This window comes from Streptomyces albicerus (assembly GCF_008905045.1).
GTDB lineage: Bacteria > Actinomycetota > Actinomycetes > Streptomycetales > Streptomycetaceae > Streptomyces > Streptomyces albicerus.
Map to the genome: position 1 here is coordinate 1 of NZ_VWMY01000032.1, position 113,583 is coordinate 113,583.

At 69.4% G+C, this 113,583-nt stretch carries 104 protein-coding genes and 10 pseudogenes (1 of these 114 only partly in view); 65 read left to right on the forward strand and 49 right to left on the reverse strand.

Features of this window, described 5'->3' with window-relative positions; genetic code table 11:
* The first annotated feature begins 205 nt into the window (after positions 1-205).
* Genes GAS53_RS55345 through GAS53_RS27735 form a run of 3 tightly spaced genes read left to right on the forward strand, consistent with a single transcriptional unit; the run spans position 206 to position 1,426 of the window.
* On the forward strand, positions 206-700 hold the full coding sequence (locus GAS53_RS55345; RefSeq protein ID WP_225859112.1) for a hypothetical protein: 495 nt from the start codon (positions 206-208) through the stop codon (positions 698-700).
* A complete protein-coding gene (locus tag GAS53_RS27730) occupies positions 687-1,136 on the forward strand; it encodes a hypothetical protein (protein WP_151480456.1) in 450 nt (149 codons plus the stop codon). The genes GAS53_RS55345 and GAS53_RS27730 overlap by 14 nt, the downstream gene beginning before the upstream one ends.
* Positions 1,133-1,426, forward strand: a complete 294-nt coding sequence (locus GAS53_RS27735; protein ID WP_225859113.1) for a hypothetical protein — start codon at positions 1,133-1,135, stop codon at positions 1,424-1,426. Before GAS53_RS27730 ends, GAS53_RS27735 begins: the two co-directional genes overlap by 4 nt.
* A 7-nt stretch (positions 1,427-1,433) precedes the next feature.
* On the opposite strand, the gene GAS53_RS27740 is transcribed toward GAS53_RS27735, so the two are convergent.
* Positions 1,434-2,003, reverse strand: coding sequence for a hypothetical protein (locus GAS53_RS27740; protein ID WP_151480457.1), 570 nt, complete (start codon positions 2,001-2,003; stop codon positions 1,434-1,436).
* A 264-nt stretch (positions 2,004-2,267) separates the two neighbouring features.
* Between GAS53_RS27740 and GAS53_RS27745 the strand changes: the two genes are divergently transcribed.
* A complete protein-coding gene (locus tag GAS53_RS27745; RefSeq protein ID WP_151480458.1) occupies positions 2,268-2,834 on the forward strand; it encodes a CYTH domain-containing protein in 567 nt (188 codons plus the stop codon).
* Positions 2,835-3,216: 382 nt separating this feature from the next.
* On the opposite strand, the gene GAS53_RS27750 is transcribed toward GAS53_RS27745, so the two are convergent.
* A complete protein-coding gene (locus GAS53_RS27750; RefSeq protein WP_225859114.1) occupies positions 3,217-3,684 on the reverse strand; it encodes a hypothetical protein in 468 nt (155 codons plus the stop codon).
* A gap of 337 nt (positions 3,685-4,021) precedes the next feature.
* On the opposite strand from GAS53_RS27750, the gene GAS53_RS27755 reads away from it, so the two are divergent.
* The 3 genes from GAS53_RS27755 to GAS53_RS57685 all read left to right on the forward strand — a co-directional run bounded on the left by GAS53_RS27755 (position 4,022) and on the right by GAS53_RS57685 (position 5,687).
* On the forward strand, positions 4,022-4,639 hold the full coding sequence (locus GAS53_RS27755; protein WP_151480459.1) for a dihydrofolate reductase family protein: 618 nt from the start codon (positions 4,022-4,024) through the stop codon (positions 4,637-4,639).
* Between the two features lie 4 nt (positions 4,640-4,643).
* Positions 4,644-5,486: an alpha/beta fold hydrolase gene (locus GAS53_RS27760; protein WP_151480460.1), complete on the forward strand. Its 843-nt coding sequence runs from the start codon at positions 4,644-4,646 to the stop codon at positions 5,484-5,486.
* Between the two features lie 75 nt (positions 5,487-5,561).
* On the forward strand, positions 5,562-5,687 hold the full coding sequence (locus GAS53_RS57685) for a hypothetical protein (protein ID WP_263974169.1): 126 nt from the start codon (positions 5,562-5,564) through the stop codon (positions 5,685-5,687).
* Between the two features lie 290 nt (positions 5,688-5,977).
* Here GAS53_RS57685 and GAS53_RS55350 read toward each other — a convergent pair whose 3' ends face one another.
* The 7 genes from GAS53_RS55350 to GAS53_RS27795 form a co-directional block, all read right to left on the reverse strand.
* A complete protein-coding gene (locus tag GAS53_RS55350; RefSeq protein ID WP_192583312.1) occupies positions 5,978-6,124 on the reverse strand; it encodes a hypothetical protein in 147 nt (48 codons plus the stop codon).
* A 199-nt stretch (positions 6,125-6,323) separates the two neighbouring features.
* Positions 6,324-8,294, reverse strand: a complete 1,971-nt coding sequence (locus GAS53_RS27770; protein ID WP_151480461.1) for a DUF2264 domain-containing protein — start codon at positions 8,292-8,294, stop codon at positions 6,324-6,326.
* Positions 8,295-8,350: 56 nt separating this feature from the next.
* Positions 8,351-9,382 (reverse strand): hydroxyacid dehydrogenase, encoded by a 1,032-nt coding sequence (locus tag GAS53_RS27775; RefSeq protein WP_404829299.1) that lies wholly within the window; start codon positions 9,380-9,382, stop codon positions 8,351-8,353.
* A gap of 37 nt (positions 9,383-9,419) precedes the next feature.
* Complete coding sequence (locus tag GAS53_RS27780) at positions 9,420-10,334, reverse strand: carbohydrate ABC transporter permease (protein WP_192583313.1); 915 nt, start codon at positions 10,332-10,334, stop codon at positions 9,420-9,422.
* Positions 10,331-11,287, reverse strand: a complete 957-nt coding sequence (locus GAS53_RS27785; RefSeq protein ID WP_151480555.1) for a carbohydrate ABC transporter permease — start codon at positions 11,285-11,287, stop codon at positions 10,331-10,333. The genes GAS53_RS27780 and GAS53_RS27785 overlap by 4 nt, the downstream gene beginning before the upstream one ends.
* A gap of 97 nt (positions 11,288-11,384) precedes the next feature.
* Positions 11,385-12,722, reverse strand: coding sequence for an ABC transporter substrate-binding protein (locus tag GAS53_RS27790; protein ID WP_151480462.1), 1,338 nt, complete (start codon positions 12,720-12,722; stop codon positions 11,385-11,387).
* 133 nt (positions 12,723-12,855) lie between these two features.
* Positions 12,856-13,944: a LacI family DNA-binding transcriptional regulator gene (locus tag GAS53_RS27795; protein WP_151480556.1), complete on the reverse strand. Its 1,089-nt coding sequence runs from the start codon at positions 13,942-13,944 to the stop codon at positions 12,856-12,858.
* A gap of 338 nt (positions 13,945-14,282) precedes the next feature.
* Between GAS53_RS27795 and GAS53_RS27800 the strand changes: the two genes are divergently transcribed.
* Both GAS53_RS27800 and GAS53_RS56550 read left to right on the forward strand, forming a co-directional pair.
* The gene (locus tag GAS53_RS27800; RefSeq protein WP_151480463.1) at positions 14,283-14,687 is read left to right on the forward strand and encodes a nuclear transport factor 2 family protein; all 405 of its coding nucleotides are present in this window, start codon (positions 14,283-14,285) and stop codon (positions 14,685-14,687) included.
* A gap of 186 nt (positions 14,688-14,873) precedes the next feature.
* Complete coding sequence (locus GAS53_RS56550; RefSeq protein WP_225859116.1) at positions 14,874-15,221, forward strand: transposase; 348 nt, start codon at positions 14,874-14,876, stop codon at positions 15,219-15,221.
* Here the strand turns inward: GAS53_RS56550 and GAS53_RS27810 are convergent.
* Positions 15,152-15,799: a dihydrofolate reductase family protein gene (locus tag GAS53_RS27810; RefSeq protein ID WP_151480464.1), complete on the reverse strand. Its 648-nt coding sequence runs from the start codon at positions 15,797-15,799 to the stop codon at positions 15,152-15,154. The genes GAS53_RS56550 and GAS53_RS27810 overlap by 70 nt on opposite strands.
* Before the next feature lie 153 nt (positions 15,800-15,952).
* Here GAS53_RS27810 and GAS53_RS56555 point away from each other — a divergent pair, with 153 nt between their 5' ends.
* The 3 genes and pseudogenes from GAS53_RS56555 to GAS53_RS56565 all read left to right on the forward strand — a co-directional run bounded on the left by GAS53_RS56555 (position 15,953) and on the right by GAS53_RS56565 (position 16,782).
* Positions 15,953-16,159: a helix-turn-helix domain-containing protein gene (locus tag GAS53_RS56555; RefSeq protein WP_225859117.1), complete on the forward strand. Its 207-nt coding sequence runs from the start codon at positions 15,953-15,955 to the stop codon at positions 16,157-16,159.
* A 28-nt stretch (positions 16,160-16,187) separates the two neighbouring features.
* Positions 16,188-16,457, forward strand: a pseudogene (locus GAS53_RS56560) (LysR substrate-binding domain-containing protein); the annotation flags it as partial.
* A 25-nt stretch (positions 16,458-16,482) separates the two neighbouring features.
* Positions 16,483-16,782, forward strand: a complete 300-nt coding sequence (locus GAS53_RS56565; RefSeq protein WP_225859135.1) for a type 2 periplasmic-binding domain-containing protein — start codon at positions 16,483-16,485, stop codon at positions 16,780-16,782.
* A gap of 168 nt (positions 16,783-16,950) precedes the next feature.
* Here GAS53_RS56565 and GAS53_RS27820 read toward each other — a convergent pair whose 3' ends face one another.
* Positions 16,951-17,214, reverse strand: coding sequence for a hypothetical protein (locus GAS53_RS27820; RefSeq protein WP_225859118.1), 264 nt, complete (start codon positions 17,212-17,214; stop codon positions 16,951-16,953).
* Positions 17,215-17,497: 283 nt separating this feature from the next.
* Here GAS53_RS27820 and GAS53_RS27830 point away from each other — a divergent pair, with 283 nt between their 5' ends.
* Both GAS53_RS27830 and GAS53_RS27835 read left to right on the forward strand, forming a co-directional pair.
* Positions 17,498-17,794, forward strand: coding sequence for a type II toxin -antitoxin system TacA 1-like antitoxin (locus GAS53_RS27830; RefSeq protein ID WP_225859119.1), 297 nt, complete (start codon positions 17,498-17,500; stop codon positions 17,792-17,794).
* Entirely contained in the window at positions 17,791-18,177 is a 387-nt protein-coding gene (locus GAS53_RS27835; RefSeq protein ID WP_151480466.1) for a fic family toxin-antitoxin system, toxin component, read from the forward strand. Before GAS53_RS27830 ends, GAS53_RS27835 begins: the two co-directional genes overlap by 4 nt.
* Positions 18,178-18,597: 420 nt before the next feature.
* Here GAS53_RS27835 and GAS53_RS27840 read toward each other — a convergent pair whose 3' ends face one another.
* Positions 18,598-20,244, reverse strand: coding sequence for a glycoside hydrolase family 27 protein (locus GAS53_RS27840; RefSeq protein WP_151480467.1), 1,647 nt, complete (start codon positions 20,242-20,244; stop codon positions 18,598-18,600).
* A gap of 470 nt (positions 20,245-20,714) precedes the next feature.
* Between GAS53_RS27840 and GAS53_RS27845 the strand changes: the two genes are divergently transcribed.
* The 4 genes from GAS53_RS27845 (at position 20,715) to GAS53_RS27860 (ending at position 26,421) form a co-directional block, all read left to right on the forward strand.
* Complete coding sequence (locus GAS53_RS27845; RefSeq protein WP_192583322.1) at positions 20,715-22,349, forward strand: glycoside hydrolase family 43 protein; 1,635 nt, start codon at positions 20,715-20,717, stop codon at positions 22,347-22,349.
* A 52-nt stretch (positions 22,350-22,401) separates the two neighbouring features.
* Positions 22,402-24,432: a non-reducing end alpha-L-arabinofuranosidase family hydrolase gene (locus GAS53_RS27850; protein ID WP_151480469.1), complete on the forward strand. Its 2,031-nt coding sequence runs from the start codon at positions 22,402-22,404 to the stop codon at positions 24,430-24,432.
* Positions 24,433-24,542: 110 nt separating this feature from the next.
* Positions 24,543-25,508: a glycoside hydrolase family 6 protein gene (locus GAS53_RS27855; protein ID WP_151480470.1), complete on the forward strand. Its 966-nt coding sequence runs from the start codon at positions 24,543-24,545 to the stop codon at positions 25,506-25,508.
* Between the two features lie 328 nt (positions 25,509-25,836).
* Positions 25,837-26,421, forward strand: coding sequence for an ABC transporter permease (locus GAS53_RS27860; protein ID WP_225859120.1), 585 nt, complete (start codon positions 25,837-25,839; stop codon positions 26,419-26,421).
* A 187-nt stretch (positions 26,422-26,608) separates the two neighbouring features.
* Here the strand turns inward: GAS53_RS27860 and GAS53_RS27865 are convergent, their stop codons facing one another.
* From GAS53_RS27865 to GAS53_RS27880, 4 genes are all read right to left on the reverse strand, one after another.
* Positions 26,609-27,862, reverse strand: a complete 1,254-nt coding sequence (locus GAS53_RS27865; protein WP_225859121.1) for an erythromycin esterase family protein — start codon at positions 27,860-27,862, stop codon at positions 26,609-26,611.
* A gap of 342 nt (positions 27,863-28,204) precedes the next feature.
* A complete protein-coding gene (locus tag GAS53_RS27870; protein WP_151480473.1) occupies positions 28,205-29,413 on the reverse strand; it encodes a serine hydrolase domain-containing protein in 1,209 nt (402 codons plus the stop codon).
* Positions 29,414-29,613: 200 nt separating this feature from the next.
* Complete coding sequence (locus GAS53_RS27875; protein WP_151480474.1) at positions 29,614-30,273, reverse strand: response regulator transcription factor; 660 nt, start codon at positions 30,271-30,273, stop codon at positions 29,614-29,616.
* Positions 30,261-31,619 carry a sensor histidine kinase gene (locus GAS53_RS27880; protein ID WP_151480475.1) on the reverse strand — a complete coding sequence of 453 codons (1,359 nt, stop codon included), beginning with the start codon at positions 31,617-31,619 and terminating at the stop codon, positions 30,261-30,263. The genes GAS53_RS27875 and GAS53_RS27880 overlap by 13 nt, the downstream gene beginning before the upstream one ends.
* A 204-nt stretch (positions 31,620-31,823) precedes the next feature.
* Between GAS53_RS27880 and GAS53_RS27885 the strand changes: the two genes are divergently transcribed.
* Positions 31,824-32,066: a hypothetical protein gene (locus GAS53_RS27885; protein ID WP_151480476.1), complete on the forward strand. Its 243-nt coding sequence runs from the start codon at positions 31,824-31,826 to the stop codon at positions 32,064-32,066.
* 308 nt (positions 32,067-32,374) lie between these two features.
* On the opposite strand, the gene GAS53_RS27890 is transcribed toward GAS53_RS27885, so the two are convergent.
* Both GAS53_RS27890 and GAS53_RS27895 read right to left on the reverse strand, forming a co-directional pair.
* Complete coding sequence (locus tag GAS53_RS27890) at positions 32,375-33,595, reverse strand: sensor histidine kinase (protein ID WP_151480477.1); 1,221 nt, start codon at positions 33,593-33,595, stop codon at positions 32,375-32,377.
* Entirely contained in the window at positions 33,586-34,248 is a 663-nt protein-coding gene (locus tag GAS53_RS27895) for a response regulator transcription factor (RefSeq protein WP_151480478.1), read from the reverse strand. Before GAS53_RS27895 ends, GAS53_RS27890 begins: the two co-directional genes overlap by 10 nt.
* A 149-nt stretch (positions 34,249-34,397) precedes the next feature.
* On the opposite strand from GAS53_RS27895, the gene GAS53_RS27900 reads away from it, so the two are divergent.
* The 9 genes and pseudogenes from GAS53_RS27900 (at position 34,398) to GAS53_RS27945 (ending at position 47,655) form a co-directional block, all read left to right on the forward strand.
* Complete coding sequence (locus GAS53_RS27900; RefSeq protein ID WP_151480479.1) at positions 34,398-35,672, forward strand: ABC transporter permease; 1,275 nt, start codon at positions 34,398-34,400, stop codon at positions 35,670-35,672.
* Positions 35,673-35,772: 100 nt separating this feature from the next.
* Positions 35,773-37,158, forward strand: a complete 1,386-nt coding sequence (locus tag GAS53_RS27905) for an ABC transporter permease (RefSeq protein WP_151480480.1) — start codon at positions 35,773-35,775, stop codon at positions 37,156-37,158.
* Between the two features lie 6 nt (positions 37,159-37,164).
* Positions 37,165-37,872, forward strand: coding sequence for an ABC transporter ATP-binding protein (locus GAS53_RS27910; RefSeq protein ID WP_151480481.1), 708 nt, complete (start codon positions 37,165-37,167; stop codon positions 37,870-37,872).
* A gap of 333 nt (positions 37,873-38,205) precedes the next feature.
* Positions 38,206-41,256: a glycosyl hydrolase gene (locus tag GAS53_RS27915; protein ID WP_151480482.1), complete on the forward strand. Its 3,051-nt coding sequence runs from the start codon at positions 38,206-38,208 to the stop codon at positions 41,254-41,256.
* Positions 41,257-41,379: 123 nt separating this feature from the next.
* Positions 41,380-41,781, forward strand: a complete 402-nt coding sequence (locus GAS53_RS56570; RefSeq protein WP_225859122.1) for a hypothetical protein — start codon at positions 41,380-41,382, stop codon at positions 41,779-41,781.
* A gap of 192 nt (positions 41,782-41,973) precedes the next feature.
* On the forward strand, positions 41,974-44,439 hold the full coding sequence (locus tag GAS53_RS27925) for a SpoIIE family protein phosphatase (protein ID WP_151480483.1): 2,466 nt from the start codon (positions 41,974-41,976) through the stop codon (positions 44,437-44,439).
* Positions 44,440-44,971: 532 nt separating this feature from the next.
* A pseudogene (locus GAS53_RS27935) lies at positions 44,972-45,729 on the forward strand (LysR family transcriptional regulator).
* Positions 45,730-45,801: 72 nt separating this feature from the next.
* A pseudogene (locus GAS53_RS27940) lies at positions 45,802-46,861 on the forward strand (tartrate dehydrogenase).
* A gap of 347 nt (positions 46,862-47,208) precedes the next feature.
* Positions 47,209-47,655: a hypothetical protein gene (locus GAS53_RS27945; protein WP_151480484.1), complete on the forward strand. Its 447-nt coding sequence runs from the start codon at positions 47,209-47,211 to the stop codon at positions 47,653-47,655.
* A 39-nt stretch (positions 47,656-47,694) separates the two neighbouring features.
* Here GAS53_RS27945 and GAS53_RS56575 read toward each other — a convergent pair.
* Both GAS53_RS56575 and GAS53_RS27955 read right to left on the reverse strand, forming a co-directional pair.
* Positions 47,695-47,831: pseudogene (locus tag GAS53_RS56575) on the reverse strand (exonuclease); the annotation flags it as partial.
* A 60-nt stretch (positions 47,832-47,891) separates the two neighbouring features.
* The gene (locus GAS53_RS27955) at positions 47,892-49,514 is read right to left on the reverse strand and encodes a PucR family transcriptional regulator (protein WP_151480558.1); all 1,623 of its coding nucleotides are present in this window, start codon (positions 49,512-49,514) and stop codon (positions 47,892-47,894) included.
* Between the two features lie 280 nt (positions 49,515-49,794).
* Between GAS53_RS27955 and solA the strand changes: the two genes are divergently transcribed.
* From solA to GAS53_RS28015, 11 genes are all read left to right on the forward strand, one after another.
* Positions 49,795-50,949, forward strand: coding sequence for an N-methyl-L-tryptophan oxidase (solA, locus tag GAS53_RS27960; protein WP_151480485.1), 1,155 nt, complete (start codon positions 49,795-49,797; stop codon positions 50,947-50,949).
* Between the two features lie 109 nt (positions 50,950-51,058).
* On the forward strand, positions 51,059-51,739 hold the full coding sequence (locus GAS53_RS27965; RefSeq protein ID WP_151480486.1) for a haloacid dehalogenase type II: 681 nt from the start codon (positions 51,059-51,061) through the stop codon (positions 51,737-51,739).
* A gap of 105 nt (positions 51,740-51,844) precedes the next feature.
* Positions 51,845-52,942 carry an ABC transporter substrate-binding protein gene (locus tag GAS53_RS27970; protein ID WP_192583315.1) on the forward strand — a complete coding sequence of 366 codons (1,098 nt, stop codon included), beginning with the start codon at positions 51,845-51,847 and terminating at the stop codon, positions 52,940-52,942.
* On the forward strand, positions 52,935-54,101 hold the full coding sequence (locus GAS53_RS27975) for an ABC transporter ATP-binding protein (RefSeq protein ID WP_225859123.1): 1,167 nt from the start codon (positions 52,935-52,937) through the stop codon (positions 54,099-54,101). Before GAS53_RS27970 ends, GAS53_RS27975 begins: the two co-directional genes overlap by 8 nt.
* Before the next feature lie 39 nt (positions 54,102-54,140).
* Positions 54,141-55,007, forward strand: a complete 867-nt coding sequence (locus GAS53_RS27980; protein ID WP_225859124.1) for an ABC transporter permease — start codon at positions 54,141-54,143, stop codon at positions 55,005-55,007.
* Positions 55,004-55,843, forward strand: coding sequence for an ABC transporter permease (locus GAS53_RS27985; protein WP_192583316.1), 840 nt, complete (start codon positions 55,004-55,006; stop codon positions 55,841-55,843). The genes GAS53_RS27980 and GAS53_RS27985 overlap by 4 nt, the downstream gene beginning before the upstream one ends.
* Positions 55,844-55,945: 102 nt before the next feature.
* Positions 55,946-57,226: an NAD(P)/FAD-dependent oxidoreductase gene (locus GAS53_RS27990; protein WP_151480487.1), complete on the forward strand. Its 1,281-nt coding sequence runs from the start codon at positions 55,946-55,948 to the stop codon at positions 57,224-57,226.
* Positions 57,227-57,271: 45 nt separating this feature from the next.
* Entirely contained in the window at positions 57,272-58,723 is a 1,452-nt protein-coding gene (locus GAS53_RS27995; RefSeq protein WP_151480488.1) for an NAD-dependent succinate-semialdehyde dehydrogenase, read from the forward strand.
* 1 nt (position 58,724) lies between these two features.
* Entirely contained in the window at positions 58,725-59,708 is a 984-nt protein-coding gene (locus GAS53_RS28000) for a D-2-hydroxyacid dehydrogenase (protein WP_151480489.1), read from the forward strand.
* Between the two features lie 198 nt (positions 59,709-59,906).
* Complete coding sequence (locus tag GAS53_RS28005) at positions 59,907-60,536, forward strand: maleylpyruvate isomerase family mycothiol-dependent enzyme (protein WP_151480490.1); 630 nt, start codon at positions 59,907-59,909, stop codon at positions 60,534-60,536.
* 477 nt (positions 60,537-61,013) lie between these two features.
* Positions 61,014-61,757 carry a class I SAM-dependent methyltransferase gene (locus tag GAS53_RS28015; protein WP_151480491.1) on the forward strand — a complete coding sequence of 248 codons (744 nt, stop codon included), beginning with the start codon at positions 61,014-61,016 and terminating at the stop codon, positions 61,755-61,757.
* Between the two features lie 262 nt (positions 61,758-62,019).
* On the opposite strand, the gene GAS53_RS28020 is transcribed toward GAS53_RS28015, so the two are convergent.
* On the reverse strand, positions 62,020-63,111 hold the full coding sequence (locus GAS53_RS28020) for a serine hydrolase domain-containing protein (protein WP_225859125.1): 1,092 nt from the start codon (positions 63,109-63,111) through the stop codon (positions 62,020-62,022).
* Between the two features lie 582 nt (positions 63,112-63,693).
* On the opposite strand from GAS53_RS28020, the gene GAS53_RS28025 reads away from it, so the two are divergent.
* On the forward strand, positions 63,694-65,034 hold the full coding sequence (locus tag GAS53_RS28025; protein WP_151480493.1) for a S53 family peptidase: 1,341 nt from the start codon (positions 63,694-63,696) through the stop codon (positions 65,032-65,034).
* A gap of 156 nt (positions 65,035-65,190) precedes the next feature.
* Here the strand turns inward: GAS53_RS28025 and GAS53_RS28030 are convergent, their stop codons facing one another.
* The 8 genes and pseudogenes from GAS53_RS28030 to GAS53_RS28065 all read right to left on the reverse strand — a co-directional run.
* Positions 65,191-65,646, reverse strand: a complete 456-nt coding sequence (locus tag GAS53_RS28030; protein WP_263974170.1) for a class F sortase — start codon at positions 65,644-65,646, stop codon at positions 65,191-65,193.
* A 368-nt stretch (positions 65,647-66,014) separates the two neighbouring features.
* The gene (locus GAS53_RS28035; RefSeq protein WP_151480494.1) at positions 66,015-66,461 is read right to left on the reverse strand and encodes a hypothetical protein; all 447 of its coding nucleotides are present in this window, start codon (positions 66,459-66,461) and stop codon (positions 66,015-66,017) included.
* A gap of 462 nt (positions 66,462-66,923) precedes the next feature.
* Positions 66,924-67,133 carry a hypothetical protein gene (locus GAS53_RS28040; RefSeq protein WP_151480495.1) on the reverse strand — a complete coding sequence of 70 codons (210 nt, stop codon included), beginning with the start codon at positions 67,131-67,133 and terminating at the stop codon, positions 66,924-66,926.
* A 27-nt stretch (positions 67,134-67,160) separates the two neighbouring features.
* Positions 67,161-67,931, reverse strand: a complete 771-nt coding sequence (locus tag GAS53_RS28045) for a DUF427 domain-containing protein (protein WP_151480496.1) — start codon at positions 67,929-67,931, stop codon at positions 67,161-67,163.
* A 476-nt stretch (positions 67,932-68,407) separates the two neighbouring features.
* Positions 68,408-68,596: pseudogene (locus GAS53_RS28050) on the reverse strand (RNA-guided endonuclease TnpB family protein); the annotation flags it as partial.
* Positions 68,597-68,643: 47 nt separating this feature from the next.
* The gene (locus GAS53_RS28055) at positions 68,644-69,165 is read right to left on the reverse strand and encodes a P-loop NTPase family protein (RefSeq protein WP_151480497.1); all 522 of its coding nucleotides are present in this window, start codon (positions 69,163-69,165) and stop codon (positions 68,644-68,646) included.
* A 226-nt stretch (positions 69,166-69,391) separates the two neighbouring features.
* The gene (locus GAS53_RS28060; RefSeq protein ID WP_151480498.1) at positions 69,392-69,847 is read right to left on the reverse strand and encodes a hypothetical protein; all 456 of its coding nucleotides are present in this window, start codon (positions 69,845-69,847) and stop codon (positions 69,392-69,394) included.
* 70 nt (positions 69,848-69,917) lie between these two features.
* Positions 69,918-70,385 (reverse strand): annotated as a pseudogene (locus tag GAS53_RS28065) (transposase); the annotation flags it as partial.
* 174 nt (positions 70,386-70,559) lie between these two features.
* Between GAS53_RS28065 and GAS53_RS57690 the strand changes: the two are divergent.
* Together GAS53_RS57690 and GAS53_RS28070 are read left to right on the forward strand one after the other, a co-directional pair.
* The gene (locus GAS53_RS57690) at positions 70,560-70,685 is read left to right on the forward strand and encodes a hypothetical protein (protein WP_263974171.1); all 126 of its coding nucleotides are present in this window, start codon (positions 70,560-70,562) and stop codon (positions 70,683-70,685) included.
* A gap of 15 nt (positions 70,686-70,700) precedes the next feature.
* Positions 70,701-71,093, forward strand: a complete 393-nt coding sequence (locus GAS53_RS28070) for a VOC family protein (RefSeq protein ID WP_151480499.1) — start codon at positions 70,701-70,703, stop codon at positions 71,091-71,093.
* Positions 71,094-71,142: 49 nt separating this feature from the next.
* Here the strand turns inward: GAS53_RS28070 and GAS53_RS28075 are convergent, their stop codons facing one another.
* Positions 71,143-71,358, reverse strand: coding sequence for a lactonase family protein (locus GAS53_RS28075; RefSeq protein ID WP_151480500.1), 216 nt, complete (start codon positions 71,356-71,358; stop codon positions 71,143-71,145).
* 92 nt (positions 71,359-71,450) lie between these two features.
* Positions 71,451-72,044, reverse strand: a complete 594-nt coding sequence (locus tag GAS53_RS28080; RefSeq protein WP_151480501.1) for a helix-turn-helix domain-containing protein — start codon at positions 72,042-72,044, stop codon at positions 71,451-71,453.
* A 95-nt stretch (positions 72,045-72,139) separates the two neighbouring features.
* On the opposite strand from GAS53_RS28080, the gene GAS53_RS28085 reads away from it, so the two are divergent.
* Both GAS53_RS28085 and GAS53_RS28090 read left to right on the forward strand, forming a co-directional pair.
* Complete coding sequence (locus GAS53_RS28085) at positions 72,140-73,192, forward strand: NAD(P)/FAD-dependent oxidoreductase (protein WP_151480502.1); 1,053 nt, start codon at positions 72,140-72,142, stop codon at positions 73,190-73,192.
* A gap of 160 nt (positions 73,193-73,352) precedes the next feature.
* Positions 73,353-74,954: an MFS transporter gene (locus GAS53_RS28090; protein ID WP_151480503.1), complete on the forward strand. Its 1,602-nt coding sequence runs from the start codon at positions 73,353-73,355 to the stop codon at positions 74,952-74,954.
* Positions 74,955-75,473: 519 nt separating this feature from the next.
* Here the strand turns inward: GAS53_RS28090 and GAS53_RS28095 are convergent.
* Entirely contained in the window at positions 75,474-75,833 is a 360-nt protein-coding gene (locus tag GAS53_RS28095) for a zinc ribbon domain-containing protein YjdM (RefSeq protein ID WP_318723009.1), read from the reverse strand.
* 251 nt (positions 75,834-76,084) lie between these two features.
* Entirely contained in the window at positions 76,085-76,282 is a 198-nt protein-coding gene (locus GAS53_RS28100) for a hypothetical protein (protein ID WP_151480565.1), read from the reverse strand.
* 783 nt (positions 76,283-77,065) lie between these two features.
* Between GAS53_RS28100 and GAS53_RS28110 the strand changes: the two genes are divergently transcribed.
* The 4 genes from GAS53_RS28110 to GAS53_RS28125 all read left to right on the forward strand — a co-directional run bounded on the left by GAS53_RS28110 (position 77,066) and on the right by GAS53_RS28125 (position 81,447).
* Entirely contained in the window at positions 77,066-78,232 is a 1,167-nt protein-coding gene (locus GAS53_RS28110) for a sensor histidine kinase (protein ID WP_151480504.1), read from the forward strand.
* On the forward strand, positions 78,229-78,897 hold the full coding sequence (locus tag GAS53_RS28115; RefSeq protein ID WP_151480505.1) for a response regulator: 669 nt from the start codon (positions 78,229-78,231) through the stop codon (positions 78,895-78,897). Before GAS53_RS28110 ends, GAS53_RS28115 begins: the two co-directional genes overlap by 4 nt.
* Positions 78,898-79,042: 145 nt before the next feature.
* On the forward strand, positions 79,043-79,258 hold the full coding sequence (locus GAS53_RS28120; protein WP_151480506.1) for a hypothetical protein: 216 nt from the start codon (positions 79,043-79,045) through the stop codon (positions 79,256-79,258).
* A gap of 5 nt (positions 79,259-79,263) precedes the next feature.
* Positions 79,264-81,447: an MMPL family transporter gene (locus GAS53_RS28125; RefSeq protein WP_151480507.1), complete on the forward strand. Its 2,184-nt coding sequence runs from the start codon at positions 79,264-79,266 to the stop codon at positions 81,445-81,447.
* 269 nt (positions 81,448-81,716) lie between these two features.
* On the opposite strand, the gene GAS53_RS28130 is transcribed toward GAS53_RS28125, so the two are convergent.
* On the reverse strand, positions 81,717-82,319 hold the full coding sequence (locus GAS53_RS28130; protein ID WP_151480508.1) for a sigma-70 family RNA polymerase sigma factor: 603 nt from the start codon (positions 82,317-82,319) through the stop codon (positions 81,717-81,719).
* Positions 82,320-82,397: 78 nt separating this feature from the next.
* On the opposite strand from GAS53_RS28130, the gene GAS53_RS28135 reads away from it, so the two are divergent.
* Together GAS53_RS28135 and GAS53_RS28140 are read left to right on the forward strand one after the other, a co-directional pair.
* Positions 82,398-83,225 (forward strand): alpha/beta fold hydrolase, encoded by an 828-nt coding sequence (locus GAS53_RS28135; protein WP_151480566.1) that lies wholly within the window; start codon positions 82,398-82,400, stop codon positions 83,223-83,225.
* Positions 83,131-83,430, forward strand: a pseudogene (locus tag GAS53_RS28140) (MerR family transcriptional regulator); the annotation flags it as partial. The gene GAS53_RS28135 and the pseudogene GAS53_RS28140, both read left to right, overlap by 95 nt.
* Before the next feature lie 222 nt (positions 83,431-83,652).
* On the opposite strand, the gene GAS53_RS28145 reads toward GAS53_RS28140, so the two are convergent.
* Positions 83,653-84,573 carry a LysR family transcriptional regulator gene (locus GAS53_RS28145; protein WP_151480509.1) on the reverse strand — a complete coding sequence of 307 codons (921 nt, stop codon included), beginning with the start codon at positions 84,571-84,573 and terminating at the stop codon, positions 83,653-83,655.
* A gap of 98 nt (positions 84,574-84,671) precedes the next feature.
* On the opposite strand from GAS53_RS28145, the gene GAS53_RS28150 reads away from it, so the two are divergent.
* The 3 genes and pseudogenes from GAS53_RS28150 to GAS53_RS28160 all read left to right on the forward strand — a co-directional run bounded on the left by GAS53_RS28150 (position 84,672) and on the right by GAS53_RS28160 (position 86,640).
* Positions 84,672-85,169, forward strand: a complete 498-nt coding sequence (locus tag GAS53_RS28150; protein ID WP_225859126.1) for a GNAT family N-acetyltransferase — start codon at positions 84,672-84,674, stop codon at positions 85,167-85,169.
* A 48-nt stretch (positions 85,170-85,217) separates the two neighbouring features.
* A pseudogene (locus GAS53_RS28155) lies at positions 85,218-85,911 on the forward strand (IS5/IS1182 family transposase); the annotation flags it as partial.
* Between the two features lie 277 nt (positions 85,912-86,188).
* A pseudogene (locus GAS53_RS28160) lies at positions 86,189-86,640 on the forward strand (VOC family protein).
* A 458-nt stretch (positions 86,641-87,098) separates the two neighbouring features.
* On the opposite strand, the gene GAS53_RS28165 reads toward GAS53_RS28160, so the two are convergent.
* The 4 genes from GAS53_RS28165 to GAS53_RS28180 form a co-directional block, all read right to left on the reverse strand.
* Positions 87,099-88,079 carry a GNAT family N-acetyltransferase gene (locus GAS53_RS28165; protein ID WP_192583318.1) on the reverse strand — a complete coding sequence of 327 codons (981 nt, stop codon included), beginning with the start codon at positions 88,077-88,079 and terminating at the stop codon, positions 87,099-87,101.
* Positions 88,080-88,299: 220 nt separating this feature from the next.
* Positions 88,300-89,157, reverse strand: coding sequence for an acyl-CoA thioester hydrolase/BAAT C-terminal domain-containing protein (locus tag GAS53_RS28170; protein WP_151480510.1), 858 nt, complete (start codon positions 89,155-89,157; stop codon positions 88,300-88,302).
* A 143-nt stretch (positions 89,158-89,300) separates the two neighbouring features.
* On the reverse strand, positions 89,301-89,747 hold the full coding sequence (locus GAS53_RS28175; RefSeq protein ID WP_151480511.1) for a transposase: 447 nt from the start codon (positions 89,745-89,747) through the stop codon (positions 89,301-89,303).
* A gap of 246 nt (positions 89,748-89,993) precedes the next feature.
* Positions 89,994-90,488 (reverse strand): GNAT family N-acetyltransferase, encoded by a 495-nt coding sequence (locus GAS53_RS28180; RefSeq protein WP_151480512.1) that lies wholly within the window; start codon positions 90,486-90,488, stop codon positions 89,994-89,996.
* Positions 90,489-90,614: 126 nt separating this feature from the next.
* On the opposite strand from GAS53_RS28180, the gene GAS53_RS28185 reads away from it, so the two are divergent.
* The gene (locus GAS53_RS28185) at positions 90,615-91,070 is read left to right on the forward strand and encodes an SDR family NAD(P)-dependent oxidoreductase (protein ID WP_151480513.1); all 456 of its coding nucleotides are present in this window, start codon (positions 90,615-90,617) and stop codon (positions 91,068-91,070) included.
* Complete coding sequence (locus GAS53_RS28190; RefSeq protein ID WP_151480514.1) at positions 91,067-92,140, forward strand: sugar ABC transporter substrate-binding protein; 1,074 nt, start codon at positions 91,067-91,069, stop codon at positions 92,138-92,140. The genes GAS53_RS28185 and GAS53_RS28190 overlap by 4 nt, the downstream gene beginning before the upstream one ends.
* A gap of 384 nt (positions 92,141-92,524) precedes the next feature.
* Here the strand turns inward: GAS53_RS28190 and GAS53_RS28195 are convergent, their stop codons facing one another.
* Positions 92,525-93,538, reverse strand: a complete 1,014-nt coding sequence (locus GAS53_RS28195; protein ID WP_151480515.1) for a LacI family DNA-binding transcriptional regulator — start codon at positions 93,536-93,538, stop codon at positions 92,525-92,527.
* Between the two features lie 150 nt (positions 93,539-93,688).
* Here GAS53_RS28195 and GAS53_RS28200 point away from each other — a divergent pair, with 150 nt between their 5' ends.
* The 9 genes from GAS53_RS28200 (at position 93,689) to GAS53_RS28235 (ending at position 102,541) form a co-directional block, all read left to right on the forward strand.
* Complete coding sequence (locus tag GAS53_RS28200; RefSeq protein ID WP_151480516.1) at positions 93,689-95,530, forward strand: glycoside hydrolase family 2 protein; 1,842 nt, start codon at positions 93,689-93,691, stop codon at positions 95,528-95,530.
* A gap of 139 nt (positions 95,531-95,669) precedes the next feature.
* Positions 95,670-97,013, forward strand: a complete 1,344-nt coding sequence (locus GAS53_RS28205) for an extracellular solute-binding protein (protein WP_151480517.1) — start codon at positions 95,670-95,672, stop codon at positions 97,011-97,013.
* 33 nt (positions 97,014-97,046) lie between these two features.
* A complete protein-coding gene (locus tag GAS53_RS28210) occupies positions 97,047-97,964 on the forward strand; it encodes a carbohydrate ABC transporter permease (RefSeq protein WP_151480518.1) in 918 nt (305 codons plus the stop codon).
* Between the two features lies 1 nt (position 97,965).
* Positions 97,966-98,907 carry a carbohydrate ABC transporter permease gene (locus GAS53_RS28215; RefSeq protein ID WP_151480519.1) on the forward strand — a complete coding sequence of 314 codons (942 nt, stop codon included), beginning with the start codon at positions 97,966-97,968 and terminating at the stop codon, positions 98,905-98,907.
* Between the two features lie 54 nt (positions 98,908-98,961).
* On the forward strand, positions 98,962-100,428 hold the full coding sequence (locus GAS53_RS28220; RefSeq protein ID WP_151480520.1) for a glycoside hydrolase family 43 protein: 1,467 nt from the start codon (positions 98,962-98,964) through the stop codon (positions 100,426-100,428).
* Between the two features lie 82 nt (positions 100,429-100,510).
* Positions 100,511-100,801: a family 43 glycosylhydrolase gene (locus GAS53_RS28225; protein WP_225859127.1), complete on the forward strand. Its 291-nt coding sequence runs from the start codon at positions 100,511-100,513 to the stop codon at positions 100,799-100,801.
* A gap of 215 nt (positions 100,802-101,016) precedes the next feature.
* Positions 101,017-101,373, forward strand: coding sequence for a hypothetical protein (locus GAS53_RS56580; protein ID WP_225859128.1), 357 nt, complete (start codon positions 101,017-101,019; stop codon positions 101,371-101,373).
* Between the two features lie 3 nt (positions 101,374-101,376).
* Positions 101,377-102,162: an RNA-guided endonuclease InsQ/TnpB family protein gene (locus GAS53_RS28230; protein ID WP_225859129.1), complete on the forward strand. Its 786-nt coding sequence runs from the start codon at positions 101,377-101,379 to the stop codon at positions 102,160-102,162.
* 121 nt (positions 102,163-102,283) lie between these two features.
* Positions 102,284-102,541, forward strand: coding sequence for a family 43 glycosylhydrolase (locus tag GAS53_RS28235; RefSeq protein ID WP_225859130.1), 258 nt, complete (start codon positions 102,284-102,286; stop codon positions 102,539-102,541).
* Positions 102,542-102,883: 342 nt separating this feature from the next.
* Here the strand turns inward: GAS53_RS28235 and GAS53_RS28240 are convergent.
* The 9 genes and pseudogenes from GAS53_RS28240 to GAS53_RS28280 all read right to left on the reverse strand — a co-directional run.
* Positions 102,884-103,388: pseudogene (locus tag GAS53_RS28240) on the reverse strand (ATP-dependent helicase); the annotation flags it as partial.
* A gap of 311 nt (positions 103,389-103,699) precedes the next feature.
* Complete coding sequence (locus tag GAS53_RS28245; RefSeq protein WP_151480522.1) at positions 103,700-104,872, reverse strand: sialidase family protein; 1,173 nt, start codon at positions 104,870-104,872, stop codon at positions 103,700-103,702.
* Entirely contained in the window at positions 104,869-105,648 is a 780-nt protein-coding gene (locus GAS53_RS28250) for an HpcH/HpaI aldolase family protein (RefSeq protein WP_151480523.1), read from the reverse strand. The genes GAS53_RS28245 and GAS53_RS28250 overlap by 4 nt, the downstream gene beginning before the upstream one ends.
* A 76-nt stretch (positions 105,649-105,724) precedes the next feature.
* Positions 105,725-106,705 (reverse strand): aldo/keto reductase, encoded by a 981-nt coding sequence (locus GAS53_RS28255; protein ID WP_151480524.1) that lies wholly within the window; start codon positions 106,703-106,705, stop codon positions 105,725-105,727.
* Between the two features lie 224 nt (positions 106,706-106,929).
* Positions 106,930-107,778 carry an ABC transporter ATP-binding protein gene (locus GAS53_RS28260; protein WP_151480525.1) on the reverse strand — a complete coding sequence of 283 codons (849 nt, stop codon included), beginning with the start codon at positions 107,776-107,778 and terminating at the stop codon, positions 106,930-106,932.
* Positions 107,775-108,653 carry an ABC transporter ATP-binding protein gene (locus GAS53_RS28265; protein ID WP_151480526.1) on the reverse strand — a complete coding sequence of 293 codons (879 nt, stop codon included), beginning with the start codon at positions 108,651-108,653 and terminating at the stop codon, positions 107,775-107,777. The genes GAS53_RS28260 and GAS53_RS28265 overlap by 4 nt, the downstream gene beginning before the upstream one ends.
* 3 nt (positions 108,654-108,656) lie before the next feature.
* Complete coding sequence (locus GAS53_RS28270; protein WP_151480527.1) at positions 108,657-109,571, reverse strand: ABC transporter permease; 915 nt, start codon at positions 109,569-109,571, stop codon at positions 108,657-108,659.
* Between the two features lie 2 nt (positions 109,572-109,573).
* On the reverse strand, positions 109,574-110,503 hold the full coding sequence (locus GAS53_RS28275) for an ABC transporter permease (RefSeq protein WP_151480528.1): 930 nt from the start codon (positions 110,501-110,503) through the stop codon (positions 109,574-109,576).
* Positions 110,504-110,506: 3 nt separating this feature from the next.
* The gene (locus GAS53_RS28280) at positions 110,507-112,081 is read right to left on the reverse strand and encodes an ABC transporter substrate-binding protein (protein ID WP_151480529.1); all 1,575 of its coding nucleotides are present in this window, start codon (positions 112,079-112,081) and stop codon (positions 110,507-110,509) included.
* 218 nt (positions 112,082-112,299) lie between these two features.
* Between GAS53_RS28280 and pdxA the strand changes: the two genes are divergently transcribed.
* Positions 112,300-113,583, forward strand: the 5' portion of a protein-coding gene (gene pdxA, locus GAS53_RS28285; RefSeq protein WP_225859131.1) for a 4-hydroxythreonine-4-phosphate dehydrogenase PdxA. It continues 1,047 nt past the right edge of the window; only the first 1,284 of its 2,331 coding nucleotides appear in the window; the start codon lies at positions 112,300-112,302; its stop codon lies off the right edge, out of view.

Genomic DNA, 113,583 nt, shown 5'->3' on the forward strand with positions numbered 1-113,583 from the left:
CCGGATCATCAAGGACAGGGGCAACGAGTCATACCGGCCCCGAAGGCCACGAGCCCCGAACCGGGCTCTACGAAGACGGTAATGGGCGTACGGCCCAGCATGCGAACGCCCGCCGATTTTCGTCAACAGGTCGGACAATTAATCCGGGCCGTCCGGTACTCGAACTCTTCTCCCACGCGAAGTCCCAGTCCGGACCGTGGTGTTGTTGGCGAAACCCACGCCGATGGCCAGGTCGCTGCGCCGCACGACCGCCGTTACGGCCTGCCCGTATATCGCCCAAGTGACCTGCGGGCAAAAGAGCCTTGATACGAGGACGGGCTACAAGGCGATCTACCCGGCCGAGACCATCGAGGCCCATCGCGCCTTCATCGCCCGCCGCAGGGCCAGCCGACCCAGCGATGAGGATCGGACCCCCACCGAGGAGGAATGTAACGCCTTCCTCGAGCACTTCGAGGAGCGGAAGGTCTCCATCGGCACCTGCGCTCGTGCCTTTTCAAGCCCTTGTGTTCGTGAACACGCTTGCGTTCGTTGCTCGCTCTTCCGGCCGGACCCGGCCCAGCGCAGCCGTTTGGAGGAGATCCGCGAAACCGTCGTCGCCCGCATCGCCGAGGCCGAGCGCGAAGGCGGCTCGGCGAGGTCGAAGGACTCCGGGTCAGCCTGGCTGGCAGCGCTGAGACACTCCGTGGATGACCAGCAATGAGATCCGGTTCGACTGCCGGCAACGCGGCGACGGCGGCGTGCTCGTGGTCCTCCCCCGCATCGACGGAGAACCACTCACCGAGCTGATCGACAGCTTCGAGATCGCCGCCGGGATGCGGCCCGCAGGCGACGCCTACGGCGGTCTGACCCCGCAGTTCTTCCGGTTCGGCCCGATGCAGGACCACTTCCTCGGACAGTCCACCAAAGCCATGGGGCCGAAGACACCCGTTCTCGGTTGTGAATGCGGCGAGTGGGGATGCTGGCCGCTCATGGCCCGCATCACCGCGACAGCCGCCCTCGTGACCTGGGACTCCTTCGAGCAACCCCACCGAAAGACCCGCGACTACACGGCATTCGGCCCGTTCCAATTCGACCATCACCAATACGCTGACGCCCTGCGCGCGCTGGACGCCGCAATCGGCTCCGACGAGACGTGATCCGCGCCCCCCAACGCTCGTTCAGAGAAGCTTTTGTCGGATGCTCGCTCCTGAGACCAGACCCGGCCCAACGGCCACGGCTCGTCGACATCCGCGACAACCTCATCGCCCGCATCGCCCGCATCGCCGAAGCCGAGCGCGAGGGCTGGCTGGGCGAAGTCGACGGCCTGGAAGTTGGCCTCGCAGGCGCAGAGGAGAAACTCGCCCAGCTCGACGGCAAGCCAAGGGCCGTCAGCCTCGGGATCCCCACCCTGCCGAGACCTTCGCGTTCCGCACGGAGCACTCAGTGATGAAGCCTTACTGCAATGCGGACTTCAGCGCAGTAGCAGTGGATCCTGAACTCGTGGAAGGGATCTTCCAGCGGAACGCGACGCCGTCACCGTCGACGTACACGAGGGTGCCACCCTTCTCGGCGGCGGTGATATCGAATGCCACAGTGTCGACCTGGTAGGTCCCGGGTGAGATATCTGGACCACCCTCACTGAACCCAACGGCAGCGATGCTTCCCGCCCCCTTGCTGTTCCCCGCCTTGACGGTGTTCCCGTCAGGTGTCTTCCACCGGAAGCCACCCTTGCCGACTGTGGTCGTCACCGGGGACTTGGACCGATTCCCGGCTTCGACCCTGACGACAGCGAAGAGACCATGGTCGGGGGTTTCAGCGCCGGCCTTGTCGACGTAGACGACGGTATCTGGGGTGATCTGCACGGTGCCCTTACCGCCCACACCGGCGGTGTCGGCGGTCTGCCCGAACTTGAGCGCGGTGCGCGGACTCGGCTGCGGATTGCTCTCGTCATCACCGCCGGAACAGGCAGTGAGACTCAGACAGCCGACTGCTGCCAGCGCGGATGCTTTGATGATGTGCCGCATGATCCCCCCGATAGAGGCAGACGAAGTATCCAAAGTCTGCGCCACGCCAGCAAGTCAGACGGATCCACGTTGCCCTGCTGTGACCAGCAGGGCGCCCCTCGAGAGACACTCAGGCGACCACGCCAACGCCCCGAGCGCGGAGGAGGAGCAGTGGCTCGGAGGAGATCGAGGGCAAGGACCAAGCAAGCCGAGGCCATCCGCTCGCGACGACGAACCACTATTGGCCTTGAGTTTCCGCGCCCTCGCGGCTGAGAGGCTGTCCTCATGATTGAGAAAAGAGGTGGGGTTGCAGACCAGGCGGTTCACACCGGCAAGTACGCACGTGTCGAGTGGGAAAGGCGATTCCTCCTGGCCGAGCCGCCGGCGCCGTCGGCGGTGACCGTCACTCGCGTGATCAACGACCGGTATGTGACGGGAACGCGCTTGCGGCTGCGCCGAGCCGACTTCTCGGATGGCCGCTGTGAGCTCAAACTCACCCAGAAAATCCCGATTCCTCAGCCCGGCGCCGTCCAGGGCCTGGTCACGAATACGTACTTGTCGCCAGCCGAATACGACGTGCTCGCCTCACTGCCGGCCGCACTGCTGTCGAAGACCCGCGTCAGCGTTCCCCCCTTGGGCGTCGACGTCTTCGACGGTCACTTGCAGGGCTTGGTACTCGCAGAGGCCGAGTTCACCACTGACGAGGAGGCACAGTCCTTCGTTCCCCCTGCCGAGTGCGTGGCCGAGGTGACCGACGACACCCGCTTCACAGGAGGACACCTCGTCCAGGCCTCCCGCCACGAACTACTCGGGTGGCTAGCCGAATTCGGACTCCACCCGGAAGCCTCCTAACAGCTCACCCCGACCTTGTCCGCCGAATACCCTCGCTGCCCATGCGGGTGACGTGCAGAGAAGCCAGCGCAAGACGCACACGCACGGCCGCGGTGGCTGTCCTCTGTACCAGTGGTGCATGGAGCCGCCGACGGAGCAGTGGGGCACGAACGTGCGCTGCGTCAGCACCCGCCCGTAACCGCGTACCGGTTCGGGTGAAGCCGCTCGGACGGGGGAAACCTCCGGGCGCGTCGGCACGTCGTGCCAGGCATGAGGCAGATCAATGACGCTGATGTGGCCGTGGGCCTGGCCGCCGTGGAGGTCGCGCTCTCTCAACTGGGGTCAGGGGCCGCCGTGCTCGGCTCGGGGGTGTGGGGCTGGGGCCAGTGGTCGGCCGCACACGTCAGGTGTAGTAGGTGTCGAACGATCCGATCCACCATGCCGCCAACGGCAGGACACACACCTGTACGCCGGCTGTGGTCCAGCACCGGCACAGGACCGCGATCCCGGAGGTCCACCACGCCGTCGTCCGCAGTGCGCTCACCACTGCGGCCTGATATCCCTGCCCGGAGGGATCCGTCATGCCGGGATAGCCCATCCAGTCCTCGGTGAAGATGCCGTCCGAACCGAACACGATGGCCGCCGACACGAGCCAGAGATCGACCAGGAGGGCCAACACGGCGAGCGCCACGTCGAGGCGCAAGTACGCGGGCGTCGGCACCAGCAGCCGTACCGCCAGGTGTCCGTGGTGCCGCACCCAGTCCCGCGGCCAGATGCGCACCAGCGTAACGACGGCGTACACCAGCGCAGCGACGGCCGCCGCCCACCCGCCCATGAAGCACAGCCCGAAGAACAACATCACTGGACTCACGCCGGGCCAGATACCACACCATGGCGGAATGGTTCCCTCCGAACCAAGGATGATGGAAGCCAGCAGGCACTGCGATTTACCTGCGGCGCCGGCTCTTGGCCGCGCGGGAGCTACTGCCTGAACGCCTCACGCGACTGCGATCAGAACTCTTCACCCGGCCATTCCGAGCACCAAAGTGGGCAACCCTTTGACCTGTGCATATGCGCCTCTGAGCCGGGGGCGACCGGCCGCTGTACGTCCGACGTGCCGCTTCAGGCGTCGTGCCATCCGGTTCGCATCCGGCACACGCTTGATGCATGAGCGATGAGTTCGGGCGGCGGATCAGGTCTTCCCTGACATGACTCGAATCATCGCTGACATCTCGGTCTCCCTCGACGGCTTCGTCACCGGGCCCGACCCCGGCCCGGACAACGGTCTGGGCACCGGCGGCGAGGCCCTGCACACCTGGGCGTTTTCCGACGACCCCGACGACCGCCGGGTCCTGCGCGAGGCAACCGCCCGCTCGGGCGCCGTCGTCCTCGGCCGCCGGCTCTTCGACCTGGTCGACGGGCCGAACGGCTGGGACGACAAGACCGGCTACGGCGCCGGCGAGGTCGGCAAGCCCGCGTTCGTCGTCGTGACGAGCTCGCCGCCGGAGTCGGTGCGGCTCACCGATCTCGACTGGACGTTCGTCACCACCGGTCTGCCCGACGCCGTCACCGCCGCGCGCAAGCGCGCCGAGGCGGCGTCGTCGGACAGCGGCAAGGACCTCGACGTCGTCCTCATGGGCGGCGGCGCCACGATCGGCTCGGCGCTCGACGCCGGGCTGGTCGACGCGCTGACGCTGCACCTCGCGCCCGTCGTACTGGGCGCCGGGACACCACTGTTCACCGGCGGAGCGCCGCGCACGCTGGTGCAGCGGAGCGTGACCTCGACTTCGACCGCGACGCACCTGTCCTACGACGTCCTCCGGTGATCCGATGACGACCGTCAACGTTAATGAGATCGCCTTGGGCATCGAGTCGTTCGGTGACGACGACGCGCCACTCGTGCTGCTCGTGGGCGGGACGACGATGCTCTCCTGGCCCGACGCGCTGTGCGAGCGCCTCGCCGTCGGCGGGCGCCGCGTGGTGCGTTACGACTTGCGCGACAGCGGAGAGTCGACGACGGCGGACCCGGAGGCGCCCGCCTACACCCTGCGTGACCTCGCCGCCGACGCGGCGGCCCTTGCTGACGCGCTCGGCGGCGGGCCCGCGCACCTCGCGGGGATCGGCGTCGGCGGGATGGTCGCCCAGGTGGCCGTGCTCGACCATCCGGGCGCGTTCTCGGCGCTCACCCTGGCCGGCACCCGCGCGGTTGCGCCCGGCCCGCCCGACGATGACCTCCCCGACCATGACCAGGCGACGATGAGCCGGTTGTTCGCCCATCCGATGCCCGAGTGGGCCGACCGCGAGGCGGTGGCGGAGTTCGCCGCCGCCGGTGCGGAGATCCTCGGCGACGACCCCGTCGCCGCGCGCGCGATCGCCGCGCGCATCTGGGACCGCACGCCCGGCACCGCACCCCCGGTCCAGATGGCCAACCAGATGGGCATGGTGTTTTCCCGGCTCGACTGCAAACCCCGCTGGCGCGAGCGCCTGCCCGGGATCGAGATGCCCACGCTCGTCGTCCACGGCCGCCGCGACCGGTTCTTCCCCGTCGGCAACGGCGAGGCGATCGCGCGCGAGATCCCCGGGGCGCGGCTGCTCGTCCTCGATGAGGCCGCCACCGCGATCCCCGATGAGGCGGTCGGCGAGGTCGCCGAGGCGATGCTCGCGCTCGGGTAGAGCGGCCCGTGCCGCGCGGGTACGGCATCCGCGCAACAGCGGGCATCGGAGGCTCGACCCGGCCGCGGCGCCCACGTGGACGCCGCGGCGGGCCTCCGCGGCGGCGCCGTCGTGCGTTCGGCCGCCCACAGCGTCCCCTTCGACATCCGCTTGGCCACCCCCGACGAATTCGCCGTCCTCATCGCCGACTTCCTCGACTAAAGCCCTCCTCCGGGAACATGCCACAGCTCACACCGGCAAACAGAATGGGCCGGGAACAACCCACAATGGTTGACCGTTCATCCATACGTGGCTGCGGAGGGGACAGTGTCCCCGGGCCTCACCTATAGCCCATGGGGACGATCGTCCGGCTGAAGCCCCATGGTGCCTTTCGCCGAGAGGCGACCGCCCTCCGCACGCCACCCCCACACGGCCCCGGCTGGCCTCCCCCGACCAGTCGGGGCCTTCCCGTACGTGAGGCGCACCGCAACTGCCACCGGGTGGGGCATCGCTTACCGGGCGAGCGTCACCGCGACCGGCTCGTCGGGGCAGCGGCTCAGCGCCTCCGATAGCGCGCCTTCCTCACTCGGGGCGATGGTCAGCCGGCAGCGCCTCGCCAGCTCGTCGGGCTCGTCCCGCGCGATGACTTCGCATTCCACACCAACCAGGTGGTCCCTATGACCGACGCAAGCATCGAGTCAGTCACCGGCGCACGGCCCCCACCCGCACACTCCCAACCGCATCAACCACCGGAACGGCCTCAACGCCCTCACCACGCCGAGGCGCGCCGCAGGGTGACGCAACACAGCCAACACCGCCGCAGCCGCGCCATCACGCCGTTCACGCCTGTCACGTCTGTCACACCAACTCCTCAGTGACCGAGGGGCCATCCATACCGCCCGCACCGTCCGCGCCGAAGCAGATGACCGTACGCACCCCGTCGGCCCAGCAAACTCTCACGGCCAGGCCACTCACCTCGACCGTGGCCTGCTCGGCCAGCGGGGCCGCACCGGGTTCCCCGGTGAGAGCGGCCAGCGCGACGAAGACCGTCTGCGCCGCGTCTGCCCCTACGGTTCCGGTGAGTTCGGGAAGCAGGGCCCAGGGTCCGTATGCCGTGCCCTGGGGTGCGCGGACGGTGCGCTGCGTCTGCCAGCCGTACAGACCGAGCAGTTGACTCGTCACCTCCGGCCCGTGCAGCCGTACCTCCGCGGCCTGTTCGGTCTGTTCGGCCTCGGGGGCTGTGCCCGGCGACAGGGCGACGGCCCAGCCACTGTGGTGGATCGGCGTCCCCACCGGTACGCCGACCGTACGGTGCACGCGCAGTTCGAGCCTGCCACGGGCCAGCGTCAGGCTCTCGATCCGGGCCGAGGGAAGGACGGGCCCGCCCTCGGGGAAGACCGGCCGGTGCCACGAGGCGAGCCAGTTGGGGCCGGCGGCGAGCGGGTGGATGCGTACGCGTGCGCTGCGGGTGCCGCGGGCCGTCAGCGCGATGTGGTTGTCGGGGGCGTTGGCGGCGCTGGTCGGGCCGGTGCGTGTGGAGTACGCGAGCCGGGCGTAGAGCGGGTTGCCGGGGGCGCGCTCCGGCTCGCGGGAGTCGAGCTTGTAGCTGCCGTGGTTGTGCAGGCGCGCCAGGCCGTCCCCGCCGGTGGTCTGGATGAGCAGTCCGGGGGCGGGCAGGGCGAGAACACGGTCGCGCCCTTCGGTGGGCGCGTTCTCCTCGGTGGCCGTCCACACCGGGTCCTCGGGCGGGATCAGCAGGGCGAGGAATCCTTTGGAGGCCCAGTACGGGGAGCCGGGTCCGGAGTAGCGCTGGAGGGTCGCCTCGTGCGGCCCGTACCAGCCGAGGCTCAGGACACCGTCCGCGGTCAGCGCACCACGGTCCAGGAAGTGGCGCAGCGCCCCGCTGAGGATGCGGCGCGTGACGCCGGGGGCGAGCGGTGTCCGGCCGGTGACGGCGCCGAGCGCCACGGCGGTGACGGCGGCGAAGCGGTACGTCAGGGAGCGTCCGTGGTGGATGGGGGCGCCGTTCGCGTCGAAGAGGAGGGCGAAGCCGTCCAGGAACTCCTCCAGCCGCGGGCCGAGTTGGTCGAGCAGCGCCTGGTCACCCGCGAGGTGGGCGTGGAGCAGCGGATAGAAGTGGAGCGCCCAGCCGTTGTAGTGGTCGAAGGACCGGCCGTCGCCGTCGGAGTACCAACCCTGGCCCTGGTACCAGCCGTTGAGCAGGCCGAGTCCGCGCTCGATCGCGCCGCGGGTCTCGGTGTCGCCGCGCCCGACCGACTCCAGGAAGCCTGCGACCGTCAGCGGGAAGAGGTACCAGTTGTTGGGGGCGGGCGTGTGCCTGAGCGCGCCGCGCAGCCACTGCTCGACGCGGTCCTGGTCGGCGGCGGCGAGGGTGTCCCAGGTCCAGGGCGCGGTCAGCCGCAGGGCGAGCGCCACGGAGGCGGACTCCACCATCGGCTGGCCCTGGATGCCGTGGTGGCCGATCTCCGGCCAGGACTCGGCGTCGTCACGGCCCGGGGTGCGGGTGCCGCGGGCGAGGCCGGCGGTGTAGCGCTCCAGGAAGCCGTGCGGGTCCTTGCCGGACGCTCCGGCGGTGCGGAACGCGGCGAGCAGGAACGTACGGGCGAAGCCTTCGAGGCCGTCGGAGCGCACCCCCGACTTCGAGGGCGGGCCGGGCAGGTCGATCAGGGCGTGCCCGGGGGTGGCGTAGCGGAGGGCGGCGGACAGCAGCCGGTCGGCGGTGACTTCCCAGTGGGCGCGCGTGTAGCCGGTGTGCGGGCTGAGGGTGCGGTCTTCTCCGGGGGCCGTGGGGAGGCGGTGTTCGGGCATGGCAGGGGCCACGTCTCCTGTTCGTTCGGACGGTGTCCTTCGGGCGGCTGCGGTGGTCAGGCGAGGCGGGCGAGGTGTTCGGGCCGCACAGGGTGGGCGAAGGGGCGGCCGAGGGCGTACGACTCGACCTCGGCCAGCGCCAGGTCGGCGAGGCGGCGCAGTTCCCCGCCCTTGGAGCCGGCGATGTGCGGGGTGACGAGGGCGCCCGGGCAGTCCCACAGCGGTGAGTCGGCGGGCAGCACCTCCGGCTCGGTGACGTCGAGGATCGCGTGGAGCCGCCCGGACACCACCTCGTCGGTGAGGGCGTCCTGGTCGACGACGGCACCGCGCGCGGTGTTGATGAGTGTGCCGCCCGTCCGGAGCCGGGCCAGCATCGCGCGGCTGACCAGGCCGCGGGTCTCGGGGAGCAGCGGTGTGTGCACGCTGACGGTGTCGCTGACCGCGAACAGCTCCGGAAGGGAGGCCGACTGCGCCCCGAGCTCGCGTGCCTCGGCGTCGGTGACGTACGGATCGTGGAGCAGCACCGTCAGATCGTGCGGGCGGAGCAGGTCGATGACGCGGCGTCCGATGACCGAGGCGCTCAGGATGCCCACGGTCCTGCGGTAGTTGCCGGCGTCGGGGTGGCGTTCGTTCCAGTCGATGCGGCGGCGCTCGGTGCCGTAGACCCGGGCGATGTCGAGGACGCGTTTGTTGGCGAGCAGGATCATGGCGAGCGTGTACTCGGCGACCGGCACGGCGTTGGCCGCGGCGGCGGAGGACACCGCGATGCCGCGCTCCCAGCACGCGGCGGTGATGTGGTGGCGTACGGTTCCGGCGGTGTGCACGATGGCGCGCAGCCGGGGCGCTGCGTCCAGTACCGCCGCGTCGATGGGCGGGCAGCCCCAGCCGGTGACGAGCAACTCGGCGTCGGCGAGCGCGTGGTACGCGGTGGGGGTGGTGAGATCGTCCAGGACGAGCTGCGGGTCGATGTCGGTGAGGGCGGCCAGCCGGGCCCGTACGTCCGTGTCGAGGACCTGCTCAGCGGTCCTGCGTGCCATGGCGAGCACGGCGCGCGGGCGTGGACGGGGCCGGAGGCCGGGGTGGGTCACGTGACGCTCCTACGGGTCAACTGGGGCTCCTTGCACATCACTTGACGCTCCCGGCGGTCAGACCGGACTTCCAGTAGCGCTGGAGAGTGACGAACGCGACGATCAGCGGCACGACGGCGAGCAGCGAGCCGATGACGACGAGCGGGTAGTACTCGGGCGAGACGGTGGCGGAGCTGTTCCAGGTGTAGAGCCCGAGGCTCAGCGGATACAAGTGCTGGTCGGAGAGCATGACCATGGGCAGGAAGAAGTTGTTCCAGATGGCGGTGAGCTGGAAGAGGAAGACGGTGACGAAGCCGGGGCCGAGCATGCGCAGGCTGACGCGTACGTACGTCTGCAGTTCGCCGGCTCCGTCCACGCGGGACGCCTCCAGCACCTCGTTGGGTACGTAGCCGCTGCTGAGCAGGCGGGCGAGGTAGACGCCGAAGGGGTTGAACAGGACGGGGATGAAGACCGCCCAGAAGGTGTTGACGATGCCGATCTCGGAGGCCACGAGGTAGAGCGGAAGGGCCAGCACGGTCTGCGGAACCATGACGCCGGTGAGGACGAGACCGAACAGCTTCTCCTTGTGCCGGAACTCGTACTTGTCGAAGGCGTACCCGGCGGACACGCTGATGAGGGAACCGACCAGGGCGCCGACGACCGCGTACAGCAGGCTGTTGAGGTACCACTCGCCGTAGAGGCCGCCGTCCATGGCGAAGAGGTCGGAGAGGTTGCGGGAGAGGGAGAAGTCGCCGAGGGAGAAGATGTCGCTGCCGAAGAGGGCGTCGGCGTTCTTGGTGGACGCGAACAGCAGCCACAGGGCGGGCAGCATGGTGTAGAGGGCGGCGATCAGCACGACGGCGTTGGCGAAGCCGCGGCTGGTCAGTGCGGACGCGCCGAAGGGGCGGCCGAGCGGCTTGGTCGGCGGCCCGCCGGATGGGGGCGCGGGGGTCGTGGGGGTCGTCGTGGTCATGTCGCGCTCCGTTCGCGGCGGCCGGCCCATCGAGTTACCGCGAACGACAGGGCGCAGGTGACGACGAGAAGGATGACGGAGGCCGCGGAGGCGAGTCCGTAGTTGTTGCGTCGGAAGGCCGCGTCGTAGATGTACATGTTCGGTGTGAAGCGGGAGTTGACCATCGGCGTCGCCTGGTTCATCAGCATGGGCTCGGTGAACAGCTGCAGCGCGCCGATGAGGGAGAACATGCACACCATGAGGACGGATCCCCGGATGATGGGGATCTTGACCTGGAGCGCGGTGCGCACGCTTCCCGCCCCGTCGATCCGGGCCGCTTCCAGGACCTCCCGCGGCAGCGCCTGGAGCGCGGCGTAGAAGATCACCATGTTGTAGCCGAGGCCGCTCCACAGGGCGATGTTGACGATCGACGGGAGCACGGTGTGCAGGCCCAGGAAGTCGATGGTGATGTCGGCCTGGGCGAAGAGCTTGATGACCGGACTGAGCCCCGGTGTGTAGAGGTACAGCCAGATGACCGCTGCGATGATGCCGGGCACGGCGTGCGGCAGGTAGAGCAGCATCTGCGCGGTGCGCCGCAGCCGGATCAGTCCGGAGTCGAGCAGCAGGGCGAGGCTCAGGGCGCCGGCGGCCACGAGCGGAACGAAGATCACGCAGTACAGGGCGATGGAGCCGAACCCGGAGAGGAAGCTCGGGTCCTCCAGCACGGCGAGATAACTGCGCAGTCCGGTGAAGATGGTGCGGCCGCCGCCGAAGCCGAGGCCGTCGTGGTCCTCGGAGAAGAAGCTGAGGTAGACGGCATAGCCGACGGGGACGAGGAACACAGCGACGAGCAGCGCCGTGAACGGGGCGAGGAGCGTGACGTAGGCGAGCCGCTGCTGTCGGCGTCCGGCCCTGCGGGCGCGGTCGGGCGCTGCCGGTGGCGGTGTGGTCCCCGTCCGTTTTCTGGAAGTCATCACTGTGCTCACGGATGCACCTCGGCTCCAACCTGATGTGCGGCTCTGAGAGGGCTCTAAAGGGGTGGTGCGCGGCGTGGTGTGACGCGGCGGCCGGTCAGCGGGTGGTGACGGACAGACCGAGGCTCTTCAAGTCGGGCAGGGTTTTGCTCTGCGCTTCGCGGAGGGCCTCCAGGATGGTGCCGCTGCCGACACCGGCCCGCGCGAGCCCGTCGTCGCCGGAGCTGATCGTCGAGACCATGCGCGGCCCCCACTTCCATCGGGTGGAGATCAGCTCGGCCTGCTTCTGGAAGAGACTGAAGATGTCCTGGCCCGAGTAGTAGCTGGTGTCCATCTCCTTGCGGGCGACCGGGACCAGGTCGGGCACGGTCGGATACGCGCTGCTGACACCGCTGGAGAGCTTGGCGCGCAGGGCGTCCGGGCTGGTGACCATCCAGGTGATGAACTCCAGGGCTTCCTCGGGGTGCTTGCTGTCCTTGGTCACCATGAAGGTCGAGCCGCCCTGGGTGCCGAGCGACGGCTTGCTCGGGTCCCACTGCGGGGAGGGTGCGATGGCCCATTTGCCCTTGCCTCCCGGCGTGGACGCCATCATCGAGCCCGCGGCCCAGGCGCCCGCCAGCCAGCCGGCCGTCTCACCGCTCTGCAGATGCGCCCGCCACTGCTGGCTGGACGAAGGCTCGACCCGCACCAGGTCGTCGTCCACCAGTCGCTGCCAGTACGCGGCGACCTTGCGGGTGGGGGCGTCGTCCATGGAGACGCTCCAGGACTTCTCGGAGGTGTCGTACCACTGGGCGCCGGCCTGCCAGCTGAGACCGGCCATGGCGAGCGTGCCGCCGGTGGTGAAGAAGCTGGCGATACGGGAGTCGGGCCGGGCCTTCTTCAGCTTGCGGGCCGAACTCTCGAACTCCGCCCAGGTCTTGGGGACGGGGATGCCGTACTTGGTGAACAGGTCCTTGCGGTAGAGGAAGACCATCGGCTCGATGTCGACGGGCAGGGCGTAGGTGCGCCCCTCGAACGTGGTCAGGTCCATCGCCTGCGGCAGGATCTTGCGGCGCACCGAGTCGGGCAACAGGTCGGTGATGTCGCGTGGCACACCGTCGATGGCGTAACTGGGCAGCTGGGGGTACTCGATGGTGGCGACGTCAGGGGCGTTGCCCGCCCGTGCGGCATTGCTGAGCTTGGCCCAGCCGCCCTGGTCGCCCGAGGGAACCTGCTCGAAGTCGACCTTGATCCTGGTGTGGGTGCGGTTGTACTCGTCCACGACCTCCTGGCTGCCGCGCAGCGCCGACCAGAAGGTGACGTGCACCGGCCCGTCTCCGGTGCTGTCCGCCTTCCCGCCGCCGGAGCAGCCCGCCGCCAGCAGCATGGCGAAGATCGTGAGCAGTGCGGTCACGGCCGCACGTGCGTGTCTGGCTGCTGGGCGTCGACCAGTCATGGGCCCTCCCGCGTCGTTGCTGGGGTACGGGCATCCTGCGCGCCAGACGAAAAAGGCGTCAATAGATCGAACAGAGGAAACGAAATCGGTCAAACGAACAAACGGCGGAATGCCAGGCGGTTCTTGGACGGGATCAGACCGCCGGCGGAACCGTGGACTCCCTGACCACCAGCGCCGGCAGCAGTTCCACATGGCGGGTGGCACCGGGCCGAAGCCCGCCCCTCGCCATGTCGAGCCGACGCAGCAGCAACTCGACCCCGGTCCGGCCGAGTTCTGCCTTGGGCGGGGCGACGGCCGTCAGCGGGACCGGCCCCATGTCGGCGACCACGTCGTTGTACGCGACCACCGAACAGCGTCCCGGCACGTCGATTCCCGCCGCCTGCAGCCGTTGCACCAGCATCAGCGCGTCCATGTCGCTGTGGATCAGCACCGCCGTCGCGCCGCTCTCCCCCACCACCTCGGCCAGGTCGACGGCCCGTGGGTCGGCGACGCGCGGATCGGGACCCGCGGTGCTGGAGCTGAGAATCACGGGGCATCCCTCGGCGAGTCCCCGGGCGGCGGTCTGCTCGGCGAACTCGGTGCGGATGACCCGTGCGGTGGGACTGTCGTCGCGCGCCGCCAGCACGATCCGCCGGTGTCCGAGGCCGACCAGATGCCCGAGCGCCAGGTGTACGCCGTATGCGTGGTCCGAGCGCACGCAGTCCAGCGAGTAGATCCCGCCGGCCCGTGCGGGGCGCCGCTCCACCAGCACCGTGGGGACGTCCAGGGCGGCGAGCCACGCGTGGTCCTCTTCCGCCTCCGCCCGCGTGCGCCAGTGCGGCGACAGCAGCAGCCCGCGTGCCCCGGCGTCCAGCGCCTGGCGCACCGCTTCGCGCTCCGAGCCTCCGTCCCCGGCGGCGATGTGCAGCGCCAGCCGCAGTCCGGCCTTCTCTGCGGCTTCCCGCGCGCCCTGCACAGCCTCAGTGAGGTATGTGTTGCTCTCGGGAACGACCATGGCGACGGCGTCGCCCCCGGCCTCCGCCGCCTCGGGCACCGGCCGCAGCGAACGCGCCACCCCGTGCCCCCGGCGCACCTCGCCACGCTGAGCCAGGTCCTCGACGTCCCGACGCACGGTCACGACGGAGACGCCGAGTTCGTCGGCGAGGTCGGTGATGCGCGCGACACCCCGGCCCCGCACCACCTCCGCGATCCGGCTCTGCCGCTTCTCCGCCGACTCCCGCATGTCCCCACCGCTCTCACCCACGTCGACCGCGCCGCCCGGGCGCGGCCGCACGACGGCTCGCACGATCGGGTTTCGCGCGATGAGCCCATGATAGCGATCAATCGATCAAAACGGCGGTGAGTTCGCGGCATGCGACCGTCCACGCCCCGCGAAGCCGCGCCCCGGCCCTCCCGGCCATGTGACCGCAGCGTTCCCCATGACCAGACCCATGACCAGACCCATGAGCCGACAACCAAACGGTCCCGTGATCAAAGGCTTTGTCAGAGCCAGTTGGAGGGTGTCTTGAATCAGGGCTCGATGGGCTTGCACCGCATATCCGACCTGTAAGGTCGACACACATGACAGCAGAGTCACCGACGCAGACTGTGCAACGCTTGTTCCCGCTGCTCGCCGAGGGGAAGAGTGCGGAGGCGGCGGCGCTGTTCGCCGACTCGGTGTCGTTCTCGATCCCGCACCCGCCGGGCATTCCGTGGGTACCGGAGGTCGACTCGGCGGAGGGCATGCGGACCTTCTTCGAGCTGCTGCAGACCCATGTGCAAGCCAAGGAGTTCGACCTCCGCCAGGTCATCGCCGAGGGCGACGATGTGGTGCTCGTCGGGCGCATGGTCTCCGAGGTCAAGAAGACGGGCCGGGACATCGACACCGCGTTCGCCCTGCACACCACGGTCCGGGACGGGCGGATCACCCGCTACCACCTCTACGAGGACAGCTACGCCGTCGCCAAGGCCTACTTCGACGACTGATCGTCCGGCGGGCTCGCTCAGCTTGCCTTTCAACCTCTGGCCTCGAACGTCGCATCGCACTAGCTCACTCGTCCAAAGATTCTCCGGGCAGGCGGGAGGCGTTCGACTTCGCGTCACACGTCCGGGACGACTTCTCCTCGTGCCTGACCCGGCGCGGTGGCACGCTGTTCGAGTTCACGGACAACAATGCTCGGTGAGAACGGGCCGGTGACCTCGCCAGTCGAACTGACGCTGTGGGCCGAACACCGGCGTGGACACGGCGCATTGTACGACGCCTTGAACCACTGCCGCGTCGGCGTGGCGGCCGGGATGCGGCGGGCCCTGGCCGCGTTGCCGCAGCCCAACGCCGCCGACAGGCGCCTGGTTCTGGCGGGCGACGCCTCTCCGTGGCTACGAACGGACGCGCCGACCAGCCGGGACCGTCGCAGGCCCCACCCGCGCTCCGGGTCCTCGGTCGAGGCGGTTCAACGGCCCACACGGGTCAACGTCACATGCGTGACTCCGCTGGGCGAGGAGGCCGCCTCGACCTCGTAGTCCTTCTCGATGCCCTCCAGTCCGTCCCAGAGGCGTACACCTCGGCCGAGCAGGATCGGGACCACCACGATGTGCGTGTGGTCGATCAGCCCGGCGGCAAGGAAGTCGCGAATCACCGTGGGCCCTCCACCGATGCGTACGTCCTGGCCGCCAGCGGCCTCTCGGGCCGTCTCCAGCGCCTTGGCGGGCGAAGCGTCGAGGAAGTGGAACGTCGTGCCGCCCTCCATCTCGATCGACGGGCGCGGGTGATGAGTGAGAATGAAGGTCGGTGTGTGGAACGGCGGGTTGGGCCCCCACCACCCCTTCCACTCCGGGTCCTTGTGCCATCCGGGCGGACCGAACTTCCCGGCGCCCATGATCTCCGCGCCGATCCCGGGCGCGAACTGCTGCGCGAAGGCGTCGTCGAGGCCGCCGGTTCCGCCGGGCCGGCCGATCATCTTGTGCCAGAACCCGGTGGCGAACATCCACTCGTGGAGCCTTTCGCCGGCGTGTCCGAACGGCTCGTCATGGCTCTGCCCCTCACCGGTGCCGAAGCCGTCGAGCGAGATGGAGAAGTTGTGGACGCGGGCGAGCGACATGGCTGGCGTTCCCTTCCGGCTGCTGATCGAGCTTCGTCTCCGTCTGTTGATCGAGCTTCGTCGTATCAGCTCGTCATGAAGCGATGATGGCCGTCCCGACGCCATGACGTCCAATGCCGTTTCTTCCCAGGTCGCATACACAAAACTAAATCCATGCTGAACCTGACGCACCTCAAGGTGCCGGAGGCGGTCGCCCGCCATGGATCGGCGACCGAAGCGGCGAAGGAGCTGCATTACTCCCAGCCGTCGGTCAGCCGCCACCGGAGCCAGGCTCATCCAACGAGCGGGCCGCGGTATCCGACTCACCCCCGAAGGCAAACTCCTCGCACAACGGGCGACAGAGATCCTGGGACGAGTTGACGCCGCATCTGTCGAGCTGGCCGCCCGCGTGGGACTTCGCACCGGACGGGTACGACTCGCCGGTTTCCAAACCGTCCTCAGCACCCTCGTACCGAGGGCCGCAGCCGAACTGTCCCGGTCGCACCCGGGAATCGAGTTGAACCTCGTCGACGCCCACCCGGTCGAGGGCCTACAGATGCTGCGTTCCGGACACGTCGACATCGCCTTGATCTTCCGGCACGCCGACACTCCGCTGGAGGAGGAGGGATTCCGACTCACCCACCTGCTGGACGACCCCATCTACCTCGTCAGTTACCAACCCCATCAGCGTCTCGAAGACCACCGTGACTCCGCCTGGGTCGGCGGTTGCGGTCGTCGCCCAGGCGCTGGTGGCCGCCGGGATGGGTGTCGCCATCCTCAACGGACTCGCGTTGCAGGCTCACCGGGCGCCGGGCATCCACACCACACAGCTCACCGGCAACACCCGCCGGATATACGCCGCCACGTACGGCGACCCGCCGGACCCACCCGCCACAACCGCGCTGATCGAGATCCCGACATCACAGCCCCGGGTACCGAACCGGGACGAGGTGGGAGAGCCGATGCTGGTCAGTCGATCCAGCACGAGTGCGGATCGGCGCTGAGGGGAGACAGGCGCGGCCGTACCTGACGACTGTCGAGCTCGCTGAGGATCCGGCCACCGACCAACTGGCCGAGCATGCGTCCACTGCCGTAGGGACGAGAATACGACGACCACCGAGCCGCCCAGTCCCAACGAGACCGCAGCCCATGGACGAGCCCAGGTGGGTGTCCTACCCACCCGAGTTGCCCTCTCCGTTGAGCGCGTTGCCCAGCACGCCGTTGAGGACGCCGACCGGGCCGAGGACGTCGACGTTCAGGTCGTGCGACGTGCAGTTGGAGCTCTGCAGGACGTTGGCGCCCTTGCCGCCGAGGGCGCCGACCCCCCACGTTCCCGCCGGCGTCAACGGCAGGCGGCGGCTGATGAACGCGATAACGGGGACCACCACGGCACCTTCGTGCTTCGTCGGGTCGTGCGGCGGCGCACCGCTGAGCATCGTCGAGGACTACATCGAGAACCAGATGCGGCTTACCTGACCGTCACGCCCGGGGGCAGAGAACTCCGGCGCTTCGCGCCTCCAGGCCGAGGATCGCTTTCTCGCCCGGCCTGAAGACCGTGATTCCCTACGAAGATCAAGGGATGGAGCCGCTGCCGCTGTACGACGTCTTTCGCGGGTGGCGTGGCGTGGTGGAGCGGATCCCGGCGGAAGCCGCCGCCCGGCTCGGTTCCTCCAGCACGGGACCTTCAGGCGGTGCGGTACCACTGGTACCATCGGTGCCATGTCGGATCCCAAGGCGATGAATCTACGCTTCCCCGACCCCGAGCAGCGGGCGGCGATCGCGGCCGCCGCCAAGCAGGAGGGGGTCAGCATGCAGGAGTACATCCTGTCCGCTGCCTACGCCCGCGCGACCGCCGTCGAAGAGCGCTTCCTGGAGGGCTTCAAGACGTCCATGGCCCGCAGTGGCGCAGCGTTCTCGGCCGAGCCCAGCATGGTGGATCCCAGTGCTGAGCAGCGGGCGGCCGAGCAGGAAGCACGGCGGGAGCTCGAGCACCAGGGGCGAGGGAACGCCGCGTGACGCAGCCGGACCTGCCGCACCCGCTCGACGTCACGTTCCTGCTGCACGCCGCCGAGCTGCTCGACGGTGACCCCCAGGTCGACGACTACGGACCGCTCTACGCCGCTGTCGCGCGGGTCAACGCCCGGGCGATGGAGCGCGACATCTACGGATCCCTGTATCTCAAGGCGGCGGCGCTGCTGCAGACTCTGGCGAAGCTGCCGTGCCTGGAGCACTCGGGTGAGGCCTTCGCCTGGCACGCAACCGAGGCCTACCTGATCCTCAACGCACACGAGCTCGAGTACCCGCCCAAGGCGGCCGTCGCACTCGTGCGCGACGCCGCTTCCGGAGCGCTCGGTGTCGCCCGGATCGCCCGCCAACTCCGCGACTGGACCATCACCTGAACCGTGTGACGGCAAAGGCGCTGATCCGGAACTGGGCCTGAGCCACCCTCAAAAAGGGGTAGTGCTGCGCTGCTCCGCAGCGCGCTCACGGATTCGAGGGAACCACCGGCTGAAGCCGGTGGTTCCCTCGAAAGGACACCGATGGACGCGCGCTGAATCTTCGTGCGGCCGGGCTTCAGCGCGTCAGTGATGTCGGAGCCGAACTTGTCGTAGCCGCCCTGGTGTTCGGCGGCCTTGGTGCCGTTGACGTACACCGTGGAGCGCCAAACGCCCCGCCCGCCGCCCGACCCGGTACTCAGCCGGAGGCGGAGAGCGACAGGTCGGGCGCCGACGAACCGTCGGTCACTTCGGTGCAGTCACCGTCATGGCGCAGGCCGTGCCGTCGTCAACGTGCAACTCCCCTTCCAAAGCCATGGTTGCTCACGCGCGGGTCCACTTCTGGCTGGCCTGGCCGTTGCAGGTCCACAGGACGAGCGGGGTCCCGCCGGCGGTGCCGGCCCCGTTGACGTCGAGGCACAGCCCGGCGTGGACGTTGCGGATCGATCCGTCGGAGCCGATCGCCCACTTCTGGTTGTCCTGGCCGTTGCAGGGCCAGGTGATCACCCGGGTGCCGTTGGTGGTGCCCTGGTTGTAGGCGTCCAGGCACTTGTCGCCGAAGACGCGGATCTCGCCGCCCGCCCAGGTGGTCCACAGCTGGTTGGCGGCCGTGTGGCAGTCCCACAGCAGAACCGCGGTCCCGGCGGCGGTGGAGGCGTTGTCCACGTCCACGCAACGGCCGGAGGCGTTGCCCCGCAGACGCGATGTGGTGGCGGCGAGCGGGCTGCCGCCGGTCACCCGGAAGACGGCGACGCCGTGCGCGGGGACGCTCGCCGATATCTGTCCGGATGTGCTCGACGTGCCGCCGGTCCACAGGTCGGTGAGGGTGAACGGCCCGCCGGACAGGCCGACTTGTGCGGCCGTGGCGGTGACCGTCGCGGCGCCCCCTCCGCGGTTGAACAGGCCCACCGCGACCGAGCCGTCCGAGAGGGGCTTGGCGAACACCTCGGCGCTGCCGTCGTCGCGCACCCTGCGCCCGCCCGCGCCCAGAGAGTCCTGGTTCACCGCCAGCAGACGGGGGTTGCGCAGGATCGCGCTCACGTCGGCGGACATGGTGCGGATGTCGTTGCCGGCCATGAGCGGTGCGCTCAGCAGTGCCCACAGGGCGAAGTGGGAGCGGGACTCGGTCAGTGACAGGCCGGGGCGGCCGACGACCAGCATGTCGGGGTCGTTCCAGTGTCCGGGACCCGACTGCGCCGCCAGCGGCGCGGTGACGTCCAGGACGTTGCCGACGCCCATCGGATAGCTGTTGGTGTTGCCGTTCTGCCAGATGTCGAGCAGGTCCTCGGTCGTCCGCCACAGGTCGGCGACCTCGCCCCAGTTGTACGTGGCACCGGTGATGGCGTGGAAGCTGTTGGGGTTGATGCTGTAGACGATCGGCCGCCCGGTGGCGCGCAGGGCGTCGCGCATGAGCTTGAAACGCGCGATCTGCTCGTCACGGGTGCCGCTGGAGGAGCACCAGTCGTACTTGAGGTAGTCGACGCCCCACGAGGCGAACGTGGCGGCGTCCTGGGCCTCGTGCCCTCCGCTGCCCGTCGACCCGGGATAGGCGCCGGTGGTCTGCGCGCAGGTGCGTTCGCCCGGCACCTGGTAGATCCCGAACTTCAGGCCCTTGCCGTGGATGTAGCCCCCGAGCGCCTTCATCCCGCTCGGGAACTTGGTCGGGTTGGCCCGCAGGTTGCCCGCCGCGTCGCGCTGCGGGTCGAACCAGCAGTCGTCGACCACCACGTACCGGTAGCCGGCGTCCCGCATGCCCGAGGACACCATCGCGTCGGCGGCCTGGCGAACCTGAGCCTCGGTGATCCCGCACCCGAAGCTGTTCCAGCTGTTCCAGCCCAACGGTGGGGTGAGCGCCGGGCTGCCGGGCGCGGCCGAGGCGGTGGAGTGAGCGGAGGCCGTCACGGACGCGGCGACCGTCAGCACGATGGTCGCGAGGAGGCGGAGCAGTCGTCTGCCTGATCGTCTGGGCACCAAGGGCTCCTTGCGCGGAAAGGCGCCATGGGCGGGTGACACGAAGATCAATGTCACGTCCATGACACTGGACAGAAGAGAGATGGGCAGTTCGAAATTTCGTAAGCCATTCGGAAACCAAGGGCCTCACGGATACTAAGGAGGCCATCGAACATGTCAACACCCATCACCGCACCGCCTTCACGATCCGGCCATACAGGCTCGCGGAAGGCGGCGCATCCGCATCATCCGAACAACTTGCCTGCGGCGACATGGGATCAAATAACTCGAATGTTTCGTACCTGCAAACGATCCATGCGAGATGTATTGACGGGATTCACCGGCCCCCTATCATCCAGAATGCTCGACAAGCCGATCTGCGTTCGACATCTCGTACACAGAGCAGCCGCTCCGCACGAACCAGCAGGGCACCTCCGGACAACTCCAACCACCAACGGCTGGGCCACACAAGGAGAACGCCACCCGTGCAGATGTCATGGACTCATCAATCTCTGTCCCGTCGCCGCGCACTGACGGCCGCAACCGGCCTGACCGCCGGTGCCCTGCTTCCTCCGACGGCGGCCCCCGGCACCGCTTCCGCCCAAGGGCCGGCCCTCGCGACCGCGGCGGCCTTCACGAACCCGGTGATCTGGCAGGACTTCGCGGACATCGACGTCATCCGCGTCGGTGACACCTTCTACGCCTCGGCCTCGACCATGCACTACTCGCCGGGCGCGCCCGTCCTGCGATCGTACGACCTGGTCAACTGGGAGATCGCCGGCCACTCGGTGCCCGTACTCGACTTCGGCGCCAAGTACGACCTGAACGGTGCCCGTGGCTATGTCAGGGGGATCTGGGCGTCGTCGCTGGCCTACCGGCCGAGCAACAGGACGTTCTACTGGCTCGGCCAGATCGACTTCGCCCGGACGTACGTCTATACCGCCACCGCCGCCGAGGGGCCGTGGAACAGGCTGACGACGATCAGCACCCCCTACTACGACGCGGGGCTGCTCGTCGACAGCGACGACACCCTCTACGTGGCGTACGGGAACACCACCATCAACGTGGCCCAGCTCTCGCCCGACGGCCGCAACCAGGTCCGCACACAGCAGGTGTTCACGACACCGTCGAGCGTGGGCACCCTGGAGGGCTCCCGCTTCTACAAGATCAACGGGCAGTACTACATCTTCCTGACCCGCCCCGCGAACGGCCAGTACATCCTGAAGTCGTCGAGCGGCCCCTTCGGTCCGTACACGATGCGGCAGGTCCTTCTCGACCTGCGCGGGCCGATCCCCGGCGGTGGCGTCCCACACCAGGGCGGGCTGGTGCAGACGCAGAACGGCGCCTGGTACTACCTGGCCTTCGTCGACGCGTACCCCGGTGGCCGGATGCCCGCTCTGGCGCCGGTCACCTGGACCGCGGACGGCTGGCCGGTCGTGCAACTCGTCAACGGCGCATGGGGCGCCTCTTATCCCAGCCCTGCCGTGCCTCCTCCGCCCCGCCAGGTCACCCCCATGACCGGCGTCGACACCTTCGACGGCACGGCCCTCAAGCCGAGGTGGGAGTGGAACCACAATCCGGACAACACCAAATGGTCGGTGAACAGCGGCCTGACCCTGCGGACCGCGACCGTCACCAACGACCTCTACTCGGCCCGTAACACCCTCACGCATCGCATCCAGGGCCCCACCTCCACCGCCACGGTCCAGCTCGACCACACCGCGATGCGGGACGGCGACCGGGCCGGACTCGCGCTGCTGCGTGACTCGTCCGCCTGGATCGGCGTCAAGCGCGACGGCGGCGCGACGCGGGTGGTGATGGTCAACGGGCTGACCATGGACGGCAATTGGAACACCACCGGCACCGGTACCGAGGTCGCGAGCGCGCCCGTCTCAGGCGGCCGCATCTGGCTGCGCGCGGGCGCGGACATCCGACCCGGCGCGGCACGCCCCGGCACCTTCTCCTACAGCACCGACGGCACCACGTTCACCCGCCTCGGGCCCGCCTTCTCCATGGGCAACGACTGGCGGTTCTTCATGGGCTACCGATTCGCCCTCTTCAACCACGCCACGCAGGCGCTCGGCGGAGCGGTCCGCGTCACGCGGTTCGAGCTGTCCACGCCCTGAACGATCGGAGGATCGCACACCCAACCCCCCACGCAACCGTACGAGGAGAACCATGAACCCGCTGAAACGACTCGGCCGTCGCCGAGCCTCGGTGTTAGCCCTGCTGGCCACGGTCGCCCTGGTGACGCCCGGGACCGCGACCGGCGCACCCGACGACGTCAAAGCCTCCACCCTGGGCGCCCAAGCCGCCCAGTCCGGACGCTACTTCGGAACCGCCGTGGCCGCCGGACGGCTCGGCGACAGCACGTACACCGGCATCCTGGACCGCGAGTTCAACTCGGTGACAGCCGAGAACGAGATGAAGTGGGACGCCACGGAGCGCTCCCGCGGACAGTTCACCTTCGGCGCCGCCGACCAGATCATGAACCGCGCGGCGGCCCGTGGTCAACGCATGCGCGGCCACACGCTGGTGTGGCACTCCCAACTGCCCGGCTGGGTCAGCTCCATCAGGGACGCGAACACGCTGCGCGGCGTGATGAACAACCACATCACCACGGTGATGAACCGCTACAAGGGCCGGATCCACTCCTGGGACGTGGTCAACGAGGCCTTCGCGGACGGCGGCAGCGGTCAGCTGCGCAGCTCCGTCTTCCGGGACGTGCTGGGCAACGGCTTCCTCGAGGAGGCGTTCCGCACCGCGCGGTCGGCCGACCCGGCGGCCAAGCTCTGCTACAACGACTACAACATCGAGAACTGGAGCGACGCGAAGACCCAGGGCGTCTACCGCATGGTCCGCGACTTCAAGGCGCGCGGCGTGCCCATCGACTGCGTCGGCCTCCAGGCCCACTTCGGCACCGGCGGCCCGCCCGCCAGTTTCCAGACGACGCTGTCGAACTTCGCCGCCCTCGGCGTGGACGTCCAGATCACCGAACTGGACATCGCGCAGGCATCGCCGAACGCGTACGCGAACACCGTCCGGGCCTGCATGAACGTGGCGCGCTGCACCGGCATCACCGTCTGGGGCATCCGCGACAGCGACTCCTGGCGCGCCGGGGAGAACCCGCTGCTGTTCGACCGCGGCGGCAACAAGAAGCCGGCGTACAACGCAGTGCTGACGACGCTGGGCGGCACGCCCGCCAGCACGCGGCAGACCGACGCTCCCCCGCCCCGGTCCGCCGCCGCGCCGGCCGCGCTGCCCTCCCGCTTCTCCTGGAGCTCCAGCGGGACGCTGATCTCACCGAAGCCGGACGCCACACACAACATCGCCGGCATCAAGGACCCGACGGTCGTCCAGTACAACGGCAAGTACCACGTGTTCGCCAGTACCGCGAGCTCCTCCGGCTACAACCTGGTCTACCTGAACTTCAACGACTGGTCCCAGGCCGGCTCGGCCACACACCACTACCTGGACCGCACCGCCATCGGGTCCGGTTACCGGGCCGCGCCGCAGGTCTTCTACAACGCGCCGCAACGCCTGTGGTACCTCGTCTACCAGACCGGCAACGCCTCGTACTCCACCAACCCCGACATCAGCAATCCGAACGGGTGGAGCGCTCCGCGCAACTTCTACTCGTCGATGCCGGACATCATCCGGCAGAACATTGGCAACGGCTACTGGGTCGACATGTGGGTGATCTGCGACAGCGCCAACTGCTACCTGTTCTCCTCCGACGACAACGGACACCTGTACCGCTCGCAGACGACCGTCGGCCAGTTCCCGAACGGGTTCACCAACACCGTCATCGCGGCTCAGGACTCCAAATACGCCCTGTTCGAAGCGAGCAACGTCTACAAGGTGCAGGGCTCCAACCAGTACCTGCTCCTCGTCGAGGCCATCGGATCGGACGGCCGGCGCTACTTCCGCTCCTGGACCTCCACCAGCCTCGCCGGCTCCTGGACCCCCCTGGCCGCGTCCGAGAGCAACCCGTTCGCCAGGGCGAACAACGTCACCTTCCCCTCAGGGGCCTGGACCCGGGACATCAGCCATGGCGAGATGATCCGCGCCGGCTACGACCAGACACTCACCATCCCGGCCTGCCGGCTCCAGTACCTCTACCAGGGCATGAACCCCAACGCGAGCGGCGACTACAACACCCTCCCGTGGCGGCTCGGCCTCCTCACCCAGACCAACTCGACCTGCTGACCGACCGTGCCGTGGGGAGCGCTTCCAATGGGAGCGCTGCCGATGGGAGCGCTCCCCATGCTCACCGCCGACCATCCGACGCATCCCTGTCAGAGAACCGAGGTACCGTCATGCGCCGCAGACTGCTCGCCCTGGTAGCCGCGCTCTCCTCGCTGCCGCTGGCGCTCGCCGCCGCACCGCCCGCCCGCGCGGCCGACCCGACGACCATGACCAACGGGTTCTACGTGGACCCCGACTCCAGCGCGAAGCGGTGGGTCGCCGCCAACCCCGGTGACGGCCGGGCGCCCGCGATCAACGCCTCCATCGCGGGCACCCCGACGGCCCGCTGGTTCGGCTCCTGGAGCGGCACCATCGGCACCGCCACCGGCGCGTACGTGGGCGCCGCGGACGCCCGGGACAAGCTGCCCGTCCTTGTCGCCTACAACATCTACAACCGCGACTACTGCGGCGGGCACTCCGCGGGCGGAGCCTCCTCGCCGTCCGCCTACGCGAACTGGATCGCCCAGTTCGCGGGCGGGATCGCGGGCCGCCCGGCCGTCGTCGTCCTCGAACCGGACTCCCTCGGTGACTACGGCTGTATGAACCAGGCCCAGATCGGCGAACGCGAGGCCATGCTCACCGGCGCGCTCGCCGAGTTCAACCGCCAGGCTCCCAACACCTGGGTCTATCTCGACGCCGGCAACCCGGCCTGGGCGAGCGCGGCGACCATGGCCCGGCGCCTCCACGAAGCCGGCCTCCGACAGGCCCATGGCTTCTCGCTCAACGTCTCCAACTACCTGACCACGGCCGAGAACACCGCGTACGGCAACGCCGTCAACAGTGAACTGGGCGCCCGGTACGGCTACACCAAGCCGTTCGTCGTGGACACCAGCCGCAACGGCAACGGCTCCAACGGCCAGTGGTGCAACCCCTCGGGCCGCCGTATCGGCACCCCCACCCAGCTGGGCGGAGGCGCCGAGATGCTCTTGTGGATCAAGGTCCCGGGTGAGTCCGACGGCAACTGCGGCGCCGGAACCGGCTCCTCGGCCGGACAGTTCCTCCCCGAGGTCGCGTACAAGATGATCTACGGCTACTGATCCGGGACCACTCGGGCGCAGTTCCGGCACCGGGTCAGGGGCGAGACCGGCGAGCCCGGTGGGGGCAGGGCGAACACCTACCGTTTCGGATCAAGGGTCGCGGTGTCGAGTATCCCTGCGACTTCGGCGAGTGTCGCGGCCGAGGCGCCTTTGAGGCAGACATGGGCATCGACAGGGAATGATGCCTCGTCAGGATGCGTTATCCAGCCCCGTCGGACCAGCTCCCGATCCCCTCCCAGCGACCGACACCCCTCGCCGGGGCTGGAGTACGCACTGGGCTCGACTTCCGTCCCCGAGTCCAGAGCGCGAACAGCGCCTTTCCACCTCGGTGATCCTGCCTCCCACCACAGCGAAGGGCCGCCTCGGCCTGGACCTGGTGAACCGAGTCCTGATCAACACCTCACTCGGTGCCGCGCAGCAGGTCGCCAGGCAGTCACCCATAGCCCTCTCGCCCAACAACGCGGAGGCGCTCACCGTGCTCGCGCCGCCCGATCTGTCGAAGGCCCGCAAAGGTGTTCAGGGCGATGTCAACGGCCTGTTCCTGGTCCTCGGACTGGTCTCCCTGATCGTGGGTGCCATCGGCATCGCCAACGTCACGCTGGTGACCGTGATGGAACGGATCGGGGAGATCGGGCTGCGGCGTGCCCTGGGCGCCTCGCGCCGGCAGATCGCCGGGCAGTTCCTCATGGAGTCGACCACGGTCGGCCTGCTGGGCGGCGTCATCGGCGCGGCCCTGGGCATGGTCGTCGTGGTGTCCGTGTCGGCGCTCAAGGACTGGACTCCCGTACTGGACGGCCGACTTGCCCTCGGCGCGCCGGTCGCCGGCGCACTGGTCGGGCTGCTCGCGGGAGTGTACCCGTCGCTACGGGCTTCCCGTATGGAACCCGTCGAAGCGTTGCGAGCCCCCTCCTGAGCGCCGGTTCGAAGCTCACAGTGCTTGAGTCCCAAGAGCCTACGGCTCAGGCACTGAAGGGCTGCGCTGAGCAGCATCGACTCGCTGACCCAACAAGATCACTCATCCGAGGTGACACCACTTGTGCGGCCTTGAAGGTGCGCCGCCAAACGCCGGGCGCTCTCCCGCGCTGTGCTGGAGTCGAGCATCAGGGGGTGCCCAGGTACGTGGTGGCTTCGACGTCGTTCAGGTGGATGAGGACGTCATGTGCCTGGCCCAGGGCAGTCTTGTACTCCATGGGATCGGGCCACCCGGCGCCGATGTTCCAGGTGACACGCTCCTTGTCCAACCAGGCGCGCGCGAAGTTGGGGACCGTGCGCATGTCGAGGATGTAGTCGTCCGGGCGGGCCTTGTCCAGGGTGTGTTCGTTGGAGCCCGGCTTCGCGGCACCCACACGGTAGGTGCGCATCACATTGTCCTCGGTGCCGAATGCCTTGAAGGCACCCTGGTAGAAACTGAAGCCGATGCTGACGTAGTCCTTGCCCAACGCATCGCGCAGGAACGCGCCTTGAGTCTTGGGGTACCGGGTATCGAACGAGTTGTAGGACACATGGGTGTTGTGCGCCGACAGCAGGATCCGGTCGCCGGTGTGCTTGTGCCACCAGGCCACGTTCTCGGCCATCACCTGGTCACGGAGTTTCATCATCTCCGCGCTCTGGACCTCGTTGTTGAAGTCGAAGGACATGCCCGCGGCCATCTGATGGATGGCCCTGGCGTGCTGCACCATCCACATGTGGGCCTGCTTGTCCGCACCGGCACCAGGGCGCTGTTTCCGAAGCAGCTCGTACACCTTCTCGGTCCGCTCCGCCCGTTCCTTGCGCTCGGCCAGCGACAGCTTGAAGTACTCCTCGCTGTAGGTGCCGGCGTCGGTGGTCGGCGCCAGACCGCGGTACAACTCGGTGACACGCTCCAGCAACTGCGGATGGTTGCGGGCCACATGGCCGGTCACCCGCTCGTACAACTCCGGCCCGGCGTAGCCCATGTCGTTGCCCATGAACTGCACCGGGTCGTTCGGGTGCTGACGGTTGTAGTCGCGCATCCACTCGATGAGGTCGAGGTAGTCCTGGTTGTTCCAGATCCGGTACGAACCCTGGAACTCCTCACGCGCTATGTCCTTCAGGTTGCCCTCGCCGTCCAATACGTACTCGTTGAGCCGCACCCCGCTGCTCCAGGGAAGCTCCAGGGAGAAGGACCGAAAGCCCTTCTCCTCAACCAGATAGCGGAAGACCCGGTGCTTCATGCGGAAGAAGTCCTGCGAACCATGAGTGGCCTCGCCCAGCCCCACCACCTTGGTGCCCTTGACCATTCGGCCCAGCACGTCCAGGTCCCGCAGACTGCCCTCGGGCTCAGTGCTCCTCAGCGTGAGAGCACTGCGCTCGATGGCAGCGACCACATTTTCCACGTGCCGCTCAGAGGCCGAAGTCCTCGATACCGAGGCCGAAGAGGATGAGTCCTGCGTCGTGTTCCCGATGGCCGGAGTGGCAACTGCCGCCGCCCCAAAGGAAAGGAGGACCGAGGGAATGATTACTGCCTTGCGTCGCATCATGGCCATAGATTCCCGTGCGCACAGGGGGCGTCACCAACCCGTACGGTGCCCACCTCCAGGTACCGCAGGCACTACCGCCGGACACCCGGCACCACCATGTACGACGGGACTGAGCTGGCCCAGTGTGAGCGGGTTGCCGACTGGGCCCGGCCGCGACGGCACCGGAGGGGGTGCCGTCGCGGTCGGGCCGACCCGGTGTCAGGCGCAGAGTTCGCCGTCGATCAGGTGGTTCTGGGCCTGCTGGGTGGACATGTCGGAGGAGCCGTCGCCGGTCGCGATCAGGACGACGGCCCGGCGGCCGTCGGCGCTGACGCCGTTGCGGGTGGTGTAGCCGGGAAGGTCGCCGCCGTGGCTGTAGTAGGCGCCGCCGCAGGACAGCGGGACCTCCATCAGGCCGAGGCCGTACCGCACACCAGGCCATCCGGGGTCCAGCTCCGGGGCCCGTACGGTCGCCTTCATTGCCGCCAGCTCCGCCGGGTGCAGCAGCCGGCCGCCGAGGAGCGCCTGGTAGAAGCGGTTCAGGTCGGCCGTCGTGCTGATCATGGCGCCTGCCGCGCCGCCCGCGGAGGGGTCGAACCCGGTGACGTCGATCGACGGTCCCGCCTCCCCGAAGTTGGAGTAGCCGTGCAGGTGGCGGCCGGGTATCCGTGAGTACGTCGTCGGGGCGAGGGTGTGGCGCAGGTGCAGCGGGCGGATGATGCGCGCGGTGGCCTCCTGCTCCCAGCTGTGCCCGGTGGCCTTCTGAATGATCATTCCGGCCAGGATGTAGTTGGTGTTGGAGTACCCCCACCCGGTGCCGGGCGCGAAGTCCGGGGTGTGTCGCATCGTGATGGAGACCAGCTGCTCCGGTGTCCAGGTGGTGTAACGGTCCGCCTGGTAGCCGGCCACACTGGCCATCTCGGGGAAGTCCGAGGTGTAGTCGAACAGTCCGCTGGTGTGCTGGAGCAGCTGCCGTACGGTGATCGCGCTGCCGTCGTTGCCGTGGCCGGACACGACTCCCGGCAGCCAGTGCTCCACGGTGTCGTCCAGCGACAGGCGTCCCTCGCCGACGAGTTGCAGCATCACCGTGGCGACGAACGTCTTGCTGGTGCCGGCGATCCGGAAGCGGTCACCGGGGCGTGCGGCGTCGCCCGTGGCCTTGTCGGCCACCCAGCCGGTGGCGTACCCGGAGCCTCGCGGGCCTGTCGACCGGGCCACGACGCCGACGGTTCCGGTCTTCATGATCGCGTCCACATGTGCCTGCAGCGCCTTGCTGTGCGACGTGTCGTGCGTCAGGTCGTACGTCTCGCTGCGCACCGGCTCGGCCGCGGACCCGGTCACGACCGCTGCGGGCAGAGTCAGGCCGATACCGGCGAGCGCGGTCACCAGGGTCGTGGCCACCAGACGGGAGGTGAGCCTGGTCTTCATCAGTCGGACGCTCCTTGCATGTCGGTCGGGCCTCCGTCGAGGTGTGATCACCACGCTGGGAACTCCGGCCGTGCGTCACGATCAGGCAGGTGGGCCATTCGGTGGGGGTGCCCTCTCCCCCGCGCGGGTGGCGCCTGCTGTACCGGCCTGGCCCTGCCCCTGGTTCAATGTCTCGATGGCCAGGGTTCGCTGACGTACTGTCAGGTGCGCCGTCGTGCGTCGTCCAGGTATCTCAGAACCGCCGCGACCCGGCGGTCCACCTGGTCGGCGGGTGACAGGTCGAGCTTGGCGAAGATGCTGCGGATGTGCTTGTGGACGGCGCCGTCCGTGACGACGAGCCGTTCGGCGATGGCTCCGTTGCCCAGCCCTTCCGCCATCAGCGCGAGCACCTCGCGCTCGCGCGGACTGAGCCGCTCCAGACGGGTGTCCTGGCGACTGCGGGTGAAGAGCTGCGCGACGACCTCCGGGTCGATGGCCGTTCCCCCGGCCGCCACCCGCGTGAGCGCGTCCAGGAACTCCTCGACCCTGCCGACCCGCTCCTTGAGCAGATAGCCGAGCCCGGTGACCCCGCCGACGAGCAGCTCCGTGGCGAAGGACTGCTCGACATACGCCGAAAGGACGAGAACCGCCAGATCGGGCCTGCGTCGCCGGGCCTCGACGGCCGCGACGATCCCCTCGTCGGTGTGCGTCGGCGGCATCCGCACGTCGAGGATGGCGACGTCGGGCTTGTGGGTGTCGATGGCATCGAGGATGCCGTCGGGCGTACCCGCCGTGGCCACCACGTCGAGGCCCTCGGCGCGCAGCAGCAGCGCGAGCCCCTCCCGCAGCAGCGCGTCGTCCTCGGCGATCACAATCCGCATGGCAGTTCCACCTTGAGAGTTGTCGGGCCGCCGGGCGGGCTGGCCAGTTCGAGGGTGCCGTCGTGCGCCGCGATCCGGTTGCGGATGCCGGCGAGACCGGAGCCGCCGGCCTCGTCGGCACCGCCCCGGCCGTCGTCGGTGATGTCCAGGCACAGCCGGCCGCCACGACTGCGGACCCTGACTCGGGCCTGCCGCGCCCCGCTGTGCTTGGCGATGTTCGTCAAGGTCTCGGCCACCACGAAGTAGGCGGTCGCCTCCACCGACGCGGCGCACCGCTCGGGCGCCTCGACGTCGATCCGGCAGGGCACCGGGCAGCTCGCGGCGAGTCCGGTGAGCGCACCGGCGAGCCCCCGGTCGGCCAGTACGGGCGGCAGGATGCCACGGGCGACCGAGCGCAGCTCGGACAGAGCCTGCTCGGCGGCGCTCTGGGCCCGTTCGAGGAGTTCGTCGGCGCCCGACGGGTCGCGGGCCACCATGCGGCGCGCGGCGCCGAGCAGCACGGTGACGGTGACGAGCCGGTTCTGGGTGCCGTCGTGCAACGAGCGCTCGATGCGCCGCAGTTCGGTCGCGTGGGCGTCCAGGGCTGCCGCCCGGGTGGCGGTGAGTTCCGCGACGCGCAGGGACAGGTCCGTGTCGGGTCCGGCCGCGAGGAAGATGCGTCCCGGCCGCGCCTGGAGTCGCGCCATGCCGGGGGTGAGGCCGAGGATGATAGCGATCCAGCCGAGCCCCAGGAGGGCGGCGGCGATCGCGTCGGCCCAGGTCTGCGCGACCCCTATGCCCAGGGACGTACTGGTCGCGCCCTCCGGCAGAAGCCGCCAGTACAGCGGGAAGGCAGTGTCGCGCACGGCCAGCAGCGGCAGCAGCGCCCCGCTGAGGCCCAGCAGCAGACCCAGCGAGGCATGGCGGGCCAGCCAGCTCAACTCCCGCCGCGTGGTCGGGTCGACGACGGCGAGCCGCAGCCGGGTCGGCGCCGGGTCCGGGCCGATGACCTGGGAGCCCCATCGGCCGAGCCGGGCACGTTCGTGTCCGGCGAGCGCGTGCAGGGCGCGCAGTACGAGCGGCGCCATGGGCAGGCCGACGCCCGCCAGGGATGCCACGGCGGTCACGGCCGTCCAGATCAGGACGAGCAGCGCCAGCACCGCCGTACCGAGTCCGCCGACGAGCTCCCCGAGCGCGGCGCCGGCCGCACCGGCCGTCCGGACCACGGTGCCCCGGGCTCCGGACCGGCCCCCGGATCCACCCCCACCGCCCCCGGTTCCGCTGCCTCCGGTTCCGCTTCCTTCGACCGCCCGCCCGTCGGCCTCCCGGCCCTCAGCCGGCTCGTCGTGCCGGATCGAGGTAGGCATCCGCCCGCTCCCCTCTCGCTCCCCAACATCCCCATCCGGGCATCCGGTCCACTGTTGTTGAGGAGAGTAGAGGTAGCGCCTGCTGTACCCCCACTCGGGCTGCTGGCGGGCTCGGCCGCATGGGGTGCTGATCCGTAGTTTCGGTGAGGACAGCGAGGCCCACCCAGGGCCTGAAGCGTTCGAAGACCACGAAGAGGGACAGAGATGACGACCACCGACTCCTACCGTCTCGACGACAACGCCGAAAACGCAGACCCGGCCGGACACGGCGTCACCCGGGACGGCGTCGTGCGTACGGCCCTGTGGCTGGTGCTGGTCATCAGCACGGTCGGCAATATGGCGGCCTCGTTCGGCACTGCCTCCACCCAGGTCCACCTGGCCTGCGGCGCGGTCACCGCGCTGTGCGTGACGGTGCTCGTCACCCGTCATCTGCGGGGCCGGCGATGAGAGGGGCCGCCTCGCAGAAGCCGGCCACTCGGAACGTCAGTAGGACGATGCTCGCCTGAGCCCCGCGGTGGGTCCGAGCCCACGCCGACGCAGCCGACGACATCGACGGGCTCATCCAGACCAACTCCCCCATCGACCGCGCCCACCAGCCCGCCGCCGCACTCGCCACGCAGTGCTCCAGTTGCTGCTGGGGAATGGGCAAGATCCGGAAGCCGTCGCCCAACTGTCGGCGTCCTGCGGGGCGATACGGCCGTCAGGTGTCGGCAGCTCATGAACACGGGTGTTGGAGCTTCTGCCCTGGCAGGCGCTCAGGGGAAGCGCAGGGTGAGGGCGAGCCCGCCCTCGGCGCCGGGGCGCGCTGTGAGCGTGGCGTGGTGGGCCTCGGCGATGGAGGCGGCGATGGACAGTCCCAGGCCGTGGCCGGTAGCGGCGGTGCGGTCCCCGTCGAGGCGTCGGAAGGGCTCGAACAGTTCGGGGATCCGTTCGGCGGGCACGTGGGGGCCTGTGTTGGTCACCGTCACGGTGCGGGCGTCGAGACGTCCGCGGACGTGGCCGCCGGGGTGGTTGTACTGGATGGCGTTGCGGATCAGGTTCGTCAGCAGGTGGCGCAGCAGGACAGGGTCACCGGGGACGGCCAGCGGGGTGTCGGCGTCGAGGTCGACGTGCACGCCGTTCTCGGCTGCCTGCGGGGCGAGTTCGGCGGTCACGAGCCGGGCGGTGGCTGCCAGGTCGACGCTTTCGGTCGCTTCCAGGCCGCGGTCGCTGCGGGCCAGCAGAAGCAGGGCGTTGATCAGCTGTTCGGCCTCGCGGTTGGCGGTGAGCAGGTCCTCCCGGACGTCGGCGAGGCCGTCGGGCAGGGGATCGGCGAGGCCGACCTGGAGGCTGGTGCGCTGGACCGCGAGGGGTGTCTTGAGTTCGTGGGAGGCGTTGGCGACGAACCGGCGTTGACTCTCGAAGGACTTCTCGAGCCGGTCGAGCATGGTGTCGAAGGTGTCGGCGAGGCGGTGGAGTTCGTCGTCGGGGCCGGTGAGCGCGAGGCGCTGGTGCATGTTCTGTTCGCTGATGCGGCGGGCGGCTTCGGTCATGGAGGCGACGGGACGCAGAGCCCGTCCGGCCAGCCACCAGCCGAGCAGTCCGGCAAGAAGCGCCGTGATCAGGAGTCCGACGGCGGACCAGAGCACCATCTGGCGCAGCGCGGTGTCCTGGACGGCCTGCACGGTCTGGTCGACCTTCTGGATCATGGCGACGTCGCTCAGGGCCGTAGGTGCGCGATCCGGGCGAGTGGGGTGCGCGGGCTCGAAGGGCGTCGCAGCGCCGCTCGGCGCCTCGCCGTACGGCGCATCGCCGCTCGACACATCGCCATAGCTGACCGCCATCCCCTCGACCTGCTGATCCGTTCCGTAGCGCGCGAGCAGCACCACGAAAGCGAGCAGGGCGATGCCGGCGAGCAGGAAGAGCCCGCAGAAGGCGGCGGCCAGGCGGGCGCGGAAGGGCAGCCTGCTCAGCAGTGCCCGCGGGCTCAGTCGCACAGCCGGTATCCCTCTCCCTTGTCGGCGACGATCAGGCCGGGGTCGCCGAGTTTGCCGCGCAGCCGGCTGACCGCGGCGCGGACCGCGCTGGTACGCGGGTCGAGGTGCTCGTCCCAGACGGTGCGGACGAGCTCGTCGTGCGGCACCGGCGCTCCACCGGCGCTCAGCAGCAGGTGCAAAACCGCGAACTCCTTCAGGGTCAGCTCCAGCGGGCGGCCGTCCACGGACACCTCGCGCCGCGTCTCATCCAGCGTGATGCTCCCGAAACGCAGCACGGCGGGGGGCGGCTTCGGCGCACGGCGGCTCAACGCCCGTACGCGGGCGACGAGTTCGGCGAAGTCGAAGGGCTTGGCGAGGTAGTCGTCCGCGCCGAGCGTCGTAAGGCCGTAGATCTTGTCCGTGAGCTCGCCGGCCGCGGTCAGCATCAGAATCCGCGGCGGGTCGGCGAGTTCACGCAGCCGCCTGCACACCTCGTCACCGCTCATGACCGGGAGGTCGCGGTCGAGGAGCAACACGTCGTACGCGGTGAGCAGGCACATCCGCTCGGCCTCCGCCCCGGTGGCGGCGATGTCGACCGCCATCGCCTGCCGGCGAAGGCCGGTGGCGATGGTGCGGGCGAGAACGCGGTGGTCTTCGGCTACCAGGACTCTCATGTCCACATGAAACCAAGATCACGGTTCAGCCGGATAAGGACGCGGAGCGGTGTGCTCCAAGCCTGTCGGCGCTGTAGGGGCCGGACGGGCCTTTATGCCGCTGTAACACCCTTATCCCGCTGCACACAGCAGGCTGCTTCTGTCTGGGCATGAACTTCGTCAAGCGCGCCGGGATGAGCCTTGGTGCCAGAAGATCCAGGACCGCCGCCCTGCTGGCGATCTTCGTCGTCATCTGCACCCTGCTCCTCGCCGGCTTCCTGCTGCAGGCCGCCGCCACCCGCCAGGAGGCCGAAGCGCAGCGCACCATCGGCGTCGACGTCACCGTCAAGCAAACGGGCCTCACCCCGGCCCTCGCCGACCGGCTCGGCGCCTCGGACCTGGTGCACCGCTACAACCCAGAGCTTCCAGTGCGGGCCGGGGCGCGCGGCTTCACACCACTGGCGTCGAATGCGCCGAAGCCGGGCGGCACCGGAGCCGAGGAGAAGGAACAGGCCACGCTGGCCGTGAACGGCGTCCGTGACTCGGGCATGCTGCTGCCCTTTTCGTACGGCTCGACGAAGATCACGGCGGGCCGCGGCATCACCCCTGAGGACGCGGACCGCGACGTCGCCATGATCGAGCAGCGCTTGGCCGACAAGAACCACCTCAAGGTCGGCGACACCATGCAGGTGCGGTCGTCGGACGGCAAGCGCACGGTACCGCTGACGGTCGTCGGCATCTTCCAGGACCCGATGCAGGATCCGACGAACTGGACGCCGCCGCACGAACTGCCCGGCAACGCGCTGTACGTACCGGTGAGCACGGCCCAGAAAGTCGGAACCGGCAGCGAGACGGTCAGCGAGGCGGTGTTCAAGATCGCTTCGCCGGGCCAGGCCGAGCAGCTGCACGCCGAGGCCGAGCGACTCCTCGGCAAGGGCAGGTTCGACTTCCGCGTCAACGACAAGGCGTACCGGGACCAGGTCCGCCCCATCCAGCAGGTCGGCACGTTCGCGGGACTGATCGTCTGGGTGATCGCCCTGGCCGGAGCACTGATCCTCGGCCTCATCGTGACGCTGCAGATCCGCGAGCGGCGCGCTGAGCTCGGGGTGCTGCTCTCGATGGGCGAGAAGAAGTGGAAGCTCATCGGCCAGCACGCCGTGGAGGTGGCTGCCGTGGCCCTGCCCGCCGTCGCGATCGCCGCTCTGGCCGGCTCGCTCGCCGGACAGTCCGCGGGTGACGCGCTCCTCGACGGCCGGAGCGGCAAGCCGGTCACGTCGGCCGGTGCGCCGGATGCCGAGATCGCTCCGCCCATGGTGCGCGTCGAGCCCGCCACCGTCGGCAAGGTCGCCGGCATCGGGCTCGGGATCTCCCTGGTCTCCACCGTCATCCCGGGCATCGGGATCCTCCGTCTGCACCCCCGCTCCATCCTCGCCGACACCGAGTAGCCGGCCACCGACACCGCATGGACCAGCCAGCATCGCCGCATGGACCAGCCACCGACATCACACGACCACCCACCGGCACGCGCCGAGAGAGCCGATACCCATGAACTTCGTCAAACGCGCAGGGTTCAGCCTGTGGGCCCGCAAGGGCCGCACCCTGATCACCCTCGCCACCTTCCTCGTCATCTCCGTGATGGTGCTGGCCGGTGTCCTGATCAACGACGCGACGGCCCAGGCCGAGCAGGACGCCAAGCGCTCTGTGGGCGCCGAGGTCAACCTCGAGATGGATATGGGCGCCATGGGAGGCGCCGGTGGCGGCGGCCTGCAGGCCCCGCGCATCGACGCCGCGACCGTCGACAAGCTCGGGGCGCTGCCCCAGGTGCAGAAGTACACCTACTCGATGTGGGACCGCGCCATCCTCAAGGGCAAGTTCAAGCTGGTCGAGGGCGGCCCGGCCGACCCCATGGGCCCCGGCGGCACCCCGAGCATCGGCGTGCTCGACTCCTCGCTGCTGCCCGACTTCCGCAGCGGCAAGTTCAAGCTCCTGTCCGGTGAGCACCTCACGGCCGCCGACAAGGACAAGAAGCAACTGCTGATCGAGGAGCGGCTGGCCAGGAAGAACGGTCTCAAGATCGGCGACAGGATCACACTGACCGGCAACGACGAGAAGACCACGGCCGACTTCACCGTTGGCGGCGTCTACCGCGACCCGCGACCCAGCACCGAACCCGAGCCGGAGCACCTCGTCAACCCAGCCAACATGCTGTACGGAACAGTGGGCGGCCTCTCCGCACTCGGGTCCGAAGGGAAGGGGCCGCTGCAGGTCGACAAGGCGACGTTCCTCCTCCAGGACGCCGATGTGCAGGGCGCGTTCAAGGACGAGGCGAAGCGGATCGCCGGCTCGGCGCTCGATGGCTTCAAGCTGGACGCCAACGACAAGGCCATCCAGCAGATGACGGGCCCGCTCAAGAGCATCCGCTCCACGGCCACCGTCGCCATGTGGCTGATGGCCATCGCCGGCGCAGCCGTCCTGACCCTCCTGGTCAACCTCGCCGTCAAGCAACGTCGCAAGGAGTACGGCGTCCTGCTGGCCATGGGCGAGAAGAAGAGCAAGCTCATCGCCCAACAGGCCCTGGAGATCGTCGTGGTGGCCGCCATCGCCATCGGGGTGAGTTCCCTGTTCGCCCCGAGCCTGACCCAGAGCGCCGGCCAGTCCCTGCTCGGCAACGAAGCCTCCGCCGCCAAGCAGAAGCTCGACTCGTGGCAGCCCCCGGGCCCCGGCAGCACCGGGCTCAGCGAGGGCATCGACATGGACGACCAGCCGGTCGAGAACGCCGATCCCATCGACAAGATCACCGTGGCGCTCGACCCGGCGGACGTCGTCGCCGTAGGCGCCATCGGCCTCGGCATCGGCCTCCTCGCCACCGCCATCCCGGGCGGTGCCGTGCTGCGCCTCAGCCCCCGCACCATCCTCACGAAGGGCAAGTGACCCGCCATGACCAGCGCCACCACCACCCCGCCCGTCCTGCGCCTCGCCGACGTCAGCCACACCTACGTCGGCCAGCGCCGCAGGACGACGGTACTCAAGGGCATCGACTACGCCTTTGAACGCGGCACGTTCTACACCATCCTGGGCCCCTCGGGCAGCGGCAAGACCACCCTGCTCAGCCTCGCCAGCGGGCTCGACACCCCCACCAAGGGCACGATCAGCTTCGACGGACAGGACCTCACCAAGCTCGGGCTCGGCAGCTACCGCAACAAGCACGCCGCCACGATCTTCCAGCAGTACAACCTCCTCACCTACATGACCGCCCTTCAGAACGTCACCACCGCCATGGAAATCACCGGCGCCAAGCCCGCGACCGGAAGCCGCAGGACCCGCGCCCTGCAGCTCCTCGAGAAGATCGGCCTCGACAAGGCCATGGCCACCCGCAATGTGCTGCAGCTCTCCGGCGGCCAGCAACAGCGCGTCGCCATCGCCCGCGCCCTCGCCTGCGACGTCGACATCCTCTTCGCCGACGAACCCACCGGAAACCTCGACGAGGACACCGCCCAGGGCATCATCGACACCTTCCGCGAACTCGCCCACGAGCAGGGCAAATGCGTGGTCGTCGTCACCCACTCCCAGCAGCTGGCCACGCAGTCCGACCGCGTTCTCAACCTGCGCAAGGGCAAGCTCACGGAGCAGGTGAACGCGCGATGAGTAGCCGTGCCCGCACGGCCAGACGGACGACCGCCGCCAGAGCGAAGAGCCATCCGATCAACATCGTTCGCCACCGCCGAGCGCCGAAAGCACCCAGCCGGTAAAGAGCGTAGCCACGCCTGATCCCTCATTGGATGGTGGATTGGCCCCACTGAAGGATTCCCTGACCCCGGTCTGTGACCGGGGTCAGGGAGGGAAGCGCCATGTCCGGTGCCCGCGGGACCGAAGGAGCCCGGTCGCATACCTTCGTTGGCCGCCGCTAGACCATCGGCCGATGGCGGCGACCATTCCCCCTCCCCAGGCTGAGGTCAACTCGCGGGGAGAGGACGGTAGATGACCACCGACCAGAATGACTCCGGCATCGACCGACGTATGTTCCTCGGTGGCTTCGGAGCCCTCGGCGCGACCCTGATGCTGCCGGGCGCAGCCGCGCCTCCCTTCCCGGACAGCAACCCGACCGCAACGAGTAAGACCTCCGCGGACGGCCACCTGGCGGAGACGTTCCGGGACCCTGGCCCGCGGCTTCGCCCCCGGGTCACGTGGTGGTGGCCCGGTCCGGCCGTGAAGGACACCGAACTCCGCGCCGAAATCGGGGAAATGGTGAAGGCCGGCTTCGGTGGCGCGCAATTCTTCGAGACCCCCGGCCTCGCCCACCCGAACGACCGGCGTCCGCCCGAACGGTTCCTGTGGGGCACGCCCCACTGGGCCCGCCGCATCGAGACGGCTCTGCGGGCGGCACGTGACCACGACTTCCGCATCGACTTCCAGGTGAGCTCGGGCTGGCCGTGGAACAGCCCTGCCGTGTCCGGCCGGTTCTCCCCCCTCGCCCAGCAGCAGCTTGTGTTCGGTCATCGGGAAGTGACGGGGCCATCCAGGTTCAGCGGCGCCCCGCCGCGGCCCGGCGACGTAAACCCACGCACCGCGCGGCTGGTGGCCGTCGTGGCCGCTCGGCTCCAGGCACCGGCAGTCCTGGACGCGGAACACACCATGGACCTCACGCCGACCCTGGACGGGCAGGGCAGGGTGCACTGGACGGTACCCGCGGGGCGATGGGTCGTGTTCGGGTTCTGGCAGGTGCCCACCGGCCAGCAGTCGAACGACAGCACGAGGCCGAACGACCCCCTGGTGCTGGACCAGCTCAACCCGGACGCCACCAGGGCGGCAACCGCCGACCTCGGCCGGCGCCTCCTCAACCACCTCGGGCCACTCGCCGCCGAGGTGGCCGACCGCTTCCATGAGGACTCACTGGAGTTCCAGTTCACCGGCCTGCTGTGGACCGGCCGGTTCCTGGAGGAGTTCCGTGCTCGCCGGGGCTATGACCTGACCGGCTTCCTCCCGGCGCTGGCCGTCGTCGGCTGGCACTCCGACGACCTCGAGGCCGGCGAACAGGTCTACGACTACGCCAGCAGTGTCGGCCGACGCATCCGGCACGACTACAACGAGACTCTGACGGAGCTGTGGGTGGACAACCACGTGCGCCCGGCACGCGCGTGGGCTCGTGGCCACGGCCTTGACTTCCAGGGGCGCGGGCACATGCTGACCATGGACGTCGTCGCCGTCAACAAGGCGTACGTAGCTCCGGACGCCGACCCGTTCGACGGCCCGGTCGGCTTCACACGGACCATCACGTCGGGCGGCCGCCTGGCCGGGCACGAGTTCGCTTCGCTCGAGATCGGGGACATCACCCACGGCGACTACATGATCACCCCCGAGGCCTTGAAGTACGTTGCCGACAAGGGCTTCGTCGGTGGAGCGAACGAGCTGGTCCTCCACGGATACCCCTACAAGACCGCTCACGGCGCGGGCTGGCCCTCGTGGTGGCCGTGGTCTTCCGAGTACGACCTCGCCGGACGGGAGTTCGGGTTCGGTGAAGGGTTCACTCCGGCGCTCCCGCTGTGGCGGCACCTGCGACCGCTCACCGACTACTTCGCCCGGGCGCAGACGGTACTCAGGGCGGGGCATCCGGTCACCGACATCGCCGTCTACCGCGATGTCCAGGGATACGGCCGGGTCGACGACCCGCGCACGGACGAGCGCGGCGATCCGCTGCTGAACGCCGCCCTGGCCGGGTCGGGATACAGCTTCGACATGGTCAACCCCGGTTCCCTCGCCCAAGAGGACACAGCGGTGCGGGACGGGCGGCTGGTGGTGCGAGCACCGGGCTATGCCGCACTGGTCGTCGAGTTGGACGCGTCGAAGCACCAGGGCGTGGTCGACTGCAGCGACGCCATGTCCGCGGTCGTGGCGCGGCGGCTGGTGACCTTCGCGCGCGACGGCCTGCCGATCGTGTTCGTCGGCCGCTTCCCCGACCGGGGGGTGAGCTACCGAGACCCCCAGCGGGAGGACGTGTTGGTGCGCGACGCCGTGGCGCACCTCCGGCGTTCGCCGCGGGTCCGGCTGGTACGGGACGAGGCCGGCGTGCCCGCGGCGCTCGAGCAGCTCGGTGTCCGGCCCGATGTGTCGTTCGACCGTCCGCAGCAGGTGTACGGCGTGCACCGGCGGACTCCCACGGGCGACTACTGGTTCCTGTGCAACACGTCAGCCGCCTTTGACGAGACCATCCGACTCGTCGGCGGTGCGACCGCACGCTTCACGGCCTCCTTCGCGGTCGGCGACCGGGCTCCTGACCTCTGGGACCTGTGGACCGGCGAGGTCCGCCCACTGGGCCGCTTCCGGGTCGGCGACGGGCGAATCGCGGTACCGGTCGAGCTGGCCCCCGGCGAGAGCACGGTGATCGGTTTCGAACGGCCCGTCAGCCAGCACATCGAGTCCACCACCGCGGAAGCCGTCGTCGTCCGCGGGCACGAACTGCGCCTGCGCTCCACCGGACCAGGCGCCGCGACCGCCCGGCTCGACGACGGACGGACGGTCACGGTCGACTTCGGGGCACTCCCCCGCCCGCTGGAGCCGGAGCACTGGTCGCTGCACGTGGAAGGCGCGGTCCCGAGCGGGCAGGAACGCCACACGCTCCGCCTCGAACGGCTGGCGGACTGGCGGACCATTCCCCGGCTGCGGGCGACGTCGGGCACCGGCACCTACCGGACGGCGGTCATGCTCGACGAGCACTGGACCGGTCGGGGCCGCGGCGCCTACCTCGAACTCGGCCGCGTCGAGGGCGGCGTCCAGGTCCGGGTCAACGGCCGGCGCGTCCACCCGGCCAGCGTCGCCCCGCCCCGGATCGACATCGGCGCCTCGTTACGGCCGGGCCGGAACGTCATCGAGGTCGAGGTCACCACGACCCTGAAGAACCAGCTGACCGCGCTCGCTGAGAAGGGCGTACCCGGCTACTCCCGCTTCCTCAAACGCCCCGTCAGGACACAGCCCTACGGGCTGCTCGGACCGGTACGCCTCATCCCCTACGCCGAGCACGGCATCAAGGCGTGACTCGCCCGGCGCGCCTGGTGCGGTGGGGGTCGGGCGCGGCTGCCGAGTCATGGCTGACCGCTTTCGGTGCGGGCGCGCACGACGCTGTCCGTGCGAGTGCGCAGAACGGTGAAGGAGTACGTCGTGAGGTCGCAGACCGGGCCGGTCACACGGCCCTCGACCGGGGAGGCCGGGGCGGGCGCCTACGGCGACTTCATCCAGAAGCTGTGCACGCGCTGCGGGGCCGACACGACCATCGTGGCGGTAGGCGCCCGCCAGTACGCCGGCCAGGTCCAGCAGGTGGTCAAGGCGCGTAACGACGCCGGCGACAGCCGGGTCCGCTACTGGTTCCTCGACGACTCGGGCCTGGACTTCCTCGGCTGCGACTGGCACTGCTCGGCCCACGACGACCGAGTCACGGCGGACCTGCTGCGCTTGCTGTCGAGCGGGGCGCGCAGGCGCCGGCCGCTCAGCCCTGCACCCGGCGGTCAGGAACGCACCGGCCGGGGCGCCGTGGGCAGAAACGGACCTAAGCGGTCTCGGTGAAGTCCGGTGCGGTATGGCAGCGCTTTGAAGGGGCGCTGGGCTGTATCGATAGGCGGCTCCGCCGCGTGGGCGCGACCAGCCACGATGCACCCGCAGACGACACACCGGACATCCAGCGAAGCGCTTAGGCTGGAAACTGGCGGCTGGAAACCAGCCCTGACGGGCACAGTTGTCCGGACGGAGGCGTGGCGCGTGGACTGGGCCGGCAAGCAGGATGTCCGCACTGCCGCGCTTGTGGTGGGCCCGGACGGCGTGGTGAGCGGCTGGAGCGAGAACGGGCGGCTACTGCTGGGCTGGACGGCGGAGGACGCCGTCGGGCGCCCCGTGACCGACCTGCTGGCCGCTCCCCCACCATCCGGCTTCCCCGAGAGCTACGGCAGCGGCCCCGACCACACGCGGCTCGTCCCCCTGCGCCACCGGGACGGTTCCACGGTGGACGCTTTGGTGTCGGCTCACCCGCTGTTCGGCGCCAACGGCCGGGCGCTGGGCCATGCGGTGACCGTCCACCGCTGGGAACGCCGCCCGGTGATCGCCGACCTGGCCTTCGAACAGTGCCCCTTCGCTCTGGGCGTCTACGACCCTGAGCTGCGGTTTCTGTGGATCAACGCCTCCTCGGGCCGGGTGATAGCGCACTCCGAGGAGCAAGTGCTCGGTAAGAAGTACCGCGAGCTGTTTCCGGAATTCGACCGCGAGCTGTTTCCCGAAAGGGACGACAAGCCCTACACCGACCAGCTCGCCGAGGTGGCGAGGACGGGCGAGCCCGCGCGTCTCATCACGGTCTTCCGCCCGCTCGGCAGCGACTACGCCAACGCCTGGGCGACCAGCATGTGGCCCGTGCGGGATGCCGAGGGCAGGGTCCGCGCCGTCGCCAACTGGGGATTCGACATGAGCGCCGAGTACTGGGCCCGGCAGCGCCTGCTCATCCTCAACGAGGCCAGCGGCGGCATCGGCCGGACGCTCGACGTGCTCGGCACCGCCCAGGAACTGGCCACGACCCCGGTGCCGGGATTCGCCGACCTCGTCACCGTCGATCTCTTCGACGAGGTGCTGCACGGAGAGGAACCGCCCCTTTCCCCCGCCTCCGCCTCCGGCGAAGCCATCACGCTCAGCCGCGCCGCCCGACACAGCGCGAAGTGTGACACCGACCGGGCTCCCGGGCACCCGATGCCGGTCAGTCACACTCCCGGTTCCGTCGCCGCCCGCTGCATGGCCACCGGCAGGTCCACGGTTGAACTCGCCGCCGAACCCGGCCAGGGCGGCGAATGGGCCTTCGGGCCCGGGCTCGCCGCCGACCCGGCCCACTGGCCGCCGGGCAACCCGTTGGTCGACGAATCCATCGCCGCGGACGGGCTGACCGGCCGGATCACCGTGCCACTCCGGGCCCGCGGCGCGCTGCTCGGCGTCGTCACCTTCTCCCGCAGCGACCGGCCCGAGGCCTTCACCGCCGACGACCTGATCCTCGCCGAGGAGCTGACGGCCAAGGCAGCCGTCGCCATCGACAACGCCCGCCGGTACTCGCGCGAGCGCACGACCGCGCTGACCCTGCAACGCAGTCTGCTGTTGCAACGGCTGCCAAGCCAGGAGACGCTCGAGGTGGCATCCCGCTACCTGCCCGCCGGAACCGGCGCGGAAGTGGGTGGTGACTGGTTCGACGTCATTCCGCTCTCCGGTGCCCGGGTCGCCCTGGTCGTCGGCGATGTAGTCGGTCACGGCCTGCACGCCTCGGCCAGCATGGGCCGGTTGCGTATGGCGGTCCGCACGCTCGCCGACGTGGACCTGCCGCCGGACGAGTTGCTGACCCACCTGGACGACCCGGTCATCCACCTCGCCAGCGACCTCCAGCCCGCCGGCCGCTTCCAGCCGACCGGCGAGTTCGGGGCCACCTGCCTGTACACCGTCTACGACCCGGTCTCCCGCCGCTTCACACTGGCGAGCGCAGGTCATCCGCTGCCGCTGATCATCTCCCCGGACGGCACCACGTCCCCGGCACCCGCACAGCCTGGACCACCGCTCGGCATCGGTGGGCTGCCTTTCGAGGCCATCGAAGTCGAACTGCCCGAGGGCAGCCTGCTAGCCCTCTACACCGACGGACTGGTGGAGAGCCGCGAGCGCGACGTCGACCAGCGGATCGCCGAACTGCTGCGGGCCTTGAACCATTCGGCCAGCTCACTGGAGGGCCTCTGCGACACGGTGATGGACGCCATGCTTCCCGAACGCCGTACCGACGACGCCGCCCTGCTGCTCGCTCGCACCCACGCGCTGGATCCCCAGCATGTCGCCGACTGGGACGTCGTACCCGACCCCGCGCAGGTGCCGCGCGCCAGGAAGTTCGCCATCGAACAGCTGGAGGCCTGGGACCTGGAGGAGGCGTCGTTCGTCACCGAACTGGTTGTCAGCGAGCTGGTCACCAACGCCATCAGATACGGCGAGCCCCCGATCAGGCTGCGGCTGATTCACGACACCTCCCTGATCTGCGAGGTCTCCGACGCCAGCAACACCTCACCGCACCTACGCCGGGCGCGCGCCTTCGACGAGGGTGGCCGGGGCCTGCTGCTCGTCGCCCAGCTCACCCAGGGGTGGGGCACCCGGCACACCACCGACGGCAAGACGATCTGGTGCGCGCAGACCCTCACCGAGCCCGAGCCCGACCCGCGATGAAATCCGAGCCCGGCGGGCCCTCGAGCGCGAGCGGTTGCCTGCCCGCGTACCGGTCATGCGCTGTGCGCACCGCGCACACGCGCTCCAGACGCGTGCGAGCGGGTACGTCACATCGAGGTGATGATCAGCCGACGGTCCCGCCGAGGCCCAGCCGCCCGCCGCAGCGCAGCCAGGACGGCGATCCCGTTTACCCCACGAGGGCACGAATGCTCCTTCGCCCACGCCCAGTTGCTTACGCACAGCGGCCGCCTACGCGGGGGCGGCAGGCTCCCGCTGCGGCGGCAGCGCGCCGCACTTCGTCGGCCGTGTGCGCCCCCACGAGCGGCGTGAGACCCAACCCTTTGCACAACCCCATCAAGTCCGTGAGCCGGCCACGTACTGGGCCGCGAGGGACGCAGGGGCGGGGATGTCCGCCAGCGCGCCTTGCTGGGGCTCTTTCGCTTCACCTCGGCGATGATGGACACCCCAGGCGCGCGGCATGATCGGGACCAATCGAGTCGTCGGTTGATTTCTTGAGGGGCAGAGGGCGCGTATGGACATTCGGCAGCTGGAGTACTTCCTCGCGATTGTTGATCGTGGGGGGGGTTCAACCGTGCGGCCTCGGCTCTGTACGTGTCGCAGCCGTCGCTGTCGCAGGCCGTGCAAGCACTGGAGCGTGATCTCGGCTCCGAGCTGTTCCATCGCATCGGGCGTAGGGCAGTCCTGACGGAGGCCGGAAGTGCCCTGATCGAGCCTGCCCGGGAGGCCGTGCGGAGTCTGGAGACGGCGCGGGCGAGTGTCGCCGCGGTGCATGAGCTGCGTGAGGGGCGCCTGGATGTGGCGTCGATGCCGTCGCAGGCGGTGGAGCCGCTGACGACCTTGGTCTCCGACAAGGAGGTCGTCTCACATGCGCTGGGGCGACAGCGTTTTGTGCTGGTGGCGCCGGCCGACGGCCCGTTCGCTGATCGGACGGCGGTGGAGTGCCGGGAGCTTGCGGGACAGCGGCTGATCGTCGGGCAGCCGGGTACCGGAATGCGTGCCAACGTCGACGCGCTGCGGGAACAGGGCATCGAGTTCACCGTCGCCGCCGAGACCGAGCACCGCGTGTCGCTCATGCCCCTGGTACTGGCCGGGGTCGGGCTCGCGGTGGTCACGGATTCCTGGCGGGACGTCGCCCGGCGACTGGGCGCCCGCGTCCTGGACATCGAGCCGGAGACCACCTTGGACATCGCCCTCGTCAGCCGCCGCGGCAGCCTGTCACCCGCAGCCGCCGCGTTCGTCACGGCCGCCACCTCGGCCGCCGACAGCTGATAGGCACCGCTTATAAGGGAATCCGCTTTGCGTCTTGGACGCTCCACGGACCGCCTTGCTGCAATTGACGGCATGACGACGAACCACCGCATTGGCCTGATCCCCGGCGACGGCATCGGCGCCGAGGTACTGCCCCAGCACAGCAGGTGCTCGATGTTCTCGGCCGCCGCCACGGCTTCAGCCTGTCCTACACGTCGTACAACGACTGGTCGTGCGAGCGGTACCTGCGGGAGGGCGCCATGATGCCCGCCGACGGGATCGACCAGCTGCGCGACAAGGACGCGATCCTGCTGGGCGCGGTGGGATACCCGGGGTGCCCGACCATGTCTCGCTGTGGGGGCTGCTGATCCCGATCCGGCGCAGCTTCCGCCAGTACGTCAACCTCCGCCCCATCCGTGTCTTCGAAGGCATCGACAGTCCGGTGCGCGGCGCACGGCCGGGCGAGGTCGATTTCGTCGTCGTGCGCGAGAACATGGAAGGCGAGTACAGCGAGGTCGGCGGCCGGCTCAACAGGGGCTTCCCGGACGAGATCGCCGTGCAGGAGGCCGTCTTCACCCGGGCCGGCGTCACACGCGTGCTGGACTACGCCTTCACGCTCGCCTCCCAGCGCGGCGGCCGCCTGACCTCCGCGACCAAGTCGAACGGCATCGTGCACACCATGCCGTTCTGGGACCAGCTCGTCACCGAGCGGGCCGCCTCGTTCCCGCAGGTCGCCTGGGACCAGGAGCACATCGACGCGCTCGCGGCCAAGTTCGTCCTCGAACCAGCCCGCTTCGACGTCGTCGTCGCCTCCAACCTCTTCGGCGACATACTCAGCGACCTCGCGGCCGCGGTCGCCGGATCCATCGGCATCGCCCCGGCGGCCAACCTCAACCCCGAGCGGGACTTCCCCTCGATGTTCGAGCCGGTGCACGGCTCCGCGCCCGACATCGCGGGCCAGGGCACCGCCAACCCGCTGGGCGCGATCTGGTCCGCGGCCATGATGCTCGACCACCTCGGCCATCCCGCCGCGGCCAGGGACATCACGGACGCGATCGCCTCGGTCCTGGCCAAGACCGATATCCGCACCCGTGACCTGGGCGGAACCGCGACCACCGCCGAGTTCACCGACAAGCTGATCGAACTTCTCTGAGCCATCTCCCGCTCGGTGGGCGGCAGCGACGACGCCGCCCACCGCTCACCGGGCACTCCCGCGCGACCTCTCCCCTTTCCCGAGCCGCTCCCCCCACCGGCCCTCCCTCGTGGCGAGGACCGTTCCGCGCCCCGGTTGCGCCCCGTTTTCTCCGTCGCCGGTGCGGGAGTTCAGCCACGGGCGGATGCTAAGTGCCTGGGTCAGAACCTTCGATAGTTCTACCTCGCGTGCCGGAGCACTGCCCGCTTCCGTTGGAGTGAAAAACTCGATGAACCGCTGCCCTCCACGCCTCAACGCGTCATGGTTCCTCTGAGGCAATCAGGGGCGAAGGGAACAGAGTTGTGCATGTGAGGCGTATCGGAACAATCCTGAGCGCTGCCGCGCTCACCATGCTGGCTATTCCGACGAACGCTCACGCCGCGGCAGTCGCCTGCGGCGGCGGTGTGTCGACCGGCCGGGTGGCTGTCAACGGCTGCATCAGCGCCGAACGCGGAAAGGAAGGCCGAATCTACACTCGGGAGATCACGGCGTACGTCAAGGCGCGCAACACGGGGCCGAGGGCGGTGAACGTCTCCTACGAGGCGTTCTTTCGTGTCGTCAATGGTGGTCACTGGGTGAAGTTGGGCAGCGGTCGCACCTATGTCCCGGCAGGTGGGACCGTCGAGCCCACCGAGGTGGGAAGCTCGACCCGGGTGTGCGGGCCCCTGAAGGTCGAGATTCGTGTACACGCCCGTGCCGACGGGGCCGCCTGGAGCGGGTGGTCTACCGCCGGCACGGCGCAGTGCCAAACCTGAGCGGCCAAACTGCGACCGCTCCACTGCGTACGGCAACTCCTCGGTGACGGAGAAGTCCTCACGCAGCCGCAGCGCACCGATCTGCACGATCTCACGAAGCTGCCCCGGTGCCGCCCAGTCCCGCTGCGCCCCCGCCATTACGTGAACTCAAGGTCGAACACGACGAACGTACGCAAGGCGTCTCCCTCTGGCCACGGTCGCCGCACGGCCACTCCGCGTGACGGCCGACGTGCCCGTCATGCGCCGGGAACAGCTGCTTCTCCTGCGTCCAGGACCAGCACCGCGACGTGCAGGGACGTGCGCTGCAGACCTGATTCCAGGTCGCAGCCGAGGAGCCGTTCGATGGTGTGGAGGCGCTGGTAGTACGCCTGCCGGGACATGCCGGCGCGTTTCGCCGCGTCCGACTTGTTCCCGGCCGCCGCCAGATAGGCGCGCAGTGCCGAGAGCAGATCGCCGCTGTTGCGGTCGTCGTGCTCGATGAGGCGGGTCAGTTGCCGTTCCGCGTACCGCTGCAGACGGGTGTCCTCCCGCAGGACGCCCAGCAACTCCGGCAGCCGGACGTCGGCGGGGACGTAGAACCACCGCTCCGGGGAAGCCGGTGTGATGGCCTCGGCCGTCTGCTCCGCCTCCTGCCACGACCGGGCGATCCCGGCAAGGTCGGTCACCCCGGGGCCGACGGCGACGACGGCCTCCGGTCCGAGCTCCTCCCGGGTCAGACGGCCGATCCGCTCGGCGACCGGCTGCCAGGCGCTCGCCTGTGCCAGTGCCAGAAGTACGCCGATCCGGCCCGGGGCCGTCTCGCCGACCAGGGCGCGGACGCCGGTCTGCGCCAGCGCCTTCGCGATCCGTTCGTCGAGGTGCTCACTCTCGGTGCCGGTGTGCGTGTGGCGGATGACCAAGGCGAAGAGCCGGTGCCCGAAGGCCGGGAGCCCCAGCGCCTCGGCGCGGGCGCGCGCGTCCGCAGGAGAGCGGAAACGCCGTTCGTACAGGTCCCGCAGTACGGAGCGGTGGGCCCGGCGCTCCCACCAGGCCGGCCCGGCCAGGCGCGCCATGGTCAGCGCGACCGCCGCATGCTCCAGCACCAGGACGTGTTCCGGGTCGGGCTCGGCGTTCAGCCGGCCCTCCAGCAGGACCAGCCGCCCCCACAGCCCGTGGTGGTCCTGCACCGGCGCGATCAGCCACCCCTCCGGGCCGCTCGGCGTGATCCTCTCCGGCGTCGGGGCGGCCCGCGAACGCCGCGACCAGGCCGACACCACCGGCTCGTACGGCCGGCCGAGCAGCTCGCACATCAGGACCCGGTGGGTGAGATCCTCCAGCACCACGGGGGCTCCGGTGAGCTCTGCGGTGGTGCGCACCAGTTCCTCGGGGTCCGCGCCCCGCAGGGTCAGGGCGGTGAAGATGTCCTGGATCTCCCTCCCGCGACGCAGCAGGGCCCCCTGGGCGTCAAGGATGAGCGCGTGCACCGTCTGCGTGACGTCGATGAACCGGACGCCACGGGCCAGCTCGACCAGCGGCACTTCACGGGCACGGCACGCCGCCACCAGCTCTTCGGGCACCTTCCGGTACCGGTAACCGAGCTCCACGATCAGACCGGCCGCGCCGACGTCGGCGAGCTGGTCGACGTAGCCACGCAGCTCGGAGGCGTCCTCGGGATACGGCATGCCGGTCGTCAGCACCAGCTCGCCGCCCTCCAGGAAATCGGCGGGGTTGAGCAGTTCGGTGACATGCACCCAGCGCACCGCGCTGTCCAGTTGTGACTCACCGGCCAGTACGCGCGGCATCCCTTCGGCGAGCACGGGCAGCCGCAGTACCTCCGTGATGGTGGGGAAGTGCCCGGTTGCGGGGCGTCTGGGCGGCATAGGGGGTGCTTTCATGCGAGGGGATCGGGCTCACCCTCGCACCGGCCACTCACCGTGACAAGAGGGTGGCCGGTGTTTTGTGCAGCCCGGCCGTCCGCAGTGACAGACCGTCTCGAGAAGGCCCCAAGGTGGAACACAGTGTGGGTTGACCTGCAGGTTCCCCCGGGCCGAAAGTGAACGCCATCCCCAGCGGGACCCGAACCGCAAGGATCCGCACGGTGTCCGCACCGTGCTGAGACCCGACTGCCATCCAGACCACACCATCGAAAGGAGCGACCTCATGCGCATCCCGAAGCGCGTCGCCGTGATCGGTGCCGGCAGCATGGGCAGCCAGGCCATGTGGCGACTGGCCGCCCGTGGAGCCGAGGTCATTGGCTACGACCGGTACGCGCCGGGTCACGACCGCGGCGCCGCCGGGGGCGAGACCCGCATCTTCCGAGCCGCCCACCTCGGCGAACCCGGCTACATTCCGCTGCTGCGGCTCGCCGACCGGATGTGGGACCGCCTCCAGGGCGAGACCGGATTCTCGCTGCGACGCCGCAGCGGATGCCTGGTGATGGGCGAAACCGCGTCGCCCTCCATGAGCCTCCTGCTCGCCGCCAGCTCCACCCACCGGCTGGATCACGAGGTACTGGACCGGGAGGAACTCGCCCGCCGCTACCCGCAGCACCGCCTCCCGGACGGGCACACCGCCGTCCTCGACCGGAGGGGCGCCGTCATCAGGCCCGAGGCGACGGTCCAGGCCGCCGCCGCCCGTGCCGAGCAGCTGGGCGCCCGGCTGCACCGCTACACCCCGGTGCGGGAGATCGCGCCCGCGGCAGGCGGCGGGGTGCACATCGTCACCGACCAGGGCACGGATCACGTGGACACCGCGGTGGTGACCGTGGGCCCCTGGATCAACACCCTGCTCCCGGACCTGCCGCGGGCGGTCGACGTCCGCCGACTGATCAGCTCCTGGCACATCCCCACCCGCCACGACTGGTTCGCGGGCGGCGCCCCCGCCTTCGTACGCAGCACACCCCACGACTGCTACGGGCTCCCGTCGCCCGACGGCATGTCGGTCAAGCTGGGCCTCTCCTTCCAGCTGGGCCACCGCGTCGCGCGCCATCTGCCGGTACCCGATCCCGAACGGCTCGACCGGACGGTCCGCCCGGAGGAACTCGCCACCCTCCGCGAGTTCATCAGCGAGCTGATGCCCGATCTGAACCCCGACCCCATCAGGATGTCGGCCTACATGGAGGGCTACACCGACTCCGGCAATCCGCTCGTCGGCCGCCTCCCCGGCGAGGACGACATCATCGTCATGGCCGGCTTCTCCGGCAGCGGCTTCAAACTGTCGCCCGCGATGGGAGAGATCGCCGCCGACCTCGCCCTGAACGGCACCACCGACCATCCCGTCGACTTCCTGGCACCGGCCGGAGCCGGCGCCGTCTGACCCGAAGTCACCTCGCCCCCATGGGGACGTCCGTCACAGATGTGCCGGAAAAGTAGTGACAAATCCTTCATCGCACCCTGTTCCTGCAGTAAAGAATTGGAGCTCTTCCATGCCCATTCCCTCGTTTCAGTTCCGGCCGAAATACGTCTCGTTCGACTGCTACGGCACGTTGGTCGAGTGGCCGATGACCCCCATCACGCGTGAGCTCGTCGGCGACCAGATCCCCGCCGAGCAGTGGGACCAGTTCGTCCGGGAGTTCCGCGGCTACCGCTACGACCAGGTCCGCGGCGAGTACTACCCCTACGAGGAGGTGCTGCAGGACTCCTTCGAGCGGGTCTGCCGCAAGTGGGGTGTGAAGGCGGCGCCGGACGCGGGCAAGCGGTTCGCCGACGGCGTGCGCAGCTGGGGCCCGCACGCCGACGTGCCGGAACCGCTGAAGAAGATGGGCGAGAACTACAAGCTGGTGATCTTCTCCAACGCCGGCGACGCCTTCCTGGAGGAGAGCGTGCCCCGGCTCGGGGCGGACTTCCACGCGGTCTTCACCGCGGAGCAGGCCGGCTACTACAAGCCCCGGTACGCCGCGTTCGAGTACATGCTCGACCAGCTCGACGCCTCCCCCGAGGACTTCGTGCACGTCTCCTCGCACACCCGCTACGACCTGATGCCGATGCACGACATGGGCTTCCGCAACCTGATCCTGCTGGACCGTGGCTGCGACCCGGTCACCCACGGCTACGACTACGTGACCGTGAAGTCGCTGGACGACCTCAACACCATGCTCGGCATCTGACGCGCGACGCACCTCGCCCCGCACGAACACCCCCGAAGGACCCCCACCCCCCACCCCAGCGTTTTCCGTTCCCCCGAATCCACACCCATCACCAGGAGGCGCCCGATGGAAGCCAACCGGATAGGACGCAGAACCGTACTCCGCACCGCAGGCGCGCTGGCCGCCGGCACCGCGGTGACCGGCTGCGGCACCCTCATGGGCACCGGCGAAAGCCGCGGCTCGTCGGGCGGCGGTAAGAAGAGCCTCGTCGTCAGCAACAGCGGCGGCGCCTACAACGATGCTCTGACCAAGGCGATCTACGAGCCGTTCGCCAAGGAGACCGGCATCACGGTCACGACGGTCAACTACCAGTCGGCGCAAATCATCGCCCAGGTCAAGCAGGGCCGTCCGCAGGTGGACCTGATGGACAACACACTGCTGAACTTCCAGAAGATGACGCGGCTGGAGTGTCTGGAGCCGGTGGACCACGACCGGCTGCAGAGTGCCAAGGGCGCCGGGATCGCGGAGCACAACCTGCCGGAGCACGCGGTCGGCAAGAACGTGTGGGCGAGCGTGATGGCCTACCGCACGGACAGCCTCAAGCGTGTCCCGAAGAACTGGGCCGACTTCTGGAACACGGACGCCTTCAGCGGTCCCCGCTCGCTGCAGAGCGCGGAGGCGGACCTGCCGGAGCTGGAGTTCGCGCTGCTCGCCGACGGTGTACCGCTGGACAAGCTGTACCCGCTGGATGTGGACCGGGCGTTCGCGTCGATGTCACGGATCCGCGGTGACGTGAAGAAATTCTGGAACACCGGCGCCCTTCCGGCGGTACTGCTGGGCCGCAAGGAGGTCGTCGCGACCAGCCTGTGGGGCGGTCGCGCGGACGACCTCATCAAGCAGGGGATGCCGGTCGCCTACCAGTGGAACGGCGCCCGCAGGATGACCAACGGCTGGGGCATCCCGAAGGGCGCGGACAACACGGACGCGGCTTACAAGCTGATCGACTTCTCGCTGCGTCCCGAGGTGCAGGCGGCGTTCGCCAAGCTCAGCCCCACCGGCGGCCCGGTCGTCCCGGCGGGGACCAAGCTGCTCTCGGACGACGTCCTGGCCACGCTGCCGACCTCGCCGCAGAACCTCAAGACCGGGTTCGACGCGGATGCGGCCTGGTGGGACAAGAACCGTGACGCCGTCACCAAGCGCTGGCAGGAGTGGGCCGATGCCTGAGCAGACCCAGAGTCTGACCGCCGGAAAGCTGTCCGCCGACGACCTCGCCGCTGCCCTGGCCCTTCGCTCCTCCTCACCGACGGGCAAGTCGCTGTCGGTGACGGGGCTGCGCAAGTCCTACAGCGGGACGACGGTGGTCGACGGTGTGGACATGGAGATCGCGGCGGGTGAGTTCGTCACCTTCCTCGGCGCGTCGGGCTCCGGCAAGACGACCACGCTGATGATGCTCGCCGGGTTCACCGAGCCCGACTCCGGCTCCATCGCAGTGGACGGCCATGACATCACCCGGCTCAATCCGGGCAAGCGTGACTTCGGTTTCGTCTTCCAGCAGTACCTGCTCTTCCCGCACATGACGGTCGCCGAGAACGTCGCCTTCCCCCTGCAACTGCGGGGGGTGGACAAGGCGGAGATCCGCCGCCGGGTCGGGGAGACGCTGGAGGCGGCGGGCCTGTCGAAGTTCGCCGGCCGCAAGCCCCGTGAGCTCTCCGGTGGTCAGCAGCAGCGTGTCGCCCTGTGCCGGGTGCTGGTCTACCGTCCGCCGATCGTGCTGATGGACGAACCGCTGGGTGCATTGGACAAGAAGCTGCGCGACCAGATGCAGACCGAGATCAAGTCCATCCAGCGTGAACTCGGCCTGACCGTCGTCTACGTGACGCACGATCAGGAGGAAGCGCTGGTCCTGTCGGACCGGATCGCCATCATGAAGGACGGCCGTATCGAGCAGTTCGACAGCCCCCGCGGCCTGTTCGAACGCCCCTGCACCCCGTTCGTCGCCGACTTCCTGGGCGCCGCCAACTTCCTCACCGGCAAGGTCGAGGACGGTGGAGCAGATGACTGCACCCAGGTGCGGCTGGACACCGGCGGCGTCCTCACGGCCCGCGCCCACCCCTGCGTGCCCGGACAGAGCGTGCGCGCCGCGGTGCGGCCGGGCAAGCTGCGCCTGGTCAGTGCCGAGGAGGGCTGCTGTACCGGCACGGTCGAGACGGCCGTCTACGTCGGCTCGCTCACCCGGATCACCGTCCGCCTGGACGGGGCCGCTCCGGGGACGCCGCCGCTGCGGATCGAGACCGCCGCCGTCCCGCCGCGTCCCGGCGAGCGGGTGTGTGTCACCGCCGACCGGGACGACGTCAGCCTCTTCGACGCCACGGACGGGGGGTGAGACGTGGCCGGCACCGCTCTCGCACCTACCAAGGTGCGTGTGAAAACGTCCGCGATGCCCGGGCATCGCTCCCGGATCGCCCTGGTCAACGCCGTCCCCGTCACGGTGTTCCTGCTGGTGCTGTTCGTCTACCCGATCATCGGCGTCCTCTCCCTCAGCCTGGAAGGCGACACCGGCGGGTTCACCCTGCACTGGTACGCCGACGCCCTCAGCGGCGTGAACCTGTCCGTGCTGCTCTCCACCTTGCGGATCTCCGCGGAGACCGCGGTGCTCAGTCTCCTGGTGGGTTTTGTCCTGGCGCACGCCATCGCCCGGATGCGGCCCGTCTTCGCCGCGCTGGCGATGTTGATCGTGGTGGTGCCGCACTTCATCAGTGCCCTGGTACGCACCTACGGCTGGATCATCATGCTCGGGGAACACGGCCTCATCAACGCCCTGGCCACCTCCGTGCACGCTCCCGGCGCCCCCTACTCCCTGCTCTACAACGAGATCGGTGTGGTCATCGGCACCACCTCGGTGATGCTGCCCTACACCGTCCTGGTCCTGCAGGGCGTGATGCGGGGCGTCGACGGCCGACTCCTGGCCGCAGCGGCAGGCTTCGGCGCAAGCCGGTTCACCATCTTCCGCAGGATCTACCTGCCGCTGGTCGCGCCCGGTATCGGCACCGCGGGGCTGCTCAGCTTCATCCTGTGCCTGGGCTACTACATCACCCCGGCCCTGATGGGCGGCAACAAGCAGACCGTCGTCGCCGCGCTCATCGACCAGCAGGTGATGAAGCAGGACCAGTGGAACTCGGCCGCCGCCTTCGGCGTCATCCTGCTCCTGCTCACCTTCGCCGGCCTCGGGGTGCTCGGCCTGGCCAAGCTCCGCCGCAAGAAGGCACACGCACGAAGGAGCAGCTCATGATGGAACTGCCCGCCACCCGGGCCGGACACATAGGCCGCGCCCTGAGCGCCACCGCGATCCTGCTGTTCCTGGCGATGCCCATCGTCATCATCCTGGTCACCTCCTTCGGTGCCGACGGCATCGGCACCTTCCCGCCCAAGGAGTACAGCACCCACTGGTACGAGCAGATGGCCGCGCCCGGCGGCAACTGGGCCACCTCCATCGCCCTGTCCAGCCTGGTCGCCGCACTGACCACCGTGTTCTCCCTCATCCTGGGAGCCACCGCCGCCACCGCCCTGGCCCGCGGCCGACTGCCCCTGCACACGGCGGTCTACGGCCTGGTCCTGGCCCCGCTGCTCATCCCCCAGGTGGTCATCGCACTCGGCCTGTTCCTCTTCTTCGAACCGGCCGGCATGCTCGGCAGCCCGCTGGCCATCGCCCTCGGGCACACCGTGCTCGCCGCGCCCATCGCCATCCTCATCATGATCTCCACGCTGAGGGGCATCGACGAGCGGCTGGAGGACGCGGCGGCCAGCATGGGCGCCAGCCGGATGACCATCGCCCGGCGCATCACCTTCCCTCTGGCCACACCCGGCCTCATCGCCGCCGCCGTGTTCTCCTTCATCACCAGCTTCGACGAGTTCTTCATCGCCCAGTTCATGTCGACGCCCGACACCCGCACCCTGCCGGTCCTGGTCTTCAACGCCCTCCAGTTCGACGTCGACCCGACCGTCACCGCCGTCAGCGCCGTGCTCATCGCCCTGGCCGTCCTCGCCCTCGCCCTGGTCGCCCTCGTCCGCAAACTCGGCGGCCACCGAGGCGGCCAGAACGTCCTCCCCGTCGAACCCCTCACCTGAGCCGTGCGCCGGCACGGGCCGCGCTACCGCTGACAGCGCCGTCGGCCGGGCCCCTGGTGGCCGGGCCGCGCCCCCTTCGAAACTCCCCGCAGAGGACCCGAAATGAAGACGATTCCCTACTGGATAGAAACCGCTGGGGTGTTTCCCGACCGGTCCGGCAAGCCGCTGACCGAGGACACCGACCTGGTGGTCGTCGGCGCCGGCCTGACGGGGCTGTCCACCGCCCTGCACGCCGCCCGCAAGGGTGCCCGTGTCACCCTCGTCGAGAAGGGCCAGATCGGTTCCGGTGCCTCAGCGCGCAACGGAGGCATGGCGAACCTGGGCTTCACGATCGGCGTGAGCCAGGCCATCCGCCGGTACGGAATCGAACGGGCCCGCGAGATCTACAACTCCTACGGCGAAGCCGTCGACACTGTCGAGCGGCTCGTGACCGAGGAGTCCATCGACTGCCAGTTCCGCCGCGTCGGACGCCTGGGCGTCGCGTCCCGCCCCGCCCACTTCGAAGGCAAGAAGGCCCAACAGCGCGACCTGGCCAAGCACTTCGGACACGAGACCACACTGATCGGCAAGTCCGAGCTGCGTTCCGAGATCGGATCCGACGCCTACCACGGCGGCCTGCTCGACCCGTTCAGCGCCGCACTGCACGTCGGCCGCTTCGTGCGCGGCATGGCCGAGGCGTGCGAGCGCACCGGTGTCGAGATCCACGAGCGCAACGCTGCCATCGGCGTGCGGCGTACCGCAGCCGGCCGGTTCGAGGTCAGCACCGAGCGCGGTGTGATCCGCGCCGGGCAGGTCATGATGGCCACCGACGCCTACACCGACAAGAACTTCCCGTGGCTGCGCCGCCAGCAGGTCTGCCTGGGCAGCTTCATCATCGTGACCGAGCCGCTCGGCGAGGAGCTCGCCCGGGACATCATCCCGAAGGCCCGCCTCATCGTCGACTCCAACCAGGTCTGCCACTACTTCCGGCTCACCCCGGACAACCGGCTGCTGTTCGGCGGCCGCGCCCGCTTCGCACCGTCCGACCCCACCTCGGACAAGAAGAGCGGGGCCGTCCTGTTCCGTGAGATGTGCGAGATCTTCCCCCAACTCGCCCGGACGAAGGTCGAGTACGTGTGGGGCGGCTCCGTCGGCTTCGCGATGGACCGCATCGTGCACGCCGGGCAGACCGAGGACGGCGTCTACTACTCCATGGGATACGCGGGCCACGGCGTGCAGATGGCCACGCACATGGGGCAGGTCATGGCCGAGGTGATGGACGGCCGCCCCGAGGTCAGCCCCGTCCGCGACCTGGCCCCGCCCCGCATCCCCCTCTACAACGGCACTGCCTGGTTCCTGCCCTTCGCGGGCGCCTACTACAAGACGCTGGACCGCATCCGCTGACCGGTCGGCAGCCCCCTACTACACATACAGAAGGAGATACCCACGATGACTGTCGTCCGTGATGTTCCCAAGCAGCTGTTCATCGGCGGTGGCTGGCAGGACGCGGAGTCCGGCCGGACGCTGTCCGTCGACAACCCGGCCACCGGCGAGGAACTGTGCCAGGTCGCCGACGCCTCACCCGCCGACGGCCGGCGTGCCGTCGAGGCGGCGGTCGCCGCGCAGGCCGCCTGGGCCGCCACCGCGCCCCGGGTGCGCAGCGAGATCCTGCGCCGCGCCTACGACATCATCATCGCGCGCACCGAGGACCTCGCGCTGCTGATGACCCTGGAGATGGGCAAGCCCCTGGCCGAGGCGCGGGCCGAAGTCGCCTACGCGGCCGAGTTCTTCCGCTGGTTCTCCGAGGAAGCCGTCCGTATCGACGGCGGGTTGACCACCGCCCCCGACGGCAAGAACCGTCTGCTGGTCACCCGTCAGCCCGTCGGCCCCTGCCTGCTCATCACCCCCTGGAACTTCCCCCTAGCGATGGGCACCCGCAAGATCGGCCCTGCCCTCGCCGCCGGCTGCACCATCGTCCTGAAACCCGCCCCTCAGACCCCTCTGGCCAGCCTCGCCCTGGCGGAGATCCTCACCGAAGCGGGTCTGCCGGCCGGTGTGCTCAACATCGTCGTCACCACCGACGCCGCCGGCGTCGTCGAACCCCTCCTGCGCGGCGGGCAGATCCGCAAACTCTCCTTCACCGGCTCCACCCAGGTCGGCCGGATCCTGCTGGCCCAGTGCGCCGACACCGTCATCCGCACCTCGATGGAACTGGGGGGCAACGCCCCCCTCATCGTCTTCGACGACGCCGACCTCGACGTGGCCGTCGAAGGCACGATGGTCGCCAAGATGCGCAACATGGGCGAGTCCTGCTGCGCCGCCAACCGCATCTACGTCCACACCTCCGTCGCCGAGGAGTTCGCCACCCGCCTCACCGCCCGCATGGCCGCCCTGAAGGTCGGCGACGGCACCGAACCCGGCACCGACGTCGGCCCTCTCATCGACATCGCCGGCCGCAGCAAGGCCCACGACCTGGTGCAGGACGCCGTCAAGCGCGGCGCCACCGTCCTGACCGGCGGTGAACTCCCCGAAGGGCCGGGCTGCTTCTACCCGCCCACCGTCCTCACCGACATCGCCCCCGAGTCGGCGATCATCGACACGGAGATCTTCGGCCCGGTCGCCGCGATCCGTACCTTCGACGAGGAGGACGAGGCCATAGCCGCAGCCAACGACACCGAATTCGGCCTGGCCGCCTACCTGTTCACCCAGAACCTCGACCGCGCCCTGCGCGTCAGCGAACGCCTCGAAAGCGGCATGATCGGCCTCAACACCGGACTGGTCTCCAACCCCGCCGCCCCCTTCGGCGGCGTCAAGCAGTCCGGCCTGGGCCGCGAAGGCGGACGCGTCGGCATCGACGAGTTCCTGGAGTACAAGTACATAGCCGTCCCCGTCGGAGCCTGACATGCCCGACCGACTCGTCGTCCTCTACCGGGGCAACCGGCCCCCCGCCACCGGACTCATCGAACGCCTCGCGGACACCGTCTACGCCACCGAGGAGGAACTGCCCTACCTCCTCCCCGGCGCCGACGCCCTCCTGGCCTGGGTGACCATCACCCCCGCCATCCGCGAAGCCTGGCCCGACGACCCGGAGAAGGCACCCCGCTGGGTCCACGCGTCCTCCGCGGGCGTGGACTCCTTCCTGTTCCCCGCCCTGGTGAACGATCCGGGCGTTGTCCTGACCAACGCCCGCGGGGTCTACGACCAGCCGACCGCCGAATACGTCCTCGGCCTGATCCTCGCCCTCGCCAAGGACTTCCCCGGCACCTGGGAGCACCAGCAGCGCCGCGAGTGGCGTCCGCGCCCCAGCGACGGCATCACCGGACGCACCGTGCTGGTCTGGGGGACGGGGCCGATCGGCCGGGCCATCGCCCGGCTGCTGCGCGCCGTCGGGATGCGTGTGTGCGGCGCGGGCCGCAAGGCCCGCACGGACGACCCCGACTTCGGCACGGTCCACGGTGCGACGACCCTGCGCTCCGCCCTGACGGAAGCGGACTACGTCGTCCTGTCCGCACCCCTCACCCAGGACACCCGGGGCATGGTCGACGCCCCCGTGCTCGCCGCCATGAAGCCGGGGGCGCGACTGATCAACGTAGGCCGGGGCGGACTCGTCGACGAGGAGGCGCTCGTCGACCACCTCGCCGCCGGACGGCTCGCCGGCGCAGCCCTGGACGTGTTCGCCCAGGAACCGCTGCCTGCCGAATCACCCCTGTGGGACATGCCCGGCGTGATGATCTCCCCGCACACGGCGGGCGAGACCACCAGCGAGCGGGATGCGCTCGTCGAGGTGTTCCTCGACAACCTCACCCGGCACATGGAGGGCCGACCGCTGCGCAACGTGGTGGACAAGCGGCGCGGATACGTGGTCGACGAGACGCACCCCGCCTGAGGGCGAGTAGCAAGCGCCCCGGCCGGTAACTCCTACCGGCCGGGGCGGCGTGCTACTCGGGTGCGTCGCCGCTGTCCGGGATGCGGCGCTGCGTGCGCCCAACCCGGTGGTCCCGGTCACGCTCACCGAGCGATGAGTTCCCGCGGTGCCGGGAGTCCTACGGGGGCGAATGCTGGTGGTTGAGCGAAGGAGAAGCCAATGAACAACGGTGTCTGGCCGATGGTGCATGCGGAGCGTGCGGCGTTGATCGATGACCTCGCGCACCTTGATGACGAGCGGTGGGGGCAGCCGTCGCTGTGTGAGGGGTGGACCGTGCATGACGTGGCCGCCCATCTGGTCGACACGGCTCGGACGACACGCATTGGTTTCGTGGTCGGCCTTGTCCGGGACCGGTTCGACTTCCACCGTCAGAACGCACGCGGTGTGGAACGCGAGCGTGGCGCCTCACCGCAGGAGACGTTGCAGCGGCTTCGTCAGGTGGCGTCGCGGAGGTCGACCCCTCCGGCACCCCTGGACAGCCGGTTCGTCGAGGAAGTCGTCCACGGTGAGGACATCCGCAGGCCGTTGGGGCTCACCCGCTCCTACCCGCCGGAGGCTGTCGCCCGATCGCTGCGCCTGCAGGCTCGTACTCCTGCGTCTTTCGGCGGAGCCAAGGAGCTGACAGCCCGTGTCCGGCTCACAGCAGTGGACGCCGACCTGTGCATCGGAGACGGTCCGGAAGTCAGGGGACCCGCGCTTTCCTTGCTGCTGGCCGTCTCCGGGCGACGGGTGGCGCTGGAGGAGCTTGACGGGCCGGGAATCGCCGCGCTCGTGGCACAGGACCGGTGACGCTGGATTGCGGGTTCAGCTCGCGGGCTGGGACTTCTTGTCCCAGCTGTCGGTTCGGATGCCTTTGCGGGTCATGCGCTTGGTCATCAGCGTGATGAGTGACAGTTCCGGTGAGCCTCGGAATGCTGCGGGAGGGGTTCGTAATCTCGCGCGTTGCGACGGGCGTTCTCACCGCCGAGGGCCTGATCGGGTTCTTGGCATGCGGACGTAGGGCGAATCCCTTGGTCCGCGAAGCTTCGGCCATCCGCGAGACGTTTCTGTCCAGAACGTCCGTATCGACGACGAGCGCCGACGTGGCCAGCCCATCGGGCAGCAGTATCGCCATCTCTTGCCTCCCACCATGGAACGAGTCGAGATGATCACGGCAGGTCCCCGGACCGGGCTGCAGGGCCATCGCCCCAGATTGGGCGTACCGATCGAGACATGCTGTTACGCATGGGCGAGCCTCGGACCGTCCCGCTGACCATACTGACCAGCATGGCCACCTATGACACGCTCGGCGCAACATATGCCCGGACTCGACAGCCTGATCCGCGGATCGCCGCGCGAATCCACGCTGCACTCGGGAACGTCACAGACGTGATCAACGTGGGAGCGGGCAGCGGCTCATACGAACCGCCGCAGACGGTCCTCGCGGTCGAACCCAGCCAGGTCATGCTTGCCCAGCGTCCGCCCGGATCCGCGCCCGCTGTGCGGGCGGTCGCAGAACACCTCCCGCTGCCTGACAACGCCGCCGATACCGTCATGGCAGTGCTGACTGTCCACCACTGGTCCGACCTGGCGGCCGGAATCAGAGAACTGCGCCGAGTAGCCCGGCGCAGCGTCGTTGTCCTGACGTGGGATCAGGACATCTTCCGCGAACGGTTCTGGCTCGTACGGGAGTACCTCCCCGAGGCAGCCGCGTTCGACGACACCCGCTCCATCCCGACCGACCAGCTGGTTGACATGCTCGGCGGGGCGCGCCAAGAACCGGTTCTGGTCCCCCACGACTGCACGGACGGATTCGGCGCCGCATTCTGGCGCCGCCCCCACGCCTACCTCGACCCGCAGGTACGCGCGGGGATCTCCATGCTCGCCCAGACCGGCGAGGACGTCATCAGGCCGGGCCTGACCCGGCTCGCGGACGACCTGACGACCGGCCGCTGGCACGCCCGTCACGCCGAGCTGCTCACGCTCGAATCCATCGACGTCGGCTACCGGCTCCTGGTGACCGACCTCTGACCCACGCACGTGACACAAAGAACGGCTGCCAACGACAACCCATCTCGCACCTGCCCATTGCGGAGACGGTCGAACGCCTGGGCCTCATGCCTGGATCGACCATCAGCCCGGACTAGGCGAGGCTTGCAGCGGACAGGCATCGCGAACTCGCGGAGACATTCAGGCGGGTCTGCCGCGACCGGCTCGACCCCGCGCACCTCCGGCCTGGAAGCCGACCGTTGTCGAGCCGGGCGAAGCCGTCCCGCCGGGAGACGGCGACCGGTCAGTCGCAGAAGGCCTTGTCCAGGAGCGCGTCGACGACGTCGTCGGGGTCTGCGCGGAAGTCGGGGGTGAGCGCGACCGTGACCTGGCGGCGCCGGTCCTGCGTGGAGAACGACCAGGACTGGTACGCCAGGGCATCGCCGTCGTTGCCGTACACACGGACCCCGCACGAGGTGTCCTGCCAGGCCAGCCCCAGCCCGTACTTCCTGCCCCCGACACCTGGTGTCTTCATTTCGTCGAGCAGGTGCCCCGGCAGGAGGCGTCCGCCGAGCAGTGCGGCGATGAACCGGTTGAGATCCCTTGTCGTGGACGTTATCTCGCCACCCGCGCCCATCACCGACGGATTCATCTCCGTGTAGTCGACCAGGCGCGTCCTGCCGTCCTGCTCGATCGGCACGTAGCCGTGCGGATGCGGCCCGCGAATGCGCGGGGACGTCCCCGGCAGCGAGGTGTCGCGCAGCCGCAACGGCCGGATGACCCGGCGCTCGATCTCCTCGCCGTACGACCGGCCGGTCACCTCCTCGACGATCTGGCCGAGGAGCAGGTAGCCGGTGTTCGAGTACGCGTAGTCCGAGCCCGGCGGGTCGAACGACGGCGGGTTGGCCACCGCGCGCCGAACCTGCTCGGCTGCCGTCCAGGTCCGCCACCGGTTGTCCATAAACTCAGGATCCGGGGGCATCGGCAGCGTGCGCTTGAAGTCGTACAACCCACTCGTGTGGTTGAGCAGTTGCCGCACGGTGATGCGATCACCGTTGGGGACGGCCCCGGGCAGCCACGCTTCGACCGTGTCGTCCAGCCGCAGCCGGCCTTCCCCGACGAGTTGCAGAGCGACGGTGGCGACGAACGTTTTCGTAATGCTGCCCACCCGGAAGTGGCCGTGGACCGGGACCGCCCGCGTCGTACCCCGTTCGGCGACCGCGCTGGTGCCTCGCCACACGCCGTGTTCGTCACGTACTTCCACCAGCGCGCCCACCGCGCCGGTGGCTACGACGTCGTCGAGGCGTTGCTGCAGCCCGGCGCGATCCGCATCCTCGGGCGTGGCAAGGGCAGCGGCCGACGCCGCCATCACCGCCAAGGTTGTCGTCGCGGTCACCAGCGCCCGATGTACTCGCTTCATCCCGTCCGCCCGGTGAGCGGTTCGTCAAGGACGACCCTCACGGAGCAGGGGGCCATGCGCCCGCTACTGCCCCACGCCCTGGAATGCGCTACAGCCGTTGTCACAGCCAGTCTCCTCATCAGAGTCCACGGTGCGGTCCGCCCCGGACGCAAGCAGCTTGCTGGAGGAGTTGGGCAGCCGCGATGGGGCTTGTCGCCGTATCCGGCCGGGGGTTTTCCTCACCCCGCCGCGTCGGGCTGACGACCGCAGAGGAGCACACCATGGACGCGCGCCTGAACTACTACGCCGACCCGACGGCCGGCAAGGCCCTCAAGTACTTCAGTACTTCATGTCGGCGGGCAGAACGCTGACGGACTCGCCGCTGCCGGCCACGACGCAGGAATGGGTCCTGCGCGTGGACGGCACGTCCTGGACCCACCGCCCATACGGACGCTCTCATACGGCGTGATCGATGCCGGTGGGCGAGGCTGAATCCGCATGCGCAGCGCAGGCGCCCGCACGGCCTCGGGCTGCCCTGTTCCATGAACCACGGGCTCGGGGTTTGGGAGTGAGTACCGTATGGCTCGTCACAGCGGCAAGGCGACCGTCTCGGCCCTCGTAGCCGCAGCCATGGTGGCGGCCGCCGGCTGCACATCGAGCGAAACATCGAAGGTCAGGGCCGCGGGCGTGGCGGAGACGTCTGAGGCGGGCTCGGTGCAGGCCGACCGGGTGAGGTGCAGGGAAGCGACGAAGACCGCCTGCTACACGGCCGACCAGCTGCGCACCGCGTACGGCATCGACGAGCTGGCCAGGAAGGGCATCACGGGCAGGGGCCGCACCATCGCGATCATCGACCCGATCGGGGCCCCCAACGCCGCCAAGGATCTGGAGACGTTCAGCAAGAAGACGGGGCTGCCTGAGGCGGACCTGAAGATCGTCAACCACAAGCCGGACTCCGGGACCGCGGCCCCCTTCGACTGGAGCGACGACATCATGGCCAACAGTGCTCGGGAAGTGACCATGGACCTCCAGGCGGCGCATGCCATGGCCCCCGACGCCAAGCTGGTTCTGCATCAGATGGGAGCCGACCCCGACGACGTCGACGACCAGATCTCCCCGGACGCCCTCGTGCAACTGATCGAGGTGCTGGGCGACATCACCGACAACAAAGCCGACGTGGTCTCGCTCAGCCTGGGCTTCCCCGAAGTGGGCCCGAACGTCAAAGGCTACGATCGCCTGTACAAGCAGGTCACCGAACTCTTCCGGGAGATGAACAAGGAAGGCATCACGGTCGTCGCGTCATCGGGCGACAGCGGTGTCTACGACCCGAACGCGTCGGGCGGCGACACCAAGGTCCGCACAGTCGACTGGCCCTCCAGCGACCCGAATGTCACCGCCGTCGGCGGCACGCGCCTCTCCCTCGACGACAACGGCAACCGGACGGCACCGGACACGGTGTGGAACGACAGCGTCGGCGCACCCGGCGGCGGCAGGTCCGCGGTGTTCGGCCGACCCGACTACCAGGCCGAGGGGCTGGTCGCCGATGCCGCCCAGGGCCGCCGGGCCGTCCCGGACGTGTCCCTATCCGCCTCGGCGTCGGCCAGCACGATGATCTACATCACCACCGACAAGGGCGGTTCCTGGGAGCCGCTGGGCGGCACCAGTCTGGCCGCCCCTCTGTTCGCAGGCATCGTCGCGCTGGCCGCGCAGGAGACGGGCACGGGCTTGGGCCATGTGAACCCCCGCCTGTACTCCATGGCACCGGCGCCCCGGGCCGGCGAGAGGGCCGGCGTCATCGACATCACCTCCGGCATCAACGGCGAGGGCGGCTTCCCGGCCGGTGAGGGTTACGACCTGGCCAGCGGACTCGGCACGGTGGATGCCGCCCGACTCGTTCCGGCCCTGGCACAGAAGAGTTGAGGGCGTGCGCAGGTGCGGCACGATCCTGCGCCTGAGCCGTGCCGATCACCTTGCTGCTGTCGACGGCGGCAGACTCTACGCCGTGGCCTGCCAGGACACGGTGACGACATGGCGAGCGGTCCCGGGGGCCAGGGCCGGGGCGAAGCACACGCTGGCTCAGTGGGTGAGGTGTGCGGCGATGACGACGTTGCCGTTGTACTGCCCGCGCTTCGTGTCGAAGCCACCGCCGCACGTGATGAGACGAAGCTCCGGGTGCCCGGTGTCGGCATAGACCTTGTCGTCGGGGAAGTTGTCTGCGTCGTAGACGTCGACGGCGTCGATGGTGAAGTGCGCGGTGGTTCCGTCTGCGCGCGGAACGTCAACCGTCATGCCGGGTTCGAGTGCGCCGAGGTTGTAGAAGACAGCGGGGCCGCTGGGGACGTCGACATGTCCGGCGATGACGGCGGTGCCCTGGGCACCGGGTGCGGGGCCCTCGGCCCACCATCCGGCCAGGGTCTTGTCGGTTTCGGGTGGTGCGGCCAGGCGTCCGCTGTCCTCGAGTTCCAGGCCCATCAGCGGCGCATCGACATTGATGGCGGGGATGACCACGCGCACGGGCCTGGATGCCGGCATCGGCGGCGCGGCCTTCTCCACACCGCTCTTCGCGAGTGCTGCGGTACCGCTTGCCTGCGGGTTTTCCGGCTGAGGTGGACCTGAGAGCGGACGTCCGACAACGGTCACAGCGACCATGACGATCGCGGCGATGAGCAGGCAGGCATCCCAGGGAAACCTCAACCCGCGCGGCTGCCGCGTCCTCTGCCACCCGTCACCGCCTTTGGTTCCTGCTCGCCGGGTGGACACGGGTGCGTCTTCAGTTCCCCAACCACGCATGTCCACGACCCTGTCCTTGCCTCGGCGTCAACACGTACGGCGTCCATGCCCCTTGTGCCGTCCTGCCCGGACCGCGTTCCGGGCAGGACGGCGCAGGGCTTGTACGGGTATCAGTGCCGGCGACTGCCGGTGCCGGTCCGGCGGCGCACGGCGAAGCCCGCTGCGGCCGCGACGGCGAGGCCACCGGCCACTGCGAGGGCCGGTACGGCGACCGGGTCGCTGCTGGCGGAGCCGGTACCGGTGTGCATAGCGCCGCTGGGCTTCTTCGAGGCGGGAGCGGTCGGGTTCGCGACCTGGTCTCCGCATATCCGCTGGGCCTCGGAGGCAAGGGCATTGGCGTTCTGTTCGGCCTCTTCCACCTGCCGCTTGAGCGAGGTGTCCCCGGCCTCGTACTGCTTCTTGGCAGCCTCGTAGTCGTCCTCGGCCTCGACGGCCTGCGACTGGGCCTCCTCGCACGCGGACGGTGCCATCGGCACGGCGTACGCGGCGACCGGGGCGGCGACGACAAGGGCGGTGGTGGTGAGAGCGGTGCCGATGGCTGTCCTCAGCGAACGCATCAGGGTTCCTCCTCCATCACGAAGCGGCCGCGGCACATGGCGCGCCACAACTCGGACCGCTTCTGCCATCGACTCAAACGCCGCCCGGCATCACACGCAGGCCCGCATATGCCCGATTTGGTTACCTTTGATGCCCCTTCGCCAAGGCATCGCTGCTCGGCAGGCACCGCCTGAGCCCATGGAGTGAAGCCCGTCGCACTACTCCGAACGAGGGACCTGACAAGAGCGTCACAGCCACTGGGCATCCCGCTTGTCCGTCTTGATCCGGTCGCCCGCGGGCCGTTCCCTCTTCGACAGGCCACCACCACGCAGCGGATGCCGATCCCGTCCAGGGCCCGCGCCAGCACGAACCCGGTCTGCCCGGCCTCATAGGCCACCACCGCTGGCTGCGGGAGCGCGGCCACCCACGCCGGCACGTTGTGCGTCCCGGCATCGAGCCGCACACTGAAGACCTCGCCCGTCTCACCGTCCACAGCCGAGGCCGTCGTGGTGCGGGTGTATCTCGTCCAGCGCCCTCTCGGTGAGCGAGGCGTCTGAGCCCGACATCGGCAGCAGGCCCATCTCCGAACAGTCAGAGGCGGTATCTATGAGCGCCGGCTCGGCCGAATTGACCTCGTCCGGCAGCTTCATGGCCGTTGCCGTGGTGCTGGGAGCAGCGCTGTCGTCCTGCATGGTTGGGCTGGGAGTTCGAATCACGTTCTACGAGTCGGTGGGCCGTGGCAACAGCGTGCCGTCGACGTACAGGTCGACGCGCTCGTTGTAGAACGCCGCCATGCCCGCGATGCGGTTGGCGTGGATCGTGGGGAAGTCGTACGCCCAGAGGATGTCCTCGTGGGTGGCGACGTCGCTGTCGAACGACCAGTAGCCGCTCGTCGTCCCCTTGTACGGGCAGCGGGTCACCGTGTCCGTGTGGCGCAGCCGGGTCCAGTCGATGTGCATGCGGTCGAGGTAGTAGCGGGTCAGCAGGCCGGTCTCGAAGAGCTTCACGCAGTTCGGCGCGTCCGCCAGCACGACCCCGTCCAGCTCCACGCGGACGCTGCTGGAGGAGCGCAGTGCGTCCACCCGGGAGTAGGGGCTCCTCGGGTGGACGAAGACCGGTTCGTCCTCCTCGAACCAGGAGTCGAGCGCCTCCCACTTGAAACGGACGGTGCCGTGCAGAGTCTCCGGGGCGCCGTCGTCCCAGACCCACGCCGCACCCTCGCGGACCTCGGACCCGACCCGCAGGGAGTGGCGCCGCGCGGGCCCGGCGCCCCGCAGTTCGGCGTGGTCGTCGTCGGTCAGCACACCTTCGACCATGTCCTCGACCGGGATGCTGAACTGGGGATATGCGCGCCACTCCCACACGTACAGGGCACGCCGGGTGTCGAAGACGACGCGGCCGCCGATCATCCCCCGGATGCGCCGCGGCACCGGCTCTACGTGCCCGACCGGGACAATCAGGCTCGGGTGCAACACGCTCTCGTCCGCCATCTGGTTACCTCGGTTCACTCGTTCCACACCACGACGCCCGGCAACTCCGGCGTCCGTTGCAGCGACTGCCTCTGCCCAGAGCTGGCTCTCACGCACAGTGTCCTCTGTTCTCTCGGCTTCACCTCTCAAGACAGAGCAGGGGCGGTAGTTGTGACATCCATGGTCCGGCAACACACCGATTACGACACACTGTGTGCGGTCGGCTCACGTCATGAACACCGGGGCCTCAGAGGGTTGCCCGACCCAGGCACATGAGGTCGGTGGGAACGGCGCGGCTTCTGGTATCAGACGTGGGCATGTGGGGTCAGCAGCGAAGCGGCCCGCGGTCTGCCGCGACACGGGCTGTGGGGATCGCCCTGGGGCAGCCGGTCAGCGGGTCTGGTCAGTCGGTCGGATCAGGTTCTCGTTGACAGCTACGTGTTCGGGCTGGGTGACTGCTTGAAGCGTTCTCCCGGTTGAGGCCGGGAGACTCCCGCCTACCTTGCGGTGGCGGGCTTGACGCGTTTCCGCGCCTGACGACTGCGCCTTCCGGCAGCCGGGATCGCCGCGTGGCCGATCCGGTACAGGTGCAAGATGTTGCGGGCCGCGTTCCAGTCGGCGTTCGCCGCGAAGCCGCAGTTGGGGTTCTTGCACACGAATGTGGCCTGGTTCTGTCGGCTGCCCGGGCGTGGTTCCTTGTTGCCACCTGCGGCTGTATTTCGCGTGGCGGACCTCAACTCTTAACGGCCTCTGCGATCTGCAGGGCGGCCTGGGCGGGCGTGAGGTGCGTGGTGTCGACGACCTCGGCCTCGCAATGTAGCCACGTGCGGGCCGCCTCGGCGTAGGGCTCAAGGTATTTGAGACGGAATAGGGAGGGGCCAAGAAGAGTGTCCCCCTCGATGCGCCCGCGGAGGGTGTCCTGGTCGGCGTGGAGGACGAAGTGCCGTATCGGGATGGCGTGTTGGGCGAGGCCCGTGCTGATCTCACGCCAGTACTGCTCGACCAGGACAGTCATGGGCATCACCAGAGTGCCGCCGGTGTAGTCGAGTACGCGGCGGGCGGTCTCGACTACGAGCGGCCGCCACGGCGGCCAGTGCTGGAAGTTGTCCGTCTCGGGCAGCCCCGGCGTGATGTCCATGAGTGTCTCGCCGACCTTCTCAGCGTCGAAGACCCTTGAATCCGGGATCAGTTGCTGCACGAGAGCACTGGTCGTCGTCTTGCCTGCGCCGTGGGTGCCGTTGAGCCATACGATCATGAGACCCGACACTAGCGCCGTGCCGACCGCGGGAAGGGGCGCGGCAGGAAATCCGGAACGGCTTCGGCGTTTCCCAGCGTGGTGTCGACCATCAAGATCAGATGTCGTCTATCTCGACTCACAAGGACAAATCCACCCGGGGCGCCTTTGCGGCCACGTAGCACTGCTACCGGCTTTTCCAACGGAGCAGTCGAGCTGTGTCGAGGGGCAGGAACCAGTTTCGCGATCAGTCAAACCAGACCACAAGTCGCACGTACTCTGGGCCGTGCAGCTCGCCCAGCGTCCGCATCACGTCCCAGACCGGCGCCCAGTGGGTTCCCGGCCCGGCGACCATACGTCGGCTGAGCGTGCCGGACCGATCGGTCTCGTCCCAGTTGGCGGCTGCCAACTCGGCCCAGCTGATCCATGTCGTTCCGTGAGCGTCCTGTGGCCCGCCCCATGCGTGGAACGCGTCCCGCAGTCCGTCCGAGGCGTCTTCCGGCAGACCGCGGTCCTCGGTCAGGGGCCGGAAACCGAAGGAGTTGCGGACACCAAAGAGGCAGGCGAGGGCGTCATAGGCGTTGCCCGTATTGAGGAGGAAGAGGTCAATGGCGGCGTGCCATACCGCGTCCTCGTCGTCGTCCTCTCCCCAGATCCGGGCCCAGGGTCTGCACTCGATCATTCCGCTCACGTCGGTGGACATGTCCGCAGTCTGCCGAGAGGGGACAAGGCTCGTCGCCTCGTTTTCGACGCAGAGCCCAACCGGTGTGCCGTGGGGCGATCTCGCAGAGTCGGCCGTCGCGGATCAGGGCCCACAGGACGTTGACTCTGCGGCGAGCGAAGGCGATCACGGCCTGGGTATGGCGTTTGCCCTCGGCGCGCTCGCGGTCGTAAAACGCCCGGGAGTTGGGGTCGTAGCGCACGCCCATCAGCGAGGACATGTAGAAGATGCGCTGAAGACCCCGGTGGCAATGGCGCGGCCGGTGCAGTTCGCCGTTCAGCTTCCCGGAATCGTGCGGTGCCGGAGCCTGACCGGCGAACGCCGCGGGCCCGTCCGGACTGGTGAAGTCCGTCAGGTCGTTGCCCACCGCGGCGAGGAACTCGGCACCCAGCAGCGGACCGATGCCGATCATGCCGGCCACGATCCCGGCGAGCTCGTGCGGCCGGAACCTGGCCTCGATGAGCCGGTCGACCTCGGCGACCTGCTCGTTCAGGGTCTCAACCGCGCCGACCGCGGCGTGATGGACCGCGTCGACGCCGACGACTACGTGATCAGTGAGGCATCCGCTCCGGTCGCTGTCGTGACGGACGACGGGCCATGCTTGCGTGGCGTGACCTTCGCTGACGCGTTCGCCGGCGACGGCCCGCTGTCGCGTCACGTACGCACACGGGTGAGGAGCCCACAAAACAATGGCGTGGTCGAGCGGTTCTTCGGCACGCTGACGTACGAACATCTCCACCGCGCCACCATCGGCGACGGCAACGCTCTCGCCGTCGAACGCTGCGAGGAGCGTGTGGCCTTTGGCGGACCCGCTACGTGACCGGGAGGTCCTGACATGACCAGTAAGTTCACCGAGCTTGCGATCGACTGTACCGATCCCCACGGTCTCGCCCGGTTCTGGTGCTCGGTCCTCGGCTACGAGGTGCAAGACGAAGAAGACGGAGTTGTCACCATTGACTCGCCCATGGTGGTGCCTGAAGGCAAGAACCGTCTTGGCCCAGTGCCACCGGCGTTGACATTCGCGCGCGTGCCCGAAGGAAAGACCGTCAAGAACAGGCTCCACATCGACGTCAACCCAACCGACAGGGAGCAGGACGAAGAGGTCCGTCGCCTGCTCGACCTGGGTGCTCGACACGCCGACGTCGGCCAGACCGGCGATGAGAGCTGGGTCACGCTTGCCGACCCGGAGGGGAACGAGTTCTGCGTCCTTGCGGGCCGCCGCCCCTGACCGGCGGCCGCACACCGCGCCGGACCTACGTCGGGTCGCCTACCCACGCTCACGCGAAGACGAATGCACCGAGTTCACGCCTGGTCGGCGTCATCGTTTCTTCCCTGACCTCGTTGGTGGCGAACAGCCGCTGCCCTGAGGGCTCCAGTCCGAAGAGGCGTGGTCGGATGCCCTGGGTGGAGACCCAGCCGACGGGCTTGTCGTGCTGGTGCTGGTGAACATGGTGCGCGCCGTGGTGCGTTGTGTGCGGGGAGGGCTGGTTCATGCGCCCGCGCTAAGCGGGCCGTCCGTGTGTGGCCTGGCGCGTTGCGGAATGTGCAAGGCGATGGCCGGCCGGACCGCGTAACACGCAAACGGTCATAGTGACGGGCGGTCGTCCTTTCCGGCGTCCTCGCCGCGCTGGTGGCCGCGGCGGGCGTCGCGGTCGAAGATGCCCAGGATCTCGCACGGTCCGCCCTCGGCGCCGATGGCGTGCGGGAGCATCGTCGGGAACTCCGCCGCCTGGTTGGTCTCGATCCGGAAGCGCCGGTTGCCCAGGAGCAGGATCGCGGTGCCGGAGAGGACGACGAGCCATTCGCGGCCCGGGTGGGCGCGCATGCGCGAGGGATTGTCGGGCGGCGGGTCGGTCATGCGCTGGCGTACGACGGTCATGCCGGGTTCTGCCTTGATGGGCCAGCGCATCAGCCCGCGGGGTCCGTCGATCATCGGGTTGGAGATGACGTCGTCCGTGGCGGTCTCGACCAGTTGATCGAGGGAAGTGTCCAGGGCGCGGGCGAGGGTGACGAGCTGGTCCAGGGCCAGGCGGCGCTGGCCGTTCTCGATACGGCTGAGCGTGGACTGGCTGACCTTGGCGCGGGCGGCCAGCTCCTCCAAGCTCCAGCCCTGGGCCACGCGCAGGGCGCGGATGCGTTTGCGTACCAGGCTGTCCAGCTCACCATTGTCTTGCGTCATAGGCAACATCATATGCCTCTGCAGCAAGACGCGGTTAGCGTCGTTCGTGTTCGGCCCCACAACGACTGGGGCAGCGAGGCTAAGGGGACGACGACATGCCTGCGACGACTGCCGCGCACGCGACCGACGAGGTGCGGGGCGAGACCGTTGACGCCGTGGTGATCGGCGGCGGCGCCGCCGGACTGAACGGCGCGCTGATGCTGGCCCGTTCCCGCCGCTCGGTCATCGTGATCGACAGCGGCACCTCGCGCAACGCGCCCGCCGAGGGCGTGCATGGGCTACTCGGCCTGGACGGCACTCCCCCAGCCGAGCTGCTGGAACGGGGCCGTGAAGAAGTCCGCCGCTACGGCGGCACGGTAAGAACCGGAGAGGTGATCGGGGCCGCTGCGGCTGATCCGTCCGCTGACGGGGATCCGCGCTTCACTGTCACCCTGGCCGGTGGGGGCACCCCCGCCGGTGAGGGCGTAGCCGACGGGGGAGGCACCACCCTGTACGCGCGCCGCCTCCTGGTCGCCACCGGTCTGCGGGACGTGCTGCCTGACGTTCCCGGGCTGACCGAGCACTGGGGACGCAGCGTGGTGCACTGCCCTTACTGCCACGGCTGGGAGGTACGCGACGAGCCCATCGGTGTCCTGGCCGTGGGCCCGGTTTCCGTCCACCATGCGCTGCTGTTCCGCCAGTTGACCGACGACCTGGTCTACTTCACCCGCGGCACCCAACTCGACGAGGACACCCGGGCGCGCTTCGCCGCCCGCGACATCCGTGTCGTCGACACCCTCGTCGACCGGGTGGTGGCAGCCGGGGGCGGCGGTATCGCAGGCGTGCGCCTGACGGACGGACAGCTCGTGCCTCGGCGCGTTCTCGCCGTCGCGACCAGCATGCAGGCGCGTACCGAGGGCCTGGAGGATCTGGGGCTGCCGATGCGGGACCTGCCCGGCGGGATGGGCCGCCATTTCGCCACCGGCATGGCCGGCACCACCGAGGTCGCGGGCGTGTGGGTGGCCGGTAACGCCACCGACCTGACCGCCCAGGTCGGCGCCGCCGCCGCGGCCGGCGCCCTGGCCGGGGCTCACATGAATGCCGACCTGGCCACCGCCGACACCGAAGCCGCCCTCGCCGCCGCACAGCGCGACATCACCCACGCCTGACCGCCCGCGCACTCGCCGCCCGCGCACTCACTGGCCCCGCAGCCCGCCGCACATCAACCGCGTAGGCGAAGGGCGGGGCCCGCCCCTATCCCCCTATCCCCCCTGGCGCTGCGGTTTTTGCTCCGGCGCCGATATCTGCATGCCCTGTTGAGAGGAATCCATGAGTACGAACCAGCCTCCCCAGGTGAGCGCTGATCCGAGCGGCGCCTCTGGCGAGGGCGTGCCCGACGCGCGTCAGCGTCGCACGATCCTGATCGCCGTCTGCATCGCGCTGATGGCCGTCATCGCCTCGGTGTCCGGGCTCAACGTCGCCCAGCCCGACCTCGCCGTCGCCTTCGACGCCTCGCAGAGCACGATCCTGTGGATCATCAACATTTACACGCTGAGCCTGGCCGCACTCCTGTTGCCGCTCGGCGCCATCGGCGACCGCTTCGGCCGCAAGCCCATGCTGCTCACCGGTCTGACCGTCTTCGGCGTCGCCAGTGCGGCGGCGGGTCTGGCTCCGTCGGCCGAGGTGATGCTCGCCGCTCGCCTGTTCAGCGGGGTGGGCGCGGCGATGATCATGCCCATCACCCTCGCCGTCATCACCTCGACCTTTCCCGAGGAGGAACGAGGGCGGGCGATCGGCGTGTGGACCGGTGTGGCCGGCGGTGGTGGCGTCCTGGGCATGTTTCTCTCGGCCGCCCTGGTCGATGTGGCGAGCTGGCGGTGGCTGTTCGTACTGCCCGTCGCACTCGTCATGGTCGCCCTCGGCATGGCGCTGCGATCCGTCCCCAACTCCCGCGAGACGTCCGGGCATGCTTTTGACACCGTCGGCGCGCTGACGTCCGTCGTCGCGGTGGTCGGGCTCATCTTCGTCCTCCAGGAAGGGCCCGAGCGAGGCTGGACGGCCCCCGCGACCCTGCTCAGCCTGGTCGTCGGTGTCATCGCCGCGCTCGGCTTCATGGTCTGGGAACTGCGCCGCCGGGATGCCGCGCTCCTGGACGTGCGCCTGTTCGGCGAGCGCGCTCTGGCCGGCGGCTCGATCACACTCCTGGCGGTCTTCGGGGTCCAGGCCGGTATCTTCGTGGTTCTCTTCCCGTTCTTCCAGGCCGTCCTCGGCTGGTCGGGGCTGCTGTCCACCCTGGCGCTGATGCCCATGGCCGTGCTGATGATGATGGCCTCCGGCCTCGCCCCACGGCTGACGGCGCGCATCGGCCCCCGAGCGACCATGGCCACAGGCATCCTCCTGGCCGGAGCCGGTCTGGCGCTCATGGCCGCCATCGTCTCCGTCGACGGCGGCTACCTGTCCGTCCTTCCCGGCATGCTCGCCATGGGCATCGGCATGGGCCTGTCGATGACACCCTCCACCGAGGCCATCACCAGTTCCCTCCCGCGAGAGCGTCAGGGCGTCGCGTCCGCACTCAACGACGTCACCCGCGAATTCGGCACCGCGCTCGGCGTCGCCCTGCTCGGAGCGCTCCTGTCCGCCGGCTACCGCAACGCCATCGACTCCCGACTCGCCGGCGTTCCCCAGGGCCCCGCCGACACCGCGCGCGAAGGCGTCGCCAACGCCCTCGACGCCGCGAACCAGGCCGGCCCCCATGCCCAGGCGCTGATCCGTGCCGCCCAGGAGTCGTTCGTCGACGGCTGGCAGCACGCCATGTGGGCAGGAGTCGCCGTCATGGCCGCCCTCTTCCTCTACGTCCTCACCCGAGGACCACAGCACCCCACTCGCACACCGGCGAACGAACCAGAACCAGCCGACGCGACTGCTCCGTAACGCCGAACCACCGCGAGAGCCACCAACCGGTGGCTGAGCACGCGAGCCACACCCGGCCCGCATGACCCCGCTCCACAGGCAGGTCAAGGCCGGTGGGCTCCCACAGACACCTGTGGGAGCCCGCTGGCTCCATTCGCCAACCCGACCAGCCGCTGCCCGACAAACGCACCAGCCTCAGCTGAAGGTCATACGGCTGTGACGTCCAGTGCCATGGCACGCCTTTCACGGGCTACCAGCTGTCCCAGGTCAACCACCGCCGACAGCACGAGCAATCGGGCGCCGCCTGCACTGGGCACGCTGGTCGTCGCGCCCGGTGTGCTGGACCTGCTGGCGGCCGGGGAGTTGCTGCTCTCGGGGAAGGTGCGGCTGCTGGAGTACGACGCGGCGGACCGGGATGCCTGCTTGCGCGCCGACGCGCGGCTGCTACGGGCCTGCGCGGGTGGTGGCGGTCTGGCCCCGACCGGCAGCGGTGGCTGCAGTCCGGTGATGGGCGGCCGACCATCCACCACCGGTCGCGGATCAGGCTTTCTTGACGACGCTCGACTTGAGCTGCATCGCCCCGAAACCATCGATCTTGCAGTCGATGTCATGGCCGTCGACCCCGTCGACCAGCCGGATGCTGCGTACCTTGGTGCCGGCCTTGATCCCCGAGGGGTTGCCCTTGACCTTGAGCGCCTTGACGACGACCACGGTGTCGCCGTCCTGCAGCACATTGCCGACGGAGTCCTTGATGACCTGCTCCGCAACGGCGTCCCCGCCCTCCGCACCGCTCTCGGCGGGAACCCATTCGTGGCCGCACTCCGGGCACACGACAAGGGCGTTCATCTCGTAGGTGTACTCACAGGAGCACTTCGGGCAAGGGGGAAGATTCTCGATCACCTCCTCAGCGTATCCGGCCCGGACAACCGTCCCGACGGCGACGAGGGACCAGCGGATGGCACCCCTCGAAGACGGAGCCTGCCCACTCCTTTCGCGGGCCGTCCGCCCAGTCACGACCAGTCCGCAACGGCACGCTCAGCGCCGGGACATGCAGAAGTCCGGCGTCTTGTACAGCCGGTTCAGCCGCTCATCAGCATGCGTCTGGGGCACCGGATCAGCTGATCCGGTGCCCCAGACGGCCATACGTGCTGTCAGAGCGAGGTGGTGTGGACGCTCGCGCCCGCCACAAGTCCCTCTGCAGAGGCAACAGCCAGGACGTCGGCGCAGACGTCGGCGATCGGTGTCTCAAGGTGGAGACCGCCGGCGCCGGCGACCGCGAGGCCGCCGGAGACGTTGTCCAGGTCGCCGTCGGACATCTCGGCTGTTTCGACCTGAGGGGCAAGGATCATCACGCGCGGTTCCCTTCGAATGAGCAATTGCGGAATGGTGGCGTTCGTCCGATTCCCGGAACCGGCAAGCCTTCCGGGTGTCTTACGCCACGCGCAGGATCAAAGCACTCCGGCAAAAGGGCGGCCAGCCGCCCGAGTCGCAAATGGGACGCACTCCGAAAACCGGCCTCACCGGCGTGACAGCTCGGTGACCGGGCATGTCCACTTCTTCACATGGCCCGCTCCCGCCGCACGCACGAAAGCGGCCACCCGGCCTCAAGGCCAATGTTCTCAGGCCGAATTCCTTGGGCCCAGGCACAGCAGCGACAGGTGTTCATGTTCCGTGCGGCCTTTGAGTGAACGGTGTGCAGGTCTATCGGATTTTCGGCACGGTGCCGTCACTGAGCCCTTTCGGTGCTGCCGCTCCAGGGTGAGGACGGCCGCGGAGTTCGCCGACACTCGATTCGTGCTGCACCGGGCTCTGCGGAAGATCTGCCACGACTTCCAGCCGTGCGATGCGGGCGAGATCCGCGGCAGGCATCCGGCTGGCTCGGTCGGTCTCTCCCAGGGCGCGCAGGAGGCCGGACGCCCGCTGAGCAACTGCGCGTGGCACCAGCGGCAAGAGCCCTGCTCCGGCCCGCTCCAACTCCCCCTCAGCCGGGCAGGGGCCACGGCCGAACCAGAACCCCCGGCCGCACATCGCTGATGGCTCCGGCCATATATCTCGCAGGACATGACGAAGTTCAGACCGGGACTCTCCCACGGGGCTCCTGCTTTGATCGGCACTGCGGAGAAGATGGGTCCATGCCGTCCTTCGATCAGATCCGTTTCCGGCCGCCTCGTGGCGCCCGTGCTGATGCCGCGCTGGCTATCGGGGTGTTCGTGTTGGTGGCACTCGTCGCTGAGGGGCAGCGGCTGAGCCACGGCAGGGACTCGATGGCCTCGCTGGTCGTGTCCTGGCTGCTGATCACGGCGGTGTGTGGGGCGCTGTTGTTCCGGCGCCGATATCCGGTGGCGGTGGGCTGGTTCACGGTGCTGGTCACGGGTGCCTACTACCTCCTGAGCGACATCGACGGCCCGCTGGTCATCGTTCCGATCGTGGCGTTGTATGCCATCGCCGCCCAGGGCCGACTGCAGCCGGCCGTCGCCATGGCGGCGGCTATGGTGATCGGCGTGTCCGTGGGCACCCTCGCGGGCAACAGCGATATCAACGGCACGGCGGTGTTCATGCTCACCGGCTGGCTGGTCGCCGTGGTGGCTCTCGGTAGCGGGCGGCACAGCCGGGTGGCCTACGCCGAGGAGGAAGCGCGGCTGCGGGCGACCGAGGAGCGGCTGCGCATCGCCCGAGAGCTGCACGATGTGATCGGGCACAACATCTCGATGATCAACGTGCAGGCAGGCGCGGCACGGCACCGGCTGAAGAAGGATCCCGCCCCCCAGGCCGAGGCGGCGCTCGGCGCGATCGAGGTGGGCAGCCGGGAGATCCTGCGGGAGCTGAGGGCCACCCTCGACGTGCTCCGCCGGGTCGACGAGGACGCGCCCAGGGCCCCCGCGCCGGGGTTGGCCCGGGCAGATGAGCTGGTGGCCTCGGCGAAGCTGGCGGGGCTCGCGGTGCGGATCGAGCGGACCGGGGCGGAGCGCTCGCTGCCGGCCCCGGTCGACCTGGCCGCGTATCGGATCGTGCAGGAGTCGCTGACCAACGCCGCCAGGCACAGCCGCGGCGGAGGGGTCACGATCCGGATCGCCTACGGCGACCGGGAGCTGACCCTGGCCGTCGAGGACGATGGCCGGGGCACGGCGGCCCGCCCCGCCGGGTCGGGTGGCGGCAGCGGGATCACCGGCATGACGGAGCGGGCACGGGCACTGGGCGGCGAGCTGACCGCGGGCCCGCGGCCGGAAGGCGGATTCGCGGTGCGGGCCCGGCTGCCGTACGGGATCACAGGAGAGCCGATGGAGTGGAGTGACCGATGATCAGGGTCCTGCTGGCGGATGACCATTGGCTGGTCCGGGCCGGGTTCCGGTCGGTCCTGGAGGGCGAGGACGACATCGAAGTGGTGGGCGAGGCCGAGGATGGGCAAACCGCGGTCTCGGTCTGCCGCGAACTCAGGCCGGACGTGGTCCTGATGGACATCCGGATGCCGGGGATGGACGGTCTGGAAGCCTCCCAGGTGATCACCGGGGATGAGCAGCTGGCGTCGGTGAGGGTGGTCATCCTCACGACCTTCGATCTGGACGACTACGTCTACGGTGCGCTGCGCGCCGGAGCGACGGGCTTTTTGGTGAAGGACTCGGGGCCGGAGGAGTTGCTGCATGCGGTGCGGGTGGCAGCTCGGGGCGATGCTTTGATCAGCCCGTCGGTCACCCGGCGGCTCATCGCCGAGTTCGCGAGCCGGGTGAAGGGCCCTGAGCCGGATCCCCGGCTCGATGTCCTCACCGACCGGGAGCGCGAGGTCATGCGGATGGTGGCGGCAGGGCTCACGAACGACGAGATCGCGGCGCGGCTCGTACTGTCGCTGTCGACGGCGAAGACACACGTCAGCCGGATCATGACGAAGCTGGGGGCGCGCGACAGGTCGCAGGTCGTGGTGCTGGCGTACGAGTCCGGAATGGTCAGCCCAGGCTGGCTGGCGGACTAGGCCCGCCAGGCTCAACCCGGCGAACCGTAGACCGTAGTTGGCGCGCTACCCCTGCGGTACCACGTCGCGTACATCCGCTGGGGTACGCCCGGTGTCGTCCGGAGACTGACGATTCCGACCCTGTCGCCCGTGCACGATCAAAGGCATGAACGCACCCACCTTCCTCGCACGGGCCAGTTCTGCGCTGGTCTGCGCGCTCGTCGGGGCTGCCGCCGGAATTGTGCTGGTCGCGGCCGCCGAGGCCGTGAGCGTAGAGGTCAGCGGCGTGCTCACCGCCCTGGCGATCGGCGTGCCCGCGCTGTGCGGCGCCGTGGTGGGCGTGCTTCTGCCACCAGGCCACTCACGCTTCAATCCGAGGTAGTCACCATGTCTCCCACCCGCGGCGCAGCCGTGTCCCTTGCCCCGCCCGCACCGGGCCGGCCAGATAGACCACGCGTCGGCCGGTTCGGCGCCCTGGCCGGCTGGGCACAGCGCCACCGCTGGGCCGCCCTGCTGCTCTGGGTGGCCGTCCTGGCCGCCGTCACGCTGGGTTCGCAAGCCACAGGCTCCGCGTACCAGAACGACTTCTCCCTGCCGGGCACCGATTCTCAAGCCGCCACCGACCTGTACAAAAAGCACGGCTCCGCCCAGGCCGGCGACAGCGTCGAGATCGTGCTGAAGGACGGCCAGGGCATCGACGGCAGCAAGGCCGCTGTCGAGAAGATGCTGGCCGAGGTGAAAGGGCTGCCGAGCGTCGCCGGTGTACGCAGCCCGTACGCCGATGCCTCCGCCGTGTCCAAGGACGGCACGATCGGCTACGCCACCGTGACTCTCGACGGCAAGGCCGAAGCAGTGCCCAAGGAGGACGTCACCGCGATCATCGACACCGCCAAGGGTGCCGAAGCGGACGGGCTCCAGGTCGAGCTCGGCGGCGATGCCGTGCGCGGCGCCGAGGAGAAGGGAAGCCCGACCGCAGAACTGGCCGGCATCGTGGCCGCCGTGGTCATCCTCGGGCTGCTCTTCGGCTCCATGGTGGCCGCCGCCGTACCGCTGATCACCGCCCTCTTCGCAGTCGGCACCGCCCTCGGCCTGATCGTGCTCGCCTCGCACGTCTTCACCATCGCCGACTTCACGCCACCCATCACGATGCTCGTCGGACTCGGCGTCGGCGTCGACTACGCTTTGCTGATCTTCTACCGCTACCGGCAAGAACTCACCAACGGCGCCGCGCCGGCGGAAGCCACCAGCAAGGCCCTGGACGCCGCCGGCCGCACGGTCTTCTTCGCCGGCTGCACCGTGATCATCGCCCTGCTGGGACTGGTCGCGCTCGGCCTCGGCTCGCTGCAGGGCGTGGCCCTCGCCCTGGCACTGACCGTGCTGACCACCATGGCAGCCTCGCTGGTCCTGCTGCCCGCGCTGCTGGCGTTCTTCGGCAAGCGCATCCAGCGCCACGTGCTGAAGCATGCGGCCCAGGCCGCGGCCAAAGGCAAGGCCGAAGGGCGCCGCTGGCGAGCCCTGGCCTCAGCTGTGCAACGCCGTCCGCTGCCGGCGCTGCTGGTCGCCGTCCTCGCCATGCTGGCCCTGTCCGCACCGGCACTGGGCATGCGCCTGGGCTTCGCCGACGCGGGCAACGACCCGAAGACCTCAACCTCCAAGCAGGCCTACGACCTGCTCGCCGAGGGCTTCGGCCCGGGCTTCAACGGTCCGCTGATCGTCTTGGCACAGGGCGACGAGGCCGCCGGCCAAGCCGTGCAGTCCGAGCTGACCAAGGTCGAAGGCGTGGCCGCGGCCAGCCCTGCGCTGCCCTCCGAGGACGGTGTCCTGTCCACCGTGATCGTCTACCCGACGACAGCACCGCAGGACGCGGGCACCACCGATCTCGTGCATCACCTGCGCGAGGACGTGGCCCCGGGGCTGGAGCGCGACACCGGTGCCGAGATCCTGGTCGGCGGCTCTACCGCCGCCTCCCAGGACTTCGCGGACACGGTCTCCCAGCGGCTGCCGCTGTTCGTCGCCGTCGTCGTCGGGCTGTCATCGCTGCTGCTGATGCTGGTCTTCCGGTCGGTGCTGATCCCCATCAAGGCAGCCCTGCTGAACCTGCTCTCGATCTCCGCCGCGCTCGGCGCCATGACCCTGGTGTTCCAACACGGCTTGTTCGGCGTCCAGCCAGGGCCGATCGAAGCCTTCCTCCCCGTGCTGATCTTCGCGATCGTGTTCGGGCTATCCATGGACTACGAGGTGTTCCTGGTCTCGCGGATCCACGAGGAATGGGAACGAACGAAGAACCACTCCCTCGCGGTACGGGAAGGACTGGCCTCCACCGGCAAGGTCATCACGGCGGCCGGAGCCATCATGATCGTGGTGTTCGGAGCCTTCATGCTGAGCCCCGACCGCATGCTCCAGCAATTCGGACTCGGCCTCGCCGTGGCGATCCTGATGGACGCGCTGGTCATCCGCTGCCTGATCGTCCCGGCCGTCATGCAACTGTTCGGCAAGTGGGCCTGGTGGATGCCCGCCCCGCTCGCCCGGCGGCTGCCCAAGGTGGCGCTCGAACGCCCCGCAGAAGGCTGACGACCCACCCGAAAGAGCCGGCCCCCTGATAGGCCGATCCCAATGATCGTCGCTTCACGCGGTCGGTTCGATCGGGCGGCGAGGAGTCCGCACATAGCGCTCGGCTGGGGTGTCCAGCCGAGCGCTGTGGCTGGACGGCTGTTGAGTTCAGCGGCGACTGGGCGCCGTCGCGGGAGGCGTTCGAAGCCTCAACTCACGTTCGCAGGAGCATCGTTGGTTCCCTTACCTGCCGCACTCGACCTCCCTCCGCGCCCTGCAGATCAAGAGACTCAGACGTCGTTCCTGAGTCGGTCGCGCTGAATCCGGTGGGCGAGGGTGCGACGCACAGAGGCCGCCCCGGTCGCAGCGACCTTCGCGGGAATGTCGAGACCGCGGCCGATCTCGTCGTACGCCTTCCGGAAGCTGCCGGGCAGTTGGGCCTGGTGCAGCGTCAGGTCCTCTTCGACGAGGCGCCGCAACTCGTCGACGTTCTGGGGTGTGAAGCGCTTCTTGCCCCGGGCGATGGCGTGGACGTAGCGCGCGCAGCGGGCGGTCTCTTCGAAGGCTTCGGAAATTTCCTCGGCGAGGCCCCACAGGCGCCCTTCGAGCCAGGGCACGTCCTGCTGGTCGAGAGAGAAGCTCGTCGTCGGCAGCGGGTCGCCCGTCTTGTACTTCGTCACCTGCTTGGACACGGCGGGCTGACTCATGTCGGTCAGCCGGGCAATCCTTTCCTGGGTCCAGCCGAGGCCGACGAACAGCTTGATCATCTCGGCCCGTAGCTTCCGCATCTCCTCGCCCGCACGGATGACCTCGTTCATGTCGGCCAGCATCCGCTCGGCCTGTTCCTCGGTCAGCGACTCGAGGTTCTGCCGCGTGTCGTGTTCCCCTGCCATGGCCCGGTTATATACCCAAGCCCCGACGGGGGCATAACTGAGTTGTATAACCGGGTTATGACTGACAGGATCCGGCGCATGCCCACCTTCTCCGCACCTGACGGATCACAGCTCGCCTACCGCGTGATCGGTGACGGCGCCCCGGTCGTCTGCCTCCCGGGAGGCCCAACCGACTCCGCCTACCTCGGCGACCTCGGTGGCCTGTCCACGCACCGACAGCTGATCCTTCTGGACCTCCGAGGCACTGGCCGGTCCGCGACTCCCGAAGACACCTCCTCCTACCGCTGCGACCGCCTGGTCGACGACGTCGAAGCGCTGCGTGCCCACCTCGGACTCCCCCGGATCGATCTGCTCGCCCACTCCGCCGGCACGAATATCGCGACGCAGTACGCGGCCCGGCACCCGGAGCGCCTCAGCAGACTTGCCCTGATCGGACCCAGCCCCCGAGCCGTCGGCATCGCGATCACCGGGGAGATGCGACGCGAGCTGGCGCAACGTCGAAGCAGCGAGCCGTGGTTCCCGGCGGCATTCGCCGCCCTGGAGGCGATCGCAGATGGCACGGGCAGCGATTGGGAGGCCATCGCACCCTTCTTTTGGGGCCGTTGGGACGCCGCGGCACAGGAGCACCACCGGACCGGGCAGCCGAGCAACAAGGAAGCCGTCGCTCTCTTCGCCACCGAGGGCGCCTTCCATCCCGAGACCACGCGTGCGGCGCTCGCCGGATGCGAGGCACCAGTCCTGCTCCTCACCGGCGAGTTCGACCTCAACAGCCCTCCTGAGTCGGCGGCCGAGTTCGCTGCGCTGTTCCCCGATGCCACGCTCGCGGTGCAGCCGGGAGCGGGCCACTACCCCTGGCTCGACGACGCCGACCGGTTCGCGGCGACCACCGCAGCATTTTGTCGGTGACAGCACGTTCTGGAGTATCGGAGAGGCCGCCCGGAAGACCGGGTTGACGGTGAAGCCGATCCGGCACTGGTCCGACATCGGGGTCGTACACCCGGCGCACAGGACTGCGGCCGGCTACCCGCTGTACGGCACGGAGGCCCTGGCCCGTCTGCAGCTGGCGCAGACACTGCGGGGGCTGGGTCTGGGCCTGGCGATGATCCGGGACGTACTGGAGCGCGAGGACACCCTGCCGCAAGTGGCCGCGACGCCCGTCGACACGCTGGAGGCACAGATCCGCACACTGCGGTCGCAGCAAGCGGTACTGCACTCCGCCACCCGCCGCAACGCCACTGCCAAGGGACTCAACACAGCTCGAAGTCGCCTCCGACACGAACGTGGAGAGGTACTGGCAGTTGTGGCCCTTGCCTGGAGGCGATTGCTCCGCAGGTCAACGCACTCTCGTCGTCCGGTCGCGGTCACGGCCTGTCATGGATTCAGATGCTGCCTTGAAGGCTTGCAGGAGGGGACGGTCGTCTCCTCGGCGGGTGGCCATGAAGATCCGGCTCACTGTAGGAGGCCCGTCGAGTTCGAGCCTTCGGGCGCCTGCGGGGAGCAGCGTCGTGACGCTGTAGGGGGCGATGGTGACGCCGAGGCCGGCCGCGACGAACATGATGATGGTGTGCCAGTTCGAGCACTCCTGCGCGACCTGGACATCGATGCCGGCGTTCCGCAGCGGCTGGGTGTTCATGTCGAACGCGTGAGTTCCTGCTGAACGCGGAAACAGGATCAGCGGGTCTGCGGCCAGCACCCTTGCTTCCACGTGGTCACATCTTGCGGCGGGGTGCTCGGTGGGGATGACGGCGACGAACCGTTCCGATGCCAGTAGGGAAAGGTCGATGTCGTCTCGCTCCTCGGCGTCCCGCACGATCCCGACGTCGGCGGTGCCCCGCTCCAGGGCCGCCAGGACATCGGTGGTGAAGCCGTCGTGCAGTTTGACCTGGACGTCCGGGCGGCGGCGGGAGAATTCGCGGAGGTGTTCGCTGACGATCGCGGTGGCGGAGGTGATGAAGGCGACATCCAGGCGGCCGGCCTCGCCGCGGCCGACACGGCCGGCCTCGTCGAGGTCGGCCGCCAGACGGTCCAGAACGTTCCGGGCCCTTGGCTGGAACGCCGCTCCCGCCTCTGTGAGGTGAACGCTGCGGGAGGTCCGCCGGAACAGCTCAACGCCGACGATCTTCTCAAGCTGTCTGATCTGCTGGGACAGGGCGGGCTGAGCGATGTGCAGGCGCTGAGCGGCACGGCCGAAGTGCAGTTCCTCGGCCAGAGCCAGGAAGTACCGCAGATGGCGGAGCTCGATTCGCTGATCCATAGTTTGAGCTTATTGATTGAGCCTGGGACTTGTATTGGACATATGGATGAGTGGGGCGGAGGCTACGGGGAGCCACATCAGAAAGGGAAACCCGTCTCATGCCGCACGCCTCTGCCCCGACCATGGTTTCCTCGATCGGCTCACAGAGTGACGCCGACGCGTTCTACGCGCTGAACGAGGAGTGGATCTCGCGCCTGTTCACCCTGGAGGAAGAGGACCGGGCTGTTCTCGGGGATCCGTTCGGCCGCATCGTGGGCCCGGGCGGCGACGTGCTCGTGGCGCGTGAGCCGGGCAGCGGCACGGTAGTCGGGTGCATCGCACTGCTGGCTTATCCGGACGCCGTGTTCGAGCTGGCGAAGATGGCCGTGGCTCCCGCCGCGCAAGGACGCGGCATCGGCCGCCGACTCATAGCCGCAGCGATCGACCGCGCCCAGGCCCTCGGTGGGGTCCGGCTGTTCCTGGGCACGAACAGCAAGCTGGCCCCCGCCATTCACCTCTACGAGGACGCGGGGTTCGTCCGGATCACCCGTGACCGTCTCCCAGTGTCCGACTATTACGCACGCGCCGACATCCTTATGGAAATGGAACTGGAGTGATTCTGGCGATCATGGAGTTGCGGCGCTCTGTGATCGGTGGGGAGACCTGTGCCTGGCCTGCCATCACGGCTGACCGAACCGCTCTGGAGCCAACTCGCCGCCCAACTGCCCGAGCGGCCGGAGTACCACCCGGACCATCCGCTGGGCTGCCACCGCCAACGCATCAGCGGCCGGATCGTCTTCGGCCAAAATGCTGTAGTTCCTGCGCTTCGGTTTGCTCCTGCCGGGCGATCACCGACACGACCTGCTCGGCCACCACGATCCGCAACCGCCGCGACGAGTGGATCCGGCTCGGCATCTTCACCAGGCTCAAGCAGGTCGTACTCGCTTCCTACGACCGGATCGTCGCCCTCGTCCTCGACCAGATCGCCGTCGACGGCTCGATCCCCAAAGCCAGCTGCGGCGGCGAGGCCGCCGCGCGTTCCCCGGTCGACCGCGGCAAACAGTGCCTGAAACGCTCCGGCATGACGGACGGTCACGGCATTCCACAGCGCCGCGTCCTGACCGGAGCCAACCGCCACGACTCCCCGTCTGCTCACTGCTCGCTGCTCGCTGCTCGCCCCGACCCTGGACCACTTGGACGACGTCGGACCGCTGCCCGACGGCATCACCGTCCACCTGGACGCCGGCTAGAGCGCCGGACCACCGTCATCGGCGCGGCTTCGACCTCTCCGACAGCACCATCACCGTACGTAGCCTGATCCGCCAGGCATGGACGACCCACCGCTGGGACGGACGCCCGCGCTGCGCAGGAGTAGTTCCGCAGGCCGGCGGGCCGCAGCGACGTATGGGGAGTGAGGCCCGGCCCCGAGTGGATCAGCGTCCTCTGGGCTGAATGTCAGGCGAATGCTCTGCGCCTGCGTGTCACAGCAACGGGACATGCTCGGTCAATGGTGCTGTGGCGTGCCGTAGGCCTCACCTGCATCCGGTATTCGATTGCGATCACCGCACTGCTGTGAGGCAGGCACCGCCGTGATCTTCGCCCAAGACCACATGAGGTAACGAAGGGATGATGAAAGATGACACTTCACAGTGACTTCCCCGCACCCGAGCACGGCCTCCTCCTCACGCACTTCCTGACCGTGCGCGACGTCGCCGTCTCGCGGCGGTTCTACGCCGACGTCTTCAGCGGCGAGGTCGTGATGGACGAGAACCCGGCGATGGTGAAGGTCGCCAACAGCTGGATCATCATGAATGTGGGAGGCGGGCCCACCCCCGACAAACCGGACGTCACCTTGGACGTGCCCCAGAGCGGCGAGCGGGTGTCCAGTTTCCTGAACGTGCGTGTGGCGGACATGGCCGGCTTCTACGCGCATGCCGTCGCGAAGGGCGCCCAATTTCTCACCGAACCCGTCGCCTACACCTCCGAGCTGCGCTGCTATCTACGCGACCCCGACGGTTACCTCATCGAGGTGGGCCAGTCCACCCGCTGATCAGGGGAATCCTGGCCAGTCCGCCTGCAGACTCGTGATCGCCATTCACGTTGACCGTCCTTAAGCGTGACTATTACTGAGCTTGGCCCATCAAGGTCTGAGCTCCGGTGCCGCCTCGGCCCAAACGCGCGGGTCACCGGCCTCGTCTGCCCGCGGCAGGGTGTACCGGACTGACCCTGAAGGGCGGATGTCAGTAACCCCACCAAGATCAGGTCTTGGTGGGGTTCGTCGTTCGCCTGGCAGCTGGGCGGCCTTTGCATGATCGTGTCTTCTCGCTGAAGTCGACAGTCGATCAGCCGCTTCATAGGTGGTGCAGGCAGCAACCGCGCCCCCGGTCCTGACCGCTGCCGGCACCACAGTGGACCAGAGCCCGAGAAGGGACAGCACTTCGACAGTGGTCCGGGAGGTGTCTGGCCGTCGGCGCCAACGCGGAATGTTCACGGATTCGGGCAGCACCGGACCGGGCCTTCCTCGCGCGTCGAGTGTGGCGGGGGGCTCAGCGCCAGTCGTCGATCACGTACGCGTCGGGGTGGCTGTAGCCGGGTTCGTTGGGCCTGTGCATCGTCACGCCCTGCAACCAGGTGCGGAACCCGCGGTCGACCATTCGCCGGTAGGCATCCTGGCGGGCCAGGTTCATTCCGGCGTCCAATTGGCCCAGGCCGCGCTCGGCGGCGAGCCGCTCGCACGCGTTGAGCAGTCGTTCGAACCGGTCGGCCGCCTCCGGGCCAGGGCGCACGGCGCCGAATTTGACGAAGCACACGTCCTCTCCGGCCTCCGACCCGGCACCGCAGTGGCAGACGGCCAGGGCATCGAGCTCGGATCCGGCCCCCTGGAGCAGGATGGTGTCACCGAGTCCCTGCGCGTGCGCGGCCACGATCTCACGTTCCAGGCTCAGGCCCTCGAACACGGCCCCGGTCAGTGTGCGACAGAGGCTCAGGGCGTCGACCTGCTCGGCGGCGGGAAGCTCGCCGTACAGCACTCGGCCGGGGACCTCGACGCTGCCTGCGACCTGCTTCTTCATGATGGCTGTGAGGAATCGGGGCCAGAAACCGTACCGGCGGTAGAGCTCAAGGTGCTTCGGACTGTTCGAGAAGGTGAACAGGCCCAGGTAGCGGTTCTCCCAGGTGCCGAAGCAGTCCATGACCGGCTCCATCAGGCGCGTGCCGATGCCCCGGTCCCACAGGTCCGGACGTACGGTCAGTGGGCCGAAGTACCCGACGCTGCCCCAGTTGACGGCGAAGTTCGATGCAACGACTTCGCCCTCGACCGTCGCTGCGAAGGCCGCCTGTGGATCGGCCGCCCAGCGAGTGCGGACATAGTCGGCGGTCCCGAAGAACGTCTTCGGCTCGGGAGCCCCGAGGAACGTCCCGAAGGCGACCCTGAAGATCTCGTCGGCCTGATCCAGGTCCGCCTCACCCAGCGGGCGGACCGACACAGGGACCGTGCCACTCTTGCGCTCCTCTGTCGGTGTGATCATCGCTCTCTCCTTCCCGATCCCCTTCATCGCACCACGGGCGTGCGCCGCAGGCGAGGCGAAAGTCCCCACATACCCAGGGGCCGAGGACCCGGCAGGTCTGCCCTGCCTGTCCGCCGGGAACTGCGGCAGTCACCAGGCCGCATACCGACCATCAACAAGACCAACGGGACACAGTGAGAGACCCTCTCCGGGCTTCGCGCGCTATCAACCGGAGGGAGGGTCAGCTCCCGCCGCGGAGCGCGTCGAGGACGTGGGGCCAGGCAACCGTCCCCAAGAGCGCGTCAGCCTCGGGTGTGCCTCCGTACTGGAAGCGTGGGGATGCCGATGCCGGGCTCTCGCCAGGAAAGCGTGGGCGGTGGCCGGCATCGGCGCGGGCGATCAGACGCACCGTGGCCCCGGCTGAGCGACGGCGTTGCGCCAGTTGTTCGGCGAAGGGAAGAGGCGGCCACATCCCGTCGTCGCCGCCTGCGACCAGCAGCAGATCGGCCCGCGCCTTGTCCACGGGGATCTCCGCCGCAGGGAGCAGATCAGCAAACGTCCGCTCGCTCAGTTCGTACCACCCGCGGATGGCGACCGGCCCACCGTCCGTCTCTGCGGGTGTCCAGGAATCGTCCAGGGGGACGAAAGGCAGCGCCTGCTCCCGCCAGGTCCAGGACGATCGATAGGGGCGGTGGGCTCCATCGCGCCCTGGCCCGACGTTGCACCAGACCCGGGACGTGGGCGACATCGCGACGACAACGTCCACGCGCGGATCGTGCACTGCCGTGAGCAGCGCCGCCTCAGCCCCCTTGGAAGTGCCCAGAATGCCGATGCGTCGTGCCCCGTTCAACCGGAGGAAGTCGACGGCGGCGGTGAAGGTCTCCAGGGGGATCTCACAGATCCCCGGGGACTGCTCCGGCCCGCCGAACCAGCGGATCGACAAGGCCGTCATGCCCTGCTGGGCAAGGATGCGTGCCCTCTCTCCTTCGATGCGCCCGCTGGATCCTGCCAGGACCAGGACACCGATGTCACTGCCGCGGGCGGGAGCGACCAGTACGCCTTCCCAGGGATCGGTCAGCTCGCGCTCAGTGACATCCACGTGGCCCCCCGTCGGTCCGCCTCAACCTCTCAGCGCAGCCTAATCGGCGTTGCCATTCCTCCCGGAACGGCCGCATCCGCCCCGCATAGCCACCGGTGGTGTCAATCCGGCGGTCCCAAATGAACTCGCCCTCCGGAACCGCCTCACATCGCGACCCACCGGGCGCGGTGCGCGACATCGAGGAATCGGACGATCATGCGGGCGGCCAGCCCCGGCTTGGTCGCAAAGACGTGTCCTCGTCCAGGCCCGCGGCTCGGCAGCGATCTGGGTCGCGCGTCCAGGAGCGCGGGATGTACAGCTCCCGGTCCACCGCCGCGTACCCGCGGCAGTCCCGCGTAGACGAGGTAGACAGCGACTTGCGCGTTTTCGATCCTCCCGGCGGTGCCGGTGTACTGGCGCTGGACACCGACGGTGTGCGTGCCCTTCTTCACGTCCCCGGTCTCGTCGACCACCAGCCGTGCACCCTCGTCGTGCAGATGCTCCAGGACGTCCTCACGCACGTCTTCGCGTACGGCGTCGGCATCCCATCGGGCCCGGCCGAGCAGGTGCTGCATGCCGTCCAGAGTGGCCTCTCCGGCCCATTCGGCGATGCTCCAGCAGTTTTTTTGCGTGGCAGGTCCGACAGCAGCCCCAGCACCAGATCCCGTACCCGACGCCGGGGTTCGACCCGGGCGAACCGGTCGGCTATCCGGCTCATCAGGCCCTCGAACGCTTCGTGTCGGCGGGCAGGGGCTTCCCTGTGACCTGCGGCCACCGCAAGATCGTCAGTGTTCACACACCGATGATCAGTGGCGGCCGCAACCTTCTCGCAGCCGACCCACGAGCAAGATCAAGGTCTATGGCTGGAGGTCGCGCTGGTACCAGGTGCCTGACTTGCCGCCGAGATCGGCCGGGGTGGCAGGGCCAACCGGGACGAACCCGGCCTTGGTCAAGACTTTCTGGGACGCGGCGTTGTCGTGGGAGGTGGCCGCCCGCAGTGTGCGCAGGCCGTGCCTCGCGGTCGCCATCCGGCACAGCTCCCGGACGGTAGCGGTCGCGACGCCGCGGCCGGCGACCTGCTCCGCGACCCGGTAGCCGAGTCTGGCAGTGCCGTCCTCCACGTCGTACAGGTTGAACCTGCCGAGCACCGAGCCGTCCTCGGCGACGAGCACGTAGAAGGCGCAGATGCCGGTCTCCTGCTCGGCCAACAAGGCGTTGTACCCGTCGGTGAACTGGTCGAAGAAGTCGTCGCCGCGGTCGGAGATCGAGGCAGCGAAGTAGGTGCGGTTCGCCAGCTCGAAGGCCAGGACCGCCGGGGCGTGGCCGGCATGCAGCCGCTTCAGCTCGGGCATCGCCCGACTCTACCCAGATCGTGCGCTGAGGCCATCTGAGTTTCCGCCAGCGGCAGACAGCCCCAAGAACCTGCTGACCGCTCATCGCCGCCCCAACGGCCTAGGGTGGAAAACGGAGGCAACAGCATGGGCGCGTCGGAGTATGCCGGGCTGACGCCAGTCGTGACCGGTGGCGCATCAGGTATCGGATTGGCCACGGCGCGGCTGCTCGCCGCCCGCGAGGCCCATGTCGCCTGCCTCGACCTCAAGCCCGACGACGTGCCCACACTGCTGGCCGGGATACCGGCCGACGTGGCCGTACGGACGGCGGTCGAGGGGGCCGCACGGCGGCTCTGCGGCATCGACATCCTGGTCGGCGACGTCGGCAACGTCGGTATCGGCGCCCAGGGCTCCATCGAGGCCAGCACCGACGACGAACGGCACCGGGTCTTCGAGGTCAACGTCATCGGCATCGTGCGAGCCCGCTCCCCGGTTCCACCACAGGTACAGATGTCGCCGTCGACGGCGACATTCACGGACCATGGATCCGGCGCCGCGCCTGACCTCCGGCACGAAACCGTCCGCAAGGAGAACCAGCCGTGAAGACCCGATGCCTCAGATATCCCGGCCTCGGGGCCGTCACCGCCCTCGCCGTCACCGCGCTCAGCGCCTGCGGCGGCTCCGGTGCCGACTCGGAGGGCGACGCGGACGGTGCCCCGGTGGTGGGCGTCGACTACCCCCGCTCCGACACCGACTTCTGGAACGCGTACATCAAATACACCCCGCGGTTCGCCAAGGAGCTCGGCCTGGAGCTGAAGACCACCCACTCGGAAAACGACGTCGCCAAACTCGCCGCCAACGCACAGACCTTCATCATCCACAGGGTGAAGGGCGTAGCGATGGCCCCGCAGGCCACTGCCCTGATAGCGCCCACCCTCCAGCAGCTGGCCGCGCAGAAGATCCCCGTGGTCACGCTGGATACCCGTCCCGACACCGGCGACGTCTACATGGTGGTGCGCGCCGACAACCGTGCGTACGGAGAGAAGGCCTGCCGGTTCCTCGGCACCAAGCTCGGCGGCGAGGGCAAGGTCGTCATGCTCCAGGGCGACCTTGCCTCGATCAATGCCCGGGACCGCACCGAGGGGTTCAACGAGTGCATGAAGGAGAACTATCCCAAGATCAAGGTCTTCGGGGAGGCGACCAACTGGGATGGGGCCGTCGCGGCGAAGAAGCTGCAGACGGATCTCACCGCCCACCCTGATATCAAGGGCGTCTACATGCAGGCCAGCTTCGCGCTCTCCGGCACCGTGCAGGTGCTCAAGACGCAGGGTCTGCTGGTCGGCCCGGAGGACAAGAAGCATGTGTTCGTGGTCTCCAACGACGGCATCCCCAGGGAGCTCAATGACATCGCCGAGGGCAAGATCGACGCCACGGTCTCCCAGCCCGCTGACCTCTACGCCAAGTACGCCCTCTACTACCTGAAGGCGGCGATCGAGGGCAAGACGTTCAAGCCCGGCAAGACCGATCACGACAGCACGATCGTCCAAGTCCGCGACGGTGTGCTGGAGGACCAGCTGTCCGCACCGCTGGTGACCGCGGACGGCGGGACCTACGGCGGAGTTCCCAGTCTCAGGAGCGACGACACGTCCCTCTGGGGCAACAACCCCGGCTGACCTCGCACGGCGTGCGCTCGGCGAACACCTCCTGTAACGCCGCGACCACCTGCTGCCCGCCTGTTGCCCCGCGAATGCCGGTACCCGGCCAGCCAGGCCACGTGGTACCGCCACACCGGATCGACCGCCCCCAGCGGCAGGCCCTCCACCGGCACAGCCACACAGCCGAGGAACCGCTCCACGAGCGAGGGCAGCCGCTCAGTGCGCGCGCCGCGCGCGGCGATCAGCGTCTCGACGGCGGCGCGGTGGTCGCTGTCGGCCGCGTTGATCACCGCGTCCGCGCGGCGTGCCAGGTCGGTGTGCCTGGTCGGTGAGGAGAGCTGGGTCGTCCAGGCCGCCCCAGCGACGCCGGACCCAACTCGGCCCAGTCGTCAGCCGTCAGCCTCAGCCGCCCGTGGTCTCCCGCACGATGATCCGGTGCCCTGCCACATGGTCCTGAGGGGTGGTGGCGGCGGGGTCGTCGATGCGTTCCAGGAGCAGGGACACGGCGGCTCTGGCGATCTCCTGCTTGTCGGGGGCGACGGTGGTCAGGCTGGGCACGCTGAACCGGGAGGCCTCGATGTCGTCGAAGCCGACCACGTCGAGGTCGGCCGGTACGGAGTGGCCCTGTTCGTGCAGCGCCCGCAGTGCGCCGAGGGCGAGGTGGTCGTTCAGGCACAGCAGGGCGTCGGGGCGGGGCTCGCGTCGCATCAGTGAGGTCGCCGCGCGGGCGCCGTCGTGCCAGTGGTAGGCGTCCACCGGTAGGACGAGGTCGTCTTCGAAGGGCAGCCCGGCGGCCTTGAGGGCCTCGCGGTAACCGTCGGTGCGCAGCCGGTCGGTGCCCTGTCGGCCGCGTACGGCGCCGCCGATGACGGCGATGCGGCGGCGGCCTCGGGACAGCAGGTGCTCGGTGGCCTCGCGGGCGGCCCGTACGTTGTCGATGCCGATGTGGTCGGTGCTGCCCTCGAGGGAGCGCTCGCCGAGGAGGACCACTGGCAGGCGCCGGTCGCGGGTGGCGAAGTCGCGTGGGTCCAGGGCGAGTGGGCTGAGGATGACGCCGTCGGAGAACTGCGCGTCGAAGCCGTGCAGCGCGGCCAGTTCGCGCTCGCGCACCGCGCCGGTCTGGTGGAGCAGGACGGTGTGGCCGCGCCCGGTGGCCTCGTTCATGACGTGCTTGGCCAGTTCGGCGAAGTACGCCACGTCGAGTTCCGGGACGGCCAGGGTGATCATGCCGGTGCGGCCCTGACGCAGTTGGCGTCCGGCCATGTTGACGCGGTAGCCGAGGGCGTCGATGGCCTCCTGGACCACGGTGCGGGTCTGCTCCGAGACGTGCTCGTAGTTGTTGATCACGTTCGACACGGTCTTGGGGGAGACGCCCGCGTACTCCGCCACGTCCTTGAGTCTCGGTCTTGCCGCCACGCTGTACTTCCTTCCGCCTGCCGTGATCGTACCGACCGTCACGAATCAGCTTCGGGCCGGATCGGATCGCCGCCGAGCCATTTACATCGATGTAATCGCCGTGGTGCCATAAGCCTCGCACCGATCGGCTCTCACGGCACAAGGAGATCCATGCCGCTCCCCCACCTCTCGGAACAGCCCCGCCCCGAGTACCCCAGGCCGCAGTTCGTCCGGGACGCCTGGCTCAATCTCAACGGCTCGTGGCAGTTCGAGATCGACCGGTCCGACACCGGTCTCGAGCGCGGTCTGCGCGAGCGCGAGCTCGCCGACCGCATCGTCGTCCCGTTCTGCCCGGAGTCGGCGCTCTCCGGGATCGGCGAGACCGACTTCCTGGAGGCCGTCTGGTACCGGCACACGGTGACCGTCCCGGCCGCGTGGGCGGGCTCCCGGGTGCTGCTGCACTTCGGCGCCGTCGACCACGACACGACGGTGTGGGCGGGCGGCACCGAGGTCGCCCGCCACCGCGGCGGCTTCACCCCGTTCACCGCTGACCTCGGCGATGTGGCCGTGGCGGGCGAGGAGTTGACGATCGTCGTACGGGCCCGGGACAGCCGGCACGGAGTCCAGGCCCGCGGCAAGCAGGCCACCCGGTACGCCAACTCCCACTGCCACTACACCCGGACCACCGGCATCTGGCAGACCGTGTGGCTGGAGCCGGTCCCGCGCGCCGTCGCGCTCAAGCGCCCCCGCATCACGCCCGACCTGGCCTCGGGGTCCTTCTTCCTGGAACTGCCGCTGACCGCCAACGTCCCCGGCCACCGCGTGCGCGCCACGCTCACCGACGGCGGGGACGAGATTGTCGTGGCCGAGAGCCGCGCGGACCTCGACCTCGCGCCCCGCCTGGTGCTGACCGTGCCCGCCGACCGGCTGCGGGTGTGGTCGCCCCAGGACCCGCACCTGTACGGCCTGACCTTCGAACTCCTCGACTCCGCCGGGGAGATCGTGGACACGGCACGCTCCTACGCCGGCCTGCGCTCGATCTCCGTCCACGGCAAGCGACTGCTGCTCAACGGCGAACCGGTCTTCCAGCGCCTCGTGCTCGACCAGGGCTACTACCCCGACGGCCTGATGACCGCGCCCAGCGACGCGGACCTGGTCCACGACATCGAACTGGGCCTGCACGCCGGCTTCAACGGGGCCCGGCTGCACCAGAAGGTCTTCGAGGAGCGCTATCTCTACCACGCCGACCGGCTCGGCTACCTGGTCTGGGGCGAGTTCGGCGACTGGGGCTGCGAAGTCGGCGTCCGCGACGACAACCAGCGCCCCGACGCGTCATACGTCACCCAGTGGCTGGAGGCCCTGGAGCGGGACTACTCGCACCCCTCCATCATCGGCTGGTGCCCGCTGAACGAGACCTACCAGCCCCTGCACGACCGCATCACCCAACTCGACGACGTCACCCGGGCCATGTTCCTGGCCACCAAGCAGGCGGACCCCACCCGCCCCGTCATCGACGCCTCGGGCTACGCCCACCGGGTCGCGGAGACCGATGTGTACGACTCCCACTGCTACGAGCAGGACCCGGCCGCCTTCGCCAAGGCGATGGACGGCCTGGCGGAGGACCGGCCGTATGTCAACGCGGGGCCCGACGGCCGGACCTGGTCGGTGCCGTACCGCGGCCAGCCGTACTTCTGCAGCGAGTTCGGCGGCATCTGGTGGGACCCCGAGGCCGCGGCCGCCGCGGCAGGCAACGAGACCGACACCTCCTGGGGATACGGCGAACGGCCGCGCACGGAGGAGGAGTTCGTCGACCGCTTCACTGGACTGACCGGCGTCCTGCTCGACGACCCGGACATGTTCGGCTACTGCTACACCCAGCTCACCGACGTCTTCCAGGAACGCAACGGCATCTACCGCTTCGACCGCACCCAGAAGGTCGACACCGCCCGTCTGCGCCGGGCCCAACTGCTCCCGGCGGCCTACGAAGACACCCTGCAGCCCCCTTCCCCGTAGCCCCTCCCCCCTTCCGCGCGAGCGGAACAAGCAGGGCGTTTCACGCCCGAGGTTTACATCGATGTAAGAACTGAACCGTGCGGCGGCGGTACCCGAAGGCCACATCCCCGGTGAACCGCCGCCCCTCGAAAGGAGCCCCATGACCGGCATGCCCCCACCCGTCGGTCCGCCCCGTCTCACACGGCGCCGCGCCCTCACCGGCGCCCTCGCCTCCGGAGCCGCTCTCCTCGGCGCCGGAGCGCTCAGCGGCTGTGGGTCCGCGCAGGCTGCCGACGCCTCGACCGTCCGCCTGTGGGACCTGTTCAGCGGAGCCGACGGCGGCCTCCTCAACGACATGGTGCGCGCCGCGGGCCCCGACATGCCGGGCACGACCATCGAGCGCACCGTCCTGGAGTGGGGACCCCCGTACTACACCAAGCTCGCCATGGCCTCCGCCGGCGGACGCGGGCCCGACGTCGCCGTCGCCCACATGTCCCGCCTGGCCGGCTACGCGCCCACCGGCCTGGTCGACCCCTGGGACCTGGACGTACTGGCCGAATACGGGATCGGCCCCGCCGACTTCGCCGACACGCTGTGGTCACGCGCCCAGCACCGAGGACGGACATACGCCATCCCCCTCGACACCCACCCCTTCATCGTCTTCTTCCACCCCGAACCAACCGCCGAGGCGGGCCTGCTCACCAAGGACGGCACCCTGGACGCGGAGGCGTTCTCCTCCCCCGACCGCTTCCTCGCCGCGGGCAGGGAACTGGCCAAAGCCTCGGGCAAACACGGCATCGCCTTCGGCTACGTCAACGACCCCGCCCAGGGATGGCGCCTCTTCTACGGCCTGTACCGGCAGACCGGCGGCACCCTCCACCTGCCCGAGGGCGGGCCGGCCGAGGTCGACGAGGACCGGATGGCCGAAGTCATCGCGTTCATGGCCAAGTTGACCGACGGCCGGGTCAACTCCAAACGGCTCGACTACTACTCGGGCATCGCCTCCTTCGCCAACCGGCAGGCGGCGATGACCCTCTCGGGCGAGTGGGAGCTCGGCACCTTCCGCGCCGCGGACAAGAACGTGGGCGCCGCCCCGTTCCCCACCGTCTTCGGCACCCCGGCCGTCTACGCCGACTCGCACTCCTTCGTGCTGCCCCACCGCCCCGACCCGGACCCCGAACGCCGCCGCCGTACCCACCGCGCGGTCGCCGCGCTGCTCAAAGCCGGGCAGATCTGGGCCACCGCGGGCCACATCCCCGCCTACGGGCCCGTCACCCGCACCCGCGCCTACGCGCGCCTGCAGCCCCAGGTCCACTACGCGGGCGCCCAGGACCACGTGGTCCTCGACCCCTCGGTGTGGTTCGCCGGGTCCGGCTCCGACTTCCAGACCGCCATGTCCCAGGTGCTGCAGCAGGCCCTCCTCGACGGCCTCGCCCCCGACCGTGCGGCGCGCGCCATGGTCCGGCGCCTGAACACCTTCCTGTCCAAGCCCAGCCCGGCCTGACCGGCCGCGCACCACCGCGCAGGAGGCACAACGATGTCCTCTCCCCACGCCTCGCCCCACGCCTCGCCCCGCCCCGGAGCTCCGTCCGTGCGCCGATCGGTCCCGCCCGGCCTGCTGTTCGCGCTGCCCTTCCTCATCTTGTTCGCCATGTTCCTGCTCTGGCCACTGGGCCAGGGCCTGTGGATGAGCCTCACGGACACCTCCCTGTCGGTCCACGACCCGGCCTTCATCGGCGTCGACAACTTCACCGAAGCACTCCAGGACACCGAGATGTGGCGCTCGCTCGGCCACACCGTCTGGTTCACCCTGATCTCGACCGTCCCGCTGGTCGGGGTCGCGCTCGGCCTGGCCCTGCTGGTCCACACCGGCCTGCCCGGCCAGTGGGTGTGGCGGCTGGCCTTCTTCGCCCCCTATCTGCTGCCCGTCGGCGTCGTCAGCCTGCTGTGGCTGTGGCTCTACCAGCCCGACCTCGGCCTCTACAACCACCTCCTCGGCTCCCTCGGCCTCGACCAAGTGGGCTGGCTCAGCGACGAGTCGGTCGCCATGTGGGCCATCGCCCTGACCACCCTGTGGTGGACGGTCGGCTTCAACTTCCTGCTCTACCTGGCCGCGTTGCAGTCCATCCCCGACCACCTCTACGAGGCCTCCGCCATCGACGGCGCGGGCGCCTGGCGGCGGCTGTGGTCGATCACGCTGCCCCAGCTCTCCCGCATCACCGTCGTGATCACAGTGCTGCAGATCCTGGCCTCCCTGAAGGTCTTCGACCAGGTGTACCTCCTGACCAAGGGCGGCCCGAACGGCTCCACCCGCCCGGTCGTCGAGTACATCTACGACGTCGGCTTCACCGGCTACCGGCTCGGATACGCCTCGGCGATCAGCTACGTCTTCTTCACCCTCGTCCTCGTCGCCTCCGCCACCCAGTACGCCGCCCTCCGCCGCCGGGAGAAGTGACATGACCTCCACCGACCTGCCCGTCCGCACCGCTCCCACTCCCCAGACACTCCCGCCCATACGGGAGTTGAGAGTCCGTCGCGCTGCCCGGCGCGGACAGACGAACCTCACGCTCGGCAACAGCCGCCTCACCCGCGTGCTCGCGCTGGCCGCACTGACCGTCATGGCCGTGGTGTGGCTGCTGCCGATGGCGTGGGCTCTGCTGACCGCGTTCAAGTCGGAGGCGGACGCCAGCAGTCCCACGCACTGGTTCTGGCCCCAGGGCGGCTTCACCCTGGACGGCTTCCGCACCGTGTGGGAGCGCGGCGACCTGCCGCTGTGGATGCTCAACAGCCTGTTCATCTCGACGGCCGTCACCGTGATCACCGTCCTGGTCTCGGCCATGGCCGGATACGCTTTCTCCCGCACCCGGTTCGCCGGCCGCCGCTGGCTGTTCCTGCTCACCGTGGCCGCCGTACTGGTGCCGCCGCAGATCCTGATCGTGCCGTGGTTCCGGCAGATGCTCACCCTGAACCTGCTCGACACCTACGCGGCGGTGATCCTGCCGCAGACCGTGGCGCCCGTGATGGTGTTCATCCTGAAGAAGCACTTCGACTCGCTGCCCCACGAGTTGGAGGAGGCGGCCCGCATCGACGGCGCCGGACACTGGCGGATCTTCTGGTCGGTCCTGCTGCCTCTCTCCCGCCCCATGCTGGCGGCCGTGGCGATCTTCGTGTTCATCGGCGCATGGAACAACTTCCTGTGGCCGTTCGTGTCGACGTCCGACCCGACGCTGATGACCCTGCCGGTCGGCATCACCTCGGTGAAGGACGCCTACGGCATCCAGTACGCCCAGACGATGGCCTCCGCCGTACTGGCCGCCCTCCCGCTCGTCGTGGTCTTCATGTTCTTCCAGCGGCACATCGTGAAGTCCGTGGCGACGACCGGCCTGGGCGGCCAGTGACGACGCCGACGACTTTCCGCCCGCCTCCTACAACGATGTAAAGGAGACTCCCCCATGCGCGCAGGACCGCGCACTTCACTGCCCGCCACCGTCCTCACCCTCCTCGCCCTGCTGCTCGGCCTCGGCGCCGTCCAGCCGGCCGCCGCCACGAGCCCCACCGCGGCCGAGCCCGCGGCGGCCCCCACCGCCGCGGGAACCTTCCGCAACCCGCTCAACACCGGCCCGGACCCGTTCGTGACGCACGTCAACGGGGCGTACTACCTGACGGCCACCCAGGGCGACAGCATCCGTATGTGGCGCTCGACCTCGCTGGGCACGCTGCTGAGTGCCGACCCCGTCACCGTGTGGACGGACACCGACCCCTCCCGCAACCGCAACATCTGGGCACCGGAGTTCTACCGCTTCGGCGACCGCTGGTACCTCTACTACACCGCCGACGACGGCGTCGACGACCACCACCGGCTCTACGTCCTGGAGTCCGAGCGCGACGACCCGGCCGGCCGGTACCACTTCAAGGCGAAGCTCGCCCCGCCCAACCACGCCGACAAGTTCGCGATCGACCCCGGCATCCTCCAGCACAACGGACGCCTCTACCTCGCCTATGCCGGCATCAACCAGTACCAGCACAACGGCATCAACATCGCCCCCATGTCCAACCCCTACACCGTCTCCGGCAACGCCGTCGCGATCGACGCCGCTGGCGGCTGCCCCGAGGTCCGCGAAGGACCGGAGTTCCTGAGCCGCAACGGCCGTACGTGGATGACGTACTCGACGTGCGACACGGGCAAGCCCGACTACCAGGTCTGGATGATGTCCCTGCGCGACGGCGCCGACCCGCTCGTGCCCGCCAACTGGACCCAGCACTCCGGGCCGGTGTTCTCCCGCGCCGACGACCGCGGCGTCTACGGCCCCGGCCACCACGCCTTCTTCCGCTCGCCCGACGGCACCGAGGACTGGATCGTCTACCACGCCAAGACGACCTCGACGAACACCTACACCGACCGCACCACCCGCGCCCAGAAGATCACCTGGAACACCGACGGCAGCCCCAACCTCGGCCGGCCGCTCGCCCTGGGCGCCACACAGGACCTGCCCTCGGGCGACCCGGGCTCCGGCACGTACTGGATCAACGACGACGGCCGCTCCAGCGGTGACGGCACCCTCGCGTACACCGGCAGCTGGAACTCCGGCACCGGCTGCGCCACCCAGTGCTTCTGGGGCGACGACCACTGGAGCGACCGGGCCGGCAACACCGCGACCTTCACCTTCACCGGCACCCGCATCGCCCTGCTGTCCGTCCGCGACACCGGCAACGGCATCGCGGCGCTGAGCATCGACGGCGGCGCCGAGCAGCGCGTCGACTTCTACGGCGCGATCCGCACCGGCGAGACCGTGCAGTACCTCAGCCCCAAGCTGCCCTACGGCCGCCACACCCTGCGCGTGCGGGTGACCGGCGAGCACTCCGCCCAGTCGCAGGGCGGGTTCGTGAGCGTGGACCGGGCGGAGGTATACACAAAGTGACCCGCCCAGCCATCACAGCAGCAGAGCCACGGTCCTCTCCCGCGCTGCCCGCCTTGCCGCGACCTTACTGGCCCTGGCCGCGGTGGCCCTGGGCCTCAACTCCGCAGCGGCATCCGCGGCGGCCGCGGAGGGCGCCCGGCTCGTCCTCGACCGGGACTTCCCCGACCCGGACGTCGTAAAGGCCGGCGACACCTACCACGCCTTCGCCACCAACGCGGACGGCAAGAACATCCAGCACGCCACATCGACGGACCTGGTGCGCTGGTCCGTGGCCGACGCCGACGCGTTGCCGGCCGTGGGGAGTTGGGCGATTCCGGAGCGTACCCTGGTGTGGGCTCCCGAGGTGTTCGACAACGGCGCCGGGTTCACCTGATTCTTGCGAGGATGCCCGGCTTTCACGCCGAGGAGGATTCGCATCTCGAACCGGTGACGCGGAGCGTCACCGCGTCCGATGGCCGGGCACGGAGTGCCCGCATTGCTGGCCGGCGGAGCCGGGGAATTCGCACACGGGTCCGGGATGGTCCCGAGGGTGGGTGAATGTGTGCGAAGTTCGCCCGGATGTGCGAGGTGCTGCCTAGGTTGGGGGTCGTGAAGCTGGTGGTGCAGGTGAAGCTGTTGCCGTCGCCGGAGCAGGCGGCGACCCTGCGCGCCTGCAACCAGGCCGCCGATCACGTCTCACAGGTTGCGTTCGAGTCGGGTGTGAAGGACCGCAACGGCCTGCAGAAGCTGGTCTACGCGGACATCAAGGCCACGTTCGGGCTGTCGGCCCAGCCCGCGGTGCGAGTGGTGAAGAAAGTCGTGGACGCCTACGGCGCGCTCGCGGCGAACCTGCAAGCCGGGCGGCTGGGCGGTCCGGGGGCGAAGCGATACCGCAAGGCCATCGGCTCGCCGGTCACCTTCCGGCCCGAGGCCGCGCAGCCGTTCGACGACGTGTGCCTGTCCTGACAGATGGACGCACGCACGGTGTCGATCTGGACGGTGGACGGGCGACTGCGCGGCATCCGCTACACCGGCTCGCCGGACCAGCTCAAGACGCTAGCCCAGTTCCGCAAGGGCGAGTCCGACCTGGTCCAGCGGGGCGGGAAGTGGTTCCTCATCGCGACCTGCGACATCCCCGATCCCGAGGTGCACGAGCCGACCGACTGGATCGGTGTCGACCGTGGCATCGTCAACCTCGCCACCACCAGCGACGGCGCCAACTACCAAGGCCGCCGCCTGAGCCGCTACCGGCGCTGGCAGGCCCGCAAACGCGCCGAACTCCAGACCAAGTGCACCCGCTCGGCCACCCGCCGTCTGGCCCGCCGGGCGAAGAAGGAACAGCGCCATGCCACCCACGTGAACCACCGGATCAGCAAGGAGATCGTGTCCGTCGCGCAACGCACCGGTCGCGGGATCGCCGTCGAGCAGCTCGATGGGATCCGGGATCGGGTACGGCTTCGCCGCGACCAGCGGGGCACCTTGTCTTCCTGGCCGTTCCACCAGCTCGGACAGCACCTCGCCTACAAGGCCCGCCGGGCCGGGGTGCCATTCCTGGAAGTGGATCCGGCCTACACCTCGCAGCGCTGCCCGCGCTGCGGGCACACCGAGCGGGCCAACCGGCCCGCCCGGGACCGTTTCTCCTGTCGTCGGTGCGGCCTCGCTGGGCCTGCCGACCACGTCGCCGGGGTCAACGTGCGCCAGCGCGCACGCTCGGCGTGGGTGTTCGTCACCACACCCGTCCCCGCACCAGCCTGAACAGGCCGGAACGTGGGGAGATGCGACCCGTGACCGTCCCGTCGTAGGGGACAGTCGGGAGCGCGACAAGGTGTGAACGACCGAGTACACAAGCCCGGCGTTCACGGCCGAGAAGGTGACCATGTTCTACGTCGCCCGGGACCGCGCGAGCGACAAACAGTGCATCGGAGTGGCCCAGTCCGCCTCTCCCGACGGGGCGTTCCGGCCCGTGGGCGACAGGCCGGTGGTGTGCCCGGCCGCCCAGGGCGGCGCGATCGACCCGTCCTCGTACACCGAGAACGGCTGCCGCTACCTGCTGTGGAAGAACGACGGCAACTACTGCGGCCAGGACACCTGGCTGCACCTGCAGGAGGTGACATCGAGGCGCCGACACTGGTGAAGCGCGCGGGTCACTACTGAGGACCGCCGCTGAAAATGAGAGTTGACAAGGCCTCTGACCTGCCCACTATCACTTTCACGGTCGTCGAAGTAGCTTGAGTTCGTGGAGTTGAAAATGAGAGCGGGCCTGACCAGCTCTTATCGAGTGACAGCGGGCTCGGCGCGACGGTTGGCACCGTGATCGCCCCCTACTGTCAGAGCTGACGGTGCATCACGTCGATACAGGTGGCCCGGGCCGCGGTCGATCGATCTCGCGGATATGGAGTGCCACCAGGTTCATTCCACCGCCGGTGGCGATCGGCGGTTGCTGCCAGGCGAGACTCATCTGCGCACCGGCCTCGTTCTTCTGCCCGTTCACGCCGGCCTCCTGAACGATCTCCCGGAGCCAGCCGAGCTTCGCGGACTTCTCGGGGCCCACGTGCGCGGCCCTGCGCATCGCCATGAAGTTGCCTGCGCGCACGCCTTCCCGGTATGCCTCCTCGTCCGATGCGCTCAGCTCCTCCCACTCGTCGGTCTGCTGGAGACTGGGGAGTCCGTCCGCATGTCCTCCGGGTTGCGCCGCAGGTAGACCGGGGCCACGGCCTTGCAGGAGGCAACCGATGCGGCCAACGCGTCCCGTTCGCCCAGGGAGTCCGCGACGTCGCCATCGAGCATCAGGACCAGGTCGCGGAACTCCCCATTTCAGGTCTCCATCGGGGTTCCGGTCAGGAAAGGGCGCGCCCGCAGCGCTCTGCCCACAGGGCGACCGCCTGGGGCCGCTTGGCCTACGGGTTCTTCACGAAGTGCGCTTCGTCGATCACGAGCAGTCCGACCTCCCCGCCGCCCGGGGCGGGAAATCGGCGCAGCGCAACGGTGCAGTACGCGTTCCAGAGCGTCTGGGTAACCGCGTTGCCGCTCCTGTTGACCGGGGTGGCACGGAGGCTGACCGTGCGGGGCTTCCCGAACGCGACCGTCATCCCATGGCTGTCCAGCTTGGCAAAAAGGCCCAGCGGCAGGCCGTGCGGCCCGGCCGCGGTGCTCGAAGGGGTAGGCCGCCAGGACCGGCTCGATCAGCGCCCAGCGGACATCGGGCCTCTTGAGAGGAGACAGGCGCGAGCCGCATTCCGTCCCGGCCTCCACCCCACTCGGGCATCGAGGCTCGACCGGCCCGAGCGGTCACTCACCTCGCGCCCTGCGGGGTGAGCCTGATGTGGCGGATGACCTTTCGGTGGTGTGTGTAGGCGATGTGCAGGGCGCCGTCCGGTGTCTGCGCTATCGAGGGATAGGACAGTTCGCGGTTGAGGCCGTCGCGGGAGTTGTTGGTGAGGCAGTGGCCGTCGCCGGTCGCGAGGTCGGCGCGCAGCGGCCAGGTCAGGCCGCCGTCGGACGAGAGGGCGAGGCTGAGCGGCGCGCGCGGGGCACCCCAGAACGCGGTCGAGGGGGTCTGCCGTACCGCCGTCGTCACCGAGCCGTCCGGGGCCTTGCTGTCGGCGAGTGAGCCCGTGTCGTCGATCTCGTCGTAGAGGGAGACTCGGCGGGCGGTCGCGTCGGCGGCGCTGCTGTGGTTGTAGACGAGGGCCAGGCGGCCGTCGGCCAACAGGACGTACTGGATCGAGGAGTTGTTGTTCGGCAGGTCCAGCGGCTGCGGCTCGCTCCAGGTGTCGCCGTCGTCCAGCGACACGGACCGGTGCACGGCGTCGGCGCGCCGGCTGCGGTAGAGGGCGAGCAGGGAGCCGTCCGGCAGCCGGTGGACGTTCATGTGGACCAGGCCCGTGGAGCCGGGCACGGGCTGCTCGGACCAGGTGCCGCCGTCGTCGTCGCTGATCATGACGGCGCTGGTGTCGAGGTCGCCCGACCACTTCTCGCCGGGGGCGGTCCGGCAGCGGAAGATGGGCAGCAGCAGGCGGCCGGTGGGCAGGACGACGGGTGGCTGGCGCACGAAGACACCGCCGACGCCCGGGGTCGCGGGGAACAGGGTGCGGGTCGCCTCCCAGGTCGTGCCGTGGTCGTGGCTGACGCGCAGCCGTACCTCGGCGGTGTCCTGGTCTCCGCCTCGCTGAGCGGTGTGCAGCAGCCACAGGGCGCCCGAGGGCATGGGGAAGAGCACGGGGTTCTGCTCGGAGCGTGCCGGGTCGTCCGAGAGGCGGACGGGCTCCGTCCATGTCGTGGTGCCGGGCGCGAGCCTCGAGAACCACACGCTGATGTCCGCCATGCCCTCCTGCGTGCCGCCGAACCAGACGCAGCCGAGGTCCCCGCCGGGCAGCACGGTGAGGTTGGCGGCGTGGCTCTGCACGGTCGGTGCGGGCAGCGTGGTGTCGGTGCGGTCGAAGCCGTCGAGGAGTCGGTTGGTCACAGTGCCTCTCCAGGGGTCCGGGCAGCGGTCAGGTGCTGGCGGGCGGTCTGTTCCAGGTGCACCAGGTCGCAGGCGACGGTCGCGAACGTGAAGCCCTCGGCGAGGCGCTTGGCGGCGCTCGCCCCGTCCGGGTTGTGGATGCCCGCGGCGATTCCGGCGGCCGCCGCCGCCTCGCGTACGGTGCCGAGCGCGGCCTCGAAAGCATCGGCCAGGTTCGGGTCCGTGGACGAGGCGCCGCCGAGGGCGATCCGCAGGTCGGAGGGGCCGACGTAGACGCCGTCGAGGCCCGGCGTCGCGCAGATCGCCTCGACGTCGGCGAGACCTTCGGCCGTCTCGATCATGGCGAGGACGACCGTGCTGTCGTGCGTGTCGGCCGGATCGGGGCCGATCCTCAGCGCCGAGCGCATCGGGCCGTAGGAGCGCCGGCCGAGGGGCGGGTAGCGGACCGCGGCCACGGCCTCGGCGGCCTGCGCGGCCGTGTCGACCAGCGGCACGATCACTCCGGTCGCGCCCGCGTCGAGGGCACGGCCGATCGGGGCGGGGTCATTGGCCTCCACCCGGACCAGGCCGACGGCCGTGGAGCCCCGACTGTCGATCGCGAGGAGGTTGTTGAGCATGCCGGAGTAGCCGAACAGGCCGTGCTGGGCGTCCAGGGCGACGTAGTCGTAACCGAGGCGGGCGATGCGTTCGGTGGCGACGGGCGCGTCCATCAGGCACCAGTAGCCGAGCAGTTGCTCGCGGGCGCGCAGGGCGGCGGTGAACTCTGCGGGGGTCATGGGCAGGTGTTCCTTCGCAGGGGGCGGGGCGTCGAAGTCACGTACGGGGCTCAGCGGTTGTAGGTCTCGTACGGGCTCAGCGGTTGTAGGCGGGCATGGGGCCGCGCAGGCCGGCGCCGACCTCGTCGCAGGCGGCGCTCACGTCCGGGGGCAGCGGTCCGGCCTGCGCGGCGGCGAGGTTGGCGCGCAGGTGCCCGGTCCGGGAACCGCCGAGCAGCAGGGCGTCGGTCGAGTCCCGGTCGAGGAGCCAGCGCAGGGCCAGTTCGGCGATCGGGACGCCGAAGCCCTCGGCGATACGGGTCAGTTCGGCGACCGCGGCGAACAGGCGCGGATCCCAGTAGCGCTGCCGGTACATGTCCGCGAGCCGGGAGTCGGCGAACCGTCCGGCCTCGGGGGCCTTCTCGTAGCTGTGCCGTCCGGTGAGGAGGCCGCCGCCGAGCGGGTTGTAGACCATGGTGCGCAGACCGGTGACGGCGGCGTACTCGACGTACTCCTCCTCGATCCGGCGGGCGAGCAGGTTGTGCAGTTGCTGGGCGACAACCGGGCGCGGGGCACCCACCTCGTCGGCGACGCGCACCAGTTCGGCGATCTGCCAGGCGGCGTAGTTGGACACGCCGAGCGCGAGGACCTTCCCCTCGGCGACGAACTCGGCGACGGTGGCGAGGGTCTCGGCGAGGGATGTGGCCCGGTCGGGCTGGTGCAGATAGAACAGGTCGACGCGGTCGGTGCCGAGTCGTTTGAGGCTGCCTTCCAAGGCGGCCCGCAGGCCGGGGGCGGACAGCGGGGCGTGCTCTGCCTGGTCGGGGTGCGGGATGCCGGCCTTGGTGGCGAGCACGATCCGGTCGCGGTAGGCGGGGAGCAGCTCGGCGAGGATGCGTTCGCTCTCGCCGCCGGCGTAGCCGTTCGCGGTGTCCACGCCGGTGATGCCGGCCTCCAGCGCCGTCGCGAGCATGTCCGCGGCGCCGGGCCCGTCGACGGTGTCGCCGAACGTCATGGTGCCCAGGACGAGCCGGGACAGGGGCACGGGTACGTTCGGCAGTTCGATGCCGGTGGTCACTTGCCGGTTCCTTCCGGTGGGGCGGTCAGGGGGGTGTGGGGAGTCCGGGGCGTGTGCGGGTCCGGTGCGGCGGTGGCCGAGGCCGGGGTCGAGGCCGCTAAGCGCTCCGCTGGTTATGCGGTTCGTTTACCGCGGGCCGGTGGGGGCTGGTCGCGCCCACGCGGCGGTAGCCGCAAATCGATACAGCCCCGCGCCCCTTACGGGGCACGGTTCCGCAGCCGACTTCACCGGGCCCTAGTGCGGGGTTTGAGCCCCCGTATCGCCGTGGGGTCCAGGGCGGCGCGGCGCAGCGCGCGGGTGTAGGGCTCGGCGGGGGCGGCGAGGACGTCGGCGGTTCGGCCGCGCTCAACGACCCGTCCCGCCTTCAGGACGACGACGTCGGTGCTGATCTCGCGCACCACGCCGAGGTGGTGGGCGATGACGATGTACGTGATGCCGGTCTCCTCCCGCAGTTCGCGCAGCAGATCGAGGACCTGGGCCTGCACGGACACGTCGAGGGCCGAGGTGGCCTCGTCGCACACCAGCAGATCGGGTTCCGAGGCCAGGGCGCGGGCGATGCCGATGCGCTGGCGCTGTCCGCCGGAGAACTCGTCGGGCCGTCGTTCGAGTGCCGAGGCCGGCAGTCCTACGCGGTCGAGCAGTCCGGTGGCGCGGCGGCGCCGTTCGGTCTTGTCCGTCACGCCCGCGACGCGCAGCGGTTCGGCCACGATCTCCAGGGCGGTCAGGTGCGGGGCGAGGGATCCGTAGGGATCCTGGAAGACCATCTGGACGCGGCGCCGCAGCGGCCTCAGGCGCCGCTCGGGCAGCGTGGCGAGGTCGGTGCCGTCCAGCACGATCCGCCCGGAGGCGGGCTTGAGCAGCCGTACGATCGCGCAGGCGATGGTCGACTTGCCGCTGCCCGACTCGCCGACGACGGCGAGTGAGCCGCCGCGGGGCACGCTGAAGCTGACATGGTCGACGGCGCGCACGGGGCCGGCCGGCGTGGGGTAGTCGACGACGAGGTCCTCGACGGCGAGAAACGTCGACGCGTCGGCCGCGCTGGCGGCGTTCGGTGTCACTGCTGCCTGGCTCATCGGGCGGCCCTGCCTTCCTGCTGGGGCTGGGCGGTGTGGTCGTCGAGCCCGTCCTCGTCCCAGGGCCCGAGGCTCGGGACGGCGGCGAGCAGTTTCCCGGTGTACGGGTGTGCGGGCCGCTCGACGATCTGCTGGGCCGGCCCCGACTCGACGAACCGGCCCTCCTTCATGACGTGGATGCGGTCGGACACCAGCCGGGCGACACCGAGGTCGTGTGTGATCATCAACATGCCCACGCCGGTGCGTTCCTGAAGCTCCATCAGCAGGTCGAGGACACTCGCCTGGACGGTGGCGTCCAGGGCGGAGGTGGGTTCGTCGGCGACCAGCAGCTCCGGTTCGGCGGCCAGCGCGACGGCGATGAGGATGCGCTGGAGCATGCCGCCGGAGAACTGGTGCGGGTACGCCTTCCAGCGCGTTTCGGGCCTGCTGATCCGTACCTGGTCCAGCAGGTGGGTGCCGCGCTCGCGGGCCTCGGCCCGGGACAGGCCGGGGTGACGCAGCCGGAGGGCCTCGCCGAGCTGCCGCCCGACGGTGTGGACGGGGCTGAGCGCGGTCATCGGGTCCTGGGGGATGAGGGACACGGTACGGCCGCGCGCCCGCCGGGCCGCCCCGGGGTCGGTCACGACGTCGTCGCCGCCGATGCGGGCGGTGCCGGACAGTACGGCGAGTCCTTCGGGCAGCAGCCGCAGCACGCCCATCGCCGTGGTGGACTTGCCGGAGCCGGACTCCCCGATGAGCGTGACGGTCTCGCCGCGTCCGACGGTGAAACTCACGCCGTCGACGGCGCGGACCACGCCACGATGCGTGACCAGTTCGATCTGCAGGTCCTCGACCTCCAGCAAGGAGCCGGAGGCCGGCGAGGTGTCGCTGGTCATGGCTCAGGCTCCCTTCGCGGGCTTCGTCGTACGGATGCGGTCGCGCAGGCCGTCGCCCACGAGGTTCACACCGACCACGAGGAGGGCGATGACCAGGCCGGGGAGCGTGACCAGCCACCAGGAGGTGGTGATGTAGTCCTGGCCGTCGGAGATGATGCGGCCCCAGGTGGCGAACGGCCGCTGGGGTCCGGCGCCCAGGAAGCTGAGGGCGCTCTCCAGGAGCACGGCCTGGGCGAGCAGCAACAGGACCACCAGGCTCGCGGGGCGCAGGACGTTGGGGATGATGTGCCGTCCCAGGACGGACCAGCTGCGCATACCGAGCAGCCGGGCGGCCGCCACATAGGGTTTCTCGCGTTCGACGAGGACCAGGGAGCGGGTCAGCCGGGCCACTTCCGGCCACTGGGCGATCGCGATCACGCAGGTGATGACGGTGACCGACGGGCCGAAGAGGGCGACGACGAGCAGCAGCATCATGAGCAAGGGCAGCGCCATCTGGGCTTCGAGGAGCCGGCTGACGACCGTGTCGATCCAGCCCCCGAAGTAGCCGGCCGCCGAGCCCGCGGCGATCCCGATGAGCCCGGAGACGACGACGGCGAGGATGCCCACGGTCAGCGACACCTGGCCGCCGTGCAGGACGCGGGAGAGCAGATCGCGTCCGAGCTGGTCGGTGCCGAACAGATGCCCGTCGGTGAGCGGCGGCACCCGGCGCCCCGCGAGGTTCTGGGCGTCCGGGTCCGGCAGCGGCAGCAGGCTCGCGAGGGCCACCGGCAGGGCGACCAGCGCGGTGCACAGGGCTCCCGCCCACAGCTTGAAGCGGGCGCTGCGCCGCTGCCTGGTGGCGGTGGCGCGGGCCAGGTGCCGGGCGGTGACGGCACTGGACCGGGCGCTGTCGGCGGACGGTGTGAGCGTGGCGGACATGGTCAGGCCGCCTTTCCGAGTCGGACCCGCGGGTCGAGGAGCGGGTAGGCGAGGTCGACGAGGAGCTGGACGAGGATGGCGAGGGTCGCCGTGACCAGGACGGTTGCCTGGATGAGCGGGTAGTCGCGGGTCTCCAGGGCGCGGACGACGAGGGAACCGACGCCGGGCCAGCCGAAGACGACCTCGACCAGCACGACGCCGTTGAGCAGTGCCGCGAAGCGGGTGCCGACCGCGGTGACCAGCGGGACGGACGAGTTGGCGAGGGCGTACCGCCAGGTGAGGGCCCGTTCGGAGACACCGCGCGAGCGGGCCACGGTGATGTACGGCGAGGCGAGTGCCGTGGTCATCTCGCGGCGTACGAGCCGTGAGACGAGGGCGAGTTGGAGGATCGCGATGGTGACGGTCGGCAGGACGAGGCCGCTCCAGGAGGTGAAGCCGGAGGCGGGCAGCACCGGCAGCAGCACGGCGAAGACGGTCAGCAGCATCACGCCGGTCCAGAAGTCCGGCATGGACTGTCCGGTGATGGTCAGGACGTTGGCGCCGAGTTCACGCGAGGTGTCGGCGTGGCGGGCCATCCACACCCCCAGCGGGACCGCGACGGCCACGGTGACGGCGATCGCCGCGAGGGAGAGCGTGAGCGTGTACGGCATGCGGTCCAGGACCACGCTGAGGGCGGAGTCGCGGAAGGAGAAGCTGGTGCCGAGGTCGCCGCTCAGCAGGTCGCGCAGGAAGATCCCGTACTGGGTGGTCAATGGCTTGTCGAGGCCGAACTGGGCGCGGATCCGCTCCAGGTCGGCGGTGGTGGCGCTCGGCGGCGCGTATGCGGCGGCGGGGTCTCCGGGGGCGAGCCGGACCAGCACGAAGACCGTGGAGATGGTCAGGAAGACGGTCAGCAGGCTCTGACCGAGACGGCGGGCGAGGTACTTGGCCACGGCTCAGCCCTCCAGCCGTACGGCGGTCAGGTCGTAGGAGTTGATCGGCAGCAGCCGGACACCGTCGACGCGGGCGCGGCGGGCGAGCACGGTCTTCGGCACGAAGGCCCACACGGCCGGCCAGGTGTCCCAGACGGCGTGCTGAGCGGCGGCCAGCTTGCGGTCACGGGTGGCGGGGTCGGTCTCGGTGGCCGCGTCGGACAGCTGTCGGGCGATGCCGGGGATGACGTAGCCCATGAACGCGTCACCGGTGCGCTCGTCCTCGGCCGTGCCCGCGTACATCGCCTGCAGCATGGTGGTGGCCTGGCCGGTGGTGCCGGGGAAGCCGTTGCCGATGACGTCCCAGTCGCCTCCCTTGCCCTGGCGCCACTTGAGGATGTCGCCGCCGGGCTCGAACTGCTGCAGGGTGGCGCGCACACCGACGTCCTTCAGCATCTCCGCGACGGCCTCCATCACGGAGGCGTCCGCGGCGAACTCGCCCGACTCCCAGATGATTTTGATCCGCAGCCCGTCGGCGCCCAGGGACCTGAGCAGCTGCCGCGCCCGCGCGGGGTCGTGGACGTAGCGGCCGGTGCGTTCGGCACCCTGGAGACTGAGCGGGACCACTCCCCGGGCCTGCTCGGCCGAGTCGGTGAGCACGTCCCGGACGAGGGACTCGCCGTCGATGGCGTACGTCAGCGCCCGGCGCACCCGGGCGTCGGCCAGCGGATGCTTCTTCGGCTTGCGGAAGTTGTAGAAGAGCTGGCAGATCCGCACCCCGGAGGTCTGCTCCAGATGCACGCCGGGCAGCCCGGTGAGCTGTTCGGCGGAGTCGGGGGTGATGGTGTCGATGACGTCCAGTTCGCCGCTGCGCAGGGCGACGACCCGGCTCGACTCCTCCGGTACGAAGCGGACCCGGACCCGTTCGACGGGCGGCCGCCCGCTCCAGTACTCCGGAACGCGGGCCAGGGTGTACTCGCCCGCGCCGCTGTTGGCACCGACCACCCGGTAGGGGCCGGTGCCGACGCCGGAGCGGAGTTCCTCGGGCCGGTTGTCCTTCGCCGGGGTGATGAGAATGTTGGCCATCAGCCGGTCCAGAACGGGCACCGGCTTGCGGGTGTGGAGCAGAAAGGTGCGTTCGCCCGTCGCCTCGACGTCGGGGAGTTCGGGGAACAGGCCGAGGATGAATGAACCGGCGACCTCTCCGTACATCCGCACCGCGGTGGCCACGTCGTCGACGGTCACGGGCCGGCCGTCGGAGTAGCGGATCCCGTCGCGCAGGCGGACGCTCCAGGTGGTCGGCGCGGTCATCTCGAACCGGTCGGCGAGGACCCGGGTGAGTCGCATGTCCGGACCGATGGCCGTGAGTGCCTGACGCACGGCCCGCTGCACGGTCACCGCGGCGTCGAACTGGTTGAGCTTGTTGTCCAGGCTGACCAGCGAGCGGTTCAGCCCGAGCGTGAGGGTGCCGGGGCCGGGGGCGCCGGTGGGTCCTGCGCAGGCGGTCAGCGGGGAGAGAGCGAGACCGGCGCCGCCCGCGGCGCCCCAGCGCAGCAGGGTGCGACGGCTGGGCGTCTCACTCGGAGGAGTTCGGGTCATCGTCGACCTCTCGGGGTTTCTGTGCGGCGACCGGCTCGGGACGGCGTCCGGTCCCGTAGGACGCCGTCGGTTGCCGTCGGTTTCTGTCGCGCCGGAAACCGTTCCACGGTTGCGCGGATCACGCAAGAGGTCTCGCGCACATCGCGCAAGATGTGCCATCATCGAGCGCCGAGGCCGCCCCGCGTGTCTCTCTTCGACCACCGGCCCAGGAGGATGATGTGCCCTTCCCCTCCCCCGCCCCCTGCCGAGACGAGCGGGTGGCGCGACGTGTCCTCGCGCTCGCCGACGACCTGTCCGGGGCGGCGGAGACCGCGGTGGCGCTCGGCCTGCCGAGCCGGATCGTGCTCGGTCCGGCGTCCTGGGACCCACCGCAGGACGGCGAGGCCGTCGTGGTCGACCTCGACTGCCGGTCCCTGCCCGCGGCCGACGCGGCCCGGCGCGTAGGCGAGGCACTGCGAGCCGTGCCCTCGGACGTTCTGGTGCTGAAGAAGGCCGACTCGCTGCTGCGGGGCAACCTCGCCGCCGAGACGGCCGCCTGTGCCGAGAGCACCGAGGGCGTCGTCGTCGCCACCGCCCTGCCCGCCCTCGGCCGCACGGTCCGCGGCGGTGTCGTCCATCTCGACGGCGTCCCCCTGCACACCACGGACGCCTGGCGGGCGGAGAGCACCGCACCCCCGCCGTCGATCTCCGCCGCCCTAGGGGACACCCGTACGACGCTCGTCCCGCTGGAGGCGGTACGGGGCGACGCATTGCCCGCCGTGCTGCGCACGGCGATCGGCGCCGGACACCTTCCGGTGTGCGACGCCGAGACGGACGCCGACCTGGACCTGATCGCGGGGGTGGCGCTCGCGTGCGGTCCCGGTGTTCGCCTGATGGGCACGAGCGGCCTCGCCGCGGCGGTCGGCCGCCTGCTGAGACGTACCGGCGGGGCGTCGGCCGCAACCACGGCGGGACAAGCGGCTCCGGCTGAGGGACGCCGGCAACGGCCCCTCCTGGTCGTCGTCGGGACCGCCGATCCCTCCGCGCCTGCGCAGATCGCGCAACTTACGGAGCGCGGTGCTCGCCACGTATCCGTGAACCCCGACGTCCTGTACTCCGGCGTCATGAACTCCGACGTTCTGTCGCCCTCGGGCGAGCCGCACTCATTTGACGAGACGTCAGGCGGCGTCACAGTCCTCAGCATCGACAGCGGCCCGGGCATCCGGCCCGGTTCGGCACGCCGTCTGGTGTCCGCACTCGCTCGCCTCGCCGCGGCCCGCGCGGGCGATGCCGACCTCGTCCTGACGGGTGGTGAGACCGCCCGCCACGTCCTCGACGCGCTCGGCGTTCCGCACCTGGCTCCGCTCGGCCAGATCCACCACGGCGCCGTCCACGCACTCACGCCCGACGGACGCCATGTCGTCACCCGGCCCGGCAGCTTCGGCGACACCGATTCCCTGCTGCGGATCGCCACGGCGCTCCGGCCGGACCTCCCCCACCTCCCCCACGTCCCCCACCTCCCA

Excerpts from the sequence above, each read along its gene's own strand:
- GAS53_RS27730 (WP_151480456.1), top strand. The coding sequence starts at position 687 with ATGACCAGCAATGAGATCCGGTTCGACTGCCGGCAACGCGGCGACGGC.
- GAS53_RS27740 (WP_151480457.1), bottom strand. The coding sequence starts at position 2,003 with ATGCGGCACATCATCAAAGCATCCGCGCTGGCAGCAGTCGGCTGTCTG.
- GAS53_RS27745 (WP_151480458.1), top strand. The coding sequence starts at position 2,268 with ATGATTGAGAAAAGAGGTGGGGTTGCAGACCAGGCGGTTCACACCGGC.
- GAS53_RS27755 (WP_151480459.1), top strand. The coding sequence starts at position 4,022 with ATGACTCGAATCATCGCTGACATCTCGGTCTCCCTCGACGGCTTCGTC.
- GAS53_RS27760 (WP_151480460.1), top strand. The coding sequence starts at position 4,644 with ATGACGACCGTCAACGTTAATGAGATCGCCTTGGGCATCGAGTCGTTC.
- GAS53_RS27770 (WP_151480461.1), bottom strand. The coding sequence starts at position 8,294 with ATGCCCGAACACCGCCTCCCCACGGCCCCCGGAGAAGACCGCACCCTC.
- GAS53_RS27780 (WP_192583313.1), bottom strand. The coding sequence starts at position 10,334 with ATGACCACGACGACCCCCACGACCCCCGCGCCCCCATCCGGCGGGCCG.
- GAS53_RS27785 (WP_151480555.1), bottom strand. The coding sequence starts at position 11,287 with ATGACTTCCAGAAAACGGACGGGGACCACACCGCCACCGGCAGCGCCC.
- GAS53_RS27790 (WP_151480462.1), bottom strand. The coding sequence starts at position 12,722 with ATGACTGGTCGACGCCCAGCAGCCAGACACGCACGTGCGGCCGTGACC.
- GAS53_RS27795 (WP_151480556.1), bottom strand. The coding sequence starts at position 13,944 with ATGCGGGAGTCGGCGGAGAAGCGGCAGAGCCGGATCGCGGAGGTGGTG.
- GAS53_RS27800 (WP_151480463.1), top strand. The coding sequence starts at position 14,283 with ATGACAGCAGAGTCACCGACGCAGACTGTGCAACGCTTGTTCCCGCTG.
- GAS53_RS56550 (WP_225859116.1), top strand. The coding sequence starts at position 14,874 with ATGCTCGGTGAGAACGGGCCGGTGACCTCGCCAGTCGAACTGACGCTG.
- GAS53_RS27810 (WP_151480464.1), bottom strand. The coding sequence starts at position 15,799 with ATGTCGCTCGCCCGCGTCCACAACTTCTCCATCTCGCTCGACGGCTTC.
- GAS53_RS56555 (WP_225859117.1), top strand. The coding sequence starts at position 15,953 with ATGCTGAACCTGACGCACCTCAAGGTGCCGGAGGCGGTCGCCCGCCAT.
- GAS53_RS27820 (WP_225859118.1), bottom strand. The coding sequence starts at position 17,214 with ATGCTCAGCGGTGCGCCGCCGCACGACCCGACGAAGCACGAAGGTGCC.
- GAS53_RS27830 (WP_225859119.1), top strand. The coding sequence starts at position 17,498 with ATGTCGGATCCCAAGGCGATGAATCTACGCTTCCCCGACCCCGAGCAG.
- GAS53_RS27845 (WP_192583322.1), top strand. The coding sequence starts at position 20,715 with ATGTCATGGACTCATCAATCTCTGTCCCGTCGCCGCGCACTGACGGCC.
- GAS53_RS27850 (WP_151480469.1), top strand. The coding sequence starts at position 22,402 with ATGAACCCGCTGAAACGACTCGGCCGTCGCCGAGCCTCGGTGTTAGCC.
- GAS53_RS27855 (WP_151480470.1), top strand. The coding sequence starts at position 24,543 with ATGCGCCGCAGACTGCTCGCCCTGGTAGCCGCGCTCTCCTCGCTGCCG.
- GAS53_RS27870 (WP_151480473.1), bottom strand. The coding sequence starts at position 29,413 with ATGAAGACCAGGCTCACCTCCCGTCTGGTGGCCACGACCCTGGTGACC.
- GAS53_RS27875 (WP_151480474.1), bottom strand. The coding sequence starts at position 30,273 with ATGCGGATTGTGATCGCCGAGGACGACGCGCTGCTGCGGGAGGGGCTC.
- GAS53_RS27880 (WP_151480475.1), bottom strand. The coding sequence starts at position 31,619 with ATGCCTACCTCGATCCGGCACGACGAGCCGGCTGAGGGCCGGGAGGCC.
- GAS53_RS27885 (WP_151480476.1), top strand. The coding sequence starts at position 31,824 with ATGACGACCACCGACTCCTACCGTCTCGACGACAACGCCGAAAACGCA.
- GAS53_RS27895 (WP_151480478.1), bottom strand. The coding sequence starts at position 34,248 with ATGAGAGTCCTGGTAGCCGAAGACCACCGCGTTCTCGCCCGCACCATC.
- GAS53_RS27900 (WP_151480479.1), top strand. The coding sequence starts at position 34,398 with ATGAACTTCGTCAAGCGCGCCGGGATGAGCCTTGGTGCCAGAAGATCC.
- GAS53_RS27905 (WP_151480480.1), top strand. The coding sequence starts at position 35,773 with ATGAACTTCGTCAAACGCGCAGGGTTCAGCCTGTGGGCCCGCAAGGGC.
- GAS53_RS27910 (WP_151480481.1), top strand. The coding sequence starts at position 37,165 with ATGACCAGCGCCACCACCACCCCGCCCGTCCTGCGCCTCGCCGACGTC.
- GAS53_RS27915 (WP_151480482.1), top strand. The coding sequence starts at position 38,206 with ATGACCACCGACCAGAATGACTCCGGCATCGACCGACGTATGTTCCTC.
- GAS53_RS27955 (WP_151480558.1), bottom strand. The coding sequence starts at position 49,514 with ATGCCGCCCAGACGCCCCGCAACCGGGCACTTCCCCACCATCACGGAG.
- solA (WP_151480485.1), top strand. The coding sequence starts at position 49,795 with ATGCGCATCCCGAAGCGCGTCGCCGTGATCGGTGCCGGCAGCATGGGC.
- GAS53_RS27965 (WP_151480486.1), top strand. The coding sequence starts at position 51,059 with ATGCCCATTCCCTCGTTTCAGTTCCGGCCGAAATACGTCTCGTTCGAC.
- GAS53_RS27970 (WP_192583315.1), top strand. The coding sequence starts at position 51,845 with ATGGAAGCCAACCGGATAGGACGCAGAACCGTACTCCGCACCGCAGGC.
- GAS53_RS27975 (WP_225859123.1), top strand. The coding sequence starts at position 52,935 with ATGCCTGAGCAGACCCAGAGTCTGACCGCCGGAAAGCTGTCCGCCGAC.
- GAS53_RS27985 (WP_192583316.1), top strand. The coding sequence starts at position 55,004 with ATGATGGAACTGCCCGCCACCCGGGCCGGACACATAGGCCGCGCCCTG.
- GAS53_RS27990 (WP_151480487.1), top strand. The coding sequence starts at position 55,946 with ATGAAGACGATTCCCTACTGGATAGAAACCGCTGGGGTGTTTCCCGAC.
- GAS53_RS27995 (WP_151480488.1), top strand. The coding sequence starts at position 57,272 with ATGACTGTCGTCCGTGATGTTCCCAAGCAGCTGTTCATCGGCGGTGGC.
- GAS53_RS28000 (WP_151480489.1), top strand. The coding sequence starts at position 58,725 with ATGCCCGACCGACTCGTCGTCCTCTACCGGGGCAACCGGCCCCCCGCC.
- GAS53_RS28005 (WP_151480490.1), top strand. The coding sequence starts at position 59,907 with ATGAACAACGGTGTCTGGCCGATGGTGCATGCGGAGCGTGCGGCGTTG.
- GAS53_RS28015 (WP_151480491.1), top strand. The coding sequence starts at position 61,014 with ATGGCCACCTATGACACGCTCGGCGCAACATATGCCCGGACTCGACAG.
- GAS53_RS28025 (WP_151480493.1), top strand. The coding sequence starts at position 63,694 with ATGGCTCGTCACAGCGGCAAGGCGACCGTCTCGGCCCTCGTAGCCGCA.
- GAS53_RS28030 (WP_263974170.1), bottom strand. The coding sequence starts at position 65,646 with ATGCCGGCATCCAGGCCCGTGCGCGTGGTCATCCCCGCCATCAATGTC.
- GAS53_RS28035 (WP_151480494.1), bottom strand. The coding sequence starts at position 66,461 with ATGCGTTCGCTGAGGACAGCCATCGGCACCGCTCTCACCACCACCGCC.
- GAS53_RS28040 (WP_151480495.1), bottom strand. The coding sequence starts at position 67,133 with ATGCAGGACGACAGCGCTGCTCCCAGCACCACGGCAACGGCCATGAAG.
- GAS53_RS28045 (WP_151480496.1), bottom strand. The coding sequence starts at position 67,931 with ATGGCGGACGAGAGCGTGTTGCACCCGAGCCTGATTGTCCCGGTCGGG.
- GAS53_RS28055 (WP_151480497.1), bottom strand. The coding sequence starts at position 69,165 with ATGATCGTATGGCTCAACGGCACCCACGGCGCAGGCAAGACGACGACC.
- GAS53_RS28060 (WP_151480498.1), bottom strand. The coding sequence starts at position 69,847 with ATGTCCACCGACGTGAGCGGAATGATCGAGTGCAGACCCTGGGCCCGG.
- GAS53_RS28070 (WP_151480499.1), top strand. The coding sequence starts at position 70,701 with ATGACCAGTAAGTTCACCGAGCTTGCGATCGACTGTACCGATCCCCAC.
- GAS53_RS28075 (WP_151480500.1), bottom strand. The coding sequence starts at position 71,358 with ATGAACCAGCCCTCCCCGCACACAACGCACCACGGCGCGCACCATGTT.
- GAS53_RS28080 (WP_151480501.1), bottom strand. The coding sequence starts at position 72,044 with ATGACGCAAGACAATGGTGAGCTGGACAGCCTGGTACGCAAACGCATC.
- GAS53_RS28085 (WP_151480502.1), top strand. The coding sequence starts at position 72,140 with ATGCCTGCGACGACTGCCGCGCACGCGACCGACGAGGTGCGGGGCGAG.
- GAS53_RS28090 (WP_151480503.1), top strand. The coding sequence starts at position 73,353 with ATGAGTACGAACCAGCCTCCCCAGGTGAGCGCTGATCCGAGCGGCGCC.
- GAS53_RS28100 (WP_151480565.1), bottom strand. The coding sequence starts at position 76,282 with ATGATCCTTGCCCCTCAGGTCGAAACAGCCGAGATGTCCGACGGCGAC.
- GAS53_RS28110 (WP_151480504.1), top strand. The coding sequence starts at position 77,066 with ATGCCGTCCTTCGATCAGATCCGTTTCCGGCCGCCTCGTGGCGCCCGT.
- GAS53_RS28115 (WP_151480505.1), top strand. The coding sequence starts at position 78,229 with ATGATCAGGGTCCTGCTGGCGGATGACCATTGGCTGGTCCGGGCCGGG.
- GAS53_RS28120 (WP_151480506.1), top strand. The coding sequence starts at position 79,043 with ATGAACGCACCCACCTTCCTCGCACGGGCCAGTTCTGCGCTGGTCTGC.
- GAS53_RS28125 (WP_151480507.1), top strand. The coding sequence starts at position 79,264 with ATGTCTCCCACCCGCGGCGCAGCCGTGTCCCTTGCCCCGCCCGCACCG.
- GAS53_RS28130 (WP_151480508.1), bottom strand. The coding sequence starts at position 82,319 with ATGGCAGGGGAACACGACACGCGGCAGAACCTCGAGTCGCTGACCGAG.
- GAS53_RS28135 (WP_151480566.1), top strand. The coding sequence starts at position 82,398 with ATGCCCACCTTCTCCGCACCTGACGGATCACAGCTCGCCTACCGCGTG.
- GAS53_RS28145 (WP_151480509.1), bottom strand. The coding sequence starts at position 84,573 with ATGGATCAGCGAATCGAGCTCCGCCATCTGCGGTACTTCCTGGCTCTG.
- GAS53_RS28150 (WP_225859126.1), top strand. The coding sequence starts at position 84,672 with ATGCCGCACGCCTCTGCCCCGACCATGGTTTCCTCGATCGGCTCACAG.
- GAS53_RS28165 (WP_192583318.1), bottom strand. The coding sequence starts at position 88,079 with ATGATCACACCGACAGAGGAGCGCAAGAGTGGCACGGTCCCTGTGTCG.
- GAS53_RS28180 (WP_151480512.1), bottom strand. The coding sequence starts at position 90,488 with ATGCCCGAGCTGAAGCGGCTGCATGCCGGCCACGCCCCGGCGGTCCTG.
- GAS53_RS28185 (WP_151480513.1), top strand. The coding sequence starts at position 90,615 with ATGGGCGCGTCGGAGTATGCCGGGCTGACGCCAGTCGTGACCGGTGGC.
- GAS53_RS28200 (WP_151480516.1), top strand. The coding sequence starts at position 93,689 with ATGCCGCTCCCCCACCTCTCGGAACAGCCCCGCCCCGAGTACCCCAGG.
- GAS53_RS28205 (WP_151480517.1), top strand. The coding sequence starts at position 95,670 with ATGACCGGCATGCCCCCACCCGTCGGTCCGCCCCGTCTCACACGGCGC.
- GAS53_RS28210 (WP_151480518.1), top strand. The coding sequence starts at position 97,047 with ATGTCCTCTCCCCACGCCTCGCCCCACGCCTCGCCCCGCCCCGGAGCT.
- GAS53_RS28215 (WP_151480519.1), top strand. The coding sequence starts at position 97,966 with ATGACCTCCACCGACCTGCCCGTCCGCACCGCTCCCACTCCCCAGACA.
- GAS53_RS28220 (WP_151480520.1), top strand. The coding sequence starts at position 98,962 with ATGCGCGCAGGACCGCGCACTTCACTGCCCGCCACCGTCCTCACCCTC.
- GAS53_RS28230 (WP_225859129.1), top strand. The coding sequence starts at position 101,377 with ATGGACGCACGCACGGTGTCGATCTGGACGGTGGACGGGCGACTGCGC.
- GAS53_RS28235 (WP_225859130.1), top strand. The coding sequence starts at position 102,284 with ATGTTCTACGTCGCCCGGGACCGCGCGAGCGACAAACAGTGCATCGGA.
- GAS53_RS28250 (WP_151480523.1), bottom strand. The coding sequence starts at position 105,648 with ATGACCCCCGCAGAGTTCACCGCCGCCCTGCGCGCCCGCGAGCAACTG.
- GAS53_RS28260 (WP_151480525.1), bottom strand. The coding sequence starts at position 107,778 with ATGAGCCAGGCAGCAGTGACACCGAACGCCGCCAGCGCGGCCGACGCG.
- GAS53_RS28265 (WP_151480526.1), bottom strand. The coding sequence starts at position 108,653 with ATGACCAGCGACACCTCGCCGGCCTCCGGCTCCTTGCTGGAGGTCGAG.
- GAS53_RS28270 (WP_151480527.1), bottom strand. The coding sequence starts at position 109,571 with ATGTCCGCCACGCTCACACCGTCCGCCGACAGCGCCCGGTCCAGTGCC.
- GAS53_RS28280 (WP_151480529.1), bottom strand. The coding sequence starts at position 112,081 with ATGACCCGAACTCCTCCGAGTGAGACGCCCAGCCGTCGCACCCTGCTG.